This is a genomic window from Nocardioides sp. J54 (genome assembly GCF_000519005.1).
Classification (GTDB): Bacteria; Actinomycetota; Actinomycetes; order Propionibacteriales; family Nocardioidaceae; genus Nocardioides.
The window spans coordinates 1-102,362 of record NZ_JAER01000015.1; the positions used below are offsets into that span (position 1 = coordinate 1).

The 102,362-nt window shown below is 71.6% G+C and carries 104 protein-coding genes, 4 tRNA genes and 2 pseudogenes; 78 read left to right on the plus strand and 32 right to left on the minus strand.

All coding sequences use genetic code 11. The annotated features are described in order from the left end of the window. Nucleotides 1-110 precede the first annotated feature (110 nt). Nucleotides 111-803, minus strand: a complete 693-nt coding sequence (locus NOCJ54_RS0111945) for a response regulator (protein WP_028655688.1) — start codon at nt 801-803, stop codon at nt 111-113. Beyond that, nucleotides 800-2,407: a sensor histidine kinase gene (locus NOCJ54_RS0111950; RefSeq protein WP_028655689.1), complete on the minus strand. Its 1,608-nt coding sequence runs from the start codon at nt 2,405-2,407 to the stop codon at nt 800-802. Before NOCJ54_RS0111950 ends, NOCJ54_RS0111945 begins: the two co-directional genes overlap by 4 nt. Nucleotides 2,408-2,551: 144 nt before the next feature. Here NOCJ54_RS0111950 and NOCJ54_RS0111955 point away from each other — a divergent pair, with 144 nt between their 5' ends. Continuing rightward, on the plus strand, nt 2,552-3,925 hold the full coding sequence (locus NOCJ54_RS0111955) for a cation:dicarboxylate symporter family transporter (protein WP_028655690.1): 1,374 nt from the start codon (nt 2,552-2,554) through the stop codon (nt 3,923-3,925). Here the strand turns inward: NOCJ54_RS0111955 and NOCJ54_RS28250 are convergent. Beyond that, the gene (locus NOCJ54_RS28250; protein WP_051485777.1) at nt 3,913-5,049 is read right to left on the minus strand and encodes a phosphotransferase; all 1,137 of its coding nucleotides are present in this window, start codon (nt 5,047-5,049) and stop codon (nt 3,913-3,915) included. The two genes, NOCJ54_RS0111955 and NOCJ54_RS28250, sit on opposite strands and share 13 nt — an antisense overlap. Nucleotides 5,050-5,159: 110 nt before the next feature. Here NOCJ54_RS28250 and NOCJ54_RS25415 point away from each other — a divergent pair, with 110 nt between their 5' ends. The 6 genes from NOCJ54_RS25415 (at nt 5,160) to NOCJ54_RS25425 (ending at nt 9,858) form a co-directional block, all read left to right on the plus strand. After that, nucleotides 5,160-6,146 (plus strand): YihY/virulence factor BrkB family protein, encoded by a 987-nt coding sequence (locus NOCJ54_RS25415; RefSeq protein WP_084255101.1) that lies wholly within the window; start codon nt 5,160-5,162, stop codon nt 6,144-6,146. A 10-nt stretch (nt 6,147-6,156) separates the two neighbouring features. Beyond that, nucleotides 6,157-7,275, plus strand: a complete 1,119-nt coding sequence (locus tag NOCJ54_RS25420; RefSeq protein ID WP_051485778.1) for a potassium channel family protein — start codon at nt 6,157-6,159, stop codon at nt 7,273-7,275. Nucleotides 7,276-7,422: 147 nt separating this feature from the next. Beyond that, nucleotides 7,423-7,593: a hypothetical protein gene (locus tag NOCJ54_RS0111975; RefSeq protein ID WP_157514881.1), complete on the plus strand. Its 171-nt coding sequence runs from the start codon at nt 7,423-7,425 to the stop codon at nt 7,591-7,593. Between the two features lie 108 nt (nt 7,594-7,701). Further along, on the plus strand, nt 7,702-8,103 hold the full coding sequence (locus tag NOCJ54_RS0111980; protein WP_028655692.1) for a hypothetical protein: 402 nt from the start codon (nt 7,702-7,704) through the stop codon (nt 8,101-8,103). Nucleotides 8,104-8,163: 60 nt separating this feature from the next. Then, nucleotides 8,164-8,373, plus strand: a complete 210-nt coding sequence (locus NOCJ54_RS0111985; protein WP_145725183.1) for a hypothetical protein — start codon at nt 8,164-8,166, stop codon at nt 8,371-8,373. Between the two features lie 639 nt (nt 8,374-9,012). Further along, nucleotides 9,013-9,858: an isocitrate lyase/PEP mutase family protein gene (locus NOCJ54_RS25425; RefSeq protein ID WP_051485779.1), complete on the plus strand. Its 846-nt coding sequence runs from the start codon at nt 9,013-9,015 to the stop codon at nt 9,856-9,858. On the opposite strand, the gene NOCJ54_RS29450 is transcribed toward NOCJ54_RS25425, so the two are convergent. From NOCJ54_RS29450 to NOCJ54_RS28255, 4 genes and pseudogenes are all read right to left on the minus strand, one after another. Next, nucleotides 9,827-9,970, minus strand: coding sequence for a hypothetical protein (locus NOCJ54_RS29450; protein WP_157514882.1), 144 nt, complete (start codon nt 9,968-9,970; stop codon nt 9,827-9,829). The two genes, NOCJ54_RS25425 and NOCJ54_RS29450, sit on opposite strands and share 32 nt — an antisense overlap. 62 nt (nt 9,971-10,032) lie before the next feature. Further along, a pseudogene (locus NOCJ54_RS30710) lies at nt 10,033-10,812 on the minus strand (DNA/RNA non-specific endonuclease); the annotation flags it as partial. A gap of 130 nt (nt 10,813-10,942) precedes the next feature. Next, nucleotides 10,943-13,465, minus strand: coding sequence for an ATP-dependent helicase HrpB (gene hrpB / locus NOCJ54_RS0112010; protein ID WP_232221762.1), 2,523 nt, complete (start codon nt 13,463-13,465; stop codon nt 10,943-10,945). Nucleotides 13,466-13,508: 43 nt separating this feature from the next. Further along, nucleotides 13,509-14,975 carry a M15 family metallopeptidase gene (locus tag NOCJ54_RS28255; RefSeq protein ID WP_157514883.1) on the minus strand — a complete coding sequence of 489 codons (1,467 nt, stop codon included), beginning with the start codon at nt 14,973-14,975 and terminating at the stop codon, nt 13,509-13,511. 117 nt (nt 14,976-15,092) lie between these two features. Here NOCJ54_RS28255 and NOCJ54_RS28260 point away from each other — a divergent pair, with 117 nt between their 5' ends. From NOCJ54_RS28260 to NOCJ54_RS0112050, 7 genes are all read left to right on the plus strand, one after another. After that, entirely contained in the window at nt 15,093-16,433 is a 1,341-nt protein-coding gene (locus NOCJ54_RS28260) for a Fic family protein (RefSeq protein WP_198020196.1), read from the plus strand. A 155-nt stretch (nt 16,434-16,588) separates the two neighbouring features. Further along, nucleotides 16,589-17,722, plus strand: coding sequence for a hypothetical protein (locus NOCJ54_RS0112025; protein ID WP_028655696.1), 1,134 nt, complete (start codon nt 16,589-16,591; stop codon nt 17,720-17,722). A 475-nt stretch (nt 17,723-18,197) separates the two neighbouring features. Beyond that, the gene (locus NOCJ54_RS0112030) at nt 18,198-19,370 is read left to right on the plus strand and encodes a tyrosine-type recombinase/integrase (RefSeq protein WP_028655697.1); all 1,173 of its coding nucleotides are present in this window, start codon (nt 18,198-18,200) and stop codon (nt 19,368-19,370) included. Further along, on the plus strand, nt 19,367-19,837 hold the full coding sequence (locus NOCJ54_RS25440; protein ID WP_036517708.1) for a hypothetical protein: 471 nt from the start codon (nt 19,367-19,369) through the stop codon (nt 19,835-19,837). The genes NOCJ54_RS0112030 and NOCJ54_RS25440 overlap by 4 nt, the downstream gene beginning before the upstream one ends. A 57-nt stretch (nt 19,838-19,894) precedes the next feature. After that, entirely contained in the window at nt 19,895-20,242 is a 348-nt protein-coding gene (locus NOCJ54_RS28265; protein WP_051485782.1) for a helix-turn-helix domain-containing protein, read from the plus strand. 50 nt (nt 20,243-20,292) lie between these two features. Continuing rightward, nucleotides 20,293-20,856 (plus strand): RNA 2'-phosphotransferase, encoded by a 564-nt coding sequence (locus tag NOCJ54_RS0112045; protein WP_028655698.1) that lies wholly within the window; start codon nt 20,293-20,295, stop codon nt 20,854-20,856. After that, on the plus strand, nt 20,849-21,316 hold the full coding sequence (locus NOCJ54_RS0112050; RefSeq protein ID WP_028655699.1) for a hypothetical protein: 468 nt from the start codon (nt 20,849-20,851) through the stop codon (nt 21,314-21,316). Before NOCJ54_RS0112045 ends, NOCJ54_RS0112050 begins: the two co-directional genes overlap by 8 nt. A gap of 20 nt (nt 21,317-21,336) precedes the next feature. Here the strand turns inward: NOCJ54_RS0112050 and NOCJ54_RS25450 are convergent, their stop codons facing one another. Next, nucleotides 21,337-21,960 carry a helix-turn-helix domain-containing protein gene (locus tag NOCJ54_RS25450; RefSeq protein WP_198020197.1) on the minus strand — a complete coding sequence of 208 codons (624 nt, stop codon included), beginning with the start codon at nt 21,958-21,960 and terminating at the stop codon, nt 21,337-21,339. 204 nt (nt 21,961-22,164) lie between these two features. On the opposite strand from NOCJ54_RS25450, the gene NOCJ54_RS0112060 reads away from it, so the two are divergent. The 3 genes from NOCJ54_RS0112060 to NOCJ54_RS28270 all read left to right on the plus strand — a co-directional run bounded on the left by NOCJ54_RS0112060 (nt 22,165) and on the right by NOCJ54_RS28270 (nt 24,329). Next, entirely contained in the window at nt 22,165-23,079 is a 915-nt protein-coding gene (locus NOCJ54_RS0112060; RefSeq protein ID WP_028655700.1) for a hypothetical protein, read from the plus strand. A gap of 380 nt (nt 23,080-23,459) precedes the next feature. Then, entirely contained in the window at nt 23,460-23,861 is a 402-nt protein-coding gene (locus tag NOCJ54_RS29455; protein WP_157514884.1) for a hypothetical protein, read from the plus strand. A gap of 57 nt (nt 23,862-23,918) precedes the next feature. Further along, on the plus strand, nt 23,919-24,329 hold the full coding sequence (locus NOCJ54_RS28270; RefSeq protein WP_051485784.1) for a DUF6188 family protein: 411 nt from the start codon (nt 23,919-23,921) through the stop codon (nt 24,327-24,329). Between the two features lie 71 nt (nt 24,330-24,400). Here NOCJ54_RS28270 and mobF read toward each other — a convergent pair whose 3' ends face one another. Further along, nucleotides 24,401-27,982, minus strand: a complete 3,582-nt coding sequence (gene mobF / locus NOCJ54_RS25460; protein ID WP_157514885.1) for a MobF family relaxase — start codon at nt 27,980-27,982, stop codon at nt 24,401-24,403. A 201-nt stretch (nt 27,983-28,183) separates the two neighbouring features. Between mobF and NOCJ54_RS0112075 the strand changes: the two genes are divergently transcribed. Beyond that, complete coding sequence (locus NOCJ54_RS0112075) at nt 28,184-28,699, plus strand: CbrC family protein (RefSeq protein ID WP_028655701.1); 516 nt, start codon at nt 28,184-28,186, stop codon at nt 28,697-28,699. Here the strand turns inward: NOCJ54_RS0112075 and NOCJ54_RS0112080 are convergent. Genes NOCJ54_RS0112080 through NOCJ54_RS28990 form a run of 3 tightly spaced genes read right to left on the minus strand, consistent with a single transcriptional unit; the run spans nt 28,690 to nt 29,882 of the window. Beyond that, nucleotides 28,690-29,073 carry a hypothetical protein gene (locus tag NOCJ54_RS0112080; RefSeq protein ID WP_028655702.1) on the minus strand — a complete coding sequence of 128 codons (384 nt, stop codon included), beginning with the start codon at nt 29,071-29,073 and terminating at the stop codon, nt 28,690-28,692. The genes NOCJ54_RS0112075 and NOCJ54_RS0112080 overlap by 10 nt on opposite strands. 22 nt (nt 29,074-29,095) lie before the next feature. Further along, nucleotides 29,096-29,476, minus strand: coding sequence for a hypothetical protein (locus tag NOCJ54_RS0112085; protein WP_028655703.1), 381 nt, complete (start codon nt 29,474-29,476; stop codon nt 29,096-29,098). A gap of 13 nt (nt 29,477-29,489) precedes the next feature. Next, nucleotides 29,490-29,882, minus strand: coding sequence for a DUF6228 family protein (locus NOCJ54_RS28990; protein ID WP_198020198.1), 393 nt, complete (start codon nt 29,880-29,882; stop codon nt 29,490-29,492). A gap of 43 nt (nt 29,883-29,925) precedes the next feature. Here NOCJ54_RS28990 and NOCJ54_RS0112090 point away from each other — a divergent pair, with 43 nt between their 5' ends. Beyond that, the gene (locus NOCJ54_RS0112090) at nt 29,926-30,267 is read left to right on the plus strand and encodes a hypothetical protein (RefSeq protein ID WP_028655704.1); all 342 of its coding nucleotides are present in this window, start codon (nt 29,926-29,928) and stop codon (nt 30,265-30,267) included. A 24-nt stretch (nt 30,268-30,291) separates the two neighbouring features. On the opposite strand, the gene NOCJ54_RS28275 is transcribed toward NOCJ54_RS0112090, so the two are convergent. Next, a complete protein-coding gene (locus tag NOCJ54_RS28275) occupies nt 30,292-30,882 on the minus strand; it encodes a hypothetical protein (RefSeq protein WP_051485786.1) in 591 nt (196 codons plus the stop codon). 122 nt (nt 30,883-31,004) lie between these two features. Between NOCJ54_RS28275 and NOCJ54_RS0112100 the strand changes: the two genes are divergently transcribed. Next, entirely contained in the window at nt 31,005-31,202 is a 198-nt protein-coding gene (locus NOCJ54_RS0112100) for a helix-turn-helix domain-containing protein (protein ID WP_028655705.1), read from the plus strand. Between the two features lie 2 nt (nt 31,203-31,204). On the opposite strand, the gene NOCJ54_RS0112105 is transcribed toward NOCJ54_RS0112100, so the two are convergent. The 4 genes from NOCJ54_RS0112105 to NOCJ54_RS0112120 form a co-directional block, all read right to left on the minus strand. Then, the gene (locus tag NOCJ54_RS0112105; RefSeq protein WP_198020199.1) at nt 31,205-31,849 is read right to left on the minus strand and encodes a DUF7003 family protein; all 645 of its coding nucleotides are present in this window, start codon (nt 31,847-31,849) and stop codon (nt 31,205-31,207) included. A gap of 151 nt (nt 31,850-32,000) precedes the next feature. After that, nucleotides 32,001-32,075, minus strand: a tRNA-Val gene (locus NOCJ54_RS0112110). A 16-nt stretch (nt 32,076-32,091) separates the two neighbouring features. Then, nucleotides 32,092-32,165: transfer RNA gene (locus tag NOCJ54_RS0112115), tRNA-Cys, on the minus strand. Nucleotides 32,166-32,215: 50 nt separating this feature from the next. Continuing rightward, a tRNA-Gly gene (locus NOCJ54_RS0112120) sits at nt 32,216-32,288 on the minus strand. Nucleotides 32,289-32,444: 156 nt separating this feature from the next. Here NOCJ54_RS0112120 and NOCJ54_RS0112125 point away from each other — a divergent pair. Further along, complete coding sequence (locus tag NOCJ54_RS0112125; RefSeq protein WP_028655707.1) at nt 32,445-33,272, plus strand: aminotransferase class IV; 828 nt, start codon at nt 32,445-32,447, stop codon at nt 33,270-33,272. Here the strand turns inward: NOCJ54_RS0112125 and NOCJ54_RS25470 are convergent. Continuing rightward, a complete protein-coding gene (locus NOCJ54_RS25470; protein WP_036517710.1) occupies nt 33,253-34,431 on the minus strand; it encodes a GAF domain-containing protein in 1,179 nt (392 codons plus the stop codon). The genes NOCJ54_RS0112125 and NOCJ54_RS25470 overlap by 20 nt on opposite strands. Before the next feature lie 93 nt (nt 34,432-34,524). Between NOCJ54_RS25470 and NOCJ54_RS0112135 the strand changes: the two genes are divergently transcribed. The 25 genes from NOCJ54_RS0112135 to NOCJ54_RS28295 all read left to right on the plus strand — a co-directional run bounded on the left by NOCJ54_RS0112135 (nt 34,525) and on the right by NOCJ54_RS28295 (nt 58,189). Beyond that, nucleotides 34,525-36,360 carry a flavin-containing monooxygenase gene (locus NOCJ54_RS0112135; RefSeq protein ID WP_028655708.1) on the plus strand — a complete coding sequence of 612 codons (1,836 nt, stop codon included), beginning with the start codon at nt 34,525-34,527 and terminating at the stop codon, nt 36,358-36,360. Between the two features lie 72 nt (nt 36,361-36,432). After that, nucleotides 36,433-36,504 (plus strand) — tRNA-Val (locus tag NOCJ54_RS0112140). Between the two features lie 119 nt (nt 36,505-36,623). Continuing rightward, nucleotides 36,624-36,983, plus strand: a complete 360-nt coding sequence (gene yidD / locus NOCJ54_RS25475; protein WP_232221768.1) for a membrane protein insertion efficiency factor YidD — start codon at nt 36,624-36,626, stop codon at nt 36,981-36,983. 106 nt (nt 36,984-37,089) lie between these two features. Beyond that, nucleotides 37,090-39,072, plus strand: coding sequence for a threonine--tRNA ligase (thrS, locus tag NOCJ54_RS0112150; protein WP_028655709.1), 1,983 nt, complete (start codon nt 37,090-37,092; stop codon nt 39,070-39,072). A gap of 8 nt (nt 39,073-39,080) precedes the next feature. Further along, the gene (locus tag NOCJ54_RS0112155) at nt 39,081-40,064 is read left to right on the plus strand and encodes a hypothetical protein (RefSeq protein WP_036517713.1); all 984 of its coding nucleotides are present in this window, start codon (nt 39,081-39,083) and stop codon (nt 40,062-40,064) included. A 12-nt stretch (nt 40,065-40,076) separates the two neighbouring features. Then, nucleotides 40,077-40,802 (plus strand): TetR/AcrR family transcriptional regulator, encoded by a 726-nt coding sequence (locus NOCJ54_RS25480; RefSeq protein WP_051485787.1) that lies wholly within the window; start codon nt 40,077-40,079, stop codon nt 40,800-40,802. Between the two features lie 53 nt (nt 40,803-40,855). Beyond that, nucleotides 40,856-41,341 (plus strand): HIT family protein, encoded by a 486-nt coding sequence (locus tag NOCJ54_RS0112165; RefSeq protein ID WP_084255127.1) that lies wholly within the window; start codon nt 40,856-40,858, stop codon nt 41,339-41,341. A gap of 14 nt (nt 41,342-41,355) precedes the next feature. Continuing rightward, nucleotides 41,356-42,015, plus strand: a complete 660-nt coding sequence (gene pgsA / locus NOCJ54_RS0112170; protein WP_028655712.1) for a phosphatidylinositol phosphate synthase — start codon at nt 41,356-41,358, stop codon at nt 42,013-42,015. 31 nt (nt 42,016-42,046) lie between these two features. Continuing rightward, nucleotides 42,047-42,952 carry a pyridoxal 5'-phosphate synthase lyase subunit PdxS gene (gene pdxS, locus NOCJ54_RS0112175; RefSeq protein ID WP_028655713.1) on the plus strand — a complete coding sequence of 302 codons (906 nt, stop codon included), beginning with the start codon at nt 42,047-42,049 and terminating at the stop codon, nt 42,950-42,952. 227 nt (nt 42,953-43,179) lie between these two features. Then, on the plus strand, nt 43,180-43,734 hold the full coding sequence (locus tag NOCJ54_RS28280) for an alternate-type signal peptide domain-containing protein (RefSeq protein ID WP_198020200.1): 555 nt from the start codon (nt 43,180-43,182) through the stop codon (nt 43,732-43,734). A 31-nt stretch (nt 43,735-43,765) separates the two neighbouring features. Next, nucleotides 43,766-44,473 carry a signal peptidase I gene (locus NOCJ54_RS25490; protein ID WP_084255114.1) on the plus strand — a complete coding sequence of 236 codons (708 nt, stop codon included), beginning with the start codon at nt 43,766-43,768 and terminating at the stop codon, nt 44,471-44,473. Between the two features lie 31 nt (nt 44,474-44,504). Further along, on the plus strand, nt 44,505-45,182 hold the full coding sequence (locus NOCJ54_RS28285) for a hypothetical protein (RefSeq protein WP_051485789.1): 678 nt from the start codon (nt 44,505-44,507) through the stop codon (nt 45,180-45,182). Then, on the plus strand, nt 45,169-45,771 hold the full coding sequence (locus NOCJ54_RS0112195; RefSeq protein WP_028655714.1) for a hypothetical protein: 603 nt from the start codon (nt 45,169-45,171) through the stop codon (nt 45,769-45,771). Before NOCJ54_RS28285 ends, NOCJ54_RS0112195 begins: the two co-directional genes overlap by 14 nt. After that, the gene (locus tag NOCJ54_RS28290) at nt 45,768-46,772 is read left to right on the plus strand and encodes a signal peptidase I (protein ID WP_051485790.1); all 1,005 of its coding nucleotides are present in this window, start codon (nt 45,768-45,770) and stop codon (nt 46,770-46,772) included. Before NOCJ54_RS0112195 ends, NOCJ54_RS28290 begins: the two co-directional genes overlap by 4 nt. Nucleotides 46,773-46,806: 34 nt before the next feature. Beyond that, nucleotides 46,807-47,382: a pyridoxal 5'-phosphate synthase glutaminase subunit PdxT gene (pdxT, locus tag NOCJ54_RS0112205; RefSeq protein WP_028655715.1), complete on the plus strand. Its 576-nt coding sequence runs from the start codon at nt 46,807-46,809 to the stop codon at nt 47,380-47,382. A gap of 54 nt (nt 47,383-47,436) precedes the next feature. Beyond that, nucleotides 47,437-48,204, plus strand: a complete 768-nt coding sequence (locus NOCJ54_RS0112210) for a YebC/PmpR family DNA-binding transcriptional regulator (protein WP_028655716.1) — start codon at nt 47,437-47,439, stop codon at nt 48,202-48,204. A 92-nt stretch (nt 48,205-48,296) separates the two neighbouring features. Next, complete coding sequence (gene ruvC, locus NOCJ54_RS0112215) at nt 48,297-48,854, plus strand: crossover junction endodeoxyribonuclease RuvC (protein ID WP_028655717.1); 558 nt, start codon at nt 48,297-48,299, stop codon at nt 48,852-48,854. Then, nucleotides 48,851-49,450 carry a Holliday junction branch migration protein RuvA gene (gene ruvA, locus NOCJ54_RS0112220; RefSeq protein WP_028655718.1) on the plus strand — a complete coding sequence of 200 codons (600 nt, stop codon included), beginning with the start codon at nt 48,851-48,853 and terminating at the stop codon, nt 49,448-49,450. Before ruvC ends, ruvA begins: the two co-directional genes overlap by 4 nt. Nucleotides 49,451-49,455: 5 nt before the next feature. After that, entirely contained in the window at nt 49,456-50,532 is a 1,077-nt protein-coding gene (gene ruvB / locus NOCJ54_RS0112225) for a Holliday junction branch migration DNA helicase RuvB (protein ID WP_028655719.1), read from the plus strand. Nucleotides 50,533-50,651: 119 nt separating this feature from the next. Then, entirely contained in the window at nt 50,652-51,002 is a 351-nt protein-coding gene (yajC, locus tag NOCJ54_RS29460; protein WP_051485791.1) for a preprotein translocase subunit YajC, read from the plus strand. 1 nt (nt 51,003) lies between these two features. Further along, nucleotides 51,004-52,842, plus strand: a complete 1,839-nt coding sequence (gene secD, locus NOCJ54_RS25505; protein ID WP_036517715.1) for a protein translocase subunit SecD — start codon at nt 51,004-51,006, stop codon at nt 52,840-52,842. Continuing rightward, nucleotides 52,842-54,107, plus strand: a complete 1,266-nt coding sequence (secF, locus tag NOCJ54_RS0112240; RefSeq protein ID WP_028655721.1) for a protein translocase subunit SecF — start codon at nt 52,842-52,844, stop codon at nt 54,105-54,107. Before secD ends, secF begins: the two co-directional genes overlap by 1 nt. Before the next feature lie 2 nt (nt 54,108-54,109). Beyond that, complete coding sequence (locus tag NOCJ54_RS0112245; protein ID WP_028655722.1) at nt 54,110-54,667, plus strand: adenine phosphoribosyltransferase; 558 nt, start codon at nt 54,110-54,112, stop codon at nt 54,665-54,667. Between the two features lie 161 nt (nt 54,668-54,828). Next, on the plus strand, nt 54,829-57,060 hold the full coding sequence (locus NOCJ54_RS0112250) for a RelA/SpoT family protein (protein ID WP_028655723.1): 2,232 nt from the start codon (nt 54,829-54,831) through the stop codon (nt 57,058-57,060). A gap of 163 nt (nt 57,061-57,223) precedes the next feature. Next, nucleotides 57,224-58,189, plus strand: a complete 966-nt coding sequence (locus tag NOCJ54_RS28295) for a hypothetical protein (RefSeq protein WP_028655724.1) — start codon at nt 57,224-57,226, stop codon at nt 58,187-58,189. 118 nt (nt 58,190-58,307) lie between these two features. Here the strand turns inward: NOCJ54_RS28295 and NOCJ54_RS0112260 are convergent, their stop codons facing one another. Then, the gene (locus tag NOCJ54_RS0112260; RefSeq protein WP_028655725.1) at nt 58,308-59,546 is read right to left on the minus strand and encodes a DUF349 domain-containing protein; all 1,239 of its coding nucleotides are present in this window, start codon (nt 59,544-59,546) and stop codon (nt 58,308-58,310) included. Nucleotides 59,547-59,592: 46 nt separating this feature from the next. Here NOCJ54_RS0112260 and NOCJ54_RS0112265 point away from each other — a divergent pair, with 46 nt between their 5' ends. From NOCJ54_RS0112265 to NOCJ54_RS0112385, 25 genes are all read left to right on the plus strand, one after another. Continuing rightward, a complete protein-coding gene (locus tag NOCJ54_RS0112265; RefSeq protein WP_028655726.1) occupies nt 59,593-60,312 on the plus strand; it encodes an MBL fold metallo-hydrolase in 720 nt (239 codons plus the stop codon). Then, the gene (gene hisS / locus NOCJ54_RS0112270; RefSeq protein ID WP_028655727.1) at nt 60,312-61,688 is read left to right on the plus strand and encodes a histidine--tRNA ligase; all 1,377 of its coding nucleotides are present in this window, start codon (nt 60,312-60,314) and stop codon (nt 61,686-61,688) included. The genes NOCJ54_RS0112265 and hisS overlap by 1 nt, the downstream gene beginning before the upstream one ends. Then, a complete protein-coding gene (gene aspS / locus NOCJ54_RS0112275) occupies nt 61,685-63,463 on the plus strand; it encodes an aspartate--tRNA ligase (protein ID WP_028655728.1) in 1,779 nt (592 codons plus the stop codon). Before hisS ends, aspS begins: the two co-directional genes overlap by 4 nt. Nucleotides 63,464-63,617: 154 nt before the next feature. Beyond that, nucleotides 63,618-64,628 carry an ABC transporter permease gene (locus NOCJ54_RS0112280; protein ID WP_028655729.1) on the plus strand — a complete coding sequence of 337 codons (1,011 nt, stop codon included), beginning with the start codon at nt 63,618-63,620 and terminating at the stop codon, nt 64,626-64,628. Nucleotides 64,629-64,722: 94 nt separating this feature from the next. Then, on the plus strand, nt 64,723-66,456 hold the full coding sequence (locus NOCJ54_RS0112285) for an ABC transporter substrate-binding protein (RefSeq protein WP_232221763.1): 1,734 nt from the start codon (nt 64,723-64,725) through the stop codon (nt 66,454-66,456). A gap of 157 nt (nt 66,457-66,613) precedes the next feature. After that, a complete protein-coding gene (locus NOCJ54_RS0112290; protein ID WP_028655731.1) occupies nt 66,614-67,630 on the plus strand; it encodes an ABC transporter permease in 1,017 nt (338 codons plus the stop codon). A 16-nt stretch (nt 67,631-67,646) separates the two neighbouring features. After that, complete coding sequence (locus tag NOCJ54_RS0112295; RefSeq protein ID WP_028655732.1) at nt 67,647-68,735, plus strand: ABC transporter ATP-binding protein; 1,089 nt, start codon at nt 67,647-67,649, stop codon at nt 68,733-68,735. A gap of 106 nt (nt 68,736-68,841) precedes the next feature. Next, on the plus strand, nt 68,842-70,032 hold the full coding sequence (locus tag NOCJ54_RS0112300) for an ABC transporter ATP-binding protein (protein ID WP_036517774.1): 1,191 nt from the start codon (nt 68,842-68,844) through the stop codon (nt 70,030-70,032). 15 nt (nt 70,033-70,047) lie between these two features. Next, nucleotides 70,048-71,406: a replication-associated recombination protein A gene (locus NOCJ54_RS0112305; protein WP_051485792.1), complete on the plus strand. Its 1,359-nt coding sequence runs from the start codon at nt 70,048-70,050 to the stop codon at nt 71,404-71,406. Nucleotides 71,407-71,417: 11 nt separating this feature from the next. Further along, nucleotides 71,418-71,960 (plus strand): hypothetical protein, encoded by a 543-nt coding sequence (locus tag NOCJ54_RS0112310; protein WP_028655735.1) that lies wholly within the window; start codon nt 71,418-71,420, stop codon nt 71,958-71,960. After that, nucleotides 71,957-72,271 (plus strand): DUF6167 family protein, encoded by a 315-nt coding sequence (locus NOCJ54_RS28300; protein WP_051485793.1) that lies wholly within the window; start codon nt 71,957-71,959, stop codon nt 72,269-72,271. Before NOCJ54_RS0112310 ends, NOCJ54_RS28300 begins: the two co-directional genes overlap by 4 nt. After that, on the plus strand, nt 72,268-74,964 hold the full coding sequence (gene alaS, locus NOCJ54_RS0112320) for an alanine--tRNA ligase (protein ID WP_232221764.1): 2,697 nt from the start codon (nt 72,268-72,270) through the stop codon (nt 74,962-74,964). Before NOCJ54_RS28300 ends, alaS begins: the two co-directional genes overlap by 4 nt. Before the next feature lie 7 nt (nt 74,965-74,971). Further along, the gene (gene ruvX / locus NOCJ54_RS25520) at nt 74,972-75,544 is read left to right on the plus strand and encodes a Holliday junction resolvase RuvX (protein WP_084255117.1); all 573 of its coding nucleotides are present in this window, start codon (nt 74,972-74,974) and stop codon (nt 75,542-75,544) included. After that, complete coding sequence (gene mltG, locus NOCJ54_RS0112330; protein WP_028655737.1) at nt 75,541-76,686, plus strand: endolytic transglycosylase MltG; 1,146 nt, start codon at nt 75,541-75,543, stop codon at nt 76,684-76,686. Before ruvX ends, mltG begins: the two co-directional genes overlap by 4 nt. Before the next feature lie 8 nt (nt 76,687-76,694). Beyond that, nucleotides 76,695-77,510, plus strand: coding sequence for a shikimate dehydrogenase (locus NOCJ54_RS0112335; RefSeq protein ID WP_028655738.1), 816 nt, complete (start codon nt 76,695-76,697; stop codon nt 77,508-77,510). A gap of 11 nt (nt 77,511-77,521) precedes the next feature. Further along, a complete protein-coding gene (locus NOCJ54_RS0112340; protein WP_051485794.1) occupies nt 77,522-78,250 on the plus strand; it encodes a prepilin peptidase in 729 nt (242 codons plus the stop codon). A gap of 21 nt (nt 78,251-78,271) precedes the next feature. After that, nucleotides 78,272-79,450, plus strand: coding sequence for a chorismate synthase (aroC, locus tag NOCJ54_RS0112345; RefSeq protein WP_028655740.1), 1,179 nt, complete (start codon nt 78,272-78,274; stop codon nt 79,448-79,450). After that, nucleotides 79,447-79,968, plus strand: coding sequence for a shikimate kinase (locus NOCJ54_RS0112350; protein ID WP_028655741.1), 522 nt, complete (start codon nt 79,447-79,449; stop codon nt 79,966-79,968). The genes aroC and NOCJ54_RS0112350 overlap by 4 nt, the downstream gene beginning before the upstream one ends. Next, nucleotides 79,965-81,062 (plus strand): 3-dehydroquinate synthase, encoded by a 1,098-nt coding sequence (gene aroB / locus NOCJ54_RS0112355; protein ID WP_028655742.1) that lies wholly within the window; start codon nt 79,965-79,967, stop codon nt 81,060-81,062. Before NOCJ54_RS0112350 ends, aroB begins: the two co-directional genes overlap by 4 nt. Next, the gene (locus NOCJ54_RS0112360; RefSeq protein WP_028655743.1) at nt 81,059-81,496 is read left to right on the plus strand and encodes a type II 3-dehydroquinate dehydratase; all 438 of its coding nucleotides are present in this window, start codon (nt 81,059-81,061) and stop codon (nt 81,494-81,496) included. The genes aroB and NOCJ54_RS0112360 overlap by 4 nt, the downstream gene beginning before the upstream one ends. 41 nt (nt 81,497-81,537) lie before the next feature. Continuing rightward, nucleotides 81,538-82,902 carry a PQQ-binding-like beta-propeller repeat protein gene (locus tag NOCJ54_RS29465; RefSeq protein ID WP_028655744.1) on the plus strand — a complete coding sequence of 455 codons (1,365 nt, stop codon included), beginning with the start codon at nt 81,538-81,540 and terminating at the stop codon, nt 82,900-82,902. Between the two features lie 94 nt (nt 82,903-82,996). Beyond that, nucleotides 82,997-83,563 carry an elongation factor P gene (gene efp / locus NOCJ54_RS0112370; protein ID WP_028655745.1) on the plus strand — a complete coding sequence of 189 codons (567 nt, stop codon included), beginning with the start codon at nt 82,997-82,999 and terminating at the stop codon, nt 83,561-83,563. An 11-nt stretch (nt 83,564-83,574) separates the two neighbouring features. Further along, the gene (gene nusB, locus NOCJ54_RS0112375; protein ID WP_028655746.1) at nt 83,575-83,982 is read left to right on the plus strand and encodes a transcription antitermination factor NusB; all 408 of its coding nucleotides are present in this window, start codon (nt 83,575-83,577) and stop codon (nt 83,980-83,982) included. Between the two features lie 39 nt (nt 83,983-84,021). Continuing rightward, nucleotides 84,022-85,413 (plus strand): dihydrolipoyl dehydrogenase family protein, encoded by a 1,392-nt coding sequence (locus NOCJ54_RS0112380; RefSeq protein ID WP_028655747.1) that lies wholly within the window; start codon nt 84,022-84,024, stop codon nt 85,411-85,413. A gap of 761 nt (nt 85,414-86,174) precedes the next feature. Continuing rightward, nucleotides 86,175-86,435, plus strand: a complete 261-nt coding sequence (locus NOCJ54_RS0112385) for a DUF6752 domain-containing protein (RefSeq protein ID WP_232221765.1) — start codon at nt 86,175-86,177, stop codon at nt 86,433-86,435. 13 nt (nt 86,436-86,448) lie between these two features. On the opposite strand, the gene NOCJ54_RS0112390 is transcribed toward NOCJ54_RS0112385, so the two are convergent. From NOCJ54_RS0112390 to NOCJ54_RS0112405, 4 genes are all read right to left on the minus strand, one after another. Beyond that, on the minus strand, nt 86,449-87,297 hold the full coding sequence (locus NOCJ54_RS0112390; protein WP_232221766.1) for a DUF3097 domain-containing protein: 849 nt from the start codon (nt 87,295-87,297) through the stop codon (nt 86,449-86,451). Between the two features lie 104 nt (nt 87,298-87,401). After that, a complete protein-coding gene (locus NOCJ54_RS0112395; RefSeq protein WP_028655750.1) occupies nt 87,402-87,611 on the minus strand; it encodes a hypothetical protein in 210 nt (69 codons plus the stop codon). A 28-nt stretch (nt 87,612-87,639) separates the two neighbouring features. Then, nucleotides 87,640-88,485: an MBL fold metallo-hydrolase gene (locus NOCJ54_RS0112400; protein ID WP_036517724.1), complete on the minus strand. Its 846-nt coding sequence runs from the start codon at nt 88,483-88,485 to the stop codon at nt 87,640-87,642. A 19-nt stretch (nt 88,486-88,504) separates the two neighbouring features. Further along, entirely contained in the window at nt 88,505-89,269 is a 765-nt protein-coding gene (locus tag NOCJ54_RS0112405; protein ID WP_157514886.1) for a hypothetical protein, read from the minus strand. 170 nt (nt 89,270-89,439) lie between these two features. Here NOCJ54_RS0112405 and hrcA point away from each other — a divergent pair, with 170 nt between their 5' ends. Genes hrcA through NOCJ54_RS0112420 form a run of 3 tightly spaced genes read left to right on the plus strand, consistent with a single transcriptional unit; the run spans nt 89,440 to nt 92,420 of the window. Next, nucleotides 89,440-90,471, plus strand: coding sequence for a heat-inducible transcriptional repressor HrcA (hrcA, locus tag NOCJ54_RS0112410; protein WP_028655753.1), 1,032 nt, complete (start codon nt 89,440-89,442; stop codon nt 90,469-90,471). Between the two features lie 29 nt (nt 90,472-90,500). After that, nucleotides 90,501-91,667 carry a molecular chaperone DnaJ gene (gene dnaJ, locus NOCJ54_RS0112415; RefSeq protein ID WP_028655754.1) on the plus strand — a complete coding sequence of 389 codons (1,167 nt, stop codon included), beginning with the start codon at nt 90,501-90,503 and terminating at the stop codon, nt 91,665-91,667. Nucleotides 91,668-91,676: 9 nt separating this feature from the next. Beyond that, nucleotides 91,677-92,420: a 16S rRNA (uracil(1498)-N(3))-methyltransferase gene (locus NOCJ54_RS0112420; protein ID WP_028655755.1), complete on the plus strand. Its 744-nt coding sequence runs from the start codon at nt 91,677-91,679 to the stop codon at nt 92,418-92,420. Here the strand turns inward: NOCJ54_RS0112420 and NOCJ54_RS25525 are convergent, their stop codons facing one another. The 4 genes from NOCJ54_RS25525 to NOCJ54_RS0112440 are packed head-to-tail and all read right to left on the minus strand — an operon-like array spanning nt 92,421 to nt 95,962. Further along, nucleotides 92,421-93,470 (minus strand): winged helix DNA-binding domain-containing protein, encoded by a 1,050-nt coding sequence (locus NOCJ54_RS25525; protein WP_036517727.1) that lies wholly within the window; start codon nt 93,468-93,470, stop codon nt 92,421-92,423. Then, the gene (locus tag NOCJ54_RS0112430; protein ID WP_028655756.1) at nt 93,467-94,408 is read right to left on the minus strand and encodes a Gmad2 immunoglobulin-like domain-containing protein; all 942 of its coding nucleotides are present in this window, start codon (nt 94,406-94,408) and stop codon (nt 93,467-93,469) included. The genes NOCJ54_RS25525 and NOCJ54_RS0112430 overlap by 4 nt, the downstream gene beginning before the upstream one ends. A gap of 31 nt (nt 94,409-94,439) precedes the next feature. Next, on the minus strand, nt 94,440-95,375 hold the full coding sequence (locus NOCJ54_RS25530; protein WP_028655757.1) for a Gmad2 immunoglobulin-like domain-containing protein: 936 nt from the start codon (nt 95,373-95,375) through the stop codon (nt 94,440-94,442). After that, the gene (locus NOCJ54_RS0112440) at nt 95,375-95,962 is read right to left on the minus strand and encodes a SigE family RNA polymerase sigma factor (RefSeq protein WP_232221767.1); all 588 of its coding nucleotides are present in this window, start codon (nt 95,960-95,962) and stop codon (nt 95,375-95,377) included. Before NOCJ54_RS0112440 ends, NOCJ54_RS25530 begins: the two co-directional genes overlap by 1 nt. A gap of 67 nt (nt 95,963-96,029) precedes the next feature. Between NOCJ54_RS0112440 and NOCJ54_RS0112445 the strand changes: the two genes are divergently transcribed. From NOCJ54_RS0112445 to NOCJ54_RS0112460, 4 genes are all read left to right on the plus strand, one after another. Beyond that, nucleotides 96,030-96,374, plus strand: a complete 345-nt coding sequence (locus tag NOCJ54_RS0112445) for an HIT domain-containing protein (protein WP_028655759.1) — start codon at nt 96,030-96,032, stop codon at nt 96,372-96,374. A gap of 85 nt (nt 96,375-96,459) precedes the next feature. After that, nucleotides 96,460-97,515 (plus strand): PhoH family protein, encoded by a 1,056-nt coding sequence (locus NOCJ54_RS25540; protein ID WP_051485795.1) that lies wholly within the window; start codon nt 96,460-96,462, stop codon nt 97,513-97,515. Then, nucleotides 97,512-97,973 (plus strand): rRNA maturation RNase YbeY, encoded by a 462-nt coding sequence (ybeY, locus tag NOCJ54_RS0112455; protein WP_028655760.1) that lies wholly within the window; start codon nt 97,512-97,514, stop codon nt 97,971-97,973. Before NOCJ54_RS25540 ends, ybeY begins: the two co-directional genes overlap by 4 nt. Nucleotides 97,974-97,995: 22 nt before the next feature. Next, nucleotides 97,996-99,303 (plus strand): hemolysin family protein, encoded by a 1,308-nt coding sequence (locus tag NOCJ54_RS0112460; RefSeq protein ID WP_028655761.1) that lies wholly within the window; start codon nt 97,996-97,998, stop codon nt 99,301-99,303. On the opposite strand, the gene NOCJ54_RS0112465 is transcribed toward NOCJ54_RS0112460, so the two are convergent. The 5 genes and pseudogenes from NOCJ54_RS0112465 to NOCJ54_RS0112485 all read right to left on the minus strand — a co-directional run. Further along, the gene (locus NOCJ54_RS0112465; RefSeq protein ID WP_028655762.1) at nt 99,300-100,220 is read right to left on the minus strand and encodes an MBL fold metallo-hydrolase; all 921 of its coding nucleotides are present in this window, start codon (nt 100,218-100,220) and stop codon (nt 99,300-99,302) included. The two genes, NOCJ54_RS0112460 and NOCJ54_RS0112465, sit on opposite strands and share 4 nt — an antisense overlap. Nucleotides 100,221-100,222: 2 nt before the next feature. Beyond that, entirely contained in the window at nt 100,223-100,510 is a 288-nt protein-coding gene (locus NOCJ54_RS0112470; protein WP_028655763.1) for a DUF1330 domain-containing protein, read from the minus strand. A gap of 725 nt (nt 100,511-101,235) precedes the next feature. Beyond that, on the minus strand, nt 101,236-101,640 hold the full coding sequence (locus tag NOCJ54_RS28305; protein WP_028655764.1) for an HNH endonuclease signature motif containing protein: 405 nt from the start codon (nt 101,638-101,640) through the stop codon (nt 101,236-101,238). Then, nucleotides 101,637-101,936, minus strand: coding sequence for a hypothetical protein (locus NOCJ54_RS0112480; RefSeq protein WP_157514887.1), 300 nt, complete (start codon nt 101,934-101,936; stop codon nt 101,637-101,639). The genes NOCJ54_RS28305 and NOCJ54_RS0112480 overlap by 4 nt, the downstream gene beginning before the upstream one ends. 182 nt (nt 101,937-102,118) lie before the next feature. After that, nucleotides 102,119-102,362: pseudogene (locus tag NOCJ54_RS0112485) on the minus strand (IS256 family transposase); the annotation flags it as partial.

Here is a 102,362-nt window from a genome sequence, read left to right on the forward strand (position 1 = left end):
GTCGCACCTCAACCACCGGGCGGCAGACGTCGCTGGCGCTCGTCGCACCTCAACCACCGGGCGGCAGACGTCGCTGGCGCTCGTCGCACCTCAACGACCGGGCGGGCTCGTCAACGCCAGCTGTAGCTGACCTCCGGGCGGCCGCCGCCGGTGCCGTAGCGGACCCCGCGGTCGGCCAGGCCCTGGTCGGCGAGGTGCTCGAGGTAGCGGCGGGCGGTGACGCGGGAGGCGCCGACGAGGGCGGCGACCTCGCTGGCCGACAGCTCCCCGTCGGCCTCGCGCAGCGCGGTCGTCACGGCGCGCAGGGTCTCGGGGCTCATCCCCTTGGGCAGCGGAGCGCTGCCGGCGGGACGGAGGGACCCGAGCAGCTGGTCGACCTCGTCCTGCAGGACCTCGTCGGGTGCGGCGTCGAGGCGGGCGTGGTACTCGGCGTACTGCTCGAGCTTGGCGCGGAAGGACGCGAACGTGAACGGCTTGAGCAGGTAGAGCACCACACCCTGCACGACGGCCTGCCGCACCACCCGGGTGTCGCGGGCGGCGGTCACGGCGATGACGTCGCAGAGGTGGCCGGCGGCGCGCAGGCCGGTCAGCAGCCCGAGGCCGTGGCCGTCGGGGAGGTTCATGTCGAGGAGCAGGAGGTCGACCGGCCGCCCGGCGTCGCGCGCGGCGTCGAGCTCGCGCACGGCATCCCGGGCCGACCGGGCGACGCCGGCCAGCTCGAAGCCCGGCACCCGCTCGACGTACGACGCGTGCGCCTCCGCTGCGAGCTCTTCGTCCTCGACGACCAGCACCCGCACGGTCATGGCGCCGTCCCTCGCCCGGCAGGCTCCTTGTCGCGCAGCACGACGCTGAACCGCGCACCGCCCAGGTCGGAGCGGCCGATCGCCACGTCGCCGTCGTTGCGCCGCGCAGCCTGGACCACCAGCGCCAGGCCCAGGCCCCGGCCGGTGCCCGGCTCGGCCTTGGTGGTCCAGCCGCGGTCGAGCACGCGCGCCGCAGCGTCGTCGTCCAGCCCGGGACCGCTGTCCTCGACGTCGACCTGGAGTCGGTGCGCGTCCCCGGAGAGCCGCACCAGCACGACGCGCGGCTCGTGGTCGGCCACGGCGTCGAGGGCGTTGTCGACGAGGTTGCCCAGCACGGTGACCAGGTCGCGGGGCGGGAAGGACGCGTCCGCGGGCAGCTCGCCCTCGATCCGCAGCTCCACGCCCTGCTCGGCGGCCTCGGACGACTTGCCGAGCAGCAGCGCGGCGACGACGGGGTCGTCGACGGCGCTGACGACGCGGTCGGTGAGCAGCTGGGCGACGTGCAGCTCCTCCGTCGCGAAGTCGACCGCGTCCTGCGCGCGGCCCATCTCGATGAGCGACACCACCGTGTGCAGGCGGTTGGCGGACTCGTGGTTCTGCGAGCGCAGCGACTCGGTCAACCGGCGGACCACCTCGAGCTCACCGGTGACCGAGCGCAGCTCGGTGTGGTCGCGCAGGGTCACCACCGCCCCCACGTCGCGACCGTCCCACTGGGCCGGCGCGGAGGAGACGACGAGGATGCGTTCGCCGGCGAGGTAGAGGTCGTCGGACTCGGCGGTGCGGCCGCGGGCCGCGGCCACCAGGCCAGGGGCCAGGCCGAGCTCCTCGACCGGCCTGCCGACGACGTCGTCGGGGAGGTCCAGCAGCCGCCGCGCCTCGTCGTTCACCAGCTGCACCCGCCCGTCGCCGTCGAGCAGCAGCAGGCCCTCGCGCACCGAGTGCAGGACGGCGGAGTAGTACTCGTACATCCGCGCGAGCTCCCGCTCGCCCATCCCGTGGGTGAGCCGGTGCAGCCGCCGGCTGAGCAGCCACGCGCCCGTCATTCCGACGAGCAGCACGAGCCCGCCGCACAGCACCACGACGCCCACGTCGCGGCGCAGGCCGCGGTTGATGTCGCTGACCGTGATGCCGACGGAGACCAGCGCGACCACCTCGCCGCCGTCCTCGACGGGCACGACCGAGCGCACCGACGGACCGAGCGTGCCGGTGTACTCCTGCGTGAAGACCTCGCCCGCCGGCGCGGTGCCCAGGTCGCCGACGAAGGTGCGGCCGATCTGCCCCGGGTCCGGGTGCGTGTAGCGGGTGCCGTCGAGCTGCATCACCACGATGAAGTCGGTGTCGGTGTCGCGGCGGACCTCCTCGGTCAGCGGCTGCAGCGTCGCCGTCGGGTCGGGGGAGCGCAGCGCCGTGCGCACGGTCGGGGCGTCGGCGATCGTCTGCGCGACCGCCACCGCCTGCTGGGTCGCCCGGCTGCGTGCGTCCCGCCGGGCGTCGTACGACGCCAGCAGGATGCCGACCACGACCAGCAGCAGCACCGTGCCGACCTGCAGCAGGAGCACCTGGCGCGCGACCGGGCGGTCGCGGAACAGCCGGTTGCGGAGCACCCGGCCATTCTCACCCAGCGCTGCCCGCGCCCTGTGACCTGTGCCACGAACACAACGAACACAACGGTGACCTCGCGACCGATCCCGCGGAGAGTGGCGCACGGACGCCCCGACGGGGCGGGAGAAACCCGGCCAGGAGGACCGATGAGCACCACCACAGCAGGCACGCAGCCGAGGAGCGGCTCGCGCGCCACCCACTACCTCTACCTCGCGGTCATCGGGGCCGTCCTGCTCGGCATCGCGACCGGGCTGGCCTTCCCGTCGTTCGCGCTCGAGCTCAAGCCGCTCGGCGAGGGCTTCGTCAACCTGATCAAGATGATGATCCAGCCGATCATCTTCTGCACCATCGTGCTCGGCGTCGGCTCCGTGGCGAGTGCGGCGAAGGTCGGTCGCGTCGGCGGCCTCGCGCTCGGCTACTTCCTCGTGATGTCGACCGTGGCGCTGACGATCGGCATGGTCGTCGGCAACGTGCTGCACCCGGGCGACGGCCTCAAGGTCACCGCCGACGGCGCCGCGATCGCGCAGGAGAAGGCGGCCGAGGGCCACGCCGACACCACGGCCTTCCTGCTCGGCATCATCCCGGACTCGCTGTTCTCCGCCCTCACCAGCGGCAGCGTCCTGCAGACCCTCCTGGTCGCACTCCTCGTCGGCTTCGCCCTGCAGCGGATGGGCGCGGCCGGCACCCCGGTGCTCACCGTGGTCGGCCACCTGCAGCGCCTCGTCTTCCGCCTGCTCGGCATGATCATGTGGGCCGCGCCCGTCGGCGCGTTCGGCGCGATGGCGGCGGTCACCGGCCAGGGCGGCATGGACGCGCTGAAGAGCCTCGCCGTGCTGATGATCGGCTTCTACATCACCTGCGTGCTGTTCGTCTTCGTGGTCCTCGGCCTGCTGCTCAAGGTCACCACCGGCATCAACATCTTCTCGCTGCTGCGCTACCTGGGCCGCGAGTTCCTGCTGATCCTCGCCACCTCCTCCTCGGAGTCCGCCCTGCCGCGGGCGATCGCCAAGCTCGAGCACGCCGGCGTCGACAAGACCACCGTCGGCGTGGTCGTCCCGACCGGCTACTCGTTCAACCTCGACGGCACGGCCATCTACCTGACGATGGCGTCGATCTTCATCGCCGAGGCCGTCGGCAGCCCACTCGCGATCGGCGAGCAGGTCTCGCTGCTGCTGTTCATGATGATCGCCGCCAAGGGCGCCGCCGGCGTCACCGGCTCCGGCCTCGCGGTCCTCGCCGGAGGCCTGCAGTCGCACCGCCCCGAGCTCGTCGACGGCGTCGGCCTGATCGTCGGCATCGACCGGTTCATGTCCGAGGCGCGCGCGCTCACCAACTTCGCCGGCAACGCGGTGGGCACCGTGCTGGTCGGTCACTGGACCGGCAGCATCGACCGTGGCCAGATGGCGCGAGCGCTGTCCGGTGACGACCCGTTCGACGAGACCACGATGGTCGACGACCACGGCCCGGACCAGGCAGCCGGCCAGCCGGACCGGCTCGAGAAGGAGCCTCAGCCGGTCTGATCGAGCAGGTCCAGCGAGTGGCGGGCGATGGCGGCCCTGGTGGCTGCCATCGCCCGCAGCGCGTCCGTGGGCTCGGCGTCGAGGTGCTCGAACGGGATCGCCGAGAGGCCGGAGAACGCCAGCAGCTGCAGGGCGTGCGTCCGTCGTACGGCGGCGAGGTCGGCCTCGACGCCCTCGGCGGCCAGGCCGTCGACGTACGCCGCGAGGCAGGCCTCGTCCCGCTCCGCCAGGTCCTCGGCGCTGCGCCGGCCGACCTGGACGTCGCCGACGAGCAGCTGGCCGAGGTCGAAGCCGACCGGCAGCGCCATGAAGAACCCGAAGTCGATGAGCGTGAAGCCGTCGCGGTCCGCGCGCACCAGCAGGTTGTTCGGGCACGCGTCGCCGTGCCCGGCCAGCACCGGCGCCGCCGACAGCTCGGCGCCCAGCTCGGGAAGCCGGTCCCGTGCCGCCAGCATCCGCGGCCGCAGGTCGGCGAACGCGTCGGCGACGAGCGGGTGCGCCCAGGTCGCCGGGTCGCCCAGGACCGGCAGCACCTGGTGGGCCAGCCGGCCCTCGAGGTACTTCGCGATCGTCCACTCCGCCCCGCCGGCCTCCGCCACGGCGCGGACGCCGGGCGCTGCCGCGAACCGGCCGAGCAGGTGGGCGGCGCGGCGGTAGCGGTCGAGGTCCCACGCGGCGTCGACGACCGGGACCGCCTCAAGCCACAGGGCGTACGAGCCGTCGTCGATGTCGTGGACCCCCAGCGCGCGGGGGAGCGCCAGCCCCTCGGGGAGCGCGTCGGCGAGGTCGGAGCGGTAGACCCGGGCCTCGGTGCGCCAGGGCACCTTCCCGGCCGCCCACGCCCGCACCTCGGCGGGCACCTGGAGGAACAGCGGGGAGCGCTCCCAGTCGTGCACGAGCTTCACGAAGAACGCGAACTCACGCTCGTGCCCCTCGACCGATGCCTCCCCGCGCACCCACCAGCGGCCGCCCGTCGTGATGGCGTCCAGGTCGTAGTCCACGACCTCCGCGTACGAGCGCAGCAGCGCCACCGGGGCGTCGCCGGCGTCGTGCAGGGCGGCGACCATCGCGGCGAGGGTGGCGTCGGGCACGTCGGCCGCGCCGAGGGCGGTGCGATCGTGCACGGCGACCTCCCGGGTGGAGCAGGGCGGGCGACCGAGATCACCCGACTTCCTCGACTCTAGGCCCGTCGGGGTCCCCGGGCGAGGGCGTCGCGGCGGATAGCGTGCAACCCATGGCGGAGGATCCCGGGACCGAGGCCCGGCCGTCGTACCTCCGGACGGCCGTGGAGCGGGTCCCGCGACCCGTCCGGCACTTCGCCCACCTCGTGTGGCGGCTCATCGTCACCACCGTCGGCTCGTGCCTGCGCTACCGCGTGACCGGCCTCGCCGCCGAGGGCGCGTTCTTCGCCGTGGTGTCCGTGCCACCGTTGATCTTCGCCCTCGCGGGCGGCGTGGGCTACGTGACCGACCGCTTCACGGCCGCCCAGGTCGAGGAGGTACGACGAGCCGTCATCGACCTGTTCTCGACGTTCCTCACCGACACCGCGGTCAACCGCGTAATCGTCCCGACGATGGACGACGTGCTGCGCGGCGGTCGGTTCGACGTGATCTCGCTCGGCTTCGTGCTCGCGCTCTGGTCGGGCTCACGGGCGCTGAACGTCTTCGTCGACACCATCACGATCATGCACGGGCTCGGTGGGCACCGGGGGATCGTGAAGACCCGGGCGCTGTCCTTCGTGCTCTACATCCTCGCCGTCATCACGGGCGCGATCACGCTGCCGCTGGTCGTCGCCGGGCCCAAGCTGGTGCGCTCCTGGCTGCCGAACCGCGCCGAGTTCCTCATGGGGTTCTACTGGCCGCTGGTGGTCGTGATCTGCATCTGCTTCCTGGCCACGCTCTACCACGTCTCGGTGCCGGTGCGGACCCGCTGGAGCTTCAACCTCCCGGGCGCGACCTTCTCCCTGGTCAGCTGGATCGGCGGCTCCTACCTGCTCCGCTGGGTGCTCACCGTCACCGCCCAGGACTCCCACTCCATCTACGGCCCGCTCGCCGCGCCGATCGCGATCCTGATCTGGCTCTACATCGCGGCCCTGGCCGTGCTGATCGGGGCGGGTGTCAACGCGGCGTTCGACGAGGTGTTCCCCCAGGAGACCACCCAGCGGGCACGCCGGGAGCTCATGGCCCGCCTCCTCCGTCGTCCGCCCGAGCCGGTGGAGTAGGTTCCGGGCCGTGGGTGACCTGTCAGGACCGCCGGCGAAGACCCCCTCCGTGGGGCGGGTCGCCCTGCCGGAGCGCACCCGCTCGCCGTGGTGGGAGCTGGGCCGCCGCCTGCTCGCGGCGCTGGCGATCCTCGTCGGCACGGTGCTGGTCGTCTACCTCGACCGCGAGGGCTACCGCGACTCCAGCGACGCGACCGCGGAGAACCCGATGGGGACCGTGTCGTTCATCGACGCGATCTACTACACGACCGTCACCCTGAGCACGACCGGGTACGGCGACATCGCGCCGGTCACCGACCCCGCGCGGATGGTCAACGCCTTCGTCATCACCCCGGCGCGCATCGGCTTCCTCGTGCTCCTCATCGGCACGACGCTCGAGGTGCTCGCACAGCGCGGCCGCGAACTTTTCCGCATCGCCCGATGGAGGAAGCACATGGGACACCACGTCGTGGTGATCGGCTACGGGACCAAGGGCCGCAGTGCCGTGGAGACCCTGGTCAACAACGGACTCAAGCGCGAGCAGGTCGTGGTCGTCGACCCGAGCCCGGTCGCGCTCGCCGACGCGCACGCGGACAACCTCGCGGTCGTCACCGGCGACGCCACCCGCCGCGGCGTGCTGCACCGGGCCGGGGTCGCCGAGGCCGACCAGGTCATCATCACCACCGGCCGCGACGACTCGAACGTGCTGGCCGCGCTCACCGTGCGCCAGCTCAACCCGGACGCCTGGATCGTCGCCGCGGTCAGCGAGCAGGAGAACGCGCCGCTGATGCGCCAGTCCGGCGCCGACTCCGTCATCACCTCCTCCGACGCCGTCGGCCGGCTGCTCGGCCTCTCCACCCTGTCGCCGACACTCGGCACCGTGATGGAGGACCTGCTGACCTACGGCGAGGGCCTCGAGGTCGCCGAGCGGGAGCTGCTGGTCAACGAGGTCGGGATGCCGCCGCAGTCGCTGCCCGACCAAGTGATCGCGGTGGTCCGCGACGAGAAGGTCTACCGCTACTTCGACCCCGTGGTGACGCTGCTGGCCCGCGGGGACCGGCTCATCGTCGTACGGCCGGCGAAGGAGCTGCCCTGGGCGCCCCGTCCCGGCACCCACAACGAGGACTTCGCCGCCGACCGGGAGGACTGACCCGGGACCCGGCCGGGACCTCGGCCGGGATCGATGGTTCGTCGGGACCAGGCCGGCCGACGTCGATCGTGCAGACCTCGCCCGACACGGCCATGAACGCCCGTCCGGAGGGCGACACCGCGCCGTGCAGCCGCCATGCTGTGCGTCATGGGGAAGGACTTCGGACCGTGGGTGAGACACGACTGGTGCCCGCGCTGCGACCGCCGCACCGAGCAGACGCTGTGGTACCGCCGACTCGTCGGCGAGCCGCCGGAGCGCAACGAGCGCCGCACGAAGTGCAACGAGTGCGCCGGGGACCCCACCCTCGCCGCCAGCTGAGCCCTCCGGCCGCTCCGCTCGCGCTCCGACCGGACCGCCGGTCACAGGGTTGACCTCCGGGCTTCGGGTACCGCCTTGGCGAACCTGAACCAACGCGGGAGGAAAGACATGAGCAAGAGCGCCACCAACGACCTCGCCCACGGCCTCGCCGACGACCTCCGGGACGTCGCGGACGACCTCCGGGGCATTGTCGAGACGGTCGTCGTGCCGAAGGTCGGGTCGGCCGTGCACGCCGCAGCCGACCGCGTTCCGGACACCGTCGTGGACCGACTGCCGAGCAAGGTCGCCGAGCACCTGCCGACGACGCAGAAGAGCCACCGCGGACGCAAGCTGCTGTTCCTCGGCGCGTTGATGGCGCTCGGCGGCGCGATCTTCGCCTACGGCCGTCGCCAGTCCTCGGGCGGGCAGTCCGAGCCGTCGTACCCGCGCCCGGTCGGTGACCTCGACGATCAGGCCTCGCCGACCGACGCGCTCGACGACCCGATCACCGACCCGAGCCGCCAGAACTGACCGACCCGCGTCGCACCATCCGCCTGCCGGCGCTCGAACAGATGTTCTATTCTGGTGCTCATGGCGGGGGTGCGACACGTGTGGGTGCGGCCGGCCTTCGTGCCGTCCGAGCTGCCCGGCCTGGTGCTCGAGTGGCGGTCGGGGGAGAAGGGCTGGGAGGGCTACGTCCTGTACGCCGACCGGGAGGGTCGGATGGTCATGGAGTGGCTCCCCGCCGGCAACCTGCGCCCCATCAAGAGCCAGCCGAACACCGGCTCTGCCTACGGGTGACCGGGGTCGCGTAGATCACGTCCTTCGTTTTCCGGATATGTGCTGATTTCCGCCCGCGGAGGGTGCCGGACCCACTAGCGTCGGCCGCGGTTCCCCAACCACAGGTGCCCGGCGAACCCCACAACCGCCGGGCACGTCGACGCCCCGTCCTGCATGCCCCGCAGGGCGGGGCGTCCGGTGTTTTTCGGCGAGGGGGTGGCCCGGGGCCTTCGCGTCGGGCCGCGGGCCTCGAGAGCCCCCTCGAGTGGCCACGCGCTGCGAGGACGCCCTGCCATCGCGCGAAGATCCATGCCCCGGCCGTCCGTCACCGGTAGCCTCCGGCACAAGGCACGGAGACCTCCTCCCTCGACGCCGTCCAGGGCTGGGTTCCCCACAGCCGAGCCGAGCACGGTGGTCGCTGTCCCACAGCGCGATCGCCGTGCGTGCCGGGCCGGTGTCGAGGGAGGGTTCCCCCGAGGAGCGGTTCAGCGTAGGACCGCTGATCTGCCGGTGAGAAGTCACCAGAAATTTCTTTGCCAAGGACTCGGGACGTCCGGCTCGAGAGGTCGCGCGGGACCCGCGCAGGGCGCACCATGATGAGGAGGTGCGGCAGCGCCGTGGTCGCTGCCGCCCGGTGACCGTCAGCCCCGGAGGTGCCCCATGGACTCCCGAACCGCGACCTTCCGCGACCTGCACGCCACGGGTTGCTTCGTGATGCCGAACCCCTGGGACGCCGGGACCGCCCGGGTGCTGGAGCAGCTCGGGTTCCCCGCGCTGGCCACGACGAGTGCCGGGGCGGCCTGGTCCCTCGGCCTCGCCGACAACCACATCAGCCTCGAGCAGTCGCTGTCCCACCTCGAGGCGGTGGCCGCGGCGGTGGCCGTGCCGGTCAACGCCGACTTCCAGGACGGCTTCGCCGTCGAGCCCGAGCACGTTCGAGCCAACGTCGCCCGCGCCGTGACGACGGGGATCGCTGGTCTCTCCATCGAGGACGCGTCCGGGGACCCCGACGAGCCGCTCCTGGCGCTCGACCTCTGCGTCGAGCGCATCCTGGCGGCCCGCCAGGCGATCGACGAGTCTGGCACCGGCGTCCTGCTGACGGGGCGCTCGGAGGGCTTCGTGGTCGGCAGGTCCGACATCGACGACACCATCCGCCGGCTGCAGGCCTACGCGGAGGCCGGGGTGGACTGCCTCTACGCGCCGCGGCTCTCCACCGTCGAGCAGGTCGCGGCCGTGGTCGCCGCCGTCGCGCCGAAGCCCGTCAACCTCCTGATCAACAGCCCGTTCACGACCGTCACCGAGGCCGCCGCCCTGGGCGTGCGGCGGATCAGCGTCGGCGGCACGCTCGCCCGCACCGCCTGGACCGGCTTCCTCGCCGCCGCCCGGGAGCTGGCGGACTCGGGCACGGCCACGCGGTTCACCGGCCTGGACGACGTCGACGCGATGTTCGGTGCCCGACGCGGCAAGGGCTTGCCTACCAGTGCACCTGGTCCACGTCGTCGATGAACCGGGGCTCGGCCGCCACGATGCTGCGGCTGCGTGAGGTGCGGTCGTCGGCGGCGTGCAGGACCGGGTCGAAGGCCAGGCGGGTCCGGGCGGCCACGTCGGCCAGCGGCACCGGCCGGACCCGGAACTCGTCCAGCGCGTGGCCGGACGGAGCCCGTCGAGGTTCTGGTCGAGCAGGAAGACCCGGGTGCGGAGCTCGGCCGTTTCGTCGTCGCCCATGACGTAGGCGATGACCTTGAAGTACGCGCGGGGGAGGTGGACGGTCCCGTCCCGGTACGGCGGGTCGTCGTCGGCGAGGACCGGACCGGCGACGACGCTGGCCCGACCGCCGCGCAGCGTGTCCTCGTGCAGCAGCGCGTCCTCGAGGTCGCCCCACAGCCCGCACATGCGGCTCTGGTTGAAGTCGTCCATCTGCGGCGCGATGTTCGTGTAGGCGAACGACTGGTTGCTGGCCCGGATCGCCTCCTCGTCCGGGCCCCAGACGAGGTCCGCGCGCCGGGCGATGTGCCCGCGGTCGAGGTCGTTGTCGCGGTAGGCCTCGTTGCCGACCTGCTGCTCGCGGGGGACCCGTGGCTCGAGGTAGAAGTCGACGCGCCCGGTGGTCTTCAGGCTGGCCCCGTCGATGTTCCAGGCCGCCCAGCGCGGCAGCCGTCGCGACGCGCTCAGGGCCAGGCAGAAGTGGGTGTAGGGGATGACGGCCGATCCGTCCACGACCAGCGAGTCGTCGGCCTCGTCCGCCGGGACGTCGATCCGCGGGCCGAGGAAGTCCGGGTCGTAGGTCGGCGCGAACGGTCCGTGCCTCGTGGCGAGGTGGTCGACGTCCGCGTCCGCCGGCGGATAGGCCGCGTCGTCGGCGGGCGCCCGGTCGCCGCAGTGTCCGCGCGCGGGCGTCGACGACCCGGCGTCGTACGGCGGCAGGAGCTCTCCGCCGACCGGTGCTGCGTCTTCGCACATCCGGGGCTCCCAGGCTCTCGACGTCGCGCCGGCGGTCGCCGACCCGACCTCCTCCCATGGTGGCCGTCCGCCGCGGCCGCGGACACCTCAGGTTTGGGGAAGTCTGGACCGGACACCGGTTCCGGGTGCCTCAGCCCCGCGGGCGCGGCCGGTTGGCGCGCCGTGTCGCCGGCGCGGTGCGGGGGTCCTCGGGCCACGGGTGCCGCGGGTAGCGACCGCGCAGGTCGGCACGGACGGACGGGTAGCCGGTGTCCCAGAAGGAGTCCAGGTCGGCGGTCACCGCGGCGGGGCGCTGGGCGGGGGAGAGCAGGTGCAGCAGGAGCGGCACACTGCCGTCGGCGAGGACCGGCACGTCGGTCCAGCCGAAGACCTCCTGCAGGCGTACGGCGAGCACCGGCTGGTCGGCGGAGTAGTCGATCCGCACGGTCGACCCGCTCGGGACCTGCACCCGCTCGGGGGCGAGCTCGTCGAGCCGGCCGGCCTCGGGCCACGGCAGGAGTGTCCGCAACGCGGCGGCGACGTCGATGCGGCGGAGGTCCTGGGCCGAGCGGACGTGCGCCAGCTGCGGGCCGAGCCATGCGTCGAGGTCCTCCGTCAGGGCAGCGTCACCCACGTCGGGCCACGGGGCACCGAGCGCGCGGTGCAGGAAGTCGAGGCGGGCGCGCAGGGCGGTGGCGGCGTCGGACCAGGTCAGCAGGGAGAGTCCCTCGTCCGCGAGGGCTCCGCGGATCGCCTCGGTCACGGCCTGCGCCGGGGGATCGCTGAGGGGGAGCGAGCTGAGCTCGATCGCGCCCAGCAGGATGCGGCGCCGGGCCAGCACCCGCCCGTCGGTCCAGCTGACCTCGTCCACCTCGCGCCACCGCGACCCCGCAGCCTCCAGCGCCAGGTCCTCCGTCAGAGGTGCCGCGGTCCGGATCCTGGCCTCACGCTCCCCGGGGCGCCGGTCCGCGTCGCCGACTGCGAGCCACTCCAGCCCGGTCAGCGGTCCGGGGTCGCGGGGGTCGAGCGCCGCGCCGGTGCCGGACGCCATCAGGTAGCTGGAGGTGCCGGCACGCTTGCTGGCAATACGGTCCGGGTGGGCGAGGGCCACGACGAGGCCGACCGCCACGTCGTCGGTGAGCGCCCGGCCGCGGTCCGTGGCCGGGGCAGGGGAGTCGTGGCCCTCGACGACCTGCTGGAGCCGGGTGACCTGGGTGCGCCACGCACCTGCCCGGTGGCCGGCGCGCAGCGACCGGAGCGCGGCGACCATGTCGGCGCCCGGGGCGCGCACGTCCTCGCTGAGCATCGCGACCACCTCCGCGGCCCGCCTCGCGCCGACGAGCCCGGCGCCGTCGACGAGGGCGCGCGCCAACCGGGGGTCCGTGGGCACGCCCGCGATCAGCCGCCCGCGCGGCGTCGCCTTCCCGTCCTCGGTCATGGCGCCGATGTCGACGAGCACCTGCCTGGCCGTCGCCAGGGCGTGCGGCGGGGGCTGGTCGAGGAGCGCGAGGTCCCGCACGTCGTGGGTGCCCCAGCAGGCCACCTCGAGGGCGAAGGCGGTCAGGTCCGCGGTCGCGATCTCGGGCTCGGGATGGGCGGGCAGGTGGGCGTGCTCGGCCTCCGACCAGCACCGCAGCACCGCTCCCGGTCCCAGCCGGCCGGCACGTCCGGCCCGCTGCTCGGCGGCGGCCCGGCTCACCGTCACGGTGACCAGCGACGCCAGACCGCGCCGGTGGTCGGTGCGGGGCTCGCGGGAGAACCCGGCGTCCACCACGACGCGGACGCCGGGCACCGTCAGCGACGACTCGGCCACGGCGGTCGACACGACGACGCGGCGGCGGGGTCCCTCGCGGAGCGCGCGGTCCTGATCGGCCCCGGGGAGCCGCCCGTGCAGGGCGTGCACGTCCGCGTCGACGCCGGCCAGTCGTCGTACCGTGGCGTCGACCTCGGCCACGCCCGGCACGAACACGAGGACGTCACCTTCGTGCTCGGCGAGCGCACGCCGCACCGTCGTGGCGACGTGGTCGTGGAGGGCCGGGGTGATCCCGCGGTCGTCGGTGCGGCGCACACCTGCCGGCGGGGGAGACCACACCTCCTGGACCGGGTGGAGGGCGCCCGGGACGCTGACCACCGGGGCGCCCGCCAGGAGCCGTGCTGTCTTCTCGGCCTCGATGGTGGCCGACATCGCGACGAGGGCGAGGTCGTCGCGCAGGTTCGCGCGGACGTCGAGGAGCAGCGCCAGCGTCAGGTCGGCGTCGAGGTGGCGCTCGTGCACCTCGTCGAGGACGACGGCGCCGACGCCGGCCAGCTCCGGGTCGCTCTGGATGCGCCGCAGGAGGAGGCCCGTGGTGACGACCTCGACCCGGGTGTGCCGGCCGGACCGGCGGTCCCCGCGTACGGCGTACCCGACCGTCTCGCCGACGGGCTCACCGAGCAGGTGGGCCAGCCGGCGGGCTGCGGCGCGGGCTGCGATGCGGCTGGGCTGGGTGACGACGACCCGGCCGGGGACCGCGCCGGCGACCGCGGGCGGGACCAGCGTGGTCTTGCCGGTGCCGGGTGGTGCGTGGACGACCGCGACCCCGTGGCCGCGGAGCGCGTCGGTGACGGCGGCCAGGCCTGCGGTGACGGGGAGGTCCGGCGGCGCGGCGAGCAGGCTGCGCAGCGGGTCGGACACCCCAGCAGTGTGCCGGACCCGCCTTCCCGGCGGTCGAGGGTGGTCAGCCGGCGAAGTGGTGGGCGTCCGCCACGCCGTAGGTCCACCTGAAACCGGCCGCGTTCATGGCCCGGACGACCCCGTGCGAGGAGCTGCGCCACGCGAACCTCGGGTGCGACCGCCCGACCCACCAGCCGTTGGGGACCCAGCCGTCCGCACGCGAGCGGTACGGGTTCTCCCACGGGTTGATGTCGATCGACCTGCCGCCTGCGTGCGGGCTGCGCACCGAGGGGTTCCCGACGACGCCGCGGCAGTTGAAGGCAGACGTGTTGCCCGCCGCCATCGAGGCGTAGTCGTCGGCGCCGTTGAGCCGCCCGGAGTAGCCGAACCTGTCGACGCGGTAGATCGACCGGATGGGGAACCGCCCGGCGTAGAGCTTCCTGAAGGCGTGCACGGTCTTGCCCGCGATGGCGCTGTGCACGACCAGCTCGCCGCGGTGGCGGTAGCCGTCGTACCCCCAGTAGTTCAGCCGGACGAGCCGCAGCGACGCGCGGCCGACGGGGCAGCCCGCGTGCCACGAGCGGCCCACCATGCTTCGCCACACCTTGTCGGGGATCCGGGACACCGTCGCGTTCAGGCCCGACCCGACGGCCCGTGGCTGGGCGGGCAGGCTCACGCGGGGCCGGGGCGCACCCTTCGGCAGCGACACCACCGCGCCCGGAGGCAGGTTCACCACCTTGTGCGCCGTCGACGTGTCGGCTGCGTGGGTGCGGGTCCCGACGCCGACCAGGCGGTAGCGCGTGGTGACGCGCGGCCTGACGGTCACCTTCGCGGCACCCGACCGCACTGCCACGGTCTTCACGAGCCGCCACGCTGCTCCGGCGGCCGACGACTCGAGGCGGGCCGAGCCGGTCACTGCCCTGCCGTCCTTCGCGACCCACGCGACCTTCAGGACGACGGCCTTCTCGTCGACCACCTTCGTCGGCCCGGTCAGCCTGATCGTGGTCGGTGCGGCGACGCCCGTCACCGTGACCACCTCGGACTGTGCCGCGGTGTGGGTCGCGCTCGCGGCGGTGCTCGCGCGGAACCTCGTCGTGCCGGCGGCCGCCTTGCGGGAGAACCGCACCTGACCGGCCACGTCGGAGGCGAGCGTCGCCACCGGCCGCCACGCCCCGTCCGCATCCCGCCGCTCGACGACCACCGCCACGCCGGCCAGGGGAGCGCCGTCAGCCGCGACGGCGAAGTCGATGGAGGCCACCCGGTCCGTGTAAGCCCGCACCGGGCCGGAGGACTCGATGGTCACGGGAACCAGCTCGGGCACGTCCGGGTCCGCAGGGTCGTCGGCGCCCGACGCCGTACCAACGGTGACCGCCGGGTGCGGGCCGGCCTGGGCGGTCGGGAGAGCGGGCGCCGCGGCAGAGGCGGTCGGCGCCAGCGACGCGATCGCCGCCACGGCGGCGAGGACCGCCACGAGCCCCAGCGGTCGGGGCGTGCTGACGCGGACACGGGGAATGCGAGCGGGAGCAGTCACGTGTCTCCCATCGGGTCGGCCGGCCGGGGCTTGACCCGTTCACCGTCTTTCGAAGGGCTCCATCCCGGCGTGACCGAAGGATCATAGTGATATCCTTCGTGGTCGGAGGTGTCGGTGGTGGCTCGGTGGGAACGCGTGCAGGTCGAACCCGACTACGCCGCGACGTCGAGGGCGGAACGTCGCGGCGGCAGCTACCTGCGCTACCACCCGGACGAGCTCGCCCCGGGCGGCGCCGCTGCCCGCAACGAGCTCAGCAGCCACGTCGTCGAGCATGCCGCGGACACCACCGCGGCGCTGCAACGACTCGGGGACCGGCTGCGGGCGAACCCGTTCCCGGTGCTGTACACGACGGCGCTGCGCTCGGAGTCCATCTCGTCGTCGTTCATCGAAGGCATCCACGCCACCGCGCGGGACGTGGCCTTCGCCCACCTCCGCGCCCGTGACGAGTCCCTGCGCGCCGATGGCACCTCGGCCCACGTGGCGCAGCAGGTCACGAAGAACGCCCGGGCGATGGAGCGAGCCGTCCAGCTCCTCGGAGCAGGCGCGTGGAGGCACGAGCACATCTGGGACATCCACCAGGCTCTGCTGCCGTGGCACCGGCGGGGCTACCGGCAGACGCAGGTGTGGGTCGGCGGGACGACGGCGCTCACCGCCGACTACGCCGCTCCGCCCCATCAGAAGGTCCACGCCTATGTCGACGACCTGCTCGGCTACGTCAACACCTCGGGCGACCTGCCAGTCGTCGCGGCGGCGCTGGTGCACGCGCAGTTCGAGACGATCCACCCGTTCGAGGACGGCAACGGTCGTGTCGGCCGCGCCCTGGTGCACGGCGTCTTCAAGCGCGCCGGCCTGGTCGACGGGGGAGTCGTGCCCCTGTCGACCGCCCTCCGTGACGACCGCGACGGGTACGTGGAGGCGTTGACGCGCTACCGCTACGACGGCCGTAGCCGGAAGGTCCGCCAGCAGGCCCTGGACCACTTCGTGGACCGGTTCCTGGACTACCTCGACACGGCGGTCGCAGCAGCCGACCGGTTCGTCGACGCTGCCCTCGCGCTGCACGGGCGCTGGCGGACCGTGGTCGCGGGGACCCGGGCCGACGGCGTGCTCCACAAGGCGCTCGACGTGGTGGTCGACTATCCGGTGCTGACGACCCGACTCCTCGCGGAGCAGCTCGACGTGACCCCGCGCCGGGGCGAGGACCTCGTCAAGCAGCTCGTCCGGGCCGGCATCGTCAGGCCCGGCACCGGCAAGTACCGCCGGGCCGCGGTCTACCAGTCCGACGCGATCCTCGACCTGCTCGTCCTCGGCGCCGAGGCCACGCCGAGGACGACGCACCCTGCCCTCGCGATGCAGGCCTCGGAGCCGCTCGTGCAGCGTTGCGGTGGCCCGACTGCCCACGGAACCTGCCGGAACCGGGTCACGGAGCGGGGGGAGCGGTGCTGGCGGCACCGCACCTGAGCAGCGCCAGTCGGCACCGTGCGGAAGCCGCAACCATCGCCGCCGCGGCGACCACCGGGAGTCGTGACACCCAGGCGGCGTCGCTCCTGCGGCCAGTCAGGCAAAGTCTCGGAAAAACCGGCGGGCTCAGGGAACCTCCTGCCAGCATGTGCGGCATGCGCCGCTCGACCCGCGCCCTGACCGCGCTCCTCGCCCTGACGCTCGCCTCGACCTGGACACCTGCTTCGGGTGCCCCGACCTCCGCTCCGACCCCGGCGCCAGCTTCGGTCCAGGGGGAGCCGAACTCCAGCACACCGGTCTCCAGCACACCGGTCTCCGGCACACCGGTCGCCGCAGCACGGGCTGCCATCTCGCCGGCGAAGATCGGGTTCATCGTCGGTCGAGACGTCTACCGGGTGAAGGTCGATGGCACGGGGCTGACGCGGCTCACCGCGACCCGCGGGTCGAGGGAGGCCTACGAGCACCACCTGACCTCCAGCGGCAACGCGATGGCCTGGCAGGTCCGGGTGGGGGCATACCGCTACCAGGTGATCGTCGCCCGTGGGGCGAAGGCCTCGGCGCCGTTGCAGCGGTTCACCCGCGCCTCGATCCCTGCCCGTCGCCGGTGGCACTCCTTCGGCTCCCCGCAGCTGAGCCGGGACGGCAGGACGATGCTGGTCACGTGCCAGCGATCGCTGCACGGTCCGCACTTCCGCTCCCAGCCGATCGGCCTGTGCATCTACAACTTCAAGAAGAAGGCGCTCAAGGTCGTGAAGGCCAACTGCGGCTGCAAGGACTTCGGCATGCCGCCGGACCTCGCGTGGAGCGCCAACCGGCGGTACGTCGCTTACGCCGCCGCCAACAAGGTCAAGCGCATCGACCTGAAGACCGGGAAGACCAGGCTGGTCTACAAGGACCCAGCGGGTGGTACGCCGACCAACCCCACCATCACCGCCAACGGCAACAAGGTGGCCTGGGCGGACGAGAGCTACGGACCCGGCGGCTACAAAGGCATCGCGATCCGCACCATCAGCACCGGCGCGGTGACCCGGGTCTACCCGCCGGTCCTGACCACCCACGAGTACGCCTACCTGCAGTGGGGCGCGCCGTCCTTCTCCGCAGACGGCACCCGGCTCGCCGTGCTCCTGACCTGGGACGACGGCGGGGACGAGGCGAACGACCCGGAGCAGCCGCCGGGCCTCTACGTGATCGACCTCGCCGGGAACATCGTCCGGGGCCCGCTCGTCGTCGCGGACGGGGCGGACATCTCGCTGGTCAGCGGCTTTGCCGACACCGCCTGGGCCAACTGAGTCCATTGCGGCGGATCGCCGGTTGGCGGCGGCCAGCCGGGGCGATGCGGAACCCTGCCACCAGGCGCGCCACCTGCCAGTGCGCCGCTTGTGGGGTGCTTCACGTCGGGGACACCCTCCGGAGCCGTGCGGCCGAAGCAATGACGACCGCCGGCCGGCGACCGGGCCGGTTCGCGAGACGAAGAAGCGGTGGGGAAACAACAAGGGACGGACCGCCTGTGGCGTTCCGTCCCTCTGTCCATCTTCGGATCAGGCTTGTTACCTGTGAAGACAGTGGTGGGCGATACTGGGTTTGAACCTTTGAGAAGCGGTCCTCCGCTGGTCCTCGCGGCGACACTGGTTCGAGCGTAAACTCGCAGGCCAGAGGGCACTTTCGGGATCTTCTGACGCCTGACAGACGAGGCCATTCTCGGACAGGTTCAGACGCCTTTGTTCCCCGTATGTTCCCCGAAAGGCGACACTGGGAGGACACAAGATGGGTCGGGCAACCAGTAGCGCCCGTCGCGGCTTCGGCCGGATCGAGCGGCGCGAGTCCGGCCGCTACCGCGCGGCGTACACCGGCCCCGACGGGAACCTCTACCGCGCTCCGGTCACCTTCGACGCCAAGGACGACGCCGTCGCGTGGCTGGCCGCTCGGCGCGCCGAGATCCAGATGGAGGTCTGGGCTCCCGACGCGGCAGCTCGCGGTGCCTCCCGCGCTTCGGTCCCGCTCCTGCGCGACTACGGCGACCTGTGGCTCGAAGGCCGCAAGACCCGCGGCCGCGAACTACGACCAACCACGCGCCAGCAATACCGGATGCTTCTCGACACCTACATCTACCCGACCTTCGGCGACGAGCGGCTCGACCGGATCACCGCCGAGGACGTCACCAAGTGGTACGACGCCCTCGCGCCCGGCAAGGAGACGGTCCGTGCGCAGGCCTACAGCCTGCTGCGGACGGTGCTCGGCTCGGCTGCCTCGGAGCGGCCCAAGCCGTTGATCCCGTACAACCCGGCGCACATCCGCGGCGCCGGCAACGTCAAGCGCGCCCATCAGGTCCGGCCGGCAACGCTCGACGAGCTGGCGACCATCGTCCAGGAGCTGCCCGACCGCTACCAGCTGATGGCGCTGCTCGTGGCCTGGTGCGCCATGCGGTTCGGCGAGCTCGCCGAGCTGCGCCGAGGCGACATCGACCTGCGCAACAACCGGGTCAATATCCGACGCGCGGTCGTCCGGGCCGGCGGCAAGTTCATCGTCGGCTCACCGAAGTCCGATGCGGGCGTCCGCGACGTCGCCATCCCGCCGCACCTGATCCCCGTCGTGAAGGCGCACCTCAAGGATCATGTCGCCTCGGGGAAGGACGCGCTCCTCTTCCCGGCCGCCGCCGACGGCAACGCCCACATGGCGCCGTCGACGCTCTACAAGGTCTACTACCCGGCCCGGAAGAAGGCCGGCCGCCCCGACCTCCGCTGGCACGACCTCCGTCACACCGGCGCTGTCCTCGCTGCCCAGACGGGCGCGACTCTCGCCGAGCTGATGGGTCGCCTCGGCCACTCGACTCCGGGCGCCGCAATGCGCTATCAGCACGCAGCTGCCGACCGCGACGCCGAGATCGCGCGGCGACTCTCGGCCTTGGTGTCGGAGCCGAGTGGCACGGTGACCGAGTGAGCACGTGGACCGCCGAGTTCTACGAGGACGCCGATGGCCGGCGTCCCGTTGAGGTCTGGATGGGTGATCTCGGCGAGGTCGAGTTCGAAGCGTTAGCGACTGCGATCGAGGAGATCCTCGAGAAGGACGGCATCGCACTTGCCAGCACGCCCTGGTTGAAGGCCCTCGGCGAAGGTCTCCACGAGTTCCGCGTCAGGCATGACGCAGCGACCATCAAGGCGCTTTACGCCGACTCGGGCGCCAGCAAGCCGGCGAAGCCCGCAAAGATCCTGCTCCGGCTGTTCGTGCACTTCCACGGCCAGAAGGTCATCCTCCTGCTCCACGGCTACGACAAGGGCAGCGACGACAGCCCACGCCGCCAGAACAAGGAGATCGAGGAGGCGCGCAAACGACTCCGCGCCTGGCGGCTCGCGCAGACGAGTAAGTCGAAGAAGCAGCCGCGGAACAAGTCACGGAGGAGACGCTGACTCAAGCATTGTTCGTATGGGTTATCACCCATACAATGTTGGACGAGAGGAGTGACCATGGCCAAGAAGTTCTCCGAGTACGCGCGGGAGCGCCGTGCCGACCAGAGTGCCGAAGGGCGCGAGGCCGAGCGCGTCTTCCGTGCTGCCTACGCCTTCGGCCGCGTGATCTACTCCGCTCGCAAGGCTCGCAACCTACGCCAGTCAGATCTCGCCGAGCTCAGTGGCGTCGCCCAGGCCGACATCAGCCGGATCGAGCGCGGCATGATCGCGCCGACGGTCCCGACGCTCATCAAGCTCGCTGACGCACTGGGCGCGCAGATCCAGTTCGTGCTGCCCCCGGGCGAGGGCAGTTCCGTCGACGCAGTGGAGCACAGCGAGATCTTCGCTCTCAGCGTCGGCGCATAGTCCAGGCAATCCAAGCGCGCTCCCCGCGGTTCCTGTGGCACTCTCGGCCCATGATTCAGGCAGACATCAAGCGCTCCAAGCGTCTGTCGCTCGTCCTCCGTCATCGACCCGATTCGATCGGCCTGACGCTTGACGACAGTGGCTGGGTCGACATTGACCGCCTGCTCTCGGCTCTCTCCGAGCATGGGACGCACATGAGTCACGACGACCTCCTCCGAGTCGTCGCGACCAACGACAAGCAACGCTTCGAACTCGACGCTCCGTCTCAGCGAATCCGCGCCCGGCAGGGACATTCGGTAGATGTCGAGCTCGGCCTGGAGCCCGTCCCCCCGCCGGCCGTCCTGTATCACGGCACTCCGCGGCGCAACCTCGACTCGATCCTGGCGACCGGACTCGACCGACGGAAGCGACACCACGTTCACCTATCGGGCGACATCGAGACCGCACGGCGCGTCGGCGCCCGTCGCGGCGACGAGATCGTCCTAGCCGTGGACGCCTCCGGCATGGCTACCGCAGGGCTGCTTTTCTGGCGAACCGACAACGGCGTGTGGCTGACCGAACGCGTTCCCACTCAGTTCTTGACACCGCTCGATCGGACGCGCGGAGATGAGTGACAACTGGATCCGGATCATCCCGACCACGCCGACGTGGGCGCCCCAGATCCCGAACGCGGAGACTGCTACGGCGTATGTCCGAAGCCTATTCACCGGACCCACCGCCTCCGCCGACGACGTGACTCACTCGATTCATGCCGGGGTCGCATTCATCGACTCGGGAGTCAACACGTCTTCTGTTACGTGCTCTGCCTGCGGAAAGGTCACGGACGTGGCCTGGGTTTTCGACATCATCGACGAGCGCGCAGAAGACCTAAGCCAACTCGACGCAGCGATGCCGTGCTGCGGCGCAAGCGCCAACCTCAACGACCTCAACTACGACTGGCCCATGGCCTTCGCGCGATTTGAGATCGAAGTCATGAACGGAACCCGTGACGGCTACGAACTCGACGTGACCGAACTCGACCACGTCGGATCGCTGCTTGGCCATTCCGTTCGGCAAGTGCTCCAGCACATCTGACCCGCGTTGTTGGCTGCGGATCAGTCGTCGGCATCATCGGAGGTGGCCTCGACCTCCATCAGGTGCTTCGCTCTCTCGCTCGGCCGCAGGCGTATGAGCATCCCGGGCGGCCGGATGTGGTTCGGAGCCCGAGGCGGAGGTTTCGTCTGCTCAGGTAGCGCGCTCCGGATGATCGGATGCCATGCCCGGCGTATCGGGCCGGGCAGATCGAGGTCGGCCCAGATGTCGACGAGGAGCGCGCCATCAATGTAGTCGAGCATGTCCGTTGGCCCGCCCTCACGCAGTACGAGCTCATAGGCGCGGGCGCGATCTGTGCGGTCATCGAGGTGGTACATCTGATGCCGCGCCGGCCAGTCGTGGTGTGCTCCAGGTAGCAGGACCGTGGCGAACGCTCGCTCCGGAGCCAGCCGCCACAGCTGATGGGCGAGCCAGAACGGGTGCAGCCCGTACTGGCCCGGCACCTCCACGAACTCCACACTGGGCCGGACCTCGAGCCGGTGGTGCGCTGCCTCGATGATCCGCTCGGCCACGGCCAACGAGGGCGACTTGATCCCGCGCTCGTACGCCGACAGCGTCGGCTGCGACGTACCAGCGAGCTTGGCGAGGGCGTCCTGGGTCAGCCCGGCCGCTCGGCGGGCGTACACGAGCAGAGAGTGCCCCGACACTCTTCGAGCATATCTGACCGGATCTGAACCTGGAACGATCGCAATTTCGGGGTCTGACCAGCCCGAACGCGGACAGCGGCCGACGTCAGCGGTCGTTCGGGTGCGGCGTGTCCCGGTCAAATCTGGACAGGCCTGCACACCTACCTCTTGACAGGGGTCTGCCCTGAGACAGGAGGAGCGACGATGAGCGTCGCGAAATGCCTCGGCCTCGACGAGGTCGACGGCCCGGCGATGGCGGCTGCGGCAGTGGCGTGGCAGCGCTGGTGCCATCAGGATCCAGAACTGGCGGTCGTGGACGACCTGCTCGACCTTCCGGGCTGGACGCGCCGGGCCACCACTGCAGCCAAGGACGCACTGCTGGCGCACCTGCACCGGCAGGCCGTAGACGACGCCGAAGCGGCGACCGTCCTGGCGTGGCTCCTGCTGCCTGGCGCGACGCGGCTGGCCGACCAACTTCGGGACCTCTCGCCGGACATCGACGCGCTGGCCGCTGGCGAGCTGTGGCTACTGATCCGAACCCGGCCAGCGGAGCGATGCGTAGCAGCGACCGTCCTGCGGAACGTACGACGCGCTCTGCTGGCCGAGCTGGGCCACTCCGATGCAGCGCAGCGGATCGATCGCACCTGGGCGAACACCACGTTGTGCGACAACGCGGAGGATCTCGACCTCCTCGCGGGTGTCCCCGAGCTGCATGCTGACGCGGTCTTCGAGGCGAGCCTGCTCGTGGTGTCTGCAATCCTGGGCGGTCTGGTGACGCTGGGCGATGCGTCGCTCCTGCAGCGACTTGCTGAGGCTGCCGATGAGCGGTCCGCTCCTGGGCGGCGCGGTCGTGCCGGGCTGACGTCGCCGTCTGTAGTCGAATGCGTCGCGCGCTACCGGCCCGAGTCCGTGCGATCGATCCGGCGTCGCGCGTCAATGCTCATGGACCGGCTCCGCCGGTACGCCGCGGACGAACGCCTCGTCGAGGAACTTCGCGCGTTCGTCGCCGCCCACGCGGTGCCGCCGATGAGCCTCGACGAGGTCCTCGAGGAGTACCTGTGGCAGCACATCGAGGAGTACGTCGCAGAGAGCCACCGCGAGCTCGACGAGTCCGCATGATCAAACCGGTCTGCCCCGAACTACCGAGGATCGCGCGGGTCCGCAGTTCCTACGGCAGCCACCGTGGCCGCCGCGGCTTAGACCTTGTTGGTCCTCCGGGCCAGAAGTCATCGGTCCACTCGATGAGCGGATCAGCACGGTCGGCCCATCGCCAGAGCCGAGTACCGCACGCTGGGCACTCGAACAGGGCCTGACAGGTGCGCTTCCCGTCTTCGGCACGTTCCGTAAGCAGCAGAGCGTTGGAGGCCGGCGCCCCGCCACACTTCGGGCAGGTCGGAGACTCCGTCGCGTCTGGCATGCCAGGCAGCCTAGGCCAGCTCAGTCAGCGACGACGCGCAATGGGAGCGTCCGGACGGGAGCGCACAAGGGATACTTCGGCCATGGAACTGAACGCCGAACGCGCTGCCGCGGCACTGGCGAACGCGATTGGCGAAGACTTCGACGTTGAGGCCCTCAGGGTCAGATCGGTCGGAAGCGGCGTGCTGTGGTCGGGATCGGTCGTGGATTCCGACGAGATGCCTCTGCCTGGCGGGAGCTGGTTGATCGGTCCCGATGGCCGGACATATCCGGTCTCTTCGAATCCGGGGATCCACGACGCAGAGCTAGCCATTGAACTGCTCGAAGCTGCCTATCGGGACGGACTCGCTTCACGGCTCGATGCTGGAAAGTTCAGCGAGCGCCTGTCGCAGATAACGCAGCGGAGGGCAGCCGAGGTCAAAGAGTTTGTCGACGACGTCCGCGGCGGATCCCTTCGTGCCTCGGGGCCCCGATCCCTGCCGTAGGTCGACCGCCATCCAACGATCCCGCCACGATCGGCAGTCCAATGCGAGACTGCGCCCATGGCGGCCGACACCGAGCTCGACGATCGATGGATTCTCGGTATGCGCGACGTCATTGTCGAGTCCGTCGAGCGGGAAGAGTTCCGAATCCTGATCGTCCTCGCCGACGGCAGGACGCTGACAATCGAGGGAGCTGCGACTCTCGGAACACTCGAAACACCTAAACAGCGGACGGACGTCTGGGACGCCCAAGAAGGTGAGGAAGATGCCCTCGCGCATCTCGTGGGCCAGAGGGTGCTGTCCGCAGTGGTGTTCAAGACCGGGGCCCTCCGCGTCGTCGTGAGTTCCGGCACTTGCCTACGCGTTCCCGCAGACGATCACTACGAGCCGTGGCAGCTCTCAGGTGTCGACGGCTCGATGCTTATCTCGTTGCCGGGCGGCGGCGTCGCCAAGTTCCCCGGCCCGGATTAGCCAAGTCGCTGGCCCACCACGTGCGATGAGGCGGACCGGCACTCTGAGCACGTTCGCGGTGCTCCCGTCGCTCACATACCGATGCCGGGCGCTGTGCTCGAGGGTGCCGGTCGACTTTGCTCCAGGCCGACAGGGTCGGGGCGACTGCGCGGCGGCGCCACCATCTTGCGGATCCGGTAGCGCAGCGCCGCCGTCGAGAGCTCGGACGGGAACGGCCGGCGAGCCGCTCTCGCCAACAGCTGCTCGGGATCGCGGCCCTGGCGCTTGAGCCGATCCAGCTCGCGGGCGAGGTCGAGCGTCTGCTCGTCGGCCCGGCCGATGTACGCGACTATCCGCTTCTCCCACACGTGGACGGCTTCGTCGTACCTGCCGTTAATGGTGCGGATCAGGCTGCGGTGATGCCACGCTGCTCGATCGTCAGTGGGCGCCGGACCGGCCATGGTGCGTTCGTCGGGCGCAATGCCCTGCGCCGCCCTCCACACGGCGAGATCCGAGCGGAGTTCCGTGGTGAGGACGTCGTCGTACTGGCCGAGCCAGGCCGGCAGCGTCTGATCTGCTCGGCCTCGGACCTCGCCGGCCAGGTCCTCGACGAGTCGCGCTCGGGCGGACAGATACGGACCCCATCGCGGATGCTCGGCCACCTCAGTCGGAATGCTCGAGAGCCACGGGAGCGGGCCGGATTGGACAGCCTGGTCGTCGTCTGCCCCAAGGACCACGTGAGTGGCGTACGCCAGGACGTCGGCATACCGCGTTGCTGCGTCTTGGAGGCGCGCTTCCGGCGTCGCGGCCTGCTGCCGAGTCGACGTCGCCGACACAGCTGCACCGTCACGGGCGAGAACCCGCTTGAGGACCACGGTGGCTGTCAACTGGTCGGTGACGCCGGGCAGCTCGAACTCGCGGTCGTCGCTCAGGTCGTCGGCGATGACGTGGACGTGGTTCTCGGCGCAACCGCGGGTCAGCATCGTGTAGAGCAGTTGCCGAGTCTCCTCGCCGGTCACGACGCCGTGCATGACGTCGGCCGTCAGGCCCTGGGCGGTGTGGACGGTGGATGCGTAGCCGAGCTCGACGTGGGCGGCGACGTACTCAGCAGGCAGCACCGTCGTCAGGCCGCAGCCTCGGTGGCGCACGGTGAGGTGGCCATTCCTGATGTCGGTGACGGTCCAGCGGTCGCCGTTCTTGACCCAGTCGGTGCTGCTCACGCCGAGTCTGCGGTCGTTGCGGCGGCTGAGTACAACGTCTCCGACCGACGCGTTCGTGCCGTCCCGTAGTCGCACTTCCAATGCGGGAGCGGCATCGCCGAGTCGTGCTGATCGTGCGCGTTCGTTGAGTTCCCGAACGAGCTCGTGGGTTGGCGCGAGCATCAGGCAGTCGCGGCCCGCGTTCTGCTCACGTTGCCAGGCGTCGAAGACCTCATCGAGGACGGTCTCCTGGTCGCCGACGTGAATGCGCTCGTGGTCGAGGTAGTAGGCGAGCGACTTGCGGTCGCCGTCCCGCAGCGCGAGCGATGCCTCCGCCTCGATCGGGTCGTCGAACCGGACGACTTCGTCGAGGCGTACGGCGCCGTGGGTGCCGGCGATGTCGCGGAGCACTCCTCCAGCGCCGATCGCGGCGAGCTGGTGGTCGTCGCCAATCAGCCGAACAACAGCGCCGCGCTCGGTCGCGAACCTGATGACCCGGTCGAGTGTGAGGGTGTCGGCGATGCCGGCCTCGTCGATGACGAGCAACGTGCCCTGACCAACCGCTGCCACGAGTGGCGAGTTGGGCTGCGTGTCGAGGTCGTGGATCAGCTTGGCGAGGGTCTCGCAACGCATGCTGGTGGCGTCGCCGAGCGCGGCCGCGGCGGCGGCCGACGGGGCGAACCCGAGTACGTCTGCGCCTGCTTCGGTCCACACGCCGGCGAGTACCCGCATCGCCGTCGTCTTTCCGGCTCCCGCTGGCGCGAGGGCAAGCCGCACCCGCCGTCCGCTGGTCGCCATGTCACGCACGAGCTCTTCCTGGCCGGCGTTGAGTTCGATGCCGTCCAGCCGCGATGCCAGGACGCTCAGCTCGACATCATCGGTCGACCATGCCGCCGCATCCGTGCTCGCCGCCGCCGTGATGATGCGCGCCTCGGCGTCGAGGACGGTAATGGTGGTGAAGTGGTCGCGACCGGTGTGCCGGTACACGCTCGTCCCGTCCGACCGGCACAGGCCGACAGGTTCGCCGATCGGGTCGCGGTCAGGCGTGAGGTTGACGGACAGCTCCGTGACCTCGTCGACGACCCAACCGACGGCCGCTGCGATGCGATCGGCGGGGATCCCGGCGTCACGGATCTGGCGATGAACCTCGGCGTGCACGTGCCAGGACTGCCAGGTCGCCCGATGCGCTTCGAGCTCGCCGAGTACCCGCTCGGCCATCTCCCGCACCCACGACGTTGAGACGTTCGACGTGGTCGGCGACGCGGTCCGATGAAGCGCTGACTGCAGCATCCGGTCGACAGTCTCGGCGGACCCGAGCATCTCGTCGGCCTGAGTCCGCCAGGTCGCGCGCTGCTCGGCGAGGGACCGCGGCTCGTGCTTGGCCTCGCGCGTCTCCAGGTTCGCCTGCTGGGCGAGCGCAACCGACTCGACCGGTGTCGGTGGCCGACCATGGGCCGCGCGGAACTCACGTGCAAGCGCCCGCTGCCGCGCGACGATGTCGGCTCGACGGCTCGACCACGCTTCGCAGAGCGCTTGGTCGAAGCCGACGATCTCGCGGATGGGTCGCTTCTCCCGATCGAGGCCGGGCCGCTCGCCGAACTGCACCCCGAGGACTTCGACGAGGTGCCGCTCAAGGGCGGTGTTGTAGGTCTCCGACGCGGCGACCACGTGCTGATGCAGTACCCGCCCGTAGATCGACAACCACTTGCCCTGCCTGGTCTGCACCTTGTTCGCGACCGCCACGTGCGTGTGGAGGTCAGGGTCGCCGGCGCGGGAGTCGCGGTGAGTGAAGCCGGCGGCGATGAGTCCGCGTGTCTCGACCTGCCGGGCGCCGTCTTTGCCCTCCCGGGTGAACAGCGCCTGCCGCTCGATGAAGGCCACGGCGTCCGCGACCGCGGCGTGATGCGCCAGCTCGACCTTCGCCGCGACTTCGCGGGGCGCGACCGCCCACAACGCCGAGACCGACTTCACCGGGCTGAACGTCAGGTCGAACCCAGCCACCGCGGTCTGCCGCGGCCGCGAGTACCGCTTCAACGCCGCCGACAACTCCTGCGCCGAAGCTGGCTCACGACCCTGCTCGGCGACGAAGAACTCGCGAGCGGCGTTCGTGCGTGCCGCGGCTCGCTCGGCCGAAGTCGGCTTGCGCGAGTCCGCGAGAAGCTCGTCGACTCTGGCGCTGAACGCGTCGACCGTCTCGTTGGCGTAGACCTTGTACGCCGCACCGAGCGGCCGGCCGGCGACGGGATCGCAGCCGCTGCCGAACAGGTGCTTCATCTGCTCGGCCGTCACGATGTCGCCGGGCTCCAAGCCATCGATTCCGGTCAGCCCGGAGCCGACCCACCGTCCCGGCGACTCGCCCTTCGCCGAGTAGTAGTCGGCGAGCGGAATGCTGCCCTTCTCCGTCGAGTCGAGCGCCGCGACCTGCCGCGTCAGGTACTCATACCCCGACCCGGCCGACAGTTTCTGCAGCGTCATCGTCACACCCCTCAAGGCCGCGGGCAGCGCCCGAGTGGCCAGAGGGATACCTGGATGGAAGAGGTGTGTCCTGAAGGAGGGGAAAGGAAGGTGGGGAGATCAGATGTAGGGGGAGAGTGATGAGTGGTCGGGGGTGCGGGGCGAGGAGGCAGTAGGGACGACGGTGAGCTAGGAAGCGGGAGCGGCGAATAGGGTGCAGGCGTGTCCTCACCAGAGATCCCGTCCTTCCGGTATCACCCGGACCCGGTCGGCACAGGGAGCATCGTCCCCAGCGGGGACGAGTGCGACGCGTGCGGCGACCGGAGAGGCCTGCTCTACACCGGGCCCGTCTACAGCGTCGAAGAGCTTGAGGGAATCTGTCCGTGGTGCATCGCCGACGGCCGCGCCGCCACTCAGTTCGAAGCTAGCTTCACGGACGTGGAGCCCGTGCCGACCGGCGTGCCGTCGGCGGTGATTGACGAGATCCTCCATCGCACTCCGGGTTTCGCTGGGTGGCAGCAGGAGCAGTGGCTTTTCCACTGCGGTGACGGTGCCGAGTTCGTGGGTCGCGTTGGCTTCGCAGAACTTCGCCACCACCCCGACGCTCTCCAGATGCTGGCGTCCGACGGCAACCCACCGGAGTTGATCGAGGCCCTTGCGGTCGACGGAGACGCCACCGGGTACCTCTTCCGCTGCCGTTCTTGCGGGCAGCACTTGGCGTACGCCGATTACCTGTGAGGATCGTCTCGACGGCGATCGCCGTGGCGCCTGGCCATCTCCACATCCGCAACCGGCTTCATTGCATCCCAGCGCTCTTCTTCAGTGAGTCGCATCTCGGCCGGAAGGCCCTTCTCGGGAAGGCGTCGGACCCGCGAAGCCGGACGCATCTCACCCTCGAGGAACTCTATGGCGGCCAGCAGGACTGCGGGCGTGACGCCGCTCGGACCGTTCGGCCACACACGGGCTGCGGTGCCCGAATGGTGCAGCGCGCCAGCTCGTTCGCCGATGTCCGCGGCCTCGTCGGCGGTCAATGCCATTGCCCGGCGCGCGAGTTCCTGCTCGCCGAAGCGCCAGAGCTCGCGGGCGATCGACACCTGCGGCATCGTGATCACGAACCGACTCATCCGACGGCCCTCAGATGCTTTCGATTAGTTGGAGCAACTCGGACCCGTCCGTAACTACGACTGCTTCGTCCGTGAGCTCGGATGGCAACTCTGCTCGTTGCCGTTCATCGGTCAGGGCGGTTGGCCCGTCAGGCAGCAGGATGGTCCAGTTCGCCGCCGCAGCTGCGCGGACGAGGAGATCCCACGTCGCGGTCCCGCCGGCGTGATTGACCATCATGTGGTCGTCGCTGAGGTAGACGTCGGCACCGCCGTCCTCGACCTCGATCCGCAGGAAGGAATGCGACGGCTCGGACTCCGTCACGTGGGCCGCGAGCATCGCCCGGACGGCGTCGCCTCCACCGGATGCGGCATCGCCGCCCGTGAAGCCCTGGAAGAAGACGTCGTACGACACGGCCAAGAGAATCTCATGCCGAGAACTCTGAGCGCGCGTCAGCAGCAATGCGACTGAGTTGCTCGCCAGGGTCGATGGTGAGGTCGGCTGTCGCGCGCCAACCGTCGTTGCCCCAGTCTGCACGGTGGCATCGCAATGTCACTCGCAGTTGGACGTGGCCGTGGGTGTGGCGTGCCTGCATTGTGAGGTCGTCCTCGAGCGAGGTCCACGCGCGCTCTCCCTCCCAACCACGCCAATCCCGCTCAAGGGAATCGAGGAACGTTGACACCTCGGTCACTCCGGCTGCGAACGCTTGAACAACGGGTCGCGTTGCCGACAGTCCTGAAACCTCGAGCTCGGCGAGCACGGTCTCAGCGTCCTGACGCGTCAGGCGAAGGTATTCGCTCTCAGTACCGATGTGGACCACCGTGCAAGCGTATGGGCGCTCCTCGCTCCGACAGAATGCAGTCATGGAGACGGTGACCCTGTGGCGGCCGACGGGGCCCGAAGAGCTCGCGCTCGTCGAGGCGTCGGGCTGGCGTGAGTGGCCCCCGCGACTCCCAGACCAGCCGATCTTCTACCCCGTGCTCAACGAGGACTACGCGACGAAGATCGCGCGCGACTGGAACGTCAAGGCAAGCGGCGTTGGCTACGTGACGCGGTTTGACGTCGACAAGGCCTTCCTCGATCGGTACGACGTCCAGCAGGCGGGCGGCCAGACGATCCTTGAGTACTGGATCCCCGCCGAGGATCTCGACGAGTTCAACCGACACATCGTCGGCTTGATCGAAGTTGTCGCCGAGTACCGCTGAGCTGAGGGCCACCTCGCACGACTGCTACATCGAGAGGGCCGCGAGTGCGGCCGGCGACGCACTGTCAGGGTCATCGACGACGAAATCAGCCGCGATGCACTCGAGGGTCTCGTCGTGGAACGTATAGATGAAGTGCCGCAAGCGCGCATGCCATCCGCCGTGGTGGTACTCGTGGACGGAGTTCTCGGTCTCGCGCTGCGCGATCCACGCTGAGTTGATGACTTCCTGGAAGGCGTAGAACTGGAGGCCGCGACCCCACAGGCGGTGCCCGCTGAGCGCCTCGTCGTTGCTGCCGCCGAAGAGCACCGAGTCGACGTTGCGGAAGGTCAGGAGGCAACGCTCACCGTCTTGCCGGTCGTAGGCGACCGATGTTCCTTCAGCCCCCGCGACCAGCACTGGGCTTGGCGCGCCTACGTCGCACTGGGGCGGACCGGCCACCGGTACGACGAGCTCCTGCGGAGCAACCTGAGCTGCGACTGCTGCCCAAGCATCGGCCAGCTGCCTCTCGAGGTTCTCGTCACGGCTCCACGGACTGGCATGTTGGTGCTGCCAGTAGAGCGATCGCACCTCGGCCAACGCGGCCAACGCGTCGCTCAGATTGTGGTCGAGTGTCACGGACCGACCGTATCGAGGCCACGGGCTCTCGCGCCGGTGATCGCGTGGCCACTCGGCAGAACCGCGCGGCCTTGAGGGACAGGAGCGGACGAACGGCGTCCGCCACGACCTCGGAGCCCGCCATGCCTGCCACCCCCACCCGACGCCTCGTCACGCTCGCCGACGCCGCCGACGCGCTTGCCGTGTCGACGCGGACCGTCCGGCGCTACATCGCCGACGGCCAGCTCGAAGCCGTACGCCTCGGCCGCAAGACGCTGCGGATCAAGGCCGAGTCCGTCGAGCGGTTCATCGACGCGAAGCCCGTCGGCAACTGGCGCTGACGTCAGAGCGAGCCGGACTCCGGCCATTTGCTCCAATGCGTGTTCGGCGGTTCTGTCGGCTGGTAACGGCCGGAGTCTGCTGTGACCAGGACTTGAGCGAGCTGCCGGTAGACCTCCGATGCACTGGGCGGAGTCTCGAACAGTTCGGGCTGATGCCACTCGTCGAGTTGCAGCAGCTTCGGCAGATCCGCGGGGATCCTTCGACGTACCTCCGTCTCCGTTGCGAGGAGCACGTCGCGATGCTCGGGAACGAGCGTCCGGAAGACGTCGATGAGGTCGGTTCCGGGAGCAGCGTCGACGGGCAGATCCTGGTCGCGCACTCGGATCGTCGGTATCCCAGCGAAGACCTCTGGCTCGTCGCGGTCTTCGACGTCGTCCATGTTCTCGATCCGGCCGAGGAAGTCCTCGTTCTCGAACCCTGGTCCTCCGGATGTGAGGCAGTTACCGAAGTAGTGGAGGACGTCGTACACGTTCATGCCACGCGGGGTGTAGCCCAACGCCTCGACGACGAGGGCCCAGCGAGCGCCGTCGCCGAAGGCGTGGAGCCGACAGTCCATCGCGTAGTAGTAGCCGTGGTTCAGGTCAGGGAACTTGAAGTCGGCGTTCGCGGAGTCCAACTGAGCGAGGACCTCGTCGGCGCTGATCACGCGAGCAGCCTGCCAGATGCGAGCACGCCAGGTGATTCATGCAGCCCCGAAAACAAGGACAGGGAGCGGCCAAACTTGGCCGCTCCCTGTTCCCCGTATGTTCCCGATTTCAGATCTGGATCCGAAAACCCTGCTCTGACCTGCGGAAACGTGGTGGGCGATACTGGGTTTGAACCAGTGACCTCTTCCGTGTCAAGGAAGCGCGCTACCGCTGCGCCAATCGCCCCTGTGGAGTTGTTACGTGGAGGTGGGTACGGGATTTGAACCCGTGTACACGGATTTGCAGTCCGTTGCCTCGCCTCTCGGCCAACCCACCGCGAAGGCCCGACCTACTGACCTGGTCAGCCAGTGGGTCTGACCTCTCCGAGCGGACGACGAGGCTCGAACTCGCGACCTCAACCTTGGCAAGGTTGCGCTCTACCAACTGAGCTACGTCCGCATCACACTTCCTCGCCGGCCTTTCGGCCCGCTTGGCGGTGCGGTTGAGAACATTAGCGGATCCGGGGAACGGCGCCAAAACGGGGGGTCCCCTTGGGCATGTCGTGGGGTCCCAGAGGGCCTCCGGCGGGCGTGGTTCCACCCCTAGGGTGGGGGCATGCGCGCGTGGATCAACGGCCAGCTGCTGACCGACCCGAAGGCCCCGGCGGTGCCGGTGACCGACCACGGGCTGACCGTCGGGGATGCGGTGTTCGAGGCCGTGAAGGTCGTCGGGGGAGAGCCGTTCGCGCTGCAGCGCCACCTCGACCGGCTCGAGCGGTCGGCGGAGGGCCTGGGCCTCGTCGGTTTCGACCTCGCCGACGTACGACGAGGGGTCGCTGCCGTCCTGGAGGGTGACCCGCTGCCCCTGGGTCGGCTCCGCATCACCGTCACAGGCGGCAACGCGCCGCTGGGCAGCGGGCGGGGCAACGACCCGCTGACGGTGATCGTCGTCGCCAGCCCCATGGAGCCGGCGCCGGAGACCACCGCGGTGATCACCGTGCCGTGGCCGCGCAACGAGCGCGGCGCGCTGGCCGGGTTGAAGACGACGTCCTACGGGGAGAACGTGGTGGCGCTGGCCCGGGCGCAGGCGGCGGGTGCGAGCGAGGCGGTGTTCGCGAACCTCGCCGGCCACCTGTGCGAGGGCACCGGCACCAACGTCTTCTACGTGGTCGACGGCCAGGTGCGTACCCCGACGCTGGCGAGCGGCTGCCTGGCCGGGGTGACCCGGGCGCTGCTGATCGAGTGGTTCGGTGCGACCGAGGTCGACGAGCCGATCGAGGTCGCGGCCGGCGCGGACGAGGTCTTCCTGGTCTCGACCACCCGCGACGTGCAGGGCGTGCACCGGTGGGACGACCGCGAGCTCGCGGCGCCGGGCCCAGTCACCCGCGCCGCCGCGCAGGCGTGGCGGGACAACGAGGCGTCCCTCATCGGGTTCGATCGCTGACGACGACCAGGTCGACCCCGTCACCGATCCGGTAGGGGTTGGTCGCGAGCAGGGCGCCGAGCGCCTTGCGCATCCGGGAGACCTCGGCGCGCACCGTCACCTGGTGCTCCCCGTCGCCGTACAGGCGGTGGCTGAGCGCGCCGGCAGTCAGGCCGCCGCGGCCGGCCTCGGCCAGGGCGGCGAGCACCTCCGCGTGCCGCGGTGACAGCGCGACCCGCCACGGCGCCTCCGCGCCGTGGACCTCGAGGGTCGCGGGAGTCGCGGTGAGGTCGAGGGTCGCCAGCAGCACCGTCTCGGCGGTCGACGGCCGGATCAACCAGCCGCCGCGGAGCCGCTCGGGCAGGCACAGCCCGAGCCCGGGGACGGCGAGCGCGCGGTCCGGGCGCGGCGCCTCGACCCGGTCCCGCACGGCCACGCCCTGATGGGCGGCGACCCAGCCGTGGTCGTCGACGACCAGCAGCGGGCCGTTGGCGCCCGACAGCAACGGCTCCGCCGTCCGCCGCAGCTGCTCGAGGCGCTCCTCGTGGTGTCGCCACAGGCGCGCCTCGGCGAGGCGGACGGACGCGGTCACCAGGGCCTCGATAGCGGGGTGCAGCGTGAGGGCGGGTCCGCTGACATCGACGATGCCGAGCAGTGAGCCGTCGATCGGGTCGTGGATGGGGGAGGCGGTGCAGTACCAGGGCACCTGGGCGTTCTCGAAGTGCTCGGCCGAGAACAGCTGGACCGGCGCGCCCTCCGCGAGCGCGGTGCCGATCGCGTTCGTGCCGACGGCCTCCTCGGCCCAGTGGGCGCCCTCGGCGAAGCCCAGCCCGTCGGCCTGCCGCTTCACCCGCGGCGACCCGCTGCGCCACAGCACGATGCCGTCGGCGTCGGCGACCACCACGAGGTAGTTCGACGCGTCGGCCGCGCTCAGCAGCAGCTCGCGGATCTCGTCGATCACCAGCCCCAGCCGCGACTGGCGCCGACGCTCGTCGACGTCCGCGGGAGGCAGCGGGTCGCGCCCGTTGCGGCCGTCGGGGTCGATCCCGAGGTCCAGCACCCGGGTCCACGACCTCGCCACGACCGCGCGTGGACGCTCCGGCGGCGCGGAGCCGGAGAGCACCGCGTCGTGGATCCGGACCAGCGCGCGGGCCCGCATCGCGAGGTCGTGCGTGGCCATGCCCCTCACCCTAGGTCCGGGATGTGACGAGGACCACACGCAACATCGTGCAACGGTTCCGACCGGGCGGCAGCGCGGCGTCTCATTCTGGGCATGACCCAGCTCGACGAACGGCCCGCCGCGGCGGCCGCCACGACCGACACCGCCGACCCGGCCAGCGCCTGGCTCGCGACCTTCGAGGACGCCCTCACCGCCCGCGACGTGTCCCGGGCAGCCGGCCTCTTCGCCGCGACCAGCTTCTGGCGCGACCTGGTCTCCTTCACCTGGAACATCACGACCGTCGAGAACCCCGACGGCGTCGCGGACCTCCTCGGCGCCAACCTCGACCGCGTGGACCCGTCCGGCTTCCGGCTCAGCGAGCCGGCCACCACCGAGGACGGGGTCACGACCGCATGGTTCGAGTTCGAGACCGCCGTGGGCCGCGGCCGCGGCCTGGCCCGCATCATCGACGAGGACGGGCCGAAGGCGTGGACCTTCCTCACCACCATGCACGAGCTCAAGGGCCACGAGGAGCCCCGCGGCGTACGACGCCCCATGGGTGCCGAGCACGGCGCGAACAAGAGCCGGGTGACCTGGCTCGAGAAGCGGCAGGCCGAGGACGCCACGCTCGGGGCGGAGGCGCAGCCCTACGTGCTGGTGGTCGGCGGCGGACAGGGCGGCATCGCACTCGGTGCCCGGCTGCGCCAGCTCGGCGTCCCGTCCCTCGTCATCGACAAGCACCCCCGGCCCGGCGACCAGTGGCGCAAGCGCTACAAGTCGCTGTGCCTGCACGACCCGGTCTGGTACGACCACCTGCCCTACCTGAAGTTCCCCGACAACTGGCCGGTGTTCGCGCCCAAGGACAAGGTCGGCGACTGGCTCGAGTTCTACACCCGGGTCATGGAGGTGCCGTACTGGTCGAGCACGGTCGCCACGAAGGCGTCCTACGACGAGGCGACGGGGGAGTGGACCGTCGAGGTCGAGCGCGAGGGGATGCCGCTGGTCCTGCGCCCGACCCACCTGGTCCTGGCCACCGGGATGTCCGGCAAGCCCAACATCCCCGACATCCCCGGGATGGACGTCTTCCGTGGCGAGCAGCACCACTCCTCGCAACACCCCGGCCCGGACGCCTACGCCGGCAAGAAGGTCGTCGTCATCGGCAGCAACAACTCCGCCTTCGACATCTGCGGGGCGCTGTGGGAGCACGACGCCGACGTCACCATGGTCCAGCGGTCCTCGACGCACATCGTCAAGAGCGACACCCTGATGGACATCGGGCTCGGCGACCTCTACTCCGAGCGTGCCCTCGCGGCCGGGGTGACCACCGAGAAGGCGGACCTCATCTTCGCCTCGCTGCCGTACCGGATCATGCACGAGTTCCAGAAGCCGCTCTACGACCAGATGCGCGAGCGCGACCGGGACTTCTACGACCGGATGGAGGCCGCCGGCTTCGACCTCGACTGGGGCGACGACGGGTCCGGGCTGTTCATGAAGTACCTCCGGCGCGGGTCGGGCTACTACATCGACGTCGGTGCCGCCGAGCTGGTGGCCGACGGCGAGGTGAAGCTCGCCAAGGGCCAGGTCGACCACCTGACCGAGACCTCCGTCGTGCTCGCCGACGGCACCGAGCTCGAGGCCGACCTCGTCGTCTACGCGACCGGCTACGGGTCGATGAACGGCTGGGCGGCGGATTTGATCAGCCAGGAGGTCGCCGACCGGGTCGGCAAGGTCTGGGGGCTGGGCTCCGACACCACCAAGGACCCCGGTCCGTGGGAGGGCGAGCAGCGCAACATGTGGAAGCCCACCCAGCAGGAGAACCTCTGGTTCCACGGCGGCAACCTTCACCAGTCACGCCACTACTCGCTCTACCTGGCGCTGCAGCTGAAGGCCCGCCACGTCGGCATCGACACCCCGGTCTACCGCCTGCAGGAGGTGCACCACCTCGGGTGACCCCTCCCGATGTGAACGCCGCCGCGACATGCGTTAGAGTCTCCGATCGCGGTCCCCCAAGGGGCCGGGTCCGGGCGATTGGCGCAGTGGTAGCGCGCTTCGTTCACACCGAAGAGGTCACTGGTTCGAACCCAGTATCGCCCACCGAGACATGCGAGAGCCGCGCCACAGGGCGCGGCTCTCGTCGTTTCCTCCGCCGTCGCCGTCGCCGCACGCTCCGCCGCTAGGCTCCGCAGGCAACCCGACGAGCACCGGAGGTGACCATGGCGCGGTGGCGAGGACGCCGCACGAAGCAGGGCAGGAAGAAGCGCGACCACTGCGACAGCGCCTGCGACGCCGCCGAGTGCGGCGACTGCAGCCCCTTCCTGGTCAGCCTCGTCGTCGCCTCGGTCGCGGGCTACCGGTCCACCCCGCCCGTCGCGGACGGGTCCCGGCTGTCGCGGTCCCTGCTCCGGCTGGTCCGCTCCTACCAGCTCAACGTCTCCGCCCTCCGCCCGGCGGTCTGCAACCTCACGCCGACCTGCTCGAACTACGCCGCGGCTGCGATCCGTGCGCGCGGCGTGGCCGCGCTGCCCGACGTACGACGGCGCCTGCGCCGCTGCGGCGACGCCGCTCGCGGCTGACCGGAGGTCCCGCGGCGGGAATCGGCTGCGTGCGGCGCGCCGGCGGCCGATACGATCGACGTTGCGCCCGGACCGGGCGTGCCACCCCTGCCGAAGGAGTTCCTCCGTGTCCGACATCAAGGTCGTCGTCATCACCCCTGATGCACGTCAGGAGTCGACGGTGACGGAGGGCACGAAGGCCTGGGAGCTGTTCAGGGACGACGCCGACGTCATCGCCGCGCGCGTCGGCGGCCAGCTCAAGGACCTGTCCTACGCGCTGGCCGACGGCGACGAGGTCGAGGGCGTGGCCATCGGCAGCCCGGACGGCCTCGACATCCTGCGCCACTCGACCGCGCACGTGCTGGCCCAGGCCGTGCAGCAGCTCTTCCCCGAGGCCAGGCTCGGCATCGGCCCGCCGATCCAGGACGGCTTCTACTACGACTTCGACGTCCCGGTGCCCTTCGTGCCCGAGGACCTCGCCAGGCTCGAGTCCGCGATGCGCAAGATCATCAAGGAGAACCAGCGCTTCGAGCGTCGGGTCACCACCGACGAGGACGCGCTGGTCGAGCTCGCCGACGAGCCGTACAAGGTCGAGCTGATCGGCCTCAAGGGCAACGCGGGTGAGGCCGCCGAGGGTGCCTCGGCCGAGGTCGGCGCCGGCGAGCTCACGATCTACGACAACATCAACCGCAAGGGCGAGGTCGCCTGGAAGGACCTCTGCCGCGGTCCCCACCTGCCGACCACCAAGCGGATCCCCGCCTTCAAGCTGATGCGCAGTGCCGCGGCGTACTGGCGCGGCGACGAGAAGAACAAGCAGCTCCAGCGCATCTACGGCACCGCGTGGCCGAGCAAGGAGGAGCTGGACGCGCACCTGCACCGCATCGAGGAGGCCGAGCGGCGCGACCACCGCAAGCTCGGCCGTGAGCTCGACCTGTTCTCGTTCCCGGACGAGATCGGCTCCGGCCTGCCGGTCTTCCACCCCAAGGGTGGCGTGATCAAGCGGGAGATGGAGGACTACGTCCGCCGCCGCCACATCGAGGAGGGCTTCTCCTACGTCGGCACCCCGCACATCACCAAGGACGGCCTGTTCCACACCTCGGGCCACCTGCCGTACTACGCCGACACGATGTTCCCGCCGATGGAGTTCGAGGGCACGAACTACCAGCTCAAGGCGATGAACTGCCCGATGCACAACCTGATCTTCAGCAGCCGCGGCCGCTCGTACCGCGAGCTCCCGCTGCGGCTGTTCGAGTTCGGGAGCGTCTACCGCTACGAGAAGTCCGGCGTCATCCACGGCCTCACCCGGGTCCGCGGCTTCGCCCAGGACGACTCGCACTCCTACTGCACCCCCGAGCAGGCCCCGGCCGAGGTCAAGCACCTGCTCGGCTTCATGCTCGGCGTGCTCAAGGACTTCGGCCTCGACGACTTCTACCTCGAGCTGTCGACCCGCGACGACGCCAAGCCGGACAAGTTCGTCGGCTCCGACGAGGACTGGGCGACCGCCACCAAGGTGCTCGAGGACGTCGCGGCGGAGACCGGCCTCGACCTCGTGCCCGACCCCGGCGGCGCCGCGTTCTACGGCCCCAAGATCTCCGTGCAGGCCAAGGACGCGATCGGCCGCACCTGGCAGATGGGCACCGTCCAGTACGACTTCAACCAGCCGGCACGCTTCGGCCTGGAGTACACCGCGCCCGACGGCTCCAAGCAGCAGCCGGTGATGATCCACTCCGCGAAGTTCGGCTCCATCGAGCGCTTCCTCGGCGTGCTCGTCGAGCACTACGCCGGTGCCTTCCCTCCGTGGCTGGCCCCGGTCCAGGTGCAGGGCATCCCCGTGGCCGACGCCTTCACCGACTACCTCTACGAGGTGGCCGGCCAGCTCAGGGCGCGCGGAATCCGGGTCGAGGTCGACGAGTCCGACGACCGCTTCCAGAAGAAGATCCGCAACGCCCAGCTGCAGAAGATCCCGTTCATGCTCATCGCCGGTGGCGAGGACGTGGAGAAGGGCGCAGTCAGCTTCCGCTACCGCGACGGCCGCCAGGAGAACGGCGTGCCGGTGGCCGAGGCGATCGAGCGCATCGTCGCGGCGGTCGAGTCGCGCGAGCAGGTCTGAGGCGCGCCATGAGGCGGGGGGCAGCGGTCGTCGTGCTCGGCCTGCTGCTGCCTGCCCTCGTGGCGTGCAGCGGGTCCGACAGCCCGAGCGGGGCACCGCCGCGCCCGCCGGTCCCGACCACGGCCAGCGCGACGCCGACCCAGGAGGGCAAGCCGGGCGGGGACGCCGGCGACCCCGGTGCCGACGCCAACGACCTCGCCAAGGCCGCCGAGGAGCTGGCCCGGCAAGGGGACCAGCCGACCGGCGACATCGCCCCGCGCGACGGCGAGGTGCTCGGCGGCGACGTGAGCTGGCCGCAGTGCCCCAAGGGCATGGGCATCCCGGAGAAGCAGGGCAAGGGCCTGCCGATGCCGCTGCCCGAGGCGGAGTTCGTCGTGCTCGGCCTGACCAACGGCCCCGGCTTCACCCGCAACCCCTGCCTCGCCGACCAGGTGCAGTGGGCCAAGGACAACGACGTGCTCGTGTCCGTCTACGCCGTCTCGAGCTTCCCCGACAAGGCCACGCTCGACGACTACGGCTCCGACGGCCCGTACGACGCCTCCAACCGCCTCGGCCGGCTGCGCAACGTCGGCTACCAGCAGGCCCGCTTCAACATCGGCACCATGGGCACGACCGGCCTGCTGAGCCCGATCGTGTGGATCGACGTCGAGCCGGTGCCGACCTTCGAGTGGAGCTCGGACCTGCGCGCCAACGCCGCCGTCATCGAGGGCGTCGCCCGCGGCTACACCGACGCCGGCTACCGCATCGGCGTCTACTCGACCCCGCTGCTCTACCGCCAGGTGGTCGGCGACCTCTCGCTCGGCGGCATCCCCGAGTGGCGGGCCGCGGGCCAGACCTCGCGTGCCGAGGCGCTCAACCGCTGCGGTCCCGACTGGTCGATCCAGGGCGGCCCCGCGGTCATGGGCCAGTGGGTCGAGGACCAGCGCGACAAGAACGTCACCTGCCCCGGCATCTCCGCCGACCTCGGCCAGTGGTTCCACCGGTTCACGTGAGAAGGTTTGGCAATGAGCTCGGAGAGTGGTGAGCTGCTCGACGGTCGCCGTCGACGCTGGCAGGAGCACAACCAGGTCCGCCGCCAGGTCATCATCGACGCCGCCATCGCCGTCCTGGAGCGCCAGGCGCCCGGCGAGGAGTACCAGGTGCAGGCCGTCGCCGACGAGGCCAAGATGAGCCGCACCGTCATCTACCGGCACTTCGCCGACCGCTCCGACCTCGACCGGGCCGTGCAGGCCCAGGTCTGCGAGGACGTCGGCAACCAGCTCCTGCCCGCGCTGTCGTACGACGGCACCCCGGACCAGATCGTCCGCGGCATCGTCGCCAGCTTCGTGCGCTGGGCCGAGGCGCACCCGTCGCTGTACTGGTTCGCCGAGCGCGACCTCGCCGGCTGGGGCCCCAGCCCGCTCGGCCTGGCGGTGCAGCAGGTCGCCGGGACCATCGAGGAGATCATGACGACCGTCGTCGCGGCGCTCGGGGTCGAGCTCTCGGACGACGACCGTGCGGCGCTCGACCCGTGGGTCTTCGGGATGATCGGCGCCGTCTTCTCCGCCGTGCGCCGCTGGCTCGAGCGCGAGCCGCGCCAGCCCGGCACGGAGGCCTGCATCGACATCCTCGCGGACTCGATCTGGATGCAGGTCAACGGCATGGCGACCGCGCGCGGCCTCAACCTGCCCGACCTGCCCATCTCCGACCTGCTGCAGATGCTCCAGCCTGCGGCGACCGACGACCAGTGAGGGACCACGTGGCCGACCCGGACGGGCTCGAGCGGCTCTGGACGCCGCACCGCATGTCGTACGTGCGCGGGGAGGGGGAGACCGAGCAGCCGGCCCACGCAGAGCCGCGCCCGGCCTGCCCCTTCTGCCGGATCAGCCGTGACCCGGCGACCTCGACCGACGACGACCTGGTGGTGGTGCGGGGCGAGACGACGTACGTCGTGCTCAACCTCTACCCCTACAACCCCGGCCACCTGATGGTGCTGCCCTACCGCCACGTCGCGGACTACACCGACCTCGACGACGCCGAGACCGACGAGCTCACGGCGATGACCAAGTCCGCGCTGCGCACGATCCGCGCCGTCTCGCAGCCACACGCCTTCAACGTCGGGCTGAACCTCGGGGGAGCGGCGGGCGGCTCGCTGTCCGGTCACCTGCACCAGCACGTCGTGCCCCGGTGGTCCGGCGACGCGAACTTCATGACCGTCATCGCGGGCACCAAGACCCTCCCGCAGCTGCTCGGGGACACCCGCGACCTGCTCGCGGCCCACTGGCAGTAGTAGGTTCTCGCCCCGTGTTGGATCGGTTCAAGGAGTTCTGGGCGGGCACGGTGCTGCACCCCGTCGTGCGGCTGTTCATCCGGCTGGGCATCAGCCCGGACGCGGTGACCCTCGTCGGGACCCTCGGCGTGGCCGCGGGTGCCCTCGTCTTCTTCCCGCAGGGCGAGCTGCTGATCGGCGTGCTGTTCATCACGGCGTTCGTCTTCAGCGACCTCATCGACGGGCGGATGGCCCGCGAGACCGGGCGGGTGTCGAAGTTCGGCGCCTTCTGGGACTCCACGCTGGACCGGATCGGCGACGGTGCCATCTTCGGCGGCCTGGCGCTCTACTTCGCCGGCACCGGCGAGGACCAGGGCGACAGCTACCTCTACCTGTGCGTCACCCTGTGGTGCCTGGTGATGGGATCCGTCACGTCGTACGCGCGTGCCCGGGCCGAGTCCCTCGGCATGGACGCCAAGGGCGGCATCGCCGAGCGCGCCGACCGGCTCGTGTCGATCCTCGTGATGACCGGCCTCTCGGCGATCTTCGACCTGCCGATCCTCATGTACGTCACCCTCTGGGCCCTCGCGGTCGCCAGCACCTACACGGTCGTCTTCCGGGTCCTGAAGGTCCGCCGGCAGGCGCTGGCCGCCGACGCGGGCACCGCCGGGTCCACGGGTCAGCCTGAGGCGTAGGTCGCGTCCTGCTCGCCGTAGGATCGACGGCATGAGCGAGCAGGTAGAGCCCACTTCTGGGCAGGGCACCACCCGGGTCAAGCGCGGCATGGCCGAGATGCTCAAGGGTGGCGTCATCATGGACGTGGTCACGCCCGAGCAGGCGAAGATCGCCGAGGACGCCGGGGCGGTGGCGGTGATGGCCCTGGAGCGGGTGCCTGCCGACATCCGTGCCCAGGGCGGGGTGTCGCGGATGAGCGACCCCGACATGATCGACGGGATCATCTCCGCGGTCTCGATCCCGGTGATGGCCAAGGCACGGATCGGGCACTTCGCCGAGGCGCAGGTGCTGCAGTCCCTGGGCGTCGACTACATCGACGAGTCGGAGGTGCTGACCCCGGCCGACTACGCCAACCACATCGACAAGTGGGCCTTCACGGTCCCGTTCGTGTGCGGTGCGACCAACCTCGGTGAGGCGCTGCGTCGGATCACCGAGGGCGCGGCGATGATCCGCTCCAAGGGCGAGGCCGGCACCGGTGACGTGTCCAACGCCGTGACCCACATGCGCACCATCCGTGCCGAGATCCGGAGGCTGACGGTGCTCTCCGACGACGAGCTGTACGTCGCGGCCAAGGAGCTGCAGGCGCCGTACGAGCTGGTCGCGGAGGTCGCGCGGACCGGCAAGCTGCCGGTCGTGCTGTTCACCGCCGGCGGCATCGCGACTCCCGCGGACGCCGCGATGATGATGCAGCTGGGAGCCGAGGGTGTCTTCGTCGGCTCGGGCATCTTCAAGTCCGGCAACCCCGCCCAGCGGGCGGAGGCGATCGTCAAGGCCACGACCTTCCACGACGACCCCGACGTCGTCGCCAAGGTCTCCCGCGGCCTGGGCGAGGCGATGGTCGGCATCAACGTCGACGAGCTCCCGCAGCACCACCGGCTGGAGACCCGCGGCTGGTGACCCCCAACACCTGACTACGCGGGCGGCCGCCCGCGTGATCCATCGGAACCATGGTCTTGACGAGTCGGGACCATGGTTCCGGTCTTTTTACGGGCCAATGTCCCGATTCGCCCACGCGCCCGTCACTGCGCGTGGTCCCCTTCCGTTCTGGCTTCCACCGGGCGCTCCCGCCCCCGGAAGTCAATCCCTCACAACCAACACAGCCAGACCTGGGGACAACACAGGGCATGGGGACTGGAGACATCATGAAGAAGACGACGAAGGGCGCACTCGCCGCCGGCTCGGCCGCGGTGCTGCTCATGGGTGGTGCGGGCACGCTCGCCTACTGGTCGGACTCGGTGACCACGGACGGGACGGAGATCGAGAGCGGCCACCTGAGCCTCGACCTCCAGGAGTGCGACGGCTGGACTATCGACGGCGGGGCTGCGTACGACGACCAGCTGCTGGTCCCGGGGGACAGCCTCTCCCAGAGCTGCACCTACGTGCTGGACATCGCGGGCGAGCACCTGAAGTCGGTGGACTTCGACGTGACCGTTCCGAGCGATGTCACCGGCGCCCAGGCGCTGATCGACGAGATCGACGTCACGCCCGTGGTCCGCCTGAACGGCAACCTCCAGGGCGACGGCACCGGCGTGGCGGTGAGCGACAACGACGTGGTCTCGGTGGACATCACCGTGACCTGGCCCTACGGCGTCGAGGACAACGACTCGAACGTCGTCGGCGGTCTGTCGGCTGCGCTCGACGCCCTCACCGTCAGCGTCACGCAGAACCACAGCTCCTGAGCCTCCGGCCTGACCCGACCCCGTTCGTCCCATGAAGCTCGTCCGGTTCGCCAGCCACGTCCTGCTGTGGCTGGTGATCCTGACCGCTGTGGCCTCGGTCGCGCTGGCCGTCGCGATACCCCGGATCGCCGGTGGCACGCCCTACACGGTGCTCACAGGATCCATGGAGCCCGACCTGCCGCCGGGAACGCTGGTCGTCGTCCGATCGGTCGACCCGGAGGAAGTCGCGCTCGGCGACGTGATCACCTTCCAGCTCGAGTCCGGTGAGCCGACCGTCGCCACCCACCGGGTGGTGGCGGTCGGGACCCGGCTCGACGGGGAGCAGGTGTTCACCACCCAGGGCGACGCCAACGGGACGCCGGACCGCAACCCGGTCCGGGCGGTGCAGGTCCAGGGGCGGCTCTGGTACTCCGTGCCGTACCTGGGACACCTCAACAGCGTGCTGACGGGCAAGCAGCGGCAGACCGCGCTCCTCCTGGTCGCGGCACTGCTGTCGGGCTACGCGGGCTTCATGTTCGTGACCGCGGTCCGCGACGGCGTACGGCGTCGGCGCGGTGCCGCAGCGGCGACCGGGCGGCAGCCCGTCGAGGTCGACCGCGCCGCGTCGCCGCCGGCGACGACCCCGAGGCCCGACCAGCCGCCGATCGGCCTGGTGGCCGGTGCCGCCCTCGCGACGCTCGCCGCCTTCGGGGTGGTCCGGCTCGTCCGGTCCACGCTCGCCCGCACAGCACACCACTGACACCCACTCGACCTCGCCGGAGGAGACCTACGTGATCCGCAGCATCGCCGCGACGGCGGTACTCGCGACCCTCGGGGTCGTCGGTGCCGCGGCACCGGCGTCCGCCGACGACGAGGTCGGGCTCAGCCGGGACGGGGCGGCCTGGACCCGGCAGCTCGACGCGCCCCTGTTCGACAGCGGCTTCATCTGGGTGCCCGGCGACGTCGAGGAGGCGTCCTTCCTGGTCCGCAACGACGGTCCGTCGGACGGCGAGCTGTCGGTCGACGTCCTCGCCGACGACCCGGACGGGCTGCTCGCCTCGGACGCCTTCCTCCTCGAGGCCCGGCTCGGCTCGGGGGAATGGGTGGAGGTCGTGGGCGGGACCACGACCCTCGCGCCGGCGGTGCTCGACGTCCCGGAGGGGGCACGCACCCGGGTCACGGTCCGGGGCACCTTCCTCCCGGACACCACAGAGCACCAGGATGAGCTCGCCTCCCTCCGCGTCCGGGTGACGCTCTCGGAGTCGGGTGACGTCGGCGGCGTCGACGACGGGGACGACGGGGACGACGGGGACGGCGACGGCTCCGTCGGGGGCCAGGACGGCCTGCCGGCCACCGGTTCCTCGCTCGACGCCACGTGGCTGTGGTTGGCGGCCGGCCTCGTCGGCTCCGGAATCGCGCTTGTGCACCCCGGACGTGGCCGACGGGAGGTGCCCCGTGAACAGGCGTGACCCCCACCGCAGGCGCACCGGGCTCTGGTTCGGCCACGGTCGCACCCGCGCCCTGCTCTCTGCCGGGCTCCTCGTCGGGACCGGTGCCGTCGCGACCTCCGCGTTCTGGGCCGACCGGGCCGAGGTGGCTGGGGCGACCATCAGTGCCGGGACGCTGCACGTGGACCTCGAGTCCAATTACCGGCAGCGCCCGGAGTCGATCGTCGGTTGGAGTGAGCTGGACCTCGCGGGCCTCACGCCGGGGACGACGAAGGCGGCGTTGATGACGGTCACCAACAACAGCCGCGGACAGCTCCCGGTCTCGTTCAGGCTGCAGGCCAGCGCGACGGGAGCGCTGGGATCCGCGCTCGAGGTCACGGTGCGTCGCGGGGGCACCCTGTCCGGAAGTGGCTGTTCCAGCGGCACCGTCCTCGGGGGCTCCCCCGACGCCGGGCTGAACGGCTTCGACGCGCCCGGAGGGACCGTCCTCGCGACCGGGCAGTCGACCGAGCTGTGCATCCAGGTGTCGCTGCCGGCAGGCGCGAGCGTCGCGCCGAGCTCGACCTCGATCGTCACCTTCACCGTCCCCGCGAAGCAGGAGATGTCATGACCGGCTGGAGGCGGGCCGCCCGCGAGACCGTGCTCTGGGGTGGGGGAGTGCTCGGTGTGCTGTGCCTCGCGTCGCTCGCCGCGGGGTGGCTGTTCAACATCACGCCACTGGTGTTCGCGTCCGGCTCGATGAGTCCGGCGTACGACGCCGGCGCGCTCGGGGTCGCTCGCACGGTCCCGGCTGCGGAGGTCGCGCTCGGGGACGTCGTCAGCGTCCGGGACGCCGACGGCAGGCGGGTCACCCACCGGGTCGTCGAGTTCGCCACCGTGCCTGACGGTCGAGCCGTGCTCCACCTGCAGGGCGACGCCAACGACGTGCCGGACCCGCAGGCCTACGTCGTGGAGACCGTGGACCGGGTCGTCGCCGGGGTCCCGCACGTGGGGTACGCCCTCAACGCCGCGGCCAGCCCGCTCGGCATTGCGACCGCCGTGCTGCTGGCTCTCGGCGCGCTGGCACTGGCCTTCGCCCCAACCCCTCCCGACGGGAGTCCCCGCCGGCGCCTCGTGGTGCCGGTCGGTGCTGCCGCAGCGGTCCTCGTCGGGGGGATGGTCGGCGCGTCCGGGCAGGCCCCCTGGGCCTCCACCGCTGCGTACTGGACAGACACGGCGACTGCGACGGTCCACGCCTCCACGCCCGCGCCGACGACCCACCAGCAGCCGGGCTGCACCTCGAAGACGTCGAACCCGGGAGCCCAGCGGGCCACCATCACGTGGACGGCGGTCGGTGCCCAGTACGAGTACTTCTGGGCGTTCTACCGCGAGGGCGTCGTGGCGCCGCTCCTGACCGGGACCGTCGGGGCCGGGCTCGCGCCGCCCGCCACGGTCACCATCCGCGACGAGCTGCAGATCCCGCCGGGCGGCGGCGGCAACGCCAACTACCACCTGACCGTCCAGACTCGCCTCGTCGACGGCCACGTCGACGTCGGTTCGCCGACCACGACATTCCTCGTCGCTGCGCCACTGCCCGGCGGGCCCAACTGGGCGGTCTTCTGCAGGCCCTGACGGCGACCCCGAGACGGGCCGCTAGCCTCTCGGCGTGCCATCCATCGGAGTCTTCGCCCTGCAGGGCGACGTCCGTGAACACCTGCAGGCCCTGACCGCCCTCGGGGCGGAGGCGTTCGCGGTCCGCCGCCCGGCGGAGCTGGAGCGCTGCGACGGGCTGGTGCTCCCGGGCGGGGAGTCGACGACGATGGCCAAGCTGGCGCGGACCTTCGAGCTGCTCGACCCGCTGCGCGAGCGGGTCGCGGGCGGGATGCCGGCGTTCGGCACCTGCGCGGGCATGATCCTGCTCGCCGACCGGATCGAGGGCGGCGCCGAGGGCCAGGAGACGATCGGCGGGCTCGACGTGACCGTGCGCCGCAACGCGTTCGGGCGGCAGGTCGACTCCTTCGAGGCCGACCTCGACTTCGCCGGGCTGGCGGAGCCGGTGCACGCGGTGTTCATCCGCGCGCCGTGGGTGGAGCAGGCCGGGCCGGACGTGGAGGTGCTCGCCGAGGCGCACGGCCACCCGGTCGCCGTACGGCAGGGACACCTGCTCGCGACCTCCTTCCACCCGGAGGTCGACGGGGACGGCCGGGTGCACCGGGTCTTCCTCGACATGGTGCAGGGATAGACTCGACCGGCTGTTCCGGCAGCACGACGACGACGGCAGATAGAAGAGGGACTGATGTCTGGCCACTCCAAGTGGGCAACCACCAAGCACAAGAAGGCCGTGATCGACGCGAAGCGCGGCAAGCTCTTCGCGAAGCTCATCAAGAACATCGAGATCGCGGCGAAGCTGGGTGGTCCCGACCCTGCTGGCAACCCGACGCTCTTCGACGCCATCCAGAAGGCCAAGAAGCAGTCCGTCCCGAACAAGAACATCGACTCCGCGGTCAAGCGCGGCGGTGGCCTCGAGGGTGGCGGCGTCGACTACGAGACGATCATGTACGAGGTCTACGGCCCCCAGGGCGTCGCCCTGCTGGTGGAGTGCCTCACCGACAACCGCAACCGCGCCGCGATGGAGGTCCGCACTGCGGTCACCCGCAACGGCGGCACCATGGCCGACCCGGGCTCGGTGTCCCGGCTCTTCAACCGCAAGGGCGTCGTCGTGGTGCCCAAGGCGCAGGAGGAGAAGACGGTCACCGAGGACGACGTCCTCGAGGCGACGCTCGACGCCGGTGCCGAGGAGGTCAAGGACCTCGGCGAGAGCTTCGAGGTGCAGTCCGAGGCGTCCGACGTGGTCGCCGTGCGCACCGCGCTGCAGGAGGCCGGCATCGACTACGACTCCGCCGAGGTGCAGTTCGTGGCCTCGCTGGACATCCCGGTCGCCGACCCGGAGGCGGCCGGCAAGGTGTTCCGCCTCGTCGACGCCGTCGACGACCTCGACGACGTGCAGAACGTCTTCGTCAACGCCGACATCCCCGACGAGGTCCTCGACCAGATCGACGCCTGAGCGGGTACGCCGCCGGGCGTGTCCCGCGCCGGTCGTCGTCGCCCATCGTCTACGGTGGGTTCCGAACACATGTTCGGACGGAAGGTGACGACGTGCGCGTGCTCGGGATCGACCCGGGGCTGACCCGCTGCGGCCTGGGTGTGGTCGAGGGCTCGATCGGCCGACCCCTCGGCCTCGTCGACGTCGGCGTCGTGCGCACACCGTCGGACTGGTCGGTGCCGGAGCGCCTGGTCTACATCGAGAAGGGCATCGAGGCGCGCCTCGACGAGCACGCCCCCGACGCCGTCGCGATCGAGCGGATCTTCGCGCGCTCCGACGTCAGCACGATCATGGGCACCGCGCAGGCGGCCGGCATCGCGATGGTGTGCGCAGCCCGGCGCGGGCTGCCGGTCGCGCTGCACACCCCCAGCGAGGTGAAGGCGGCCGTGTCCGGCAACGGGCGCGCCGACAAGGCGCAGGTCGGGGCGATGATCGCCCGCATCCTGCGCCTCGACGCCGTGCCGAAGCCGGCCGACTCCGCCGACGCGCTCGCGCTGGCCATCACCCACATCTGGCGCGGCGGCACGCAGGCGCGCATCGACGCGGCGCTCGCCGCGGCCCGCGCGCCCCGCTCGCGCATCCCCACCCGCACCCCTGGAGGAGCCCGATGATCGCCTTCGTCCGCGGCCAGGTCGCCGCCGTGTCGCTCTCCAGCGCCGTCGTCGAGGTCGGTGGCGTCGGCCTCGAGCTGATGTGCACCCCGGGCACGCTGGCCCAGCTCCGCACCGGCCACGAGGCGACCCTGCCGACCAGCATGGTGGTGCGCGAGGACTCGCTGACCCTCTACGGCTTCGCCGACGAGGAGGAGAAGACCGTCTTCGAGCTGGTCCAGACCGCCTCCGGCGTCGGGCCGAAGCTCGCCCAGGCCATCCTCGCCGTGCTCAGCCCCGACGGCGTGCGCACCGCGATCGCCTCCGACGACGTCAAGACGCTCACCAAGGTGCCCGGCATCGGGCAGAAGGGCGCCCAGCGGATCATCCTCGAGCTCAAGGACCGCATCGGCGCCCCGGCCGGATCGGTCGCTGCCAGCACCGCCGCCCCGGCTGCTGCGTGGCGCGACCAGGTCCACCAGGGCCTCGTCGGCCTCGGCTACAACGCCAAGGACGCCGAGAAGGCCGTGGACGCCGTGGCCGACCAGGCCGACGGCAACGCGCCCGACGTCGGCGCGCTGCTCCGTGCCGCCCTCCGCACCCTCTCCAAGGCCTGAGCGCCGTGCCCTTCCACGAGGACGAGCTCGCCGCCGCCGAGGAGGTCCACCTCCGCTCGCTGACCGCTGCCGAGGCGGAGGGCGACGAGCGGGCGGTCGAGGCCGCGCTGCGCCCGCGCAGCCTCGACGAGGTGGTGGGGCAGTCACGGGTCCGCGACCAGCTCGGCCTGGTCCTCGAGGCCGCCCGGCAGCGGGGGAGGGCCCCCGACCACGTGCTGCTCTCCGGCCCGCCGGGCCTCGGCAAGACCACGCTCGCGATGATCATCTCCCACGAGATGAACGCCCCGCTGCGGCTCACCAGCGGGCCGGCGATCACCCACGCCGGCGACCTCGCCGCGATCCTGTCCGGGCTCAACGAGGGCGAGGTCCTCTTCGTCGACGAGATCCACCGGATGTCGCGCCCGGCCGAGGAGATGCTCTACCTCGCGATGGAGGACTTCCGCGTCGACGTCGTCATCGGCAAGGGCCCGGGGGCGACCGCGATCCCCCTGGAGATCCCGCCCTTCACCCTCGTCGGGGCCACCACCCGGGCCGGCCTGCTGCCCGGCCCGCTGCGCGACCGCTTCGGGTTCACTGCCCACCTCGAGTTCTACGAGCCCGACGAGCTCGACCTCATCGTGCGCCGCTCCGCCGGGCTGCTCGGCGTCGAGCTGACGCCCGAGGGTTCTGCCGAGATCGCCGGCCGCTCCCGCGGCACCCCTCGCATCGCCAACCGGCTGCTGCGCCGGGTCCGCGACTACGCCCAGGTCCGCGCCGACGGCATCGTCACCCGCGAGGTCGCCCAGTCGGCACTCGACCTGTACGAGGTCGACGAGCTCGGCCTCGACCGGCTCGACCGCGCCGTGCTCGACGTGCTCTGCCGCCGCTTCGGCGGCGGACCGGTCGGCGTCTCCACGCTCGCCGTGGCCGTCGGCGAGGAGCGGGAGACCGTCGAGGAGGTCGCGGAGCCCTTCCTCGTGCGCAACGGCTTCCTCGCCCGCACCCCGCGAGGGCGGATCGCCACGCCCGCGGCGTGGGCCCACCTGGGGATGCCCGCGCCGTCGTACCCCGACGAGGCGAGTCCCACCCTGTTCGAGGACTGACCCGGACTCTTCCACGCCGATCCCGCGGTGGCTGGGTTCCGTGGCTACACTTGCCCGTCGGTCCGCCCGCACCCTGCTGCGAGCGGCGCTCATCCCTGCCCCGCTGGAGAGGTTTGTCTGTGGAAGACGCTCTGTCCCTGCTGCCGATCGTCGCGATCGCAGTCATCTTCTGGCTGCTGATCATCAGGCCGGCCTCCCGCCAGCGCAAGCAGGCCGCCGAGCTCCAGGCGGCGCTGGGCGTCGGCGACGACATCATGCTGACGTCCGGCATCTTCGGCACGATCGTCGGCGCCGCTGACGACCACCTCCAGGTCGAGCTCGCGCCCGGCGTCGTGATCCGCGTGGTGCGCGGAGCGGTCGCCTCGGTGAGCCGCGACGCCGCCGCGACGCCGGCCGACGAGGCCACCGACGCGGTCGAGCCCGCCGCCGAGCGCCCCGAGACCACCACCGACCCAGACGAGGAGCGCTGAGATGGCCTCGCACGGCCCGCGCCCCGGGCGCAAGCTCATCATCTTCTTCCTCGGCCTCGCCGTGGTCTACGGGCTCACGGCCCTCTCACAGGCCAGCGCGGAGGAGCCGTGGCGCCCGTCGCTCGGCCTCGACCTGCAGGGCGGCACCCGGATCACGCTGACCACCGACGGCTCGCCCTCGCGGGAGAACCTCGAGGAGGCTCGCCGGATCATCGACCAGCGCGTCAACGGCTCCGGTGTCGCCGAGGCGTTCGTGACCAGGCAGGGCGGCCGCAACATCGTCGTCGAGGTGCCGGGCAAGAAGAAGGGCGCCGACCGCGACCAGCTCGAGGAGACGGTCAAGCGCCAGGCGCAGCTCCGCTTCCGCCTGGTCGCGTGCTCCGACTACAGCCCGGGACCGTGCGCCTCCGCCGGCCTGCCGGGTGCCGACGACCCGATGGGCGGCGGCCTCGGCCGTCCCGGCCTGGACCTGGCCGCGGCCGACGAGGAGCCGACCGACGGCCCCAGCGGCAAGGCCGACAAGAAGGCTGACAAGAAGAAGTCGGGGAAGAAGGCTGCTGACGGCGCGTCCGAGACCGCCAGCCCGACCGACCCGAGCAGCACGCCCGCCGAGGGTGAGTCCGGTGCTCCCGACGAGGAGCCGGCCGCCGACGAGGAGTTCTCCGCGGAGGACGCCATCTCGTGGTCGCGCAGCCCCGACCCGGCCGCCATCGCGGAGTTCGCCAAGTACGCCTGCGACCCCAACGGCCAGATCCTGGACGCCCAGACGGGTGAGCCGGCCGACGTCCCGGACGATCCGGACAAGCCGCTCGTCGCGTGCTCGGCGCCGGAGGACGACCAGCCCTCGCAGAAGTACCTGCTGAGCCGATCGGTCATCGAGGGCACGGAGCTCGATGACGCCTCCGCCGGAACGCCGCAGAACGGTGTCGGCTGGGAGGTCCGCATCGAGATGGGCAACAGCAAGAAGAAGTCCCGCCCCGCCGGTACGCCGGGTGCGGCCGATGACTTCGAGACCGTCTCGCGTGCGTTCGCCCAGACCGAGGAGCAGTTCGCGATCGTCCTCGACGGCGTCGTGATCTCCGCGCCGCGGATGACCGCGGTCATCACCGACGGCCGCTCCAGCATCACCGGTGACTTCAACGAGCAGGAGGCGCTCGACCTGGCCAACAGCCTGAAGTTCGGTGCGCTTCCGATCGCCTTCGACGACGACCAGACCTCCGTCGAGGAGATCGGTCCCTCGCTCGCGGGCAACCAGCTGAGCGCCGGCCTCACCGCGGGCGGCATCGGCCTCGCCCTGGTGATGCTCTACTGCCTCTTCTACTACCGCGGCCTCGGCCTGGTGGTGGTCAGCTCGCTGTTCGTGGCCGCCGCCATCACCTACGCGATGGTGCTGCTGCTCAGCGAGACCGCCGGCTTCACGCTGACCCTGCCGGGCATCGCAGGGCTGATCATCGCGGTCGGCATCACCGCGGACTCGTTCGTCATCTTCTTCGAGCGCATCCGTGACGAGATGCGTGAGGGCAAGTCGATGCGGGTCGCCGTGGAGACCGGCTGGGCCCGGGCCCGGGTCACCCGCGTCGCGGCCAACACGGTCCAGATCCTCTCCGCGCTGGTCCTCTACATCTTCGCCACGGGCGCGGTGAAGGGCTTCGGCTTCGCGCTGGGCCTCACCACGCTCATCGACCTCGCGGTCCTGTTCTGGTTCACGAAGCCGATGGTGTCGTGGCTGGCGCACTTCCGCCTCTTCAACTCCGGGCACAAGATGTCCGGCCTCAGCAAGGAGACCCTCGGCATGGACGTGGCCCAGCCGCGCACCGCGAGCACGGGAGGTGGTCGCTGATGGGGAAGATGTCCCGACTCGGCAACGACCTCTACCAGGGCCGGAAGTCGGTCGACTTCGTCGGTAAGCCGTGGCTCTGGTACGCCATCTCGGCCGTCGTCGTCGGCCTGGCGATCGGCATCCTGTTCGTCAAGCCGCTCAACATGGGCGTCGAGTTCACCGGTGGTACGACGCTGTCGGTGCCCGTCGGTGAGGGCAAGGCGACCCAGGACAACGCCGACGAGCTGCGGGAGACCGTCGGCGACGCCGGCATCGAGAACGCGGAGAACCCCACCGTCACCACCGAGGGCAGCTCGTCCCTGACCGTCCAGGTCGAGAACCTCAACCCCGAGCAGCGCGCCGAGATGACCGCACTCATCCACGAGGTCTTCCCGGACGTGGCCGAGGGTGAGATCTCGATCCAGGACATCGGCCCCAGCTGGGGTGCCGAGGTCGCCAAGCGCGCCCTCACCGGCGTCGGCATCTTCCTCGTCCTCGTGGTCCTGTTCATCTGGGGCTACTTCCGCGAGTGGCGCATGTCGGTGGCCGCGATCCTCGCGCTGGCCCACGACGTCGTGCTGACCATCGGTGTGTACGCGCTGTCCGGGTTCCAGGTCACCCCTGCGGCGGTGACCGGCCTGCTCGCCATCCTCGGCTTCTCGCTTTACGACACCGTCGTCGTGTTCGACAAGGTCAAGGAAAACACCAACCAGCTGCGCAAGAACACGCAGTCGTACGCCGACGCCGCCAACCTGGCCGTCAACCAGACCCTGGTCCGCTCGATCAACACCTCGATCGTGGCGCTCATCCCGATCGGCGCGATCCTCTACGTCAGCGCCGTCCAGCTCGGCGCCAGCTCGCTGCAGGACCTCGCGCTCGCGCAGTTCGTCGGCATGGCCGTCGGCGTCTACTCGTCGGTGATGCTCGCCCCGCGCATCCTCGTGCACCTGAAGATGCAGGAGACCGAGGTCCAGATCCAGGCCCGCCGGGCCCGAGCCAAGCAGCGCGCGCTCGCCGACCGCTACGCCGCCGTCCCGGTGTTCAAGGAGGAGGAGCCGGTCGTCCCGCGCGGCGCCGCCGCGATCGACGACATCGAGATCGTCGACGAGCTCGACGAGGACGAGGACGACCTCGAGCCCGACGTGCCGGCCGACCGCCGTCCCGCCCAGGGCGCCGTCGGGAAGGGCCGCAACGTCCCGACCGCGAGCCGTCCGGTGGCGGACAGCGGCAGCTCCGGTCGCAAGCAGCCCCAGCGCCAGACCCGCTCCAAGCGCGGGAAGAAGTAGGCGTGGGGGAGTCGTCCGTGACCTCCCGGGCGGTCGAGGCGCTCACCCGCCTGGTGCGGGACGTGCCCGACTTCCCCGAGCCGGGGATCATGTTCAAGGACATCACCCCGCTGCTCGCCGACGCCGACGGCTTCGCGGCCGTCGTCGACGGTCTGGCAGCGGCCGGTCGTGACGCGGACGGGACGCCGGCGGTGGACAAGGTGCTCGGCATGGAGGCGCGGGGCTTCATCCTCGCCGCCCCCGTGGCGCTGGCGCTCGGCGTCGGGTTCGTGCCGGTCCGCAAGTCCGGCAAGCTCCCGCACCACACCCACAGCGTTTCCTACGCCCTCGAGTACGGCGAGGCGGTGCTCGAGCTGCACCGCGACGCCGTCGCGCCGGGGGAGCGGGTCCTGGTGGTCGACGACGTGCTCGCCACCGGCGGCACCGCCAGGGCCACGAACGACCTGGTCACCGCCTGCGGCGCGACGACGGCGAGCTTCGCGTTCCTCATGGAGCTCGGCTTCCTCGACGGGCGCGCGGCGCTCGGCGACGTACCGGCGACCTCGCTGCTCACCGTCTGAGCGGAAACCCGTCGAGCGGTGCCTCGCGACTCCGCCGCCGGCGCACGGGGGCGCGCCACTAGACTGGGAGAATGACCGAGGAGCGCACCCCCACCGCGGCCACCCCGCGGGTCGCGCCTGCGCCCACCCCGGTCTCCCCGGAGGTGCCCACCGGACGCAGCATGCGGGCCCGGCTCGCCCGGATGGGCAGCCGCGGGCAGCCCTCCAACCCGGTCCTCGAGCCGCTGTTCCGCGCCGTCCGCGCGAACCACCCGAAGGCCGACCTGCAGCTGCTCGAGCGCGCCTACCTCACCGCCGAGCGGTTGCACGCCGACCAGAAGCGCAAGAGCGGCGACCCCTACATCACCCACCCCCTGGCGGTCACCACGATCCTCGCCGGGATCGGCATGACCGAGCCGACCCTGGTCGCGGCCCTCCTGCACGACACGGTCGAGGACACGCCGTACACGCTCGAGGAGTGTCGCCGCGACTTCGGTGACGAGGTCGCCCGGCTCGTCGACGGCGTCACCAAGCTCGACAAGGTCGTCTACGGCGACTCCGCCAACGCCGAGACCATCCGCAAGATGATCGTCGCGATGTCGCGCGACATCCGGGTGCTGGTCATCAAGCTCGCCGACCGCCTGCACAACATGCGCACGCTGCGCTTCGTGAAGCAGTCGACGCAGGAGCGCAAGGCCCGCGAGACGCTCGACATCTACGCCCCGCTGGCCCACCGGCTCGGCATGAACACCATCAAGTGGGAGCTCGAGGACCTCGCGTTCGCGACCCTGCACCCGAAGATCTACGACGAGATCGTGCGGATGGTCGCCGAGCGGGCGCCCTCGCGCGACCAGTTCCTCGCCGAGGTGATCTCCCAGGTCGAGAAGGACCTGCGCGAGGCCAAGATCAAGGCGACGGTCACCGGCCGCCCGAAGCACTACTACTCGATCTACCAGAAGATGATCGTCGGGGGCCGCGACTTCTCCGACATCTACGACCTGGTCGGCATCCGCATCCTCGTCGAGGAGGACCGCGACTGCTACGGCGTCCTCGGCGTGCTGCACTCGCGGTGGAACCCGGTCCTGGGCCGGTTCAAGGACTACGTCGCGATGCCGAAGTTCAACATGTACCAGTCGCTGCACACGACGGTCATCGGCCCGCAGGGCAAGCCCGTCGAGATGCAGATCCGCACCTTCGCGATGCACCGGCGCGCGGAGTACGGCGTCGCGGCGCACTGGAAGTACAAGGAGGACGGCCGCGCCGGCAACGACACCGACAAGCGCGGCGACCTCGACGACATGAGCTGGGTGCGCCAGCTCCTCGACTGGCAGAGCGAGGTCGAGGACCCGGGCGAGTTCCTGGAGTCCCTGCGCTTCGAGATCAACCAGACCGAGACCTACGTCTTCACGCCGCGCGGCGACGTGATCGCGCTGCCGGCCGGCTCCACGCCGGTCGACTTCGCCTACGCCGTCCACACCGAGGTCGGCAACCGCACCATCGGTGCCCGCGTCAATGGCCGCCTCGTCCCGCTCGAGTCGACCCTCGAGAACGGCGACGTCGTCGAGGTCTTCACCTCCAAGGCCGAGGGTGCCGGCCCGTCGCGCGACTGGCTGAACTTCGTGAAGTCCCAGCGCGCCCGCTCCAAGATCCGCCAGTGGTTCACCAAGGAGCGCCGTGAGGAGGCCATCGAGCGCGGCAAGGACGAGATCGCGCGGCTGATGCGCAAGGAGGGCCTGCCCCTCAAGCGCCTGCTGTCGCACGACTCGCTCACCCTCGCCGCCAGCGCCTTCCGGCTCGCCGACGTGTCCGCCCTCTACGCCGCGGTCGGCGAGGGCAACATCGGCGCCCAGGCCGTCGTACGCAAGGTCATCGAGCTGCACGGCGGCGACGAGGGGGCCCAGGAGGACCTCGCCGAGGCCGTCACCATCACCGGCCGCAGTCGCCGCCCGCGTCGCCCTTCCGGAGGCGACTCCGGCGTCATCGTCACCGGCTCGCCCGACGTGTGGGTCAAGCTCGCCAAGTGCTGCACCCCGGTCCCGCCGGACTCGATCCTCGGGTTCGTCACCAAGGGCGGGGGAGTGTCGGTCCACCGCAAGGACTGCACCAACGCCGCGGACCTGCTCGGCCAGCCGGAGAAGCTCGTCGACGTCGAGTGGGCCCCCACCGGCCAGTCGACCTTCCTGGTCAACATCCAGGTCGAGGCCCTCGACCGCTCCCGCCTGCTCTCCGACATCACCATGGCGCTCTCCGACGCCCACGTGAACATCCTGTCGGCGAACCTCACCACCTCCCGCGACCGCGTCGCGAAGTCGCGGTTCACCTTCGAGATGGCCGAGGCCAAGCACCTCGACACCGTGCTCAAGGCCGTCCGGACCGTCCCGGGCGTGTTCGACGCCTACCGCGTCACCAGCTGACGCCGCTGCAGGAATCCCCGCTCAGCCGGGTATTCCTGCGGTTGTTGGCCGTTGCAACGGCCAACAACCGCAGGAGAACGTCATCAAGTCCAGCCCGCTGAGGTTTGTCCACAGGAACTGAAGTCGTGGTTCGGGCAGGGAACGGACAGGGCAGCGTCGCTCCATGACGATCCCGGCCGACGACCCGCGCCTCGCCCCGATCTCGCTGCGCCGCGAGCTGATCGCACTCGGCGAGACGGACCGTTCGCTGGCGGCCTCGCTCCGTTCGGGCGTGCGCGCCAGGCCGCGGCGCGGAGCGTACGTCGAAGGGCCAGCCTGGCGGGCGATGTCGGGAGATCAGCGGTACGCCGTCCGGTGCCGCGCGGCGTACCAGCAGGCCCGCGCCGGTGTGATCCTGAGTCACGCGTCGGCGCTGCCCTTCCACGACGCGCCGTTGTGGGGCCTCGACCTCTCCGAGGTCCACCTCACCCGCGTGGACGGCCTCTCGGGCCGACGGGAGGCTGGGGTGCAACGGCACCGTGGTGAGGTGGACGACGGTGACGTGGCGGAGGTACACGGTGTGCGGATCATGTCGGCCATCCGCGCCACGCTGGAGGTGTCGATGTGGGGCACGACCGAGCCTGCGCTGGCCGTCGCCAACCACTTCCTGCACCGGGGCGACTTCACTGCTGCGGAGCTGCGCGAGCGGTACGAGCAGTCGATGGTCCACTGGCCCGACTCGGTCTCGACGGACGTCGTGATCCGGCTCGCCGACCCGCGGATCGAGTCGGTGGGGGAGTCGCGGACGCTGTACTTCCTCTACCGGCACGGCTTCCCCAAGCCTGTGCCGCAGTACGAGGTCGCGGACGACGGGTTCGTGGCCTTTCTCGACTTCGCCCTACCCGACCTCGGTATCTGGATCGAGTTCGACGGGCGAGCCAAGTACGAGCGCTACCTGCGTCCGGGAGAGTCGGCAGCGGACGCAGTGGTCCGCGAGAAGTATCGTGAGCAGCGCATCGCCCAGCTCACCGGATGGCGGTGCTTCCGGATCGCCTGGGAGGACCTCGCGGATCCCGAGCGCCTGGCCCGCCGCCTTCGCGCCTTCATCGAGGCCGTGCGTGCGGAGAGGCGACGCCGCCTGGCGTCCTGAGCGTCGACTGGTTGACGTTTTCTCGCGCTTGTCGGCCGTTGCAAACGTCAACAGGCGCAGGAATCCCCGCTCAGGCGGGGATTCCTGCAGCGCCGCACACCCCGGGCCGCCATCCCGTTCAGCGGTACTCCGCGGACGCCTTCCGGGCCATCTCGAGGAAGGCGCGGCGGCCCTCGAGGTTCTCCTCGAGCTCCTTGACCTTCTTCTCGTCACCTCGGGAGCGGGCGGCCTCGAGCTTGGCCTCGGCCTCGGCGATCGCGGCCTCGAGCTTGGAGACCATGTCGTCGGCGCGGGCGGACTTCTCGGGGTCGGACTTGCGCCACTGCTCGTCCTCGGCCTTGCGGATCGCCTGCTCGACGGCGCGCATGCGGCCCTCGAGCTCCTTGATCCGGTCGCGCGGGACCTTGCCGGCCTCGTCCCACCGGTCGGCGAGCTCGCGGAAGGCGGCCTTGGCGGCGGCGACGTCGCCGGACTCGGCGAGGGGGCCGAGCAGGGCCTCGGCCTCGACGAGGATGCCCTCCTTGACCTCCGCGTTCGCGGCGAACTCGGAGTCGAGGGCGGCGTTGGCGGCGTCGCGGGCGCCGAAGAACTTGTCCTGGGCGCCACGGAAGCGCTGCCAGAGGGCGTCGTCGACCGCCTTGGGGGCGGGGCCGGCGGCCTTCCAGTCGCGCATCAGGTCCCGGTAGCGGCCCGAGGTCGGACCCCAGTCGGTGGAGTCGGCGAGCGCCTCGGCCTCGACGACCAGGCGCTCCTTGACGACCCGGGCGGCCTCGCGCCGCTCGTCCTGCTCGGCGAAGTGCGCCTTGCGGGCCTTCGTGTACGCCGAGCGGGCGGACGAGAAGCGGCGCCACAGCTCGTCGTCGGCGGCCTTGTCGATGCGGGAGAGCTGCTTCCACTGCTCGAGGAGCTCGCGCAGGCGGTTGGCGCCGTTGCGCCAGTCACGTCCGGAGGCGATCTTCTCGGCCTCGGCGGCAAGCTTCTCCTTCTGCTCCTTCGCCTCGGCGATCCGCTGCGTCTTCGCGGCCCGGCGGGCGTCGCGCTGGGTGGCGATGACCGGGCCGAGCTCGTCGAGCTTGCGGACCAGCGCGGCGAGGTCGCCCACGGCGTGGACGTCGTCGAGCTGGTCGCGCACCAGCTTGACGGAGGCGACCGCCTCCTCGGGTGAGAGCACCCCTGTGAGGACCCGCTTGTGCAGCAGGTCCACCTCCAGGGCGAGGTTCTCGTAGCGCTTCGTGTAGAACGCCAGAGCCTCCTCGGGGGACGCATCGGGCATCTGCCCGACCGCCCGCTCGCCGTCGGCTGTCTTCACGTAGACGGTGCCGTCGTCGCCGACGCGGCCCCAGTCAGAGGTAGTCACAGTGGCCCATGCTAATCAAAGGTCGGGCAGCCACTAGGCTGGGTTGGTGCTGATCGCCGCCTTCCCCGCTGGACCGTGGGGCACCAACTGCTACGTCGCGGCAACCGGCCCGGGCACCGAGTGCGTCGTGATCGACCCCGGCAAGGACGCCGCCGCCGGCGTCGCGGAGGTCGTGCGGGAGCACCGGCTCAAGCCGGTTGCCGTGCTGCTGACCCACGGCCACATCGACCACATGTGGTCCGTGACCCCCGTCGCCGGGGCGTACGACGCCACCGCGTGGATCCACCCGGGCGACCGTCACCTGCTGTCAGACCCCATGGCAGGCATCTCGCGGGAGAGCGCCGCGATGCTGCTCGGCGGCGACTACCAGTTCACCGAGCCCGACGACGTCGCCGAGCTGGGCGACGGCGCGGAGCTCGAGCTCGCCGGCCTGCGGTTCGTCGTCGACCACACGCCCGGCCACACGGAGGGGTCGGTCACCTTCCGCACGCCCTGGGACCAGCCCGACGGTCCCGACATCTCCGAGGTGATGTTCTCCGGCGACCTGCTCTTCCAGGGCTCGATCGGTCGCACCGACCTGCCCGGCGGCGACCACGCGGCCATGCTGCGCTCGCTGGAGACCAAGGTCCTCCCGCTGGCCGACGACATCGTCGTGCTGCCCGGCCACGGGGACCAGACCTCGATCGGCCGCGAGCGCGCCACCAACCCGTTCCTGCTCGAGCTCCAGGACTCCGGCGCCGCCGGCCGGGTCACCCGAGGACTGTGATGGCCAAGCCCACGCCGCTCAGCGGCTTCCCCGAGTTCCTGCCTGCCCAGAGGTACGTCGAGCAGGAGGTCGTCGCCACCCTGGCACGCACCTTCGAGCTCCACGGCTTCGCCAACGTCGAGACCCGCGCCGTCGAGCCGATGGACCAGCTGCTCCGCAAGGGCGACACCTCCAAGGAGGTCTACGTCCTGCGCCGCCTCCACGAGGAGGACGGCAAGGACGCCGGGATCGGCCTGCACTTCGACCTGACCGTGCCCTTCGCCCGCTACGTGCTGGAGAACGCCGGCAAGCTCGAGTTCCCGTTCCGGCGCTACCAGGTCCAGAAGGTCTGGCGCGGCGAGCGTCCCCAGGAGGGCCGCTTCCGCGAGTTCACCCAGGCCGACATCGACATCGTCGGGCGCGACACCCTGCCGTTCCACCACGACGTCGAGGTCGCCCGGGTGATGCTCGAGGCGCTCGGCCGGCTGACCTTCCTGCCCGGCTTCCGGCTGCAGGTCAACAACCGCAAGCTGATCCAGGGCTTCTACGCCGGCCTCGGCGTGACCGGCGACGGCATCGACGAGGTCATGCGCCTGGTCGACAAGCTCGACAAGCTCGAGCCGGCGAAGGTGCGCCAGCTGCTGCTCGACGAGGCCGGTGTCTCCGAGGAGCGGGCCGACAAGGCGCTCGCCCTGGCGACCATCCGGGCCACCGACGACTCGTTCGTCGCCCGGGTCCGCGACCTCGGGGTGAGTCACGAGCTGCTCGACGAGGGACTCGACGAGCTCGCTGCCCTGGTCCGCGCATGTGCGCCGCTCGCCACCGACACGGTCCGGATCGAGGCCGACCTCTCCATCGCGCGCGGCCTGGACTACTACACCGGCACCGTCTTCGAGACCCGCCTCGACGGCTACGAGTCGCTCGGCTCGATCTGCTCCGGCGGTCGGTACGACGCGCTCGCCTCCGACGGCCGCACGACCTACCCCGGCGTCGGCATCTCCCTGGGCGTCAGCCGCGTCCTGGTCCCGCTCGTGCAGCGCGGGCTGCTCACCGCGGACCGCTCGGTGCCCAGCGTGGTGCTGGTCGCGCTCACCGACGAGGAGTCGCGCGCGGACGCCGACGCCGTCGCCACCGCCCTGCGCTCGCGTGGGATCCCGTGCGAGGTCGCGCCCAGCGCGGCGAAGTTCGGCAAGCAGATCCGCCACGCCGACCGGCGTGGCATTCCGTACGTCTGGTTCACCTTGACCGCGGAGGACGGCAGCACCGTCCACGAGGTGAAGGACATCCGCAGCGGGGAGCAGGTCGCCGCCGACCCGGCGACGTGGCAGCCTCCCGCCCAGGACCTGCGCCCGCAGGTCGTCACCACCGTCAGCACCACCGAAGGGGAAGCTCCGTGATCCGCAACCAGGACGCCGGCGCACTGCGCGCCGAGAACGTCGGCCAGACCGTCACCCTCGCCGGGTGGGTGGCCAACCGGCGCGATCACGGTGGCGTGGCCTTCATCGACCTCCGCGACGCCAGCGGCGTGGTCCAGGTCGTCATCCGCGACGAGGACGTCGCGCACAGCCTGCGCTCCGAGTACTGCCTCAAGGTCACGGGCGAGGTCGTGGCCCGCGGCGAGGGCCGCGAGAACCCGAACCTGCCGACCGGCGAGATCGAGGTCGTGGCGGCGGCCGGCGCCGAGGGTGTCGAGGTGCTCAGCGCCTCCGCCCCGCTGCCGTTCCCGATCAGCGACCACGTCGATGTCGGCGAGGAGGTGCGCCTCAAGCACCGCTACCTCGACCTACGCCGCAGCGCTCCCGGCAACGCGATCCGCCTGCGCAGCAAGGTCAACAAGGCCGCGCGCGACGTGCTCGACGCCCACGACTTCGTCGAGATCGAGACGCCGACCCTGACCCGCAGCACGCCCGAGGGCGCCCGCGACTTCCTCGTCCCGGCGCGCCTCCAGCCTGGCAGCTGGTACGCCCTTCCGCAGAGCCCCCAGCTGTTCAAGCAGCTCCTGATGGTCGCCGGCATGGAGCGCTACTACCAGATCGCGCGCTGCTACCGCGACGAGGACTTCCGCGCCGACCGGCAGCCCGAGTTCACCCAGCTCGACATCGAGATGAGCTTCGTGACCCAGGACGACGTGATCGCCCTGGGCGAGGAGATCGTCGCCGCGCTGTGGAAGCTCATCGGGTACGACGTCCCGCTGCCCCTGCCGCGGATGACCTACGCCGAGGCGATGGCCCGCTACGGCTCCGACAAGCCGGACCTGCGCATGGGTCTGGAGCTCGTGGAGTGCACCGAGTACTTCAAGGACACCCCGTTCCGGGTCTTCCAGGCGCCCTACGTCGGCGCCGTCGTGATGCCCGGCGGCGCCAGCCAGCCGCGCAAGCAGCTCGACGCCTGGCAGGAGTGGGCCAAGCAGCGCGGCGCCCGCGGACTGGCCTACGTGCTGGTCCAGGAGGACGGCGAGCTCGGCGGCCCGGTGGCCAAGAACCTCTCCGACGAGGAGAAGGCGGGCCTGGCCGCCCACGTCGGCGCGAAGCCGGGCGACTGCGTCTTCTTCGCGGCCGGCGCCGTGAAGTCCAGCCGCGCCCTCCTCGGTGCCGCCCGCCTGGAGATCGGCCGTCGTACCGGCCTGCTCGACGAGAGCGCGTGGAGCTTCCTCTGGGTCGTCGACGCGCCCCTCTTCGAGCCCGCCGACGAGGCCACCGCGGCCGGCGACGTGGCCGTCGGCGGGGGAGCGTGGACCGCGGTCCACCACGCCTTCACCAGCCCGCAGGACCTCGAGAACTTCGACACCGACCCCGGCAACGCGCTGGCGTGGGCCTACGACATCGTCTGCAACGGCAACGAGATCGGCGGCGGCTCGATCCGTATCCACCGCGAGGACATCCAGAAGCGGGTCTTCGAGGTCATGGGCATCAGCCAGGAGGAGGCCGAGGAGAAGTTCGGCTTCCTGCTGGAGGCGTTCAAGTACGGCGCGCCCCCGCACGGCGGCATCGCGTTCGGCTGGGACCGCGTGGTGGCCCTGCTGGCCGGCACGGACTCGATCCGGGACGTCATCGCCTTCCCCAAGACCGGCGGCGGCTACGACCCGCTGACGGCCGCTCCTGCGCCGATCACGGCGGAGCAGCGGAAGGAAGCCGGTGTGGACGCGCGCCCGGAGGACGAAAACCCCGCCTGACGGTCCCTCGCCGGAAGGATCTCCGGGGCGTCGAGACCAAACCGTTACCGCGTCGCTATCGCATTGGCGCAAGGGGTGCGCCTAAGGTCACGAGTCGTGTCGGGACGTGACGTCTCGCGCACGGACCCGAACCCGACGACGTGACGAGGTGGGAATGACTGCGCCGAGCAGCGACCTGGACAGCCACTTGGGTGTCCCCGCTGAGACGGGCGAACCGTCCGAGGCTCCCGGCGCCGTCGTCAGCCGGTCGCCGCTGCAGCTGGCGGCGCGACGGTTCCTGAAGGACAAGCTGTCCATGGCGTCGCTGATCGTGGTGCTGCTGTTCTTCATCGCCGCGGTCGTCGCGCCGTTCGCGGTGAAGTTCGGCTGGATCGACCCGCTCAGCTCCAACCAGGACCTCCTGGACGAGTTCGGCCTGCCGATCGGCGACTGGGGCGGCATCTCCGGCGACCACTGGCTCGGCATCGAGCCCGGCATCGGCCGCGACGCCCTGGCCCGGCTCTGGTACGGCACGACCTTCTCGCTGGCGATCGCGATCTCGGCGACCATCGTCGCGATGGTCATCGGGGTCGTCGCCGGCATCGTGTCCGGTGCCGCGGGCGGCTGGGTCGACGTCATCATCGGCCGGATCATCGACCTCACCCTGGCCTTCCCGCAGACCCTGATGCTGCTGGCCCTCTCCTCGGTCGGCCTGGCGTTCATCCACCAGACGCTCGGCGTGCCGAACGGCAACCCGACTGCCGCGGTCTACGTGATCGTCGTCCTCGGCCTGTTCGGCTGGACCGGCATCGCGCGTATCGTCCGCGGCCAGGTCCTCTCGCTGCGTGAGCGGGAGTTCGTGCAGGCGGCGCAGATGATCGGCGCCTCGCGGCGCCGGATCTACTTCAAGGAGATCCTGCCGAACCTGTGGGCCCCGATCCTGGTGACCTTCACCCTGATGATGCCGGCGTTCGTCTCCGCCGAGGCGGCGCTGAGCTTCCTCGGTGTCGGCATCTCGGCGCCGACGCCGACCCTCGGCAACGTGCTCACCGACGCCCTGCGGTACGCCGACTCGGCGTTCCTCTACTTCTTCATCCCCGCGTTCATGATCGCGACGCTCGTCGTCTGCTTCAACCTGCTCGGCGACGGCCTGCGCGACGCTCTCGATCCCAAGGCCGACCGGTGACGGGGACCGGCGGTATCCACAACTTCGTCGACACCGCGTCGTCGAACGTGCGGCCGCACCGCGAGCTGCACCCCCAAGGAGGATGCAAATGGGTATGAAACTGAGGAAGGCCTTGGCGGTCGCGTCCGCCTCGGTCCTGGGGCTCTCGCTGGCCGCATGTGGAGGCGGCGACAGTGACGGCTCCGGTGGTGGCTCCGGCGACGTCGAGGGCACCAAGGGCGGGACGCTGTACTACCTGCAGCACTTCCCGTTCGAGGCGTCGGACCCGCAGCGCATCTACTACGGTGTGCAGCTGGCCAACTGGCGTCGGGTGTTCTACCGCGGCCTGCTCGCGTTCCCGATGTCGGAGGACGCCGAGGTCGGCACCACCCCCGTCCCGGACCTCGCGACCGACACCGGCACCTCGAGCGAGGGCGGCAAGGTCTGGAAGTTCACCCTCAAGGACGGCGTGAAGTGGGAGGACGGCTCCGACATCACGTGTGAGGACGTCCAGTACGGCACCAGCCGTGTCTTCGCCAACGACGTCATCATCGGTGGCCCGAACTACACGCTCAGCTACATCGACGTGAAGGACTACCCGGGCCCCTACAAGGCGACCCCCGAGCAGCAGGCGGCCTTCGAGGACGCGGTCAGCTGCGACGGCAAGACCATCACGTTCCGGTTCAACAAGCCGTGGGCCGACTTCCCGCAGGCCATCGCCGGCATGATGATGACCGACCCGTACAAGAAGTCCTTCGACGAGGGCGAGAAGTCCCAGTGGAAGGTCCTGTCCAACGGTCCTTACAAGATCGAGGGCGGCAAGTGGGACAAGAACAAGGGCGCGACCCTGGTCCGCAACGACCAGTACGACCCGGCCACTGACGACCCGGAGCAGCTGCGCCTCGCCCTGCCCGACAAGATCGAGTGGCAGATCGACCCGTCCGACACCGCTGGCGAGCTCTTCAACGACCGCCTGATCAAGGACGCCGGCAACGACCAGTACGCCATCACCACGGCGCGCGTGGCCCCGCCGCAGTTCCCGCAGATCACCGGTGCCGTCGAGGACCGCTACGAGAGCGTGCTCTCGCCGTACAACTCCTACCTGGTGCCGAACCACAAGAAGATCACCGACGTCAACGTCCGCAAGGCGCTGGCCGTGTCGCTGAACCTCAACGGTTACGTCAAGGCCCTCGGTGGCGAGCGCGTCGGCGAGCCCGGCGAGACCATCGTCAACCCGGGCGTCTCGGGTGCGCAGGACAACCCGGCGTTCTCCGAGGACAACGACAACAACGGTGACCCGGAGGCCGCCAAGGCCCTCCTGGCCGAGGCCGGCGTCAAGACGCCGTACCCGATCAAGCTCGCCTACCAGAAGTCGCCGACCACCGACAAGGCCATGGCGATCGTCAAGGAGAGCTGGGACGCCGCTGGCTTCAAGGTGACCCTCGAGGGCCTCAGCGACACGTACTACGACGTGATCGCGCAGCCCGACAAGGACGTCGACGTCATGTGGGCCGGCTGGGGTGCTGACTGGCCGTCGATGATGACGGTCCTCCCGCCGCTGTTCGACAGCCGCCCGAACGTCTCGTCCACCACCTGTGGCAACGACTACGGCTGCTACCAGAACGACGAGTTCGAGGCGCTCATCGACAAGGCCGCGAACTCGTCCGACATCGAGGAGCAGGTCGGCTTCCTGCAGGAGGCCGACAAGGTCCTCGGCGAGCAGTACGCCTACATCCCGCTCGAGGTGTCGAAGTTCAACTGGCTCCGCGGCTCCAAGGTCACCGGCTTCGCGACGACCCCCGCGTCGTCCGCCTACCCGGAGATCGGCCTCATCGGCGTGCAGAACTGACGCTGAACCGGTAGGCAACTCGTAACACCCTCAGTGTGGTGCTGGGCGGGGGAACCCCGCCCAGCACCACCGGGTGGAGCCCTGCGGCTCCACCCTCCACTCATGCGTCGGCACCCCCGGCGCGATCCAAGCCCGGACAGGAGCGTGAAGCAGTCCCATGTGGGCCTACGCCGCGCGTCGCACCGCCATCGGACTCGTCCTGCTGCTGGTGCTCAGTTTCGTGACCTTCGTGCTGTTCTTCGCAGCGCCGGTCGACCAGGCGCGCTACGCCTGTGGCAAGCAGTGCACCGAGGAGCAGATCGCCGTCACCGAGCGGGCGCTCGGGTACGACAAGCCCGTCTACGAGCAGTGGGGCGCCTTCGTGAAGGGCATCGTCGCGGGACGCCAGTTCCCGGCGGACCCCGAGGTGCGTGCTGCTGCGCCCGAGACGGTCTCTGACTGCGCCGCTCCCTGCCTGGGCTACTCCAAACTGAACGCGAAGACCGTCAACGAGCTGATCGGTGACGCCGCCCCCATCTCCATCGCCCTCGCCCTCGTGGCCGTGGTGATGTGGCTGATAGGTGGGGTCTCACTGGGCATCCTGGCCGCGGTCACCAAGGGCTCGATCGTCGACCGCGGCATCGTCGGGCTGACCCTGGTCGCCTATGCGTTCCCCTCGTTCTTCATCGGCGTCTTCATGCTGAAGTACGTCGCCATCCGGTGGGAGCTGGTCCCACTACCCAGGTACGTGTCCATCGAGGACGGCGGCGTGTTCACCTGGCTGGAGAACCTCCTGCTTCCGGGCTTCGTGCTGGCCCTGCTCTTCCTCGCGGGCTACGTCCGCATGACCCGCGCGTTCGTGCTGGAGTCCCTCTCCGAGGACTACATCCGCACCGCCCGGGCGAAGGGCCTCAAGGGGCGGGTGGTGCTGTTCAAGCACGGCCTGCGTGCCGCACTCACGCCGCTGGTCACCATGACCGGCCTCGACCTGGCGGGCCTGCTCGGCGGCGCGATCATCACCGAGTCGGTGTTCGCCTACCCGGGCCTGGGCCTGCTGACGGTCCAGGCGTCCAACGCCTGGGACCTGCCGACGATCATCGGCGTGGTCGTCCTGGCCGGTGCCTTCGTGATCGTGGCCAACATCATCGTCGACATCGCCTACGCGTTCATCGATCCGCGTGTCCGGCTGGGCTGAGGAGAGGAGCGCAGGAATGACGAACATGACGAAGAGCTCGCCGACTCCCACGGCCACGGACGGGACCCCGTTCCTCGAGGTGGACAACCTCAAGGTGCACTTCCCGACCGCCGACGGCGTCGTGAAGGCGACCGACGGGTTGTCGTTCAACCTCGAGCGCGGCAAGACGCTCGGCATCGTGGGTGAGTCCGGGTCGGGCAAGTCCGTGTCGAGCTCGGCCATCCTGGGCCTGCACCGCGGCACCAACGCGCAGGTCAGCGGTGAGATCCGCCTCGACGGCGTGGACCTGCTGTCGCTCTCCAACGAGGAGATGCGCCTGCGCCGCGGCAAGGACATCGCGATGATCTTCCAGGACCCGCTGTCCGCGATGCACCCCTACTACTCGGTCGGGGTCCAGCTCGCCGAGGCCTACCGGGTCCACAACAACGTCAACCGCAAGGCCGCCCGCACCCGGGTGGTGGAGATGCTCGAGCTGGTCGGCATCCCGCAGCCGGACCGGCGCTACGACGCCTACCCGCACCAGTTCTCCGGCGGCATGCGCCAGCGCGCGATGATCGCGATGGCGCTGATCAACGACCCGACGCTGGTCATCGCCGACGAGCCGACCACGGCGCTCGACGTCACGGTGCAGGCCCAGATCCTCGACCTGCTGACGAACCTCCAGAAGGAGTTCAACACCGCGGTCATCATCATCACCCACGACCTCGGCGTGGTCGCCGAGATGTCGGACGACGTGCTGGTGATGTACGGCGGCCGCGCGGTCGAGTACGGCCCCTGTCGCGAGGTGCTGACGCATCCCGAGATGCCCTACACCTGGGGGCTGCTCTCGAGCGTCCCCGACGTCTCCGCGGACACGAACGCGCGGATGGTGCCGATCCCCGGCAACCCGCCCAGCCTGCTCAACCCGCCGAGCGGCTGCGCCTTCCACCCGCGTTGCACCTTCCGCGACGAGGTGCCGGGCGACCTGTGCACCACCGTGCTCCCCGAGCTCGAGCCCGCCTCGCGGCCGGGCCACCTCAAGCGCTGCCACCTCGCCGACCCGGACCGGATCTACGCCAAGCAGGTCCTGCCCGAGATCGCCCCTGACCTGGCCAAGGAGGCCTGAGTTGTCCGACGACATCGACCAGGCTGACCACACCGAGAACACCAGCCACGCCGACCACGCCGGCCACGCCGACCACGCCGACCCGGTCGTGGCCGCCGACGCACCGGTGGACCTCGACGACGTCACCGGCCACGCCGCCAGCGAGCTGGACCCGGAGGCCCCGCCCGTCCTGACGGTCGAGAACCTCCGGATGTACTTCCCGGTGCACGCCACGGGCCTGATCCGCCGCAAGGTCGGTGACGTCCAGGCGGTCGACGGGGTGTCCTTCGTCGTGCCCGAGGGCGGCTCGCTCGGCCTCGTCGGCGAGTCCGGCTGCGGCAAGTCGACCACCGGCCGTGCGATCACCCGGCTCTACAAGCCGACGTCGGGCTCGATCAAGTTCGGCGGCAAGGACCTGGCCACGATCTCCTCGCGCGAGCTGAAGGGGATGCGCAGCGAGATCCAGATGATCTTCCAGGACCCGTACAGCTCGCTGAACCCGCGGCACACGGTCGGCTCGATCATCGGCGCGCCCCTGCGGATCCACAACATGGTCCCGAAGGACCAGACCCTCAAGCGGGTCCAGGAGCTGCTCGAGGTCGTCGGCCTCAACCCGGAGCACTACAACCGGTACCCGAACGAGTTCTCCGGCGGCCAGCGCCAGCGCATCGGCATCGCCCGCGCGCTCGCCCTGCGGCCCAAGGTGATCGTCGCCGACGAGCCGGTCTCCGCGCTCGACGTGTCGATCCAGGCGCAGGTCATCAACCTGCTCCAGGACCTGCAGCGCGAGTTCAACATCGCGTTCCTGTTCATCGCCCACGACCTGGCCGTGGTCCGGCACTTCTGCCCCGAGGTCGCGGTGATGTACCTCGGCAAGATCGTCGAGATCGGAGACCGGGACTCGATCTACGGCAACGCGCACCACCCGTACACGCAGGCACTGCTCTCGGCCGTTCCGGACGTGCGCCAGGCGTCGGTCGGCGGACGCCGCGAGCGGATCCGGCTGCAGGGTGATGTCCCGAGCCCGATCGACCCGCCGTCCGGCTGCCGGTTCCGGACGCGGTGCCCGATCGCGCAGGAGATCTGCGCCAAGCACGAGCCGCCGCTCATGCAGATCGGGCGCCGGCACAAGGTCGCCTGCCACTTCCCGGGCCGCCTCGGCGAGGCGCCGCGGGAGCCGCTGACGACGGGCCTGCTCGGCGTCGACGGCGAGGGCCGCCCGGACCCGGGCGCCAGCCCGAGCAACGACCTGGTCGACCAGCCCGGCTACGCGGACACGTGGTTCGACCTCGACGCGAAGCGGATCGGTCGGGCCTGAGTAGGGTGGCTCGCCGTGGATGACGAGCCGCAGCTGTTCGACACCCCGGGCAGGAGTACGACGACCGGCGGGTCGCTGGCCGACGCGACCCACGCCGCGGCGCCGCTGGCGGTGCGGATGCGTCCGCGCGACCTCGACGAGCTGGTGGGCCAGTCCCACCTGCGCGCCCCGGGGTCGCCGCTGAGGCAGCTGGTCGAGGGCGACCAGTCGCTCTCGCTGCTCCTGTGGGGGCCGCCGGGCACCGGCAAGACGACGATCGCCTCGATCATCAGCCAGCAGACCGGCCGCCGCTTCGTGGAGGTCTCCGCCGTGTCCGCGGGGGTGAAGGAGGTGCGAGCGGCGATCGACACCGCCCGCCGGCAGCTCGTGGCCACGGGGGAGGAGACCGTCCTCTTCGTCGACGAGGTGCACCGGTTCAGCAAGGCGCAGCAGGACGCGCTGCTGCCCGGCGTCGAGAACCGCTGGGTCACCCTGGTCGCGGCGACCACGGAGAACCCCTCGTTCAGTGTGATCTCGCCGCTGCTCTCGCGCAGCCTGTTGCTGCGGCTGCAGCCGCTCACCGACGACGACATCGGGGAGGTGCTCGACGCCGCGGTCGCCGACGAGCGCGGCCTCGGCGGCGAGCTCACCCTCGACGAGGCGGCCCGCGAGCACATCGTCCGGCTGGCCGGTGGCGACGCACGCCGGTCGCTGACCTACCTCGAGGCGGCCGCCGGTGCGGCGCGCTCGAAGGGCAGCACCACGATCGACGTCGAGACGGCCGAGACGGCCGCCGACCAGGCCGCGGTCCGCTACGACCGCGACGGCGACCAGCACTACGACGTGGTCAGCGCGTTCATCAAGTCGGTGCGCGGCTCCGACGCCGACGCGGCGCTGCACTACCTCGCCCGGATGATCGAGGCCGGGGAGGACCCTCGTTTCATCGCCCGGCGGCTGATGATCCTGGCCAGCGAGGACATCGGCCTGGCCGACCCGACCGCACTGTCCACCGCGGTCGCCGCGGCACAGGCCGTGCAGCTGATCGGGATGCCGGAGGCCCAGCTCACCCTGGCTCACGCCACCATCGCGCTCGCGGTGGCACCCAAGTCCAACGCCGTCACCACCGCGATCTTCGAGGCGATCGCCGACGTGCGGGCCGGCAAGATCGGCAACGTCCCGCCGCACCTGCGCGACGCCCACTACTCCGGTGCGAAGTCGCTGGGCCACGGCGTCGGCTACGTCTACAGCCACGACGCGCCGTTCGGCGTCGCCGAGCAGCAGTACGCCCCCGACGTGGTCCTCGACCGCGCCTACTACCGCCCGACGGAGCTCGGGGCCGAGGCCGGGGTGAAGCAGCGGTGGGAGCGGGTCCGACGCATCATCCGGGGCAAGTAGTCTTGTCCGTCGTGACCACCCACCTCGCCGTACCCGACTGGCTGGCTGTGGTGACCCTCCTCGGCCTGCTGGCGCTGGTCGTGGCCGTGCTCGGCCTCGGCCTCTCCCTGCGCCGCTCGCGCCGGCACACCGAGGAGCTGCTGGCCGCCGCCGCGACCGACGCCGAGGCGCTGCGCGAGCAGCTGGCTGGCCTCGAGCAGCAGGTGCGCACCCGCACGACCGCGGTCGAGACCCGCGAGCGCGTGCCGGTCGCGGTGGTCGACGACCGCGAGTACCTCATCACCGACCTCGGCAAGGCGCGGGGGCCGAAGGTGCCGGCGCCCGTCGTCCCGGCTCCGCAGTTCGCCGACATCCTGCTGCGCGAGAGCGTCATCAAGACCGCCTCGCTGGCCGCCGGCCTGCGCCGTGCGCTCTCGCCCGAGGTCCGCAACCGGATCCGGTTCGAGATGAAGCGCGAGGTCAAGCGCGCCCGCAAGCAGCGCAAGCTGATGCTGCGCGCCGCGCGCCGCGACTGGGAGACCCGCCAGCGCGCCGCGACGGAGGTGGCGTCGTGATCCGCTCCGGCGTGGTGTTCGGCGCCGGCGTCGCGGCCGGTGTCTACGGGATGGTGAAGGTGCGCCGCCTCGCCGAGGCGTTCACCCCCGACGGGATGCGGGACCGGATCGGCGCCGCGGTGCTCGGCGCCCGGCTGCTCCGCGACGAGGTCGCGCAGGGACAGGCGGACGCGGAGACCCGACTGCGCGAGCACTACCGCGGGCTGGGCATCGGGGGTGCTGCTGCCGGCCGCCCCGAGCTCGACGCCCGCCCGACCACGACGGCCCCGGTGGCCGCCCTGAGCAACAAGGAAGAGGAAGCCAAGCGATGACGGACCGCTACCTGAGCAGCGCGGAGATCCGCAACCGGTTCCTCGCCCACTTCGAGGAGCGGGGACACACGGTCGTGCCCTCCGCCTCCCTGCTGCTGGACGACCCGAACCTGCTCTTCGTCAACGCCGGCATGGTGCCCTTCAAGCCGTACTTCCTCGGCCAGGAGACGCCGCCGTTCTCGCGGGCGACCAGCGTGCAGAAGTGCGTGCGCACCCTCGACATCGAGGAGGTCGGCAAGACCACCCGCCACGGCACGTTCTTCCAGATGAACGGCAACTTCTCCTTCGGTGACTACTTCAAGGAGGGCGCCGTCCAGTACGCCTGGGAGCTGATCACCGGCGACCAGGCCTCCGGTGGACTCGGCTTCAACCCCGACCGGATCTGGGTCACCGTGCTGCCCGAGGACGCCGAGGCGCGGGACGCGTGGAAGCGGATCGCGGGCCTGCCCGACGAGCGGATCCAGCCCCGCGGTCTCAAGGACAACTACTGGAACATGGGCGTCCCCGGTCCCGGTGGCCCCTGCAGCGAGATCTACATCGACCGCGGTCCCGAGTTCGGCCCCGACGGCGGCCCCGAGGCCGACGAGGACCGGTTCCTGGAGATCTGGAACCTCGTCTTCATGCAGGAGGAGCTGTCGGCCGTCCGCGCCAAGGACGACTTCGACATCGCCGGGCCGCTGCCGAGCAAGAACATCGACACCGGCATGGGCCTCGAGCGCGTCGCCTACCTGCTCCAGGGCAAGAACAACCTGTACGAGATCGACACGGTCTTCCCCGTGATCGAGCGCGCCCAGGAGCTCAGCGGCAAGAAGTACGGCGCCCCGGGCTCCGACGCGCAGGTCGACGACGTGCGCTTCCGGGTCGTCGCCGACCACGTCCGCAGCTCGCTCATGCTCATCGGCGACGGCGTCACCCCCGGCAACGAGGGCCGTGGCTACGTGCTGCGCCGCCTGCTGCGCCGCGCGGTGCGCAACATGCGGCTGCTCGGCTACCAGGACCCGGCCCTGCCGGAGCTGCTGCCCGTCTCGCGCGACCGGATGGGGGAGAGCTACCCCGAGCTGGTCACCGACTGGGACCGCATCGCGCAGGTCGCCTTCGCCGAGGAGGAGGCGTTCCGCAAGACCCTCCAGGCCGGCACCCAGATCTTCGACCTCGCTGCCGGCGAGGTGAAGCAGTCCGGGGCGAGCACCATCCCGGGCGACAAGGCGTTCGCACTGCACGACACCTACGGCTTCCCGATCGACCTGACCCTCGAGATGGCCTCCGAGGCCGGGCTCAGCGTCGACGAGCAGGGCTTCCGCCAGCTGATGACCGAGCAGCGCGAGCGTGCCAAGGCCGACGCCCGGGCGAAGAAGGGGCAGCACGCCGACACCGGCGTCTACCGCGGCATCCTCGACGCCAACGGCCCGACCGAGTGGCTCGCCTACGAGACCCTCGAGACCGAGTCCCGCCCGCTCGCGCTGCTGCGCGAGGGTGCGGCTGTCGACGTCCTCGCTGCCGGCGAGATCGGTGAGCTGGTCCTGGACCGCACCCCGTTCTACGCCGAGTCCGGCGGCCAGGTCGCCGACGCCGGGACGATCGACTTCGAGGGCGGCACCCTCGAGGTGCTCGACGTCCAGCGCCCGGTGCGGGGGCTGGTCGTGCACCAGGTCCGCGTCGTCGACGGCGAGCTGCCGGCGAGCGCCTCGCTGCTGCACGCCCGGGTCGACCCCGACTGGCGCACCGGCGCCCGCCAGGCGCACTCCGGCACGCACATCGTGCACGCCGCGCTGCGCGAGGTGCTCGGTCCCACGGCCCTGCAGTCCGGCTCCTACAACCGGCCGGGCTACCTGCGCCTCGACTTCGGCTGGCTGAGCGCGCTGAACCCCGACCAGGTCCACGAGATCGAGCACGTCGCCAACAACGCGCTGCGCGCCGACCTGCCCGTCGGCTGGCAGTACATGACGCTCTCCGAGGCCAGGGACTGGGGCGCCCTCGCGCTCTTCGGCGAGACGTACGACGACCAGAAGGTCCGCGTCGTCGAGATCGGTGGCCCCTGGTCGCGTGAGCTGTGCGGTGGCACCCACGTCGACCACTCCAGCCAGGTTGGCACCATCGTGGTCACCGGCGAGGCCAGCGTCGGCTCCGGCAACCGCCGCATCGAGGCGCTCACCGGTGTCGAGGGCTTCTCCTACCTCGCCCGCGAGCGGGACGTCGTCAGCCAGCTCTCGACGCTGCTCAAGACCCAGCCCGACGACCTCGTCGGCCGGGTCTCCGACCTCGTCGACCGGCTGAAGCAGACCGAGAAGGAGATGGAGAAGATCCGTCTCGCCCAGCTGCTGTCCGGCGGTGCCGCGCTCGCGGAGGGCGCCGAGGTCGTCAACGGCGTCCGGGTCGTCGCGCAGCGCCTCGACGGTGCGAGCGGCGGTGACGTCCGTACCCTCGCCACCGACGTGCGCGGCCGGCTCGCCGGCGACACGCCCGCGGTCGTCGTGCTCATCGGTGCGGCGAACGGCAAGGCGTCCATCGTCGCGGCCCTCAACGACGCGGCCCAGGCCCGCGGCCTCAAGGCCGGCGACCTGGTCCGTGCGGCGGCCCCGTTCCTCGACGGCAAGGGCGGCGGCAAGGCCGACCTCGCGCAGGGTGGCGGCGCCGACGTCTCGCGCATCGACGAGGCGCTGGCCGCCGTGACCGCGGCGGTCGCCTCCGCGTGAGGCCGCGGTGAGGAGCGGCGTCCGCCTGGGTGTCGACCCGGGCGACGCCCGGATCGGCGTCGCGCGCAGCGACCCGTCCGGACTGATCGCGACGCCGGTCGAGACCGTGCGCCGCGGCAAGGGCGACCTCCGGCGCATCCACCAGATCGCGACCGCCGAGGGTGCGGTCGAGGTCGTGCTCGGCCTGCCGCGCTCGCTGTCCGGGGCCGAGGGACCGGCCGCGGTGAAGACGCGCGATTTCGCCGCCCGCCTCGCCCGGCGCGTCGCACCGGTGCCGGTGCGCCTCGTCGACGAGCGGCTCACGACCGTGACCGCGGAGGCTATGCTGCGCGACCAGCGCAAGGGGGCGAAGCGTCGCGCCGTGGTCGACCAGGTCGCAGCCGTCGTCATCCTCCAGCAGGCGCTGGACGCCGAACGCATGACCGGCCAGCCCCCGGGCGAGCTGGTCGATCCGGCCGGGCAGCCCGGGCAGCCCGGGCAGCCCGGGCAGCCCGGGCAGACCGGGCAGACCGGGCAGACCGGGCAGACCGGGGCCACCAGCACGGAGACCACCGGGGACACCGAAGGAGAAGACGGATGACCGAGTCGGTGCTGCCGGGCGAGGACCCGGCAACCAGGCCCGTCGAGAACGGTGGCCGTCGCCGCGCCGCCCGCAGCAAGCGGCGCTCCGGCTGCCTGCCCATGCTGGTGGCGGTGGTCCTCTTCGGTGCCGTTCTCGCGTGGTTCGCGCGCGGCGCGATCTCCGACGTGCGCGACATGTTCTCCGGGCCCGAGGACTACGACGGTCCCGGCACCGGCGAGGTGATGATGGTCGTCGACCCGGGCCAGTCGGTCCGCTCGATGGGCGACGAGCTCGAGGAGCTCAACGTGGTCGCCTCCGCGGACGCGTTCGTCGATGCCGCCGCTGCGAACTCGCGCTCGACCGCGATCCAGCCCGGCACCTACCTGCTGCGCGAGGAGATGAAGGCCGCCGACGTCGTCGACGTCCTGGTCGACCCCGGCAACATCGTCACCACGACCGTCACGATCCCCGAGGGCTTCACCGTCGCCCAGATCGTCGACCGGCTCGCGGCACAGACGGACTTCTCGAAGAAGCAGTTCGAGCGGGTGCTGGCCCGGCCCGAGCGCTTCGGCCTGCCGGACTACGCCAAGGGCAACCCGGAGGGCTACCTGTTCCCGGCGACCTACGCGTTCAGCCCGGCCGACAAGCCGGTCGACATGCTCGCCAAGATGGTGTCCCGCTACGAGCAGGCGCTCGGCGACAACGACATCGAGGCGGTCGGCGCCGCGCTCGGCAACGGCTACACGCCCGAGCAGGTGATGACCGTCGCCAGCCTCGTCGAGGCCGAGGGCCGCGGCGACGACATGCCGAAGATCGCCCGCGCCATCTACAACCGCCTCGAGTTGCCGAACGGCGGCGGCACCAATGGGCTGCTGCAGATCGACGCGGCGGTGCTCTACGCCCTCGGCACGCGCGACACCTCGAAGCTCGTGGCCCCGCTGTCCGAGCTCACCGACTCGCCCTACAACACCTACCGCTACCCGGGCCTGCCGCCGGGTCCGATCGGCGCGCCCGGCGAGGCCGCGATCCAGGCCGCGCTGAACCCCGCCGAGGGTGACTGGGTCTACTGGATCACCATCGACTGCGCCGGCACGACGAAGTTCTCGGCGACGCTCGAGGAGCACAACCAGTACGACGCCGTCAACGGCGCGGAGTGCTGAGGGACGTCGTGGAGGAGCGGCTCCGCTGCGGCGTGGTGGGCGACCCGATCGCCCACTCGCTCTCGCCCGTGCTGCACCGCGCCGGCTACGCCGCGCTCGGCCTCGACGCGTCGTACGACGCCACCCGGGTGCCGGCGGGCGGCCTGGCCGACCACGTGGCCGGCCTCGGCCCGCAGTGGCGCGGGCTGTCGGTCACCGCGCCACTGAAGCGGGAGGCGCTCGCGCTGGCGAGCACCGCCAGCGACCGGGCGCGCCTCGCCGGTGGCGCCAACACGCTGCTCCGCACGCCCGAGGGCTGGGCCGCCGACAACACCGACCTGCCCGGCGCGGTCGCCGCGATCCGGGAGCGCTACGACGGTCCGGCGACCGTCGCGACGATCATCGGCGCCGGCGCGACCGCCGCGTCGACCGGGCTCGCGCTCGCCGAGCTCGGTGTCCGCACCGTGCGGCTGCTGGCTCGCGACCCCGATCGGGCGCAACCGACAGTCGGCGTGCTCGAGGCGGAGGCGCGCCTCGAGGTCGACGTCCTCCCGATCGACGGCGCCGCCGTGGTCGGTGAGGTCGTGGTCTCGACGGTGCCGGTCGCCGCACAGTCCGACGCCCTCGTGGCGGCCACCGCCTCGGCAGCCGTCGTCTTCGAGGTCGTCTACGACCCCTGGCTCTCGCCGATCGCCGCTGCGGCAGCAGCCCGCGGTCAGGCCGTCGTCTCGGGGCTCGACCTGCTGGTCCACCAGGCGGTCCTGCAGTTCGCGATGTTCACTGGTCACAACGGGCCACTGGAGACCATGCGGAAGGCGGGCGAAGCGGCGCTCGCGGCTCGCTAGGTTCGACACCCATGGAGCTGCTCCCTGCCCTGGCGGGTCTGGTCGTCGGCCTGCTCGGCGGTCTCGCCGTGCCGCGCATCGTCGCGTGGTGCCCCGAGCCCCGGCACGACCCCTCGGAGAACCCCGACGAGTTCCCCGACCACGTCCCGTTCGCCGAGCTGGCCCGGCGGCCGCGGTTGGCGCTGCGGTCAGGCACCGCCGGCGCCCTGGTCGGCGGGATCCTGGGACTCGCGATCGGCGACGGCTGGGCGCTGCTGTGGCTGCTGGCCGTGGTCGGGCCCTGCCTGGCGCTCGCGGTCATCGACTACGTGACGTGGTACCTGCCGAAGCGGCTCGTGTGGACGTCGTACGGCGTCGTCGCGGTCCTCGAGGTGGTCGCGGCCGTGGCGCTCGACGAGCCCCTGCTGCTCGTCCTCGCGCTCGGCGGCATGGTCGCGCTCGTCCTCTACTACGGGCTGCTGTGGTTCATCAGCCCCCGGATGATGGCCTTCGGCGACGTCCGCCTCGCCGGCCTCATCGGACTCGCGCTCGGCCCGCTGGGCGTGATGACGCTGCTCGTGTCGGTGCTCGCCGCCGCCGTGCTGTCGGTGCTCGCCTACGTGCCGATGAAGCTGCGGGGCAACGCGATCCGGCGCGAGGGCGTGCGCGGCCCGCTCAAGGACAACCTGCCGTACGGCCCGTTCCTGCTCCTCGGGGCGCTCGTGGCCGTCGTCGTGGGACGGGTCCTGGCCGTCTCCTGACCCCGTGGGAGACTTGCTCCCATGTTGCGCTGGCTGACTGCGGGGGAGTCCCACGGCCCCTCCCTGGTCGCGATCCTCGAGGGGCTGCCCGCCCACGTCGAGGTGACGACCGACGACATCTCCGACTCCCTCGCCCGTCGGCGTCTCGGCTACGGCCGCGGCGCGCGGATGAAGTTCGAGGCCGACGAGGTGACGATCACCGGCGGCGTGCGCCACGGCCGCACCCAGGGCGGCCCCGTCGCCATCCAGGTCGGCAACACCGAGTGGCCCAAGTGGGAGACCGTCATGGCGGCCGACCCGGTGGACGCCGCCGTGCTCGAGAAGCAGGCCCGCAACGCCCCGCTCACCCGTCCGCGCCCCGGCCACGCCGACCTCGCGGGCATGCAGAAGTACGACTTCGAGGACGCCCGGCCGATCCTCGAGCGCGCCTCCGCGCGCGAGACCGCGGCCCGCGTCGCGCTCGGCCGTGTCGCCAGCAACTTCCTCGAGCAGGCCACCGGCGCCCGCATCGTCAGCCACGTGCTGGAGATCGGCGGCGTCCGCACCCCCTCGCGCGACCTGCCGGCGCCCGACGACGTCGCCCGCCTCGACGCCGACCCGGTGCGCTGCCTCGACCCCGACGGCTCCAAGCAGATGGTCGAGCGGATCGACCAGGCCCACAAGGACGGCGACACCCTCGGTGGCGTCGTCGAGGTCGTCGTGCACGGCCTGCCGCCGGGCCTGGGCTCGCACGTGCACTGGGACCGGCGCCTCGACGCCCGGCTCGCGGGTGCGCTCATGGGCATCCAGGCCATCAAGGGCGTCGAGGTCGGCGACGGCTTCGAGCTCGCGGCGACGCCCGGCTCGCTCGCGCACGACGAGATCGTGCCGACCGAGGAGGGCCTGCGCCGGGTCTCGGGCCGCTCCGGTGGCACCGAGGGCGGGATGACCACTGGCGAGGTGCTGCGCGTGCGCGCCGCCATGAAGCCGATCGCCACCGTCCCGCGCGCCCTGCGCACGGTCGACGTCGCGACCGGCGAGGAGGCGGTGGCCCACCACCAGCGCTCCGACGTCTGCGCCGTCCCCGCCGCCGGCATCGTCGCGGAGGCCATGGTGGCGCTGGTGATCGCCGACGCCGTCACCGAGAAGTTCGGCGGCGACTCCGTCGGCGAGACCCGCCGCAACGTGCAGGCCTACCTCGACAACCTCCGCTACCGGTGACCGCACCCCGCGCCGTCCTCGTCGGCACGATGGGTGCCGGCAAGACCACCGTCGGCCGGATGGTCGCCGGCGCCCTCGGCGTCGGCTTCGCCGACTCCGACCAGGTGGTCGAGGAGCGCGCAGGCAAGAGCGTGCAGGAGATCTTCGTCGACGACGGCGAGCAGACGTTCCGCACCCTCGAGCGCGAGGTCGTCGCGGAGCTCCTCGGTGCGCACGACGGCGTGCTCTCGCTGGGCGGGGGAGCGGTGCTCGACCCCGCCACCCGCGAGCTGCTCGCCGACCACCATGTCGTGTTCCTGCGCGTCGGGCTCGCCGAGGCGGTGAAGCGGGTCGGCCTCGGCGTCGGCCGGCCGCTGCTGCTCGGCAACGTCCGCTCCCGCGTCAAGCAGCTGCTCGACGAGCGCACGCCGATCTACGAGGGCGTCGCGCGCACCACCGTCGAGACCGACGAGCGTCCTGCCGCCGACGTCGCCGCCGACGTCGTCGCCGCCATCGCCGCCCTGGAGGAGTCCCCGTGAGCGAGCCGTCCGTCATCCACGTGGCCACCGCCGCGCCGTACGACGTCGTCGTCGGCCACGGCGTACTCGACCGCCTCCGCGGGCTGCTGCCCGCCGGGGTCCAGCGGGTCGCGATCGTCTGCCCGGAGTCGCTCGAGCACCTCCTCGACCCGTTCGCCGACCTGCTCGACAGCCTCGACGTCGTCGTCCTCCAGGTCCCCGACGGCGAGGAGGCCAAGGACTGGGAGGTCGCCGCGGCGTGCTGGGAGGCCCTGGGCGAGGAGGGCTTCACCCGCTCCGACGCCGTCGTCACCCTCGGCGGCGGCGCGACCACGGACGTCGGCGGCTTCGTCGCCGCCACCTGGCTGCGCGGCGTCGCCGTCGTGCACGTCCCGACCTCGCTGCTGGCGATGGTCGACGCGGCCGTCGGCGGCAAGACCGGCATCAACACCCCCGCGGGGAAGAACCTCGTCGGCTCCTTCCACGAGCCGGCCGGCGTGCTCTGCGACCTCGCCCTGCTCGAGACGCTCCCGCGCGCCGAGCTCGTCGCCGGCCTCGGTGAGGTCGTCAAGTGCGGCTTCATCGCGGACCCGCGGATCCTCGAGCTGGTCGAGACCACCGACCCGGCCACCCTGACCGCTGACTCGCCGGTGCTGCGCGAGCTGGTCGAGCGGGCGATCGCGGTCAAGGCCGACGTCGTCGCGGGCGACCTCAAGGAGAAGGGCGGCGTCGACGGCCACCCCGGCCGCGAGGCGCTCAACTACGGCCACACCCTCGCCCACGCGATCGAGAAGGCCACCGGCTACTCCATCCGGCACGGCGAGGCCGTCGCCCTCGGCTGCATCTACGTCGCCGAGCTCGCCGCCCGTGCGACGGGCCTGCCCGACGGGCTGGTCGACCGCCACCGCGCGGTGTTCGGCAGGGTCGGCCTGCCGACGTCGTGGGACGGTGCCCCGTTCGACGACCTGCTCGCCACGATGCGGGTCGACAAGAAGTCGCGCGGCAACCAGCTGCGCTTCGTCGTGCTCGAGGACGTCGGCCGCCCGGTCGTGCTGGCCGGCCCGTCCGAGGACGACCTGCGCGCGGCCTGGGACGCGCTGGGGGCGACGGCATGAGCCGCCGCGAGGTGTGGGTCCTCAACGGCCCGAACCTCGGCCGTCTCGGCCGGCGCCAGCCGGAGATCTACGGCCACACCACCCACGCCGAGCTCGCCGAGCAGTGTGTCGCCTGGGGTGCCGAGCTCGGCCTCGACGTCGTCGTGCGGCAGACCAACCACGAGGGCGAGCTGCTCGACTGGCTCAACGAGGCCGCCGACCGCGACCTGCCGGTGGTCCTCAACGCCGCCGCCTGGACCCACTACTCGCTCGCCCTCTACGACGCCTGCGCCCAGCTGACGGCGCCGCTGGTCGAGGTTCACATCTCAGAGCCGAAGCAGCGCCCGGAGGAGTTCCGCCACACGTCGTACGTCGAGCCGCACGCCACCCGCACCATCTCCGGGCAGGGCATCGACGGCTACCGGCAGGCCCTGGCGGTCGTCGCCGGGAGCTGACCCCGAGGGTTGGCCCGCGCCGGCGCGGGCAGGCTCGCGCCGTGGCACTCTCGGACCGGCTGCGGCTGCCCACGCGGCGCCCGCTCGTGATCACGCTCGCGGCGGCGGCGTTCCTCGCCCTCAACGCCTTGCTCGGCGCGGTCGCCTCCCTGTGGTGGGCGAGCCTGCTGGTCGTCGCCGCAGCCCTCGCGCTGCTCGTGGTCCACGCCCTTGCCGGCCGGCGCCGCGGCCTGCGCACCGGCGCGGCGTTCGTGACGGCAGCCGCCCTGGTGGTCACCGGCGGCTACGCGGTCGACCCCGCGCCGGTCGGCGAGCAGGGGTGGACGGTGCGGGGCGCTGCCCAGGTGGTCGTCGGGCGGGACGGGGACGTCCTGGTCCTCACCAGCGGTGCCCGCGACCTCGGGACGGGGGAGGAGCGGTGGGTCGCCGACGGCACGGTGCTCGCCGTCGTCGACGGGGTCGCGGTCGTGCAGGGCGGGGACGCCGTCCGCGGCGTCGACGTCGCGTCGGGTGACCGGCTCTGGGAGCGGGACCTCCCGGAGGTCCAGGACGGCGGGTGGGATCCCGTCGTGACAGCCGCCGACGGCGTCGTGGTACTCCGCCGGGACCACCCTGACGACGACGGCGGGGGACTGGGCCTGCGGGCGACGACGGGGGAGACGGTCTGGGAGGTGCCGGACGGCTGGCTCTCGGCGCGCAGCCTGTGGATCCCGAGCTACCTGCCGGTGGCCGAGGCGTTCGTCGTGCACGGCCACGAGCGGTTCGACGACCCCGGGGCGCGGGTGCTGGCGGCCGGGACCGGTGAGGTCGTGCGCGCGGACCTCGACCTGTCCCGCCCCTTCGTCGTGCGCGGCTCCTCGCTGGTGGTCAACGACAACCGCACCGGTCCGCCGCGGGGAGTCCTGCTGGACGGCAGCGGGCGGACCTGGACCTGGACCGCGCGCCTGGCGTTCGTCGAGGGCCTCGAGCGAGGCTGGGACGCCGTGGACGCCGACGGAGCGGCCGAGGTCGTCGACCTCGCGACCGGCGGCACCGAGCGGGTCCCCTACCCGGACGGCTGGACGTACGACGAGGCGCTGGAGGGACCGGTGCTGGCCCTGCGCGACGGACCGCGGCTCGCGGCGTGGAACCCCCGCTCCGGGGCCATGGTGGTCGTGGCTCCCGAGGACGACGAGGAGCTCGACGTCGGCGACGACGTCCGGGTCGAGGGCGACGACGAGCGGCTGCTCGTGGCGCACGTCCGGCAGGACCGGATCGGACGGGACTACACCCATGTCGTGGTCGACGACGGCGCGCGTCGTACCTCCTTCGACTGGAGCCACGAGGGCTGGGCCGGGCTGCAGGTGGTCGCCGGTGTCGCGGTGCTCGTCGACCGCAGCGGCCTGCGCGTGGTGCCGCTGGGTTAGGAGCCGCGCGGCCTCGGCCGATAACATGGCTCGCTGGCGTCGCCACGGCGCCCGCTCCGTTGACACTGACATACGAGAAGGCAGACCTGCGCGCATGGCAACGACGAACGACCTGAAGAACGGCATGGTGCTCAACCTGGAGGGTCAGCTCTGGCAGGTGGTCGAGTTCCAGCACGTCAAGCCCGGCAAGGGCCCGGCGTTCGTCCGCACCAAGCTCAAGCACGTCGAGTCGGGCAAGAACGTCGACAAGACCTTCAACGCCGGCACCAAGGTCGAGACCGCGACGGTCGACCGCCGCTCGTTCCAGTACCTCTACAACGACGGCACCAACTTCGTCTTCATGGACACCCAGGACTACGACCAGGTCGAGGTCGACCCGGACATCGTCGGCTCCGCCGCGGGCTTCCTGCTGGAGAACCAGGAGGTGATCCTCGCGACCAACGAGGGCCGCGTCCTGTTCATCGAGATGCCCGCCTCGGTCGAGCTCGTCGTGTCCTACACCGAGCCCGGCGTCGTCGGCGACTCCGCCACCGGCCGCACCAAGCCGGCCACCCTCGAGACCGGCGCCGAGATCCAGGTCCCGCTGTTCATCGAGCAGGGCGAGAAGATCAAGGTCGACACCCGCGACGGTGGCTCCTACCTCTCCCGCGTGAAGGGCTGAGTGCGTCCCTGATGGGAGCCAGGTCCAAGGCCCGCAAGCGGGCGCTCGACGTCCTCTACGCCGCCGACATGCGCGGCGAGACGGGCGTCGAGGCGCTCGAGCGCGTCATCCGCGAGGGTGAGGGGCCGAGCAACCCCTACACCCGCACCATCGTGGAGGGCGTGACCGAGCGGCGCGAGCGGATCGACGAGGTCCTCACCGAGTTCTCCACCGGCTGGTCCCTCGCCCGGATGCCCGCCGTCGACCGCAACGTCCTGCGCATCGGCGTCTGGGAGCTGCTCTGGGTCGACGACGTGCCCGACACGGTGGCGGTGACCGAGGCGATGGCCCTGGTCCAGGAGCTGTCGACCGACGAGTCGCCCGCCTTCGTCAACGGCGTCCTCGGCGCGATCCAGCGGAGCAAGTCGACGCTCGTCTGACCCTTCCGGGGGCGGCACCGCGTGTGCCAGTGTGGCGACATGTCGCAGCCTGCCGCGCCGGACGAGGTGGACGTCGTCGTCATCGGCCTGGGACCCGGCGGCGAGCACGTCGCCGCCTCCCTGGCCCGGGCCGGGATGTCGGTGGTCGGGGTCGACCGCCGCCTCGTCGGCGGTGAGTGTCCCTACTTCGGCTGCATCCCGTCGAAGATGATGATCCGCGCGGCCGACGCCCTCGCCGAGGCCCGCCGCGTGCCCGCCCTCGGCGGCCACGGAGAAGTCGTCCCTGACTGGACCACGGTCGCCGACCGGGTCCGCGACGAGGCGACCGACGACTGGGACGACCGGGTCGCCGTCGAGCGGCTCGAGGGTGCGGGCGCCCGCTTCCTCCGCGGCGAGGGGCGGCTGGCCGGCCCCGGCCGGGTCGTGGTCACCACCGACGACGGCGACGTCGGGCTGTCAGTACGACGCGGGGTCGTCCTCAACACCGGCACCGAGCCGGCGGTCCCGCCGATCGACGGGCTCGCCGACACGCCGTACTGGACGAACCGGGACGCCGTGCGCGTCCGCGAGCTGCCGAGCAGCCTCGTCGTCCTCGGCGGGGGAGCGATCGGCTGCGAGCTCGCCCAGGCGTTCTCCCGCTTCGGCGTCGAGGTCACCGTCGTCGAGGCCTCCGAGAGGATCCTCGGACCCGAGGAGCCCGAGGCCAGCGCCGTCGTCGCGGCAGCCCTCGAGGCCGAGGGCATCGGCGTCCGGGCGGGGGTCGGCGTCACCTCGGTGTCCCACGACGGCGCCTTCGCGATCGGGCTGGCCGACGGCTCCAGCATCGCCGCGCAGGCGCTGCTCGTCGCGGCCGGGCGCCGCAACAACCTCGACGTCGGACTCGACACGGTCGGGGGAGACCCCTCGGCGCGCGTCCTGGAGACGGACGAGCGGATGCGGGTGGTCGGCGTCGACGGCGTGTGGGCCGTCGGTGACATCACCGGCAAGGGCGCCTTCACCCACATGTCGATGTACCAGGCCAACGTCGCCATCCGTGACCTCACCGGCGAGGACGGCCCGTGGGCCGACTACCGCGCCGTGTCCCGGGCGACCTTCACCGACCCCGAGGTCGGCGCGGTCGGGATGACCGAGAAGCAGGCCCGCGACGCCGGGCTCCGCGTCGGTACCGGGACCGCCAAGCTCGCCGAGTCCAGCCGCGGCTGGCTGCACAAGGTCGGCAACGACGGGATCATCAAGCTCGTCGCCGACCTCGACCGCGACGTGCTCGTCGGCGCCACCGCCGTCGGCCCCTCCGGCGGCGAGGTCGTCGGCATGCTCGTCACCGCCGTCCACGCCGAGGTCCCGCTGGCAACCCTGCGCGGCATGCACTTCGCCTACCCCACCTTCCACCGGGCCATCGAGACCGCGCTGGGCGACATCTCGGAGGCGTAGGGGTTCTCGGGCCTCGACCAGCGGCGCGAGTGATGGTTCGGGGTTGGTCTTGGCGGCCGCCACCGTAGCCGACCGGTCCCCCTGTGCTGTCTGGCGCGAGCGCGTCGCCTGTCGACGGAAGCCGCACGGGCGCTCGCTGCGCTCGGCCCGCGGGCATCCGTCGACGCGCCTTCGGCGCGGGCGCCGCGCTGCCGCGCGCGCAGTTGGCTCCGGTGGATGGCTGAGTCCGTTTGCGGCAAGCCTTNCGACGACGGGGCCATCGCCGCGTTCGATGGCGACCTCGCCGACGCCGTGGTTGATCAGGAACTTCACCAACGTGCGAAGTCCGGCCGCGGTGTGGTCGACAGTCCTGCGGGCGACTTCGCGGCCGCGGTGATCGACCACGCNNACGGCGTGGTCCTCGCTGGCCCAGTCCACACCGCCGGTGACNCCGTTGATGGGCTGGTCGGGCAGTTTGCTCTCCGGGGTGGTGCTGGCAGACTTCATGTCAGCCTCCTCGCTGCTAGACCCAGTGGGGAGGCACCCTCGTCTTGGTGCCGGGACGCATCTGTCTGTCAGCTCACTGATCGGCGCTCCCAGCCAGCCATCCGGTCGGCCTTGGCGCACAGCCCTGTCGACGATCACGGCGTCCCGGGTGACCGCCGGGCCCTGCAGAACTCATCGTGGACCTCAAGGGGTCGAGCGAGCAGGGCAGTGACCCGACGGCACCTGGGGTGCATCAGCGGCCCGTCCAGGACCGCCGACACGAGGAAGGTAGTCCAGTGAGCGCCCACGACCTGAAGGCCCGCCTGCGTGCGCAGGCACGCGACCGGCTGCCCGCCCCTGTCGTGGAGCGGGTCCGGGCCCGCGCCCGGCTGCACGAACGGGTCCGGGTGCTCGAGGCCGAGGTGCAGGAGAACCGGCAGCTCAACCGGCGCATCGCCGAGCTGACCGACGTGGTCACCGAGCTGCTGGTCCCGCTCGAGGCGCGGGACCGGGCCCGGGTCGACGAGGTCCTGGCCCGCTACCGCGAGGGGCTCTGACCGCCGCCGGGCCTCAGGAGCCGGGGGCGGTCACGAAGTCGATGAGCTCCTCGACCCGCCCGAGCAGGGCCGGGTCGAGGTCCTGGAAGCCGCGGACGCCGCCGAGGACGTGCTTCCACGCGCGGGCGATGTCGGCCTGGTCGCGGTGCGGCCAACCGAGCTGCTGGCAGGTGCCCTTCTTCCAGTCGATGCCGCGCGGCACGGTCGGCCACGCCTCGAACCCCAGGCGCTGCGGCTTGACCGCCTGCCAGATGTCGATGAACGGGTGCCCGACGATCAGCACGTGCTGCCCGACCGGCGACTTCATGATCCCCTGGGCGATCCGGCTCTCCTTGGAGCCGGGCACGAGGTGGTCGACGAGGACGCCGACCCGCCGGCCGGGACCGGGCTTGAAGTCGCGCAGGTGGTCGGCGAGGTCGTCGACGCCGCCGAGGTACTCCACCACGACGCCCTCGATGCGCAGGTCGTCGCCCCAGACCTTCTCGACCAGCTCCGCGTCGTGCCGGCCCTCGACGAAGATCCGGCTCTGGCGGGCGACGCGCGCCTTCGCGTCGTGCACGGCGACCGAGCCGCTGGCGGTGCGCGTGGGCCTGGCCGGCGCGGCCCTGGTCACCGGGGCCGTGAGAATCACCGGCTTGCCCTCCAGCAGGAAGCCTGCCCCCAGCGGGAAGGTACGACGCTTCCGGCGCCGGTCCTCGAGGGTGACCGTGTGCAGGTCCCGGTCCACCGCGACGATCTCGCCGCACCAGTCGGTGGTGACCTCCTCGACCACGAGGCCCGGGTCGGCCGGTGTCTCCACCGCGCGGCCGCGCTTCGGCGCCCTCCAGTCACCTGACAGCACGTCGGTCCCGTAGCGATCCACGACGGACAACCGTAGGTCGTGGCGCCGCGCGGCCGGTGGTGCCGCGCCGTCGACGGGTGCGTCACACCGGGCGCCGCGGGCCGGTCGGCGACGGTCAGTGACGGTCAGATCGGCGGCTTCTGGTCCTGTGCCGCCTCGTCGCCGGCGGGGCCCTCGACCGGTTCGTCGCCCTCCTTGCCCTCGGTGAGCAGGCCCTCGACGGTCTCGCCGTCGGGCAGTCCCTCCGCGAGCGGGTTGTCCTCGTCTGCGACGAGGTCGTCGGGCAGGTCCTCGTCCGGCACGCCGAGCCGCGGTTCCTCGTTCTTCTCGCTCATGCGGGGGTGGTACCCGCATCGGCGCCGGTCAGGCCATCGGGAGCCGGCGGGCGCCGCGGGGGAGCTGGGCGTAGCCGCGGGCGACCGCGTCGTGCAGCAGGTCGACGGGCCAGGGCCACTGCGCGGAGGCGAGCGCCTCGACCTGCGGCACACCGCGGGACGCGAGGTCGCGGATGGTCTCGCCGACGGCGCGCAGGTCGTCGCACTGCTCCTCGACGAAGCGCCGGTCGACCACGGCCCCGTGGCCCGGGACCACGACCGACGCGGGCGTCAGGAGGCCGAGGACGAGGTCGAGGGTGGTCGCCCACTCCAGGGGCCAGCAGTCCGGACCCATCCCCGGCGGCGCGGACTCCTCGACGAGGTCGCCGGCGAGCAGCACGTCGGCGTCCGGCACCCGGACCACCAGGTCGCCGGCGGTGTGTCCGCGCCCGGGGTGGACCAGCTCGACCTGCCGGTCGCCGAGGTCCACGACCGCAGCGCTGGAGAAGGTGTGGTCGGCGGGCCGGACCTCGGTCGCGAGCACCTCCCCGGCACGCGGGTCGTCGGACTCCCGGAACGCCTCCTTGGCCCGCTCGCCCGCGGGGACCGTGCGTGCGGCGGCCTCCTCGGTCGCGTGGACCGGCAGCTCGCCGTACTCCTCGAGGAAGGTGGCGTTGCCGAAGGTGTGGTCGAAGTGCTCGTGGGTGTTGACCACCGCGACCGGCCGCGCGGGTCCGAGCCGCGCCAGTGCGTCGACCACCTCGCGCGCGGCGACCGCCGACGCGTGGGTGTCGACGACGACCATGCCGCGCTCGCCGCCGATCGCGGTGACGTTGAGGTCGTACCACGGGTGGCGCAGCACCCAGACCCGGTCGGCTATCTCCTCGAAACCCACAGCGGCCAGCCTAGGAGGTTCAGCACAGCCCTTCGTGGAGCTCGGACCGGAGCAGCTCGCCGAGGTCGGCAGCGCTGCGTGCGGCGCGGGGGAAGCGCAGCTCGTGCTGGTGGGCGCCGGTGGTGTCGACCCACCGCAGCACGACGCCGTCGGGGCGCAGGCCGCACAGCTGGACGCCGAGCAGGTCGCCGAGCCGGGTGCCGGCGCGGGTGGCCAGCGCGCGGCGCAGCTCGTCCTGGTGGCACTCGTTGGCGTGCTCCACGGCCCGCTGGAGGAAGCCGCGGTTGAGGTCGTGGTCGGGGGAGGTGAACGCGGCCAGCGGGACCCGGAGCCGGCCTGCGGCCGGTCCGTCCCGGCGGTCGAGGACCGCGAAGTCGAGGTCGAGCGCCACGCGGGCGCGCAGCTCGCCGCAGCACGCGCACTCCTCGGGCCCGTCGGCCACGAGGCGGCCCGACAGGGTGAGCACGGCGTCGCGGTCGGGGGAGGAGGGTGAGCCGAGGCCGCTGTGCAGGGTGAGCAGTGCGCTGCGGCCGTCGGTGGCGGCGTGCGCCAGGGCGGCGTCGGCGGGGCAGGTGAGGACCGGCCGCCCGCCGAGGTCCTGCAGGGCCAGGCCCGCGTCGTCGAGGCCGGCAGTCACGTCGTCGACGCCGTCCACGACGAGGTGCACGTCGGCGGGGCACGCGAGGATGCTGCGGGCCGCCGCGGCGAGCCGGTGGGCGTCGGCGCGGGCGGCGTCGAGGCCGGTGCCGAGGGGCATGGCCGCTTCCTCCTGTCGTCGCTTCATTAGGTGAGCCTAACCTGCCTGGTCGTGTCGTTCGAGGGGAAGGGCCGTGTCGCCGGTCCCGGGAACCGCGGGGGCGCGGGTAGGATTGGCACTCCTGCTGGCGGAGTGCCAAGACTGCCAGTGCGACAGGATCAGCTCAGCAGTCCACGAGGTTTCGTCAGGAGGTCGGCATGCAGGAGGAGCGCAGGCTCGCCGTGCTGCGGGCCATCGTCGAGGACTACGTCGCCACCGAGGAGCCGGTCGGCTCGAAGGCGCTGGTCGAGCGGCACCACCTGAAGGTCTCGCCGGCGACGATCCGCAACGACATGGCGGCGCTGGAGGACGAGGGCTACCTCACCCAGCCGCACACCAGTGCGGGCCGGGTGCCGACCGACAAGGGCTACCGGCTCTTCGTCGACCGGCTCTCGACCGTCAAGCCGATGACGTCCGCCGAGCGGCGCGCCATCGCCAGCTTCCTCGACGGGGCCGTCGACCTCGACGACGTCGTCCACCGCTCGGTGCGGCTCCTGGCCCAGCTCACCCGCCAGGTGGCGGTCGTGCAGTACCCCACCCTGTCGCGCTCGACGGTGCGCCACGTCGAGATCGTCGCGCTGACCCCGACCCGTCTGCTGCTCGTGCTGATCCTCAGCACCGGGCGCGTGGAGCAGCGCCACGTCGAGCTGGCCTCCGAGCTGAGCGAGGACGAGCTGGTCACCCTGCGCTCGCGGATCAACCGCGCGGCGACCGGCCAGGTCATCGGCGACGCCGCCGCGGCGCTCGGCGCGCTCACCCGCCCGCCGGAGGAGGGTGGCGACCCGGAGTTCGACGCCACCACCCGCACGGTCGTGGAGTCGCTGGTCGAGGCGATGAGCGACCACCGCTCCGACGAGCGCATCGTCGTGGGCGGTACGGCGAACCTCGCCCGCTTCGGCGACAGCTTCGACACCTCGATCAAGCCGCTGCTCGAGGCGCTCGAGGAGCAGGTCGTGCTCCTCAAGCTGCTCGGCGAGGCGACGAGCGGTGGCGCCGTCACCGTCCGGATCGGCGCCGAGGGCCCCTACCAGGAGCTGGCGACGACGTCCGTCGTGGCGACCGGCTACGGCCCCGACGACGCGCTCGCGTCGCTCGGCATCGTCGGCCCCACCCGCATGGACTACCCAGGAACGATGGCGGCGGTGCGCGCGGTGGCGCGCTACGTGTCGCGCATCCTCGACGAGAGCTGAGCCCCGCTCAGCCACGTGATGGAGATGAAGTGAGCCAGGACCCCTACGAGCTGCTCGGTGTCGCCCGCGACGCGGACGCCGACACCATCAAGAAGGCCTACCGCAAGCTGGCCCGCCAGCTGCACCCCGACGTCAACCCCGACGCCGAGAGCCAGGAGCGGTTCAAGCAGGTCACCGCCGCCTACGAGGTCCTCTCCGACCCGCAGAAGCGGGCTGCCTACGACCGCGGCGGCGACCCGTTCGGCGGCGGCTTCGGGGGCCAGGGCGCCGGCTTCTCGTTCACCGACATCATGGACGCCTTCTTCGGCGGCTCGCCCGGCGGTGCCGGCGGCGGCCGTGGCCCGCGGCCGCGCACGCGCCGGGGCCAGGACGCGCTGATCCGCATCGAGGTCGACCTCGCCGAGGCCGCCTTCGGCGTGGCCCGCGAGCTCAAGGTCGACACCGCCGTGCACTGCTCCACCTGTGGGGGCGAGGGCACCGCGCCCGGCACCCACCCGGTGCCGTGCGAGACCTGCCGCGGCGCGGGCGAGGTCGCCCACGTGCAGCGCTCCTTCCTCGGCGAGATCCGCACCCTGCGCCCCTGCGCCGCGTGCCGCGGCTTCGGGTCGGTCATCCCCGAGCCCTGCCGCGAGTGCGCCGGCGACGGCCGCGTCCGCTCGCGCCGCACCCTCACGGTCAAGATCCCTGCCGGCGTCGACACCGGCACCCGCGTCCAGCTCAGCGAGCAGGGCGAGGTCGGCCCCGGCGGCGGCCCCGCCGGTGACCTCTACGTCGAGATCCAGGTCGCGCAGCACCCGGTGTTCTCGCGTCACGGCAACGACCTGCACTGCACGGTCTCGGTGCCGATGACCGCCGCCGCCCTCGGGACGACGATCACCCTGCCCACGCTCGAGGCCGACCTCCCCGACGTCGAGGAGAGCGGGCTCGAGACCTCCTTCGAGCTGCCCATCCCGGCCGGCACGCAGTCCGGCCACGAGGTGGTGCTGCGCGGCATGGGCGTGCCCGGCCTGCGCGGCGGGCGCGGCGACCTGGTCGTCGCCATCGCCGTCGAGACGCCGACCCGCCTGGACCCGCGCCAGGAGGAGCTGCTGCGCGAGCTCGCCGCCATCCGTGGCGAGGAGCAGCCGTCCGGCGACGTGCGCCCGCCCCACAAGTCGGTCTTCGGCCGGCTCCGCGACGCGTTCACCGCACACTGACCTGCCGCTGTGACCCTCCCGCAGCACCTCGTGCCGACGCTCGACGGCGTCGCGCCCGGTGACACCGTGACGGTCGACGGCGACGAGGCGCACCACGCGGTCGTCGTACGACGGCTGCGGGTGGGGGAGGCCTTGCTGCTCACCGACGGCGTCGGCCGGCTGGTGACCGGTGAGGTCAGCGAGACCACCAAGAAGTCGTTCACCGTGGTCGCCCGGGAGGTCGCCGACCTGCCCGAGCCGCGCCCGCGGGTGACCGTCGTGCAGGCACTGCCCAAGGGCGACCGCGGCGAGCTGGCCGTGGAGGTGCTGACCGAGGTGGGCGTCGCCCGGGTCGTGCCGTGGGCCGCCGGCCGCAGCGTCGCGGTCTGGAAGGGCGAGCGCGCCGCGAAGTCGCTCGCGAAGTGGCAGGCCACCGCCCGGGAGGCCGCCAAGCAGGCCCGCCGCGCCTGGCACCCCGAGGTCGTCCCGCTCGCCTCCACCGACGACGTGGTGGAGCTGGTCGGCTCGGCAGACGTGGCGGTGGTGCTGCACGAGGACGCCACCGAGCCGCTGGCTGCCCTGGCACTGCCCGCCGACGGTGACGTCGTGGTCGTCGTCGGCCCCGAGGGCGGGCTCACCGACGAGGAGGTCACCCGCCTCGTCGAGGCCGGCGGGGTCGCCGTCAGGCTCGGCACCGAGGTGCTGCGCACCTCCACCGCCGGGGTGGCGGCCGTCGCCGCCCTGCTGTCGCGGACGGGGCGCTGGGGCGCCTGATCAGCGGGCGAGCAGCGCCTCCACCAGCGCGACCTCCTCGTCCAGCCCGGCCTGCTCGGCGCGGGTGAGCGGGCGGAGCAGGTCGACGACGACCCGGTCGTCCTCGACCCGCCACAGGCCCTCGAGCCAGCCGTCGACGAAGAGCGCGCTGGCCTGCGCGCCGGTGACGCCCATCCACGCGTTGCGACGCTCGCGCTCGGTGACCCGGTCGCGGCCGGCGTGGGAGAGCCAGAGGTTGTCGTAGGTGCCGAGCAGGCGCACCGGGGCGGGCACGTCCTCGTCGGCGATCGGGGCGCCGTCGACGTCGAAGAGCACCTTGCCGTCCTCGTCCTCGTGGCGGACGAGGTCGTCCATCCCCTTGAGCACCGGCGCGAGGCGGGTGATCCCGGACCACGTCGTCACGTCGGCAGCGGTGGCGGGCCCGAAGGCGCGCAGGTAGCGGCGGACCAGGGCGGGCACGTCGGGCTCGGCCAGCGCGGCGCCGAGCCAGCGCTCGGCGAAGTCGTAGGCGACCGCGGTCGACGAGGTGGGCTTCCAGCACCCGCGTGGCGGCAGCTGGACCAGCACCTCGGCCACCCGCGCGACCTGGCCGAGCTGGCCGGCGGTGTAGTCCGGGAAGTGCTCTGCGAGGCGGGCGGCCATCGTGCGCTGGGGGAGCGGGCCGTCGGCCAGCACCTCGCGCACCGCGGCCGCGAACCGCTCCCGGTCCACGGTGCGCGCCTCCCCGATCGTCTGGCTCGACCGCAGCTCGCGCTCGCGCACCGGCGCGGCCCACACGGGCAGCGTGAGTGCGTCGGCGGGCAGGTGCAGGTGCACCGTGTCGCGCAGGCTCAGCACGCGCACCAGCTCCCGTGACTCCAGCGCGCGACTGACCTCCCACGGGTCGAGGTCGGTGAGCCGCGCCGCGAGGGAGAGGTACGGCGGCAGCGACTCCTGCGCCTGCAGCCCGACCAGGTGGTCGACCATCTCCGCGGGCGTGCGGTCCACCCGCTCCAGCAGGTGCTGGCGCAGGAGGAGGGTGCGGTTGAGCCGCCGCCGGGTGAGCCTCACTCGATCCGGATCCGCTTCGTGTCCTCGGTCGGGCCGCCGCCCTCCCCGTTGGACGGGTCGTCGGTGCGGGCGACGAAGGTGTAGCGGCCCGGCGGCAGCTTGCGCGCGTCGATCTCCACCTCCCAGGGCCAGAGCTTGTCGATCCAGCCCTCGGCCATGGCCGAGCCCTCCAGCACGACCTTGCCGCTGGCGTCCTCGACCTGCCAGATGTGCGTCGCCTCGAACGAGCTCGCCCGTCCCGAGGCGGTGAACCGCTTGCCCACCACGCTGCCCTCGGCGGGCTCGGTGATGTTGACGAGCGCGAGGACGTCGAGCTGCGGTCGCGCCTTCAGCCCGTCGCGCACGGGGATGCCCAGCAGGGTGCCGGCCGGCTGCCCGTCCAGCTCGACACGGACGGGCAGCCGCTCGCCGATCGTGCCCTGCAGCGTGTAGACGAGCTGCTGGACGGCCAGCCGCGCCCGCGCGCGGTCGAGGCGGCCGCGGGTGAGCCAGGTGTCGTCGGCCAGCCCCACCACGATGGCGTCGTCCGCCTGCTCGACGGACGCGAACCGCCCGGTGGGCCACAGCGTGCGGTAGTCGGGGTCGACCGGGTCGCCGGTGGTGACGGCGGCCGCGGCCGCCACCAGCTTGTCGACGCCGGACGCCTGGGTGAACTCCCGGAACAGCCGGTCTCCCTGCGGCGTGTCGCCGACGTAGTAGACCGGGATGACGTCGGGGCCGGGCGCGTCGGTGGGCACCTCGGTGGCCGGGTCGCTCGTCTCGGGCTGCACGGTCGGGCTCGCGGTGTCCGTCGTCGGGTCGGCGGCCTGGGACGTCGGGTCGCCGGCGGCGTCGCCCGGCTCGTCGTCGCCGCACGCGGCGAGCACGCCGAGGGCGAGCGTCGCGGCGATCGCGGCGACGGTACGACGGCGCCGGGTCAGGCTGCGGGAGGTGCTCATGGGATCGATCCTTCCGTGCAGGGGGGACTGGTCAGCGGACCGTGACCGTCCGCGTGTCCTCGGCCGGGCCGGCGTCGGTGTCGACGGCGACGACCAGCAGGTAGGTGCCGGGCGGCACCTCGGCGATGCCGGTGGTGTGCTCCCAGGCCAGGTCGTCGGGGGTGACCGTCCCGGAGGCGACGGCGACTCCCTGGTCGTCGCGGACCTCCCAGCGGACGTCGCCCTCGACGCCGTTGGCCACGGTGCCGCGCAGCGTCAGCAGGTCGTCGACCTCGTGGCCCTCGACCGGGTCGGTGATGTTGGCCGGCGCGAGGAGGCGGTTGTCGCGCGCCACCCCCTCGCCGGCGTCGGGCCCGAGGGTCGCTACGGGCGAGGAGAACGCGACCGGGAGGGTCTCGCCGACCGCCGCCTGCGCGGTGAGCACGGCCTGCTGCACGACCGGTGCGGCGGGCAGGACGCCGACGGTGGCAGAGAGCTCGACGCGGACCCGGCCGTCGCTCACCTCGACGCCGGTGAACGCGCCGGCGGGCCACCCGCTGCGGTAGTCGGGGTCGAGCGGGCCCTCGTCCTGCTCCAGCAGGCGCAGCGCGGCGAGCACCCGCGCCTCGTCGTCGGCGGCCGGTGCGACGGCGCGGAACTCGCGGAAGAGCCGCTCCCCGAGCGGGGTGTCGGCCAGGAAGTAGGTCGCGACCACCTCGTGGCGCTCGGGGGAGCCAGCGGGCTCGCCGTCGCCGGACCCGGGCAGGCCCACCGTGCCGAGCCAGCCGCCGATGCCGACCACCGCGGCGGTGGCGACGCCGGCGCCGAGGACGAGGGCCCAGAGTCGGCTGGACCGCTGCGGCCTGGGGGTGGTGCGACGCCGGATCTCGCCGAGCCGGTCCCGGGGCTCCACGTCCGCGACGGCGTCGCCGAGCGCCCGCTGCAGGTCCAGGTCGATCGGGTCGTCGGGTCCGGTGGGGTGCGCCATCACTGGCCGTCCTTCAGGTCGTGCGCGGCCAGTATGGGCCGCAGGGTGGCGGCGCCGCGCGAGGCGTGGCTCTTGACCGCGCCGCGGCTGATGCCGAGGGTCTCGGCGATCTCCGCCTCGGAGAGCTCGAGGTAGTAGCGCAGCGCCAGCACCTCGCGCTGGCGCCGGGGGAGGCGTTGCAGGGCGTCGAGCACGCTGCGCCGCCGGCTGTCGGCGAGCACCGGCTCGTCGGCCGGGGGTGCGTCGTCGACCCGGTGCTGGCGGGCCAGGTGGCGCTGGACGACGCCGCGGTGCCGCAGCGCCGACCGCGACCGGTTCACGACCGTCTGCCGCAGGTAGGCCAGCGCGCGGTCCGGGTCGTCGAGGCGTTCCCAGCGCCGGTGCAGCTCCACGAACGCGTCCTGGACGACCTCCTCGGCCTGCCCCTGGTCGCGCACGAGCAGCACGGAGAGCCGGACGAGCCGGTCCCAGTGGGCGACGTACAGCGCCTCGATCGCGGCGTCGGCGTCGCCCATCACGCGCCCCGCCGCCGCGGCGAGGCCGCCGGCGGAGACGTGGGGTGCGCCGAGCACTGCATGGATGGTCACGTTAGTTCCACGCCCGACCCCCGGAGCCGGTTGACACGGCTTCCCGGCGATCTGCCAAGGTGGCAGCGTGAGCGACCCGGACTGCCTGTTCTGCAAGATCGTCGCCGGCGAGGTCCCGGCCGAGATCGTCCACGAGGGGGAGCGGACCGTCGCGTTCCGCGACATCAACCCGCAGGCCCCGCTGCACGCGCTGGTCGTGCCGCGCGAGCACCAGCCGAACGCCGCCGCCACCGCCGACGCGGACGCGCAGGCGTTCGCCGACCTGGCCGTCGCGGCCCGCGAGGTCGCCGCCGCCGAGGGGTACGACGACTACCGGCTGGTCTTCAACACTGGTGCCGGCGCGCAGCAGACCGTCTTCCACACGCACTGCCACGTGATCGCCGGCCGGCCGCTCAGCTGGCCCCCGGGCTGACAAACGGCTGGGTCCTCGGGCGTCCCTCCCGTAGCATGGAGGGGACCGACTGCCGCTTTGAAAGGCCGCCCGCCGCCGGGCATCCATGACCGACTCAACACCCACCCCGATCACCGCCACCCGGCACACCGTCGTCGTGCCGAACAGCATCGACATGGTCACGCTCTTCGGACCCGGTGACGAGCACCTCGGCATCATCGAGAAGCGGTTCGGCGTCCAGGTCCACGTCCGCGGCAACCGGGTCACCCTCAGCGGCGACCCGCACGAGCTCGAGCTCGCGGAGAAGCTCATCGAGGAGCTCGTCGCGATCCTGCGCACCGGCCAGGGCATCACGCCCGAGGTCGTCGAGCGCGTCGAAGCGATGCTGCGTGCCCAGACGTCCACGTCCGAGCGCCCGGCCGACGTGCTGTCGGTCAACATCCTGAGCAACCGCGGCCGGTCCATCCGGCCCAAGACGCTCAACCAGAAGCGCTACGTCGAGACGATCGACAACCACACGATCACCTTCGGCATCGGCCCGGCCGGCACCGGCAAGACCTACCTGGCGATGGCCAAGGCGGTCCAGGCGCTGCAGGCCAAGCAGGTCACCCGGATCATCCTCACCCGCCCGGCCGTCGAGGCCGGCGAGCGGCTCGGCTACCTGCCCGGCACGCTCAGCGAGAAGATCGACCCCTACCTGCGCCCGCTGTACGACGCCCTGCACGACATGCTCGACCCCGAGTCGATCCCGAAGCTGCTCGCCGCGGGCACGATCGAGGTCGCCCCGCTGGCGTACATGCGCGGTCGCTCGCTCAACGACTCCTTCATCATCCTCGACGAGGCGCAGAACACCACGCCCGAGCAGATGAAGATGTTCCTGACCCGCCTGGGCTTCGGGTCCAAGATCGTGGTCACCGGCGACGTCACCCAGGTCGACCTGCCGTCGGGCACGAAGTCCGGCCTGCGCGTGGTCGAGCAGATCCTCGACGGTGTCGACGACCTCGCCTTCGTGCGGCTCACCAGCCACGACGTCGTGCGCCACAAGCTCGTCGCCCGGATCGTGGCCGCCTACGACGACTTCGACGCGCAGCGGGAGGTCCAGCGCGACCTCCGCCAGAACCGCCGGTTCGACACCGACACCACGAAGGACGACACGGAGTGAGCATCGAGATCCTCGACGAGTCCGGTTCCGGGCTCGACGTGAAGCACTTCGCGCGGCTCGCCCGCTTCGTCATGGACCAGATGCGCGTCCACCCGCTCGCCGAGCTGTGCATCAAGGCGGTCGACGAGGCCACGATCGCCGAGCTCAACGAGAAGTGGATGGAGAAGGAGGGGCCGACCGACGTCCTCGCCTTCCCGATGGACGAGCTGCGGCCCGGCCTGGTCAACGAGGAGCCCGAGGAGGGCGTCCTGGGCGACCTCGTCCTGTGCGTGTCCGTGGCCGAGAAGCAGGGTGCCGCGGCCGGGCACGGCACGCTCGCCGAGCTCGAGCTGCTCACGACGCACGGCATCCTGCACCTCCTCGGCTACGACCACGCCGAGCCCGAGGAGCACAAGGTGATGTTCGGGCTCCAGGACCAGCTGCTGGCCCAGTGGCGCGACCACCTCGCGGCCTCCTGACGCCCAGGGGTCGGGGGAAGGCATGATCGCCGGCAGTCTCTGGCCGCTCGTCGCAGCGGCCGTCCTCGTCGTCCTCGCCGGACTCTTCGCCGCCGCCGACGCGGCGCTCGCCGGCTTCTCGCGCGCCCGCGCGCAGGAGCTGCAGCAGGAGGGTCGCGGCGGCGCCCGTCGCCTCGTCGCCGTCCTCGACGACGCACCGCGCCACCTCAACACCGCGCTGCTCCTGCAGCTGCTGTGCGAGACCGCGGCCATCGTCCTGGTCACCCTGCACGTCGACGAGCACGTCGACGCCGCGTGGTGGGCCCGCGCCGCGCTGGCCATCGGCGTGATGCTCCTGGTCTCCTTCGTCGTCGTCGGCGTCGCGCCCCGCACCATGGGCCGCCAGCACTCCGAGACCGTCGCGATCTGGTCGTCGTGGCCGCTGTCCGCGCTGACCGCGGTCCTGGGCCCGGTCACCCGCGTGCTCATCCTCGTCGGCAACGCGATCACGCCGGGCCGCGGCTTCCGCGAGGGCCCGTTCTCCACGGAGACCGAGCTGCGCGAGCTCGTCGACATCGCCGAGGCCAGCGAGCTGATCGAGGCCGAGGAGCGGAAGATGATCCACTCCGTCTTCGACCTCGGCGACACCACCGTGCGCGAGGTGATGGTCCCGCGCGGCGACGTCGTCTACATCGAGGCGCACAAGAACCTGCGCCAGACCAAGTCGCTGTTCCTGCGCTCCGGCTTCTCCCGGGTGCCCGTGATCGGGGAGAACCTCGACGACGTGCGCGGCTTCGCCTACCTCAAGGACGTCGTCCGCCGCGACTTCGAGGACCCCGACGTCGAGCTCACCCAGCGGGTCGAGGAGATCATGCGCCCGGTGCACTGGGTGCCCGAGTCGAAGCCGGTCGACGACCTCCTCCGCGAGATGCAGGCGCGCCGCCAGCACGTCGCGATCGTCGTCGACGAGTACGGCGGCACCGCCGGCCTGATCACCATCGAGGACCTGCTCGAGGAGATCGTCGGCGAGATCACCGACGAGTACGACGAGGCCGAGGTCGAGGTCGAGCGGATCGGCGAGGAGGACGGCCCGGTGCGGGTCTCCTCGCGCTACCCGGTCGACGACCTCGACGAGATCTTCGGCTTCGACATCGAGGAGGAGGACGTCGACTCCGTCGGCGGCCTGCTCGCCAAGCACCTCGGCCGCGTGCCGATCCCCGGCTCGGTCGTCGAGGCCCACGGACTGCGCTTCGAGGCCGAGCGCACCGCAGGTCGCCGCAACAAGATCGGCACGGTGCTCATCTCCCGGGTCGTCGAGGACGAGCCCGCCGCCGCGGCCGAGAGGTCCTAGCCGGCCGACCTCCACGGGTCCTCGCGACGCCACAGCGTCGGCAGGTGCAGGCCGACCCGCTGGCGGCGCGCCAGGTCGCCCAGCACCTCCATCGTGACGTCGAGGTCGTCGCCCGCGTAGGGCAGCGCCCGCAGCGGCAGGTGCAGCGGCTGGAAGAAGTCGTCCCAGTGCAGCAGCACGACCTCGCGGGCCCCGGTCGCCTCGACCGTCTCGGCCCAGTAGGCACGCAGGTAGGCGCGGTCCTGGACCCCGAGCTGCCCCACCCCGAGGTAGGCCACGTCAGCCTGCCGCCCCGCCAGCGCGCCCGGGCGGAATCCGGCGCTGCCCTGCACCAGCGCCGTGCGCCCCGACGCGTGCTCCACGAGGATCGACCACGCCTCACCGCACTGGTAGGCACCCGCCCGCGCGGGTGGCACCACCGGCGCCTCGATGGTCCCGGGGTAGCGGTCCGGCGGGCAGTGCTCCGACTCGAGCCAGGTCAGCCGGAAGTCCCCGAACGCCTGTGGCTCGCCGGGGGACACGACGCGGATCCGGTCCTCCGGCAGCCCGGCACCCTTCCCGACCTGTGCCGCGGACGAGCCGCCGGCCAGCACGGCCCCGGTCCGTCGTACGACGGCGGGGGAGTCCATCGCGTGGTCGAAGTGCGTGTGCACCGGCGCCACCACCGCGAGCCGGTCGATCCCCGCCCGCCGCAGCGCCGCGTCGATGCGCGCCTCGTCCGGCGCGATCCGCCCGAGCGCCACCCGCGCCAGCGACGGCCGCGAGAAGAACCCGTCCGTCAGCACCGCCGTCTCGCCGTCGTCGAGCAGCACTGTCGACACGCCGAGGAACGTGACGGCGAAGTCACCCGTCGCCTCCGGCACGTCGAACCGGTCGGCGTACCGGGCCAGGTCCGGCCGCCCCCGCCGCAGCCGCACGCTCAGGCCCCGGGCACGATCCGCAGGTCGCGCACCGCGCCGCCGTCCAGCGCCGCGAGCGCCTCCTGGTAGGCCGCCGAGTCGTGGGCCGCCACCGCCGCCTCGACGCTCTCGAACTCGATCAGCACGCTGCGCTGCTCCAGCCCCGCCTCGTACACCCGCTCCGGCATCCCACGCGCGAGAAACTTCCCACCCGCCTCCACGAGCGCCGGCCCCGCCAGCGCGGCGTACGCCGCCAGCTTGTCGGCGTCGAGAATCTCCCGGTAGTTGCTGATCCAGTAGGCAGGCATGGGGACATCCTGTCGCATGGCGCAGGCGCGTCGCCGGTTGTGTTCCGTAGGGTCTGTGTCCGGCGCGGTCCGGTGCGCCGGGGCCGCTGGTTTCGAGGCTCGGTGCTGGCGCGCCTCGCACCTCAACCACCGGCGTGAGCGTTGCCTCGTGGTTGGTGTCGGCGGCCGCGCACCGTAGCCGACCGGCCCCCGCCGTCAAGGAGCTCGCTGCGCTCGCCCGCTGCGCGGCGCCTTCGGCGTCCTTGACTGAGGGGCCCTGCCGGTCGGCTGGTCGGCGCGGTTGCCGGCACGGACTTCGTCCGCGCCGCCCTGTGTTGTCTGGCGCGAGCGTGTCGCCTGTCGAGGGCTGCGCGCGGGCACTCGCAAGCTCGGCCCGCACTTGCCCTCGACGCACCTTCGGCGCGGGCGCCACGCTGCCGCGCCGCAGTTGGCTCCGGTAGGTGGCACAGTCCGTCTGGCGGCAAGCCTCGGGTTCGCTTCGGCCTAACTCCCGGTGGTTGAGGTGCGACGAGCGCTAACGAGGAGCCTCGAAACCTCCGGGCCCTGATGGCGGGCTGTGGCGGGCACAGTCCGGTGGACCGGGCCACTGGTTTCGAGGCTCGGCGCTGGGGCGCCTCGCACCTCAACCAGCGGCGGTCGGTCGGCGCTGGGGCGCCTCACACCTCGACCAGTGGCAGCGGACATGCCTGTGACCCCGCGGTCAGGCGGGGTGTGGGGCGTGGTGGCTAGTAGTCGTCGGGGTCGAGGGGGCGCGGGGTGTCGAGGACCCGGGGGCCCTTGGGGGTGACCAGGAAGTGGCGGCCGTTGGGGGAGAGCCAGAGGTAGTGGCCGGGCTGGATGGTGACGTAGCGCCGGAGGCTGAAGGTCTTGGCGCGGTGGTGGCGTCGGCACAGGGGGACGAGGTTGCACGGGCAGGTCGGGCCACCGCGAGCGTGCTCGACCGAGTGGTCGAGGTCGCAGCGGGTCGCCTTGACGGTGCAGCCGGGGAAGCGGCAGGTGTGGTCACGCAGCTGGACCCGTCGCCGGTGCCGGCCGGGGATCTCGTACGAGTCCACGGGGATGCAGTCGGCCAGGTCGATGACCGGAGGAACGATGACCGTCGTCCCGGGTGCTTGCAGCCACTCCTTCACCTGGCTGAGGAGACCGGTCCACCGGTCTCTTCGCAGCGGGCGACCGGGTTGTCGCCGGTGAGTGTGGCGTCGGTGACGTGGACGTTCAACGTGACCCGTCGTCCGGGGGAGGTGGCGACGACCTCGCCGGTGTCGGGGTCGGCGAACAACAGGTCCAGCGACAGGTCCTGCCGAGCCAGCTCAGCCGCGGCCTTCGACCGGCGGACATCCATCGACGAGTCGTCGCCACACTTGCCGAGGAGGATCGCTCGGCGGGTGACCGCTTCATCGAGGTCGTGGCCGTCGGCTGCGTCCATCAGGCCGTGGATCACGACGTGGCCGGTGTCGCTGGGCTCGTCGACGTCGAAGTGCCGGTGGTCGGAGACCCGCTGCCGCTCGGCCTCTGCGCGTTCCGGGTCAAAGCGGAGGACGGCTCCGGCGACGAGAGCTTGTCAAGATTCCTGTGTAAGCGATCGGTCCCTCGTGGTTGGTTTCTCTCTTACAGGTAGGGGTTGATGCGGTCGGGGTAGGCGATCGCGAGCTGGCCGAGTGCCTGCTTCCAGTTCGTCACGACCTGACCCTCGACGAGCCGCCCGGGCGCCTTGCGGTCCGCGGATGGCCTTCCGCGTTCCTTGGCCCGTTCACGGGCTCGCTTGTCCTCGATGTTGCAGATCGCCAGCCACAGCAACTTCACCACGGCCTCGTCGGACGGGAAGTGCCCGCGGTTCTTGGTGACCTTGCGC

What these genes read in the sequence shown, in the direction of transcription:
- NOCJ54_RS0112045 (WP_028655698.1), top strand. Translation starts at nt 20,293, where the DNA reads ATGATTCAGGCAGACATCAAGCGCTCCAAGCGTCTGTCGCTCGTCCTC.
- NOCJ54_RS0112280 (WP_028655729.1), top strand. Translation starts at nt 63,618, where the DNA reads ATGACTGCGCCGAGCAGCGACCTGGACAGCCACTTGGGTGTCCCCGCT.
- NOCJ54_RS0112125 (WP_028655707.1), top strand. Translation starts at nt 32,445, where the DNA reads ATGCGCGCGTGGATCAACGGCCAGCTGCTGACCGACCCGAAGGCCCCG.
- NOCJ54_RS25470 (WP_036517710.1), bottom strand. Translation starts at nt 34,431, where the DNA reads ATGGCCACGCACGACCTCGCGATGCGGGCCCGCGCGCTGGTCCGGATC.
- pdxS (WP_028655713.1), top strand. Translation starts at nt 42,047, where the DNA reads ATGAGCGAGCAGGTAGAGCCCACTTCTGGGCAGGGCACCACCCGGGTC.
- NOCJ54_RS28280 (WP_198020200.1), top strand. Translation starts at nt 43,180, where the DNA reads ATGGGGACTGGAGACATCATGAAGAAGACGACGAAGGGCGCACTCGCC.
- NOCJ54_RS0112165 (WP_084255127.1), top strand. Translation starts at nt 40,856, where the DNA reads ATGTCGTACGTGCGCGGGGAGGGGGAGACCGAGCAGCCGGCCCACGCA.
- secD (WP_036517715.1), top strand. Translation starts at nt 51,004, where the DNA reads ATGGCCTCGCACGGCCCGCGCCCCGGGCGCAAGCTCATCATCTTCTTC.
- NOCJ54_RS25540 (WP_051485795.1), top strand. Translation starts at nt 96,460, where the DNA reads ATGACCGACTCAACACCCACCCCGATCACCGCCACCCGGCACACCGTC.
- NOCJ54_RS0112405 (WP_157514886.1), bottom strand. Translation starts at nt 89,269, where the DNA reads ATGAAGCGACGACAGGAGGAAGCGGCCATGCCCCTCGGCACCGGCCTC.
- NOCJ54_RS0111945 (WP_028655688.1), bottom strand. Translation starts at nt 803, where the DNA reads ATGACCGTGCGGGTGCTGGTCGTCGAGGACGAAGAGCTCGCAGCGGAG.
- NOCJ54_RS25530 (WP_028655757.1), bottom strand. Translation starts at nt 95,375, where the DNA reads ATGGCGCACCCCACCGGACCCGACGACCCGATCGACCTGGACCTGCAG.
- NOCJ54_RS0112290 (WP_028655731.1), top strand. Translation starts at nt 66,614, where the DNA reads ATGTGGGCCTACGCCGCGCGTCGCACCGCCATCGGACTCGTCCTGCTG.
- NOCJ54_RS0112295 (WP_028655732.1), top strand. Translation starts at nt 67,647, where the DNA reads ATGACGAACATGACGAAGAGCTCGCCGACTCCCACGGCCACGGACGGG.
- NOCJ54_RS0112025 (WP_028655696.1), top strand. Translation starts at nt 16,589, where the DNA reads ATGCGCCGCTCGACCCGCGCCCTGACCGCGCTCCTCGCCCTGACGCTC.
- NOCJ54_RS0112030 (WP_028655697.1), top strand. Translation starts at nt 18,198, where the DNA reads ATGGGTCGGGCAACCAGTAGCGCCCGTCGCGGCTTCGGCCGGATCGAG.
- NOCJ54_RS0112090 (WP_028655704.1), top strand. Translation starts at nt 29,926, where the DNA reads ATGGAGACGGTGACCCTGTGGCGGCCGACGGGGCCCGAAGAGCTCGCG.
- NOCJ54_RS0111975 (WP_157514881.1), top strand. Translation starts at nt 7,423, where the DNA reads ATGGGGAAGGACTTCGGACCGTGGGTGAGACACGACTGGTGCCCGCGC.
- mobF (WP_157514885.1), bottom strand. Translation starts at nt 27,982, where the DNA reads ATGACGCTGCAGAAACTGTCGGCCGGGTCGGGGTATGAGTACCTGACG.
- NOCJ54_RS0112285 (WP_232221763.1), top strand. Translation starts at nt 64,723, where the DNA reads ATGAAACTGAGGAAGGCCTTGGCGGTCGCGTCCGCCTCGGTCCTGGGG.
- NOCJ54_RS0112250 (WP_028655723.1), top strand. Translation starts at nt 54,829, where the DNA reads ATGCGGGCCCGGCTCGCCCGGATGGGCAGCCGCGGGCAGCCCTCCAAC.
- alaS (WP_232221764.1), top strand. Translation starts at nt 72,268, where the DNA reads ATGACGGACCGCTACCTGAGCAGCGCGGAGATCCGCAACCGGTTCCTC.
- NOCJ54_RS0111985 (WP_145725183.1), top strand. Translation starts at nt 8,164, where the DNA reads ATGGCGGGGGTGCGACACGTGTGGGTGCGGCCGGCCTTCGTGCCGTCC.
- NOCJ54_RS0112155 (WP_036517713.1), top strand. Translation starts at nt 39,081, where the DNA reads ATGAGGCGGGGGGCAGCGGTCGTCGTGCTCGGCCTGCTGCTGCCTGCC.
- NOCJ54_RS0112050 (WP_028655699.1), top strand. Translation starts at nt 20,849, where the DNA reads ATGAGTGACAACTGGATCCGGATCATCCCGACCACGCCGACGTGGGCG.
- NOCJ54_RS25480 (WP_051485787.1), top strand. Translation starts at nt 40,077, where the DNA reads ATGAGCTCGGAGAGTGGTGAGCTGCTCGACGGTCGCCGTCGACGCTGG.
- ruvA (WP_028655718.1), top strand. Translation starts at nt 48,851, where the DNA reads ATGATCGCCTTCGTCCGCGGCCAGGTCGCCGCCGTGTCGCTCTCCAGC.
- NOCJ54_RS0112340 (WP_051485794.1), top strand. Translation starts at nt 77,522, where the DNA reads ATGGAGCTGCTCCCTGCCCTGGCGGGTCTGGTCGTCGGCCTGCTCGGC.
- NOCJ54_RS0112460 (WP_028655761.1), top strand. Translation starts at nt 97,996, where the DNA reads ATGATCGCCGGCAGTCTCTGGCCGCTCGTCGCAGCGGCCGTCCTCGTC.
- efp (WP_028655745.1), top strand. Translation starts at nt 82,997, where the DNA reads ATGGCAACGACGAACGACCTGAAGAACGGCATGGTGCTCAACCTGGAG.
- mltG (WP_028655737.1), top strand. Translation starts at nt 75,541, where the DNA reads ATGACCGAGTCGGTGCTGCCGGGCGAGGACCCGGCAACCAGGCCCGTC.
- NOCJ54_RS0112135 (WP_028655708.1), top strand. Translation starts at nt 34,525, where the DNA reads ATGACCCAGCTCGACGAACGGCCCGCCGCGGCGGCCGCCACGACCGAC.
- NOCJ54_RS0111980 (WP_028655692.1), top strand. Translation starts at nt 7,702, where the DNA reads ATGAGCAAGAGCGCCACCAACGACCTCGCCCACGGCCTCGCCGACGAC.
- NOCJ54_RS0112470 (WP_028655763.1), bottom strand. Translation starts at nt 100,510, where the DNA reads ATGCCTGCCTACTGGATCAGCAACTACCGGGAGATTCTCGACGCCGAC.
- NOCJ54_RS0112430 (WP_028655756.1), bottom strand. Translation starts at nt 94,408, where the DNA reads ATGAGCACCTCCCGCAGCCTGACCCGGCGCCGTCGTACCGTCGCCGCG.
- NOCJ54_RS0112480 (WP_157514887.1), bottom strand. Translation starts at nt 101,936, where the DNA reads ATGGACGCAGCCGACGGCCACGACCTCGATGAAGCGGTCACCCGCCGA.
- NOCJ54_RS28295 (WP_028655724.1), top strand. Translation starts at nt 57,224, where the DNA reads ATGACGATCCCGGCCGACGACCCGCGCCTCGCCCCGATCTCGCTGCGC.
- NOCJ54_RS28265 (WP_051485782.1), top strand. Translation starts at nt 19,895, where the DNA reads ATGGCCAAGAAGTTCTCCGAGTACGCGCGGGAGCGCCGTGCCGACCAG.
- NOCJ54_RS0112360 (WP_028655743.1), top strand. Translation starts at nt 81,059, where the DNA reads ATGAGCCGCCGCGAGGTGTGGGTCCTCAACGGCCCGAACCTCGGCCGT.
- nusB (WP_028655746.1), top strand. Translation starts at nt 83,575, where the DNA reads ATGGGAGCCAGGTCCAAGGCCCGCAAGCGGGCGCTCGACGTCCTCTAC.
- NOCJ54_RS0112100 (WP_028655705.1), top strand. Translation starts at nt 31,005, where the DNA reads ATGCCTGCCACCCCCACCCGACGCCTCGTCACGCTCGCCGACGCCGCC.
- hisS (WP_028655727.1), top strand. Translation starts at nt 60,312, where the DNA reads ATGGCCAAGCCCACGCCGCTCAGCGGCTTCCCCGAGTTCCTGCCTGCC.
- NOCJ54_RS29455 (WP_157514884.1), top strand. Translation starts at nt 23,460, where the DNA reads ATGGAACTGAACGCCGAACGCGCTGCCGCGGCACTGGCGAACGCGATT.
- NOCJ54_RS28290 (WP_051485790.1), top strand. Translation starts at nt 45,768, where the DNA reads ATGACCGGCTGGAGGCGGGCCGCCCGCGAGACCGTGCTCTGGGGTGGG.
- NOCJ54_RS28270 (WP_051485784.1), top strand. Translation starts at nt 23,919, where the DNA reads ATGGCGGCCGACACCGAGCTCGACGATCGATGGATTCTCGGTATGCGC.
- NOCJ54_RS25425 (WP_051485779.1), top strand. Translation starts at nt 9,013, where the DNA reads ATGGACTCCCGAACCGCGACCTTCCGCGACCTGCACGCCACGGGTTGC.
- NOCJ54_RS0111955 (WP_028655690.1), top strand. Translation starts at nt 2,552, where the DNA reads ATGAGCACCACCACAGCAGGCACGCAGCCGAGGAGCGGCTCGCGCGCC.
- yidD (WP_232221768.1), top strand. Translation starts at nt 36,624, where the DNA reads ATGGCGCGGTGGCGAGGACGCCGCACGAAGCAGGGCAGGAAGAAGCGC.
- secF (WP_028655721.1), top strand. Translation starts at nt 52,842, where the DNA reads ATGGGGAAGATGTCCCGACTCGGCAACGACCTCTACCAGGGCCGGAAG.
- NOCJ54_RS0112395 (WP_028655750.1), bottom strand. Translation starts at nt 87,611, where the DNA reads ATGAGCGAGAAGAACGAGGAACCGCGGCTCGGCGTGCCGGACGAGGAC.
- NOCJ54_RS0112060 (WP_028655700.1), top strand. Translation starts at nt 22,165, where the DNA reads ATGAGCGTCGCGAAATGCCTCGGCCTCGACGAGGTCGACGGCCCGGCG.
- NOCJ54_RS0112380 (WP_028655747.1), top strand. Translation starts at nt 84,022, where the DNA reads ATGTCGCAGCCTGCCGCGCCGGACGAGGTGGACGTCGTCGTCATCGGC.
- NOCJ54_RS0112210 (WP_028655716.1), top strand. Translation starts at nt 47,437, where the DNA reads ATGTCTGGCCACTCCAAGTGGGCAACCACCAAGCACAAGAAGGCCGTG.
- NOCJ54_RS25415 (WP_084255101.1), top strand. Translation starts at nt 5,160, where the DNA reads ATGGCGGAGGATCCCGGGACCGAGGCCCGGCCGTCGTACCTCCGGACG.
- hrcA (WP_028655753.1), top strand. Translation starts at nt 89,440, where the DNA reads ATGCAGGAGGAGCGCAGGCTCGCCGTGCTGCGGGCCATCGTCGAGGAC.
- NOCJ54_RS25490 (WP_084255114.1), top strand. Translation starts at nt 43,766, where the DNA reads ATGAAGCTCGTCCGGTTCGCCAGCCACGTCCTGCTGTGGCTGGTGATC.
- aroC (WP_028655740.1), top strand. Translation starts at nt 78,272, where the DNA reads ATGTTGCGCTGGCTGACTGCGGGGGAGTCCCACGGCCCCTCCCTGGTC.